Genomic DNA, 115,343 nt, shown 5'->3' on the forward strand with positions numbered 1-115,343 from the left:
TCTACCGAGCTACATCAAGCAAGGTTTTAACCCCAATACGTAACCCGAATGCAATCCGGGAGAATCAACCCGTTTACTCCAACACCGTAGCCCGAATGGAATGTAATGGAATCCGGGAAGCCAACTCGTTTGATCATTGAGCCTTGAGGCTTACTTGGCAACGTCAGGTCAGGGGTTTCAGCAATAAGAAAAAGAGTAACTAATTGCCCAGGCAACTAGTTGCCTTTTACACACAGTTTGTGTATATTTGTCAGCTAAATCATTGCCCAGGCAATTATTGCTATGACATATTTTACCCTCGATGACATTGTTAATGGTTCTAACGTCACGCTAGGCCATCTCATTCATCGACTCAATCAGTACAAAGACAAATTACTGACTCAGCACTTAGCACCACTAGATATTACAGCGCAACAATTTAAAGTAATGCTGCTGCTTTATCGAGACAAGATCAAAGTCTGCAAAGATCTTAGTCAAGAGTTATGTATTGATGCTGGCGCGACAACGCGGATGATTGACCGATTAGAGAAGAAAGGGTTGTTAATTCGATTACGTGATAAACAGGACCGTCGTCGTATCCAACTCCGGCTCACTGATCAAGGATTAGATCTCTGTCAGGAGTTTCCGCAACTAATTGTGGATGCTCTCAACGAACTCACTGAAGATCTCAGCAACGATGAAGTGCATCAGTTGGAAATACTGATACAACGGATTGTCGCTAAAAACGGGACACTGTAAGGCATACGAGCCTGCAAATGTCGTTTTTTACTTTTTTATGGTTAAAAGTTTTATGAACCAGACAACTAATACTGAAGAGCATCCAACAAAACATATCAGTAACCAATCGCGCAAACGTAGACGACTGTTAGCCATGTTAGCGGTGCTAGTAGTGATTATACTGATTGGTATATTTGGCTACTATCAACTCTATGGTCGCTTTTATGAGTCAACTGATGATGCCTATGTACAAGGGAACCTTAATAGCATTTCACCTCAAATAAGTGGCACCGTGACCCAAGTTTTTGTTGAAGATGGCGACTATGTGAAAAAAGGCCAAACACTGGTCACACTCGATCAAAGCGACACCCGTATTGCCCTGCAAAGTGCCGAAGCCAATCTGGCTAGTGTGGTGCGGCAAACCCGCGGATTGTACAGCGATATTGCCAACTACCAAGCCCAAGTTCAAACGAAAAAGATTGATTATAAGCAAGCGCTTGCTGACTACGAACGACGTCAGAAGCTTGCAAAAAAAGGAGCGGTCTCCGTTGAAGAAGTCAACCACTACCGCGATACAATGAATGCTGCCAAAAACGCCTTGATCTCAACCGAACAAACGCTCGAGTCAAAGATAGCACTCATTGACGGTGTCACTGTCGAGCATCATCCAGCTATTAGAAGTGCGATTGCCAAGCTACAGAGTGCTTACTTAAACCATCTGCACACCACGATTAAAGCACCAATCGATGGGTATGTGGCCAAACGTTCTGTGCAAGTTGGTGAGCAAGTTAGCCCAACAGATAACTTACTAGTCATCGTGCCGCTTCATCAAGTTTGGATTAATGCTAACTTCAAAGAGAGCCAACTCAAAGAGATGCGCATTGGCCAGCCGGTTGATATAACGACAGATCTTTATGGCGATAACGTTCATTACCAAGGCCATGTTGCGAGTCTTGGGATCGGCACAGGGAGCGCATTTGCACTGTTACCCGCGCAAAACGCAAGCGGAAACTGGATCAAAATTGTTCAGCGACTACCGGTGCGCATTGCCATAGATAGCAACCAAAGCTTAGCAAATTATCCTCTACGCATCGGCTTATCCTGTTATATCACGGTGCACTTAGTCGATAATCATGGGCCACGCTTATCGGTACAACATACGGATAAACCACGATTTAGTACCGATATCTATGACCATCCGTTAAACATGGCTCACAAATTAGTTGCTAAGATCCTTTCAGCCAATGGTCTCGATCCGAAGCAAACATTTAACAGCAACATGGACTTATCAAGCCATGAATAATAATGACCAATTTCGCCCTCAGAATCTAACTCTGGCGGCGATTGGCCTGTGCTTGGCCACATTTATGCAGGTGCTTGATACCACGATTGCCAATGTGGCGTTACCAACAATTGCGGGAAACATGGGGGTGTCATCTGATCAGGGCAACTGGGTGATCACCTCCTTTGCGGTGTGTAATGCCATCGCGCTTCCTTTAACTGGATGGGTATCTCGCACCATTGGTGAGACGAAGCTATTTTTAGGTGCAGTGATATTATTTGCAGTGAGCTCATTTTTATGTGGTACCGCTCAATCGATGAGCGAACTCATTTTTTACCGAGCTATTCAGGGTTTCTGCTCAGGGCCTCTGTTCCCTATGGCGCAAACACTCATGATGGCTATCTTTCCTCGTAACAAACGCACCGTCGCATTGGCAGTTATCTCTATGGTTACAGTGGTAGCCCCTATTGTTGGCCCTATTACAGGGGGGTGGATCACTGATAGCTACTCATGGCGTTGGATTTTTTACATTAATGTTCCAATCGCTATTTTTGCCTCCATTGTTGTCTTTACTCAATTAAAAGACCGCCCAGAACCAACCGTTAAAACACCGGTAGACTATATGGGGCTTGGCCTACTCGTCATTGGGGTAGGTGCACTGCAAATCATGTTAGACAAAGGGAATAATCTCGATTGGTTTTCATCCAACATGATTGTAATACTAGCCTCTATCGCTTCTGTAGCCTTAACCGCCTTTGTCATTTGGGAGACGACCTCCGAACATCCGATTGTTAATTTAGAGCTATTTAAAGATCGCAACTTTACCGTCGGAACAATTGCTTTGGTATTTGGTTATTCAGCTTTTTTTGCGATTAACCTTATTTTGCCACAGTGGTTAGAACAGAATCTCGGATATACTGCAATTTGGGCTGGACTTGCTGCAGCGCCAATGGGGATTATTCCGCTATTCACCTCAGCATTAGTTGGAAAATATGCGCCGAAATTTGACATGCGAGTACTTGTCACACTCTCCTTTATCATTATCAGCTCATCTTGCTTTATGCGGGCTAATTTTGATTTAAGCGTCAATTTTTGGGATATTGCATTAGTTCAAGGGTATATGGGGATTGGCATCGTATTATTCTTTATGCCATTAACCACTATTCTACTCTCTAACTTGCCTAATAATCAGTTAGCAGAAGGCGCTGGACTTGCAACATTTTTACGCGTGTTAGGCAGCGGGTTTGCTTCTTCTCTAAGTATGTGGATTTGGGATAGACGCGAGATATTTCATTATTCTCAATTGAATGAAAATATCAGCCAACACAGCGTAACAGCCACATCATTTTTTAGCAAAATGGGCGGTCTGTCTCAGACAGCGTTGGCCCAAGTTCAGGAAATAGTCGAAAAACAAGCGGTGATGATGTCAACTATCGACTACTTTACCCTACTCGGATGGCTATTTGTTGGGTTGCTCGCAATTACTTGGTTTGCCAAACCACCATTCTTTCGTTCTCATTAATCAATACCATTCCCGGCAGTTGCAGCGCTGCTGCCGGGCTACATCAAACAAGATTTTAACCCCAATACATAACTCGGATGCAATGTAATCTGGGAGAATTAACCCGTTTAACCCAATACCGTAGCCCGGATGGAATGGAATGTAATCCGGGAAACCAACCTATTTAATCCTCAAACCTTAAGGATGAAACAACCACCATTCCCGGCATTCGCTTCGCTGCTACCGGGCTACGTCAAACAATGAGTCTTAATTCAAACACCGTAGCCCGGATGGAATGCAATGGAATCCGGGAAACCAACCTATTTAATCCTCAAACCTTAAGGGTGAAACGACCACTATTCCCGGCATTCGCTTCGCTGCTACCGGGCTACATCAAACAAGATTTTAACCCCAATACGTAACCCGAATGCAATGTAATCTGGGAGAATTAACCCGTTTAACCCAATACCGTAGCCCGGATGGAATGTAATGGAATCCGGGATCCCAACCTATTTAATCCTCAAACCTTAAGGGTGAAACGACCACTATTCCCGGCATCCGCTTCGCTGCTACCGGGCTACATCAAACAATGAGTCTTAATTCAAACACCGTAGCCCGGATGGAATGTAATGGAATCCGGGATCCCAACCTATTTAATCCTCAAACCTTAAGGATGAAACAACCACTATTCCCGGCATCCGCTTCGCTGCTACCGGGCTACATCAAACAATGAGTCTTAATTCAAACACCGTAGCCCGGATGGAATGCAATGTAATCTGGGATCCCAACCTATTTAATCCTCAAACCTTAAGGGTGAAACGACCACTATTCCCGGCATCCGCTTCGCTGCTACCGGGCTACATCAAACAAGGTTTTAACCCTAATACGTAACCCGAATGTAATGGAATCCGGGAAACCGCCATCGATAAGGGTTTGGCTTCGACACCAAAAAATTCGACATAAAAAAGCCGGCCATATAGGCCGGCTTGTCAACGAGTACTTAGTTACAACTATTGATTGCGGGCATCAAAATAATTAGAGCCACGTTGCTCAGTCATATCATACAGATGATACTTACGAATCAATTTTTGGCCACCATCACGAGTGAGTGGCGTCCAACCCACGCTGCCACGTTGAACCGTTGATGTTGTGCTGATTTGATCGAATGGGAAGGAGATAAACACCCCTTTGGTAAAGCTCCCCTCTCCGTAGTCTGCACTGCTCACATTCGTCAGCGTCGCGTAAGCCCCCATTCTAAAGCCATTGGCAAACTCACGCGTTATGGTGAACGTTGCGCCTTTGTCTTTGGCTAAATAGCGGCCAACATCAACCTCAGCAGTGATTCCATCCCACGGCATCTGGTAGTATACATTTAGGTGCCCGGTTACTGTTTGGTAGTCCCTAAAGCCAAAACGCTGATCAAAGTTACGCTGTTTCACAGCATTCACATTGGCCCCAATCGCCCAGCGGCTACCCAATGGCCGATAAAGTACCTCACCCCCGACACCACCATACATATATTCAAGATAACCTGCATAGGCTTGGGTATACCAATTGGTTGACGGGTGAGTAAACCAAGTCGCTTGCAAGTCATTTACACCAAATTTTGAGGTGGTTAAATACTCACGAATATAGGTTCGCACTCGCGGCAACCGACTTGGCGCATCATATGTAAATTTATTATAGTTATTCAGCATGTTTGCCGAAACAGAGCCACTGATATCAAAATTATCGGTCAATTTGAGATCGGCCCCTCCTTTTAAAATAACCTGATATAAAAAGAACCCATCAGGCCCACCCAGACTTTGATTGAGCCCAGGCGTCAGAGAAAAGCTTAAAGGTTGATACGGTTTATGCCAAACCTCTTTGCCCTGTGGTGGACGAGGATTCACCACATAAGCTAATTGCGGCTTTTTATTAAAATCATAGTCATAATCATTAATTTTTTTCAACTGCTGCCGACTTATATTCGTCTGTGTGGTTGGTAAACCATTTTCCTCTTCAATCACACGGAACTGACGCGTTTTATCATCGGTGGCGTTATAGGCAATAGCTGCAGTGCGCGTATCCGCTTCGTGCCGATCGCGATATTTCGTTTGGCTACCCACAACGGTAACCGCATGCTTACTTTGATAAATTGCTTTGGGGTTTAAACCCGCATTTTTAGCAAGATCACTGGCCACTTTATCCCAATCAGCCGTATGCATTTGTGTCCCAGCAGCTTTTAATGGTTGCGGTGCTGGGTTATGTTTTAATTCAACCACATCTTTGGTGACATTGGTATGCAGAGTAACACCGAAAGACAATGTATTACCCCGTTCATAAGCCAACTGTAAATTCATATACGGTGTGGGTTTAAGATTTAGCCCGATATTAATTCGAGAAGATTGAGACTGATTATCGCTATATGGTTCATGTTGATAATTATTGCCATCCAATTCAACTTTCAGGCTGAGTGGCTGCCAAGGGGTTTGGTATTCAACGCCACCGAATAGCGCAGCTTTTTGGCCACTAAAAAAATCACCAAAGTTGACCTTCCCCGTATTCGTCGTTGAGGATCGATCACAAAATTTATTAGACACACGGCAAAATGGGTTCGTCACATCCCCCGCTGAGCCCATATAACCCCAAGCCATACCCAATGTGACATCAAATGGACCAATACGTTTAGTCGCATTAATAAATTCAGATGAAAAAAGCCCTGTACCACCAATGTCACGAAGCCCAACAGAAACATCAGGGGTATAATACCCTTCTTGCCAAAGACGGAACTTCACATCCACGCCTTTATCTTTATAACTTTGATCACCAGATAATGATCGAGGCCCATATAAGCGGTTAGTAATCGTCACATAGCGAATAGAAGCATTAAGCCAAGGCAGTGGCTGCAAATTCACTGCCCCAAAAATATACGGGCTAATACGTGAGTAATTAAAACTAATATCGCCATCAGGCGCCATACGGGCGCTTGGCATTTGTATTAAACCGATGTTACCAAAGTCGTTACGCGATGGTTCAACATGATCTGACCAATTAGCCCAAGCTGATGCACAAGGGAGCAGCAATCCTGCTGCGAGAGATAATTTAGATAACTGCATAATCCATCCAAGTGGTTACCAGATCAATAAGGAAGAATCTGCGCGGCATACAACTGCGCCATAGACTGATTAAAACGCTTATCACCATGCAGTGGCACATAAAGCACACTACCAGGCGCTAAATAAGCAGTTTGAGTATTCCAATAGCTAATACCTATTTTACGAATACGTGTATCAGGCGTAATCACCCACACATAACTTGGGTCAGAGCCAGGCAAACGAGTGATACTAGCCATATAATCAGCGATCGTTTTATGCCCAACAAACGCTAATTTCGCTTGCTTAGCCGCGCCGCCTACCTGTACATAATCTGGACGAAGCGGTGCAACAAAAATATCGCCTTCGCGTAAAAGACGATTTTCTTCAGGCTTAAGATCGATAATATCCCATGTAAACGGCTGCAACACCCGACCCGTTGCGGCAAATTTTAAAACTTGCTGATGCAAAGAAATACGTGTATCCGAATTGATATCCATCGCTTTTAGCTGATAAAGCAACGCCCAGCGTAAGCGACTTTGATCGCGCTTATTTTGCGCGCGAAGTAGGCCAATCCCCAGCCGATAAGCATCTGGTTTAAGCTGCCAACTATTCGCTAACACAGCAATTCTCGTTTTGGGTATAACATGGTACATTTTAGGGGCGACAAATTGTCCTTGAGTGGACACATCTAGAGAGAGATCCCCAGCCATTGCGGGAAAAGCTAGCGCAAATAGTGCGGCAATGATGAGCCGCTGAATATCCATTCTCATTGTAAATCCTGCTGATAAGGTTTTAAGAGAGTCATTTTAAATGGTGGAAGTGTCGGCGATAACTGCTGCTCTGATTGGCGGACCAATCCCCGCGAGCTTAGCCAGTATTTATTCACCGTATGAAAACCTAATTGTGGGAGTTCGTAATACTCATCCACTTCTGTCAATTGAATCACATGACCACCAATCATTTTTGATGCCATACCTTTCACAACATAACGAGCTGTAAACGGCAGACCATATTGGTAATCGGGCATCAGATCAATATACCCTTTAGCCTGATAATGCTGCAGCTTCAGACTCGTTAAACCATGGCGAAGTGGGTCCCCATCTACAAAATGAACGCCTTTAATATTGGCAGGTTTTAAGCCATCAGTCCGAATAATTCGACCAAACCGGGTAACCACAGCCTCCTTTTGATGCGATACCCACATTCGCTCATCACCCTTGGCTTTCGCTAAAATGACTAACGCACGCGACGCGTCCCTCATCTGTATATAGCTTGCTGCATAAGGCAGTTGAGCAAGCTGTTGCGCTGAAATTGACGCATTAGGCGGCGCGACAAACGCATCATGGATGGTTTGGTAGGCCATGTGGCTGTCACTGGTGCAACCAGAAATAAGTAGACTTATCCCTATCGAGGCAAATTGAAATCGTTTCATATTTTTTATTAGCGCATAAGAAAGGCCAGCATTGCTGGCCTTGAATATAAAAAACAACTTTAGTTGGTACCTGTTGTACCTGTTGTACCTGTTGTACCTGTTGTACCTGAGGTGGTGTTATTGTTGTTAGCGACCACGGCAACAGTTGCGACAGCTGCCGCAGCAAGCCCAGTCGCAAGACCGGCAGAGATACCGCCAATAGTGGCACCACTTGCGACGCCAGCGCCTGCAGCAGCTCCACCAGCACCCGCACCAGCACCAGCACCAACCGTTGTGGTTGTACCTGTAGTTGTACCTGTAGTAGTACCAGCAGCAGTAACTGCGCCAGCAGCAAACGCAGGGGCTGCTACCATGCAGGCCGATGCGATTAAAGCAGCAATTGCACTTTTCTTCATAGAGACTCCTTTTTACACGTGTATGCTAAGAGCATACTCAATAGTAGAGCAAAACAGTTTGCCCTACTAGTGAATATTCTTTGAACACTCAGATTGTTTTAAAGATGCATTAAAATAACAGAAGAAAGCCAAGTGGAATCAGTAGCTCAATCAGTTTCATCCCAACACCATCCCCCGAATGAAATGCAATCTGGGAAAATCAACTCGTTTGATCATCGAACCTTGGGGATGAATCACCCATCATTCCCGGCATTCGCTACTTTGGTGGGTTAAACCCACAATGCTCCCGGCATTCGCTGCGCTACTACCGGGCTACATCAAACGATGATGTCTTAATTCAAACATCGTAGCCCGGATGGGATGGAATGGAATCCGGGAAACCAACCCATTTTATCCTCAAACCTTGAGGGTGAAACAACCACCATTCCCGGCATCCGCTGCGCTACTACCGAGCTACATCAAACGATGATGTCTTAATTCAAACATCGTAGCCCGGATGCAATGCAATGGAATCCGGGAAACCAACCCGTTTTATCCTCAAACCTTGAGGGTGAAACAACCACCATTCCCGGCATTCGCTGCGCTACTACTGGGCTACATCAAACGATGAGTCTTAATTCAAACATCGTAGCCCGGATGGAATGCAATGGAATCCGGGAAACCAACCCATTTTATCCTCAAACCTTGAGGGTGAAACAACCACCATTCCCGGCATTCGCTGCGCTACTACCGGGCTACATCAAACGATGAGTCTTAATTCAAACATCGTAGCCCGGATGGAATGCAATGGAATCCGGGAAACCAACCCATTTTATCCTCAAACCTTGAGGGTGAAACAACCACCATTCCCGGCATTCGCTGCGCTACTACCGGGCTACATCAAACGATGAGTCTTAATTCAAACATCGTAGCCCGGATGGAATGCAATGGAATCCGGGAAACCAACCCATTTTATCCTCAAACCTTGAGGATTAATCACCCATCATTCCCGGCATTCGCTTCGCGGATGCCGGGCTACATAAAATGATGGGGTTAAAAATTTGAGGGTTCTACGCAAGATCTTGACGAAAAAACTTAAGCTTAATAGGCACCATCTTTGGCAATAACAACTTTGGCGGTTTTAAACAAAATAGCAATGTCATACCACAACGACCAATTTTTAACATACCAACTATCAAAATAAATCCGATTTGCATAACTGGTATCGTTGCGACCACTCACCTGCCATAAACCGGTCATGCCTGGTTTGACCATCAAATAATATTCTACATCATCGTGATAACGTTTAAGCTCTTCCTCAACAATTGGGCGGGGTCCCACCAGACTCATCTCGCCTTTGAACACATTCCAAAGTTGCGGTAACTCATCCAAACTTGTTTTACGAATAAACTGACCAATCGACGTAATACGAGGGTCATTTTTAAGTTTAAAATCTTTATCCCATTCAGCTTGTGCCTGCGGATCATTGGCAAGAAGCTCTGCTAATACCGCTTGCGAATTGATCACCATTGACCGGAACTTCAAGCATTTAAATGCTCGTCCCCGATAGCCTATCCGCTCATGGCCATAAGTAGCTGGGCCGCCATCACGGCGAATTTTGCATGTAAGATAAACAAACAGGGGCGAAAATAAAATCAACAAAATGGAAGACACTACAATATCGAACGCACGTTTTACCATTTTAGATGAAATACGGGCCAAATTATTACGCAAGCGTAAAATCATCACTTCATGGCTAAAAAAATGCGACATATCAGTGCCATAGAGTGGTACACCACGCAGTGAGGGAATCACTGAAATATTATTCACGCCACGCGTGGATAAACGACGAATCCAGTTATCACGGAGATCACGCTGCCCCTCTTCAAGCGCCACATAAACTTTTGCTTTATTGACGCAATATTGCCAATAATCTTGTACACGAATAAGTGGCACATTTTGTACAGGACTAGTTGATGCAAGGTCATCGGGTGCCACAAATGCCTGAATGTGCATGCCCATCAGTTTTTCACTCGCAATCGCTTGGTAGGCATCTAAGGCATTATCACCACAGCCAATAATCACACACGGCACTTGCCAGCAACCCATTTTATCTAACGCAAGTTTCGTCAATGCTCGACATAACGGAAGTAAAAACAGCACCAGACCCCATAAAAGTAACCACTCAAGACGGGAGAAATCTTGCTTGGCAAAAGCCAATGAGGCCACATCAAGCAAAGCCATGACGCTAAGGGTTTGCAGTACTTCGCGCAGCTCACTCCAAAAAGGCTTGCGATAAGTGTAATGGCGCAATTTTCCCCAAAACCACAATACCCCCACAAGAGCAAGCCCCATTAAGAAGAAAGATCGAGCAATTCCCACGGCAGAACCATAACCGCCCGCTAATGGAAAAACAGACGTTCCTCGCAACCCACCCACCGCATAGACCAACAGTGCGGCCAAAAACATCGCCAGCAGATCGCTGCCGATCAATGCAAGTTTATTGACAGTTGCGCGGTAGCTTTGAAACTGCTGCCAGTTAGGTTGATCAATCACTTGAAGTTGCCCCATCTATTCATTGCTCCGTTGGTTGGCAAGCGAGGTCTATACGTAAAACTAATATTAGTTTAGTTATGGCGTAGCAATGCCAGTATTTCAGCCGTTTTATCACGCATCAGTGCACTATTTTGACGTGATTCTACATTTAAGCGTACGACGGGCTCTGTATTAGAGCTGCGTAAATTAAAGCGCCAATCAGCAAACTCAAGGCTAATGCCATCGGTTTCATCCACCACCAAGGCATCATTTTCATAGGTCGCGCGAACGCGTGCAATGGCAGCATCTGGTTCGAGCAATTTCGAGTTAATTTCACCGGATGATGGATACGCGGCAATGCGTGCTTTCACCGTCTGCGATAAAGTGAGCCCTTTCACACAGAGTAGTTCAGCGACTAACAACCATGGGATCATGCCGCTATCACAATAACCAAACGTTTTAAAGTAATGATGGGCACTCATTTCACCCCCATAAATCGCATCTTCAGCGCGCATTCGTTCCTTAATAAACGCATGCCCAGTTTTAGACATCACTGGTACACCACCGGCTTTTTTAACCACATCAATCGTGTTCCAGCTTAACCGTGGATCATGAATAATCTTCGCGCCAGGCTGCTTTTGCAAAAACGCTTCAGCCAATAGACCCACGATATAATAGCCTTCAATAAATTCGCCATGCTCATCAAACAAGAAACAGCGGTCAAAATCACCATCCCAAGCGATGCCAAAATCAGCTTGATGCTCAAGCACGGCTTTCGATGTATCCGCACGATTCTCAGGCAATAATGGATTAGGGATCCCGTTGGGAAAGCGACCATCGGCTTGATGGTGTACCTTCACAAAGGTGATAGGCACGTTTAAAGTGGCAAAGCGCTGCTCGAGCGCATCAATCACATGACCCGCCGCACCATTACCTGCATTCACCACCAATTTAAGCGGCCTAAAATTATTCGGGTTGATATAACCAACGAGGTGGTCGATATAACGGGTTAAATTATCCGTTAATTGATAATTGCCACGCAGGGCCACTGGCGAAAAGTCATTGGCTTCGGCTAACGCTTGAATGGTTCTAAGGCCCGTATCACCACTAATAGGACGCGCCCCTTCGCGTACTAGCTTCATTCCATTGTAATCCATCGGATTATGACTGGCTGTCACTTCAATGCCGCCATCAACGGGTAGCGACTGCGCTGCATAGTAGATCTCTTCAGTCCCCGTCATACCGATATCGATCACATCGACGCCGCCATCCATCAGACCATTCGCCAAAGCTTGTTTTAAAGACTCAGAGCTCAACCGCACATCGCCCCCAACCACTATAGTTTTGGGGTGTAAGTGCTCGGCATAGGCACGGCCAATGCGATAAGCAATATCGTCGTTAAGCTCATGACCTAACTGGCCACGAATATCATAGGCTTTAAAACAATGTAACTGACTCATTAATACCCTACTCCATCAACATCAAGGCGGACGATATCATCTTCACCTAAATAATTACCACTGCGTACTTCAATAATCTCTAATGGCACTTTACCGGGGTTCTCAAACGAATGCGCCGCTCCAATCGGGATAAACGTGGATTCATTTTCACTCACCAAGTAGGTTTGTTCACCATTTCGGACCTTAGCCGTCCCCGATACCACCACCCAATGCTCGGCGCGATGAAAGTGCTGCTGCAAAGCGGTTTTTTGCCCGGGCTTCACCACCACCTTTTTAACGTGATAACGTGCGCCTTCTGCGATGGCATCATGACTGCCCCAAGGGCGAAAAACTTCACGATGGCGTAAGTGTTCGCAACGCCCATCTGCTTTTAAGCGATTCACAATCTGTTTTACCTGCTGCACATTGTCTTTATGAGCCACCAATACCGCATCTTTGGTTTCAACCACGACCAGATCATCCACGCCTACCGTGGCCACCAACCGATCTTGTGAATAAATATAGCTATTATGGGTCTGTTCAAGCATAACATCGCCACGAATTGCATTACCTTGAGCATCTTTATTAGTCACCTCCCAAAGTGAACTCCAACTGCCCACATCACTCCAACCCGCATCCAGCGGGATCACTACAGCATGTTGAGTCGGTTCCATCACCGCATAATCAATCGATTCATCGGGACAGGTCTCGAACGCTGCTTTATCTATGCGAGTAAAATCAAGATCATGGCTGCTGTTCTCAAACGCTGCTTGGCAAGCAACTAAAATATCAGGGCGATGCGCGTTAAGCTCTTGAAGATACACAGAAGCTTTAAATAAAAACATCCCGCTATTCCAAAGGTAATCACCACTTTGCAGATACCGCTGAGCAGTTACCAGATCAGGTTTTTCAACAAATTCAGCCACTTGATAGCCACTGCCCATGGCAGCACCCTGACGAATATAACCATAACCGGTGTGCGGCTCCGTTGGCACAATACCAAAGGTCACCAACTGCCCTTGTGCGGCCAAAGACTCTGCTTGTTGAACCGCATCGACAAAACGCTCAGGGGATTGAATGACATGATCCGCCGCTAAAACCAACAACAGCGGGTCGTCACCGTCAGCAATCGCTTTTAATGCCGCTAAGGCAATCGCAGGCGCAGTATTGCGACCCACCGGTTCAAGTAAAATGCCGCTCGCGGTTATATGTTGCTGGCGCAATTGCTCGGCGACAATAAAGCGGTGTTCTTCATTACAAATAAACAGCGGCACGGTTTTTTCAAGGCTGGATAAGCGAGAAATAGTGTCTTGTAACATCGTTTGCTGGGAAACTAACGATAAAAATTGCTTAGGAAAAGCAGTGCGAGACAATGGCCATAAGCGGCTGCCATTACCGCCACACATAATAATAGGAAAGATATTCTGCATAAAAGACAACTTAGTTAATTTTCTTATAAACATAAAAATTTATAGGTAAGTTAAAAATATTATCGCTAACAAAATTATTTTTTCCAATAACTTTATTAACTCCATATTTTACTATTGATTTAAGTGAGTAATCACCGAAATTAAAAATAGGACTCTTAGATTTAAACAAAAGCCTATAGTGTGCATCAAAACTTTTTGGATTAAATTCTTTTTGAGAGAAATTACCAACTACAACCAAATCCTCTTGGGTGATTTTTTGTGGTTTTAGCTGGTGAAAAACAGAATATGGTGAACTATTGTAAACCTTAGCTTTCCGCAAAATATTATTATCCACTTCATCAGTTTTTAAATCATATTTTTTAGTGCTTATATTTTCCGATTGCATAAATTCACCAAAACTATTATACACTTCAACACCTGTATTTCGATTAACTCCATAAAGAAAAATGCCGACACGCACAGGTTTTCCATCTAAATATTTTTTCAAAAAAGAAACTGTTTGTTGAAAATTATTTGGAACATTTTTCCATACTGAAAACTGATGGATTCCAAAAGGAATCGCTGAAAAAATAGCTAGAAATAAAAACCCTCCTAAGCAACTAAAAAACAACTTTGGATATATTTTTTTTATTATATTTAAATTATAAGAAACACTAAAAAAAGCATATAGGTACAAAGGCATCAAATAATAAGGAGAATAAATATTCAAAACAATAATAGCCAAAAAATAACCTGCAGCAGATAAAGCCATTGAATCGAACATAGCATTAACACGATCTCTTTTTCTTATTAAGAGATAAATTCTAATTATTAAAAATGGGATAAAAAGGCATAGTATAAATGGATTAGTTAAAAAAAACAAACTTGAGTTTTTTAGATGAACAATCCATTTATTTATAGTAAGTTGACCATAATAACTTCCATCATGATTCTGAAAAATAACAAAATAATATATCAACAAGAAAATTAAAGAGGATAACATCCATAATACATCCAACGGATTTATTTTCTTATAACCTTTTTTATAGTCAAATAATAAATGGAAAAATGAAAAACCACCAACTAGAATAAACATTGGCTCTTTATAATACAGTGATATGTTAGCACATATAAGTGACAAGATACCATAAAACCAATTTCTATCACTTTTATAATAAAACTGAATATAGAAAAACAAGGCAATTGTTAAAAAAAATAAGGCATCTCTTTCTGGAACGAATAGACGTAGAAATAAATTAGCCATCCCACCAATAAATGAAACGTAGATAATAAATAAATAAACTCTCCCTCTAAAACTCCCTCCAGTTAATTGTTCTTCTATTTTAAATAAAACAATAGCGAAGATGATATACTCAAGAGAATTCCATAGATAAAAAGCAACGGGCGAATGGGACACAAAAGAAATTAAATTATATTCTTGACCGTCAAGTGGGTAAAAACGTCCTATTTCAGGAGATAAAAAAAATGGAATAGAGTGACCAGAAAACACTGTACTTAAAAATATATGATCATCTATTAAACCAAAACTTGCTCGATAGACAATAAATAAAGAATAAATCGTTATAAAAATATATAAAAGATAATTCATTTTAACTTTAAACATCTACTGCCCCCTTAAAAACCCAATATTTGGATAGTAAAAAACCAGCCACTACGTATACAATACCTGACAATATTTGCGATAGATAAATATTGACTCCGCCAAGCCGAATTAATGAAATAAATATAGATAAATTCACGAGATAAGCAACAAGCATGCTACCGATAAATTTAGGTAATTCAACTCTATGAGCCTGAGAGCTTTTAAAGCTAAATTTTTTATTTAAAAAATATGAACAAAAAAAACCAATAACATACCCTAAAAGATTGCTAACCTCCGGATTAACTTTTAAATAAAATAAAGAAAATGTGATACCATACCCCAAAATAGTGTTAATCACCCCTATTAACCCATATTTAATAAAATGTATCATTCTATAGTTTTCTCACAAACAAAACGAGGTCTTCTTTTTGTTTCCTTATAAATTTTACCAATATATTCGCCTACTATTCCTAAAGATAATATTTGCACACCACCAATAAAATAAATAGGGAGTACAGTAGAAGCCCAACCAGGAATAAAAGAATTAGAAAAACAAGCTATAGATAATACATATACCCCCATAACAACACTAAATATAAATACAAAAAATCCGATAAAAGTAATAAATCTAAGTGGAACAATACTAAATGAAGTTATTCCGTCAATAGCAAGTCCTAGCATTTTACTTAATGTATATTTCGACTCACCAGCAAATCTATCATAATGAGCATAGTAAACATAGTCCGTTTGAAATCCTATAAGGGTTACTAAACCTCTTAAAAATAAATTTACCTCTTCAAATTTTAAGAGAGATTTATTAGCATTATTACTCAACAGACGAAAGTCAGCATGATTTTTAATTATTTTCACCCCCATGAAATTCATTATTTTATAAAAAAACAATGCTGTTAATTTTTTAAAAAATGAGTCTACACCTCTATCATTTCTAATACCTAGGACAACCTCGTTACCTTTTTTATAGCTAGCCAAGAATTCTTCAATTTTATTTTCATCTTGTTGCAAATCAGCATCAATTGAAACCATACAGTCACATTTATTTACAACAAATTCCATGCCAGCTAATAGCGCATATTGATGTCCTTGATTTTTAGATAGTTTAACACCTTTAATGTAATTGTTTTCTATAGATGAAGACTCAATTAAACTCCAAGTTTCATCTTGGCTTCCATCATCTACAAAAACTAAAAAACTATCATTATTTATAATTTCTGATTTTTTATATTTATCAATCAACTGACTTAATCGAGAAATAGTTTCCTCAATCCCATCTGACTCATTAAAACAAGGAATAACAATTGCCAACAAAGGAATAGTATTCTCATTCATGTTACTTCACTCCAAGTTAAAACCAGCTGCTAATTTAAAAGTCATTTTTATTTGACAACCAAACTAAATATATTGCGCTCTAAAATAGTAAAAACATCATCGACATTTATTGCAATTAAAAAACATTCTGTAAATAGTATAATTTTATTAAGTACTTATTCCTTCCCTATAAATATAATATAATTTATGTTCTCTATCATATTCAGCTGACTAACTTCATAGAAATAATAGTGGTATACAAAAAACAAAGTAAACTTATAGAAGCTTTAATTATTAGGGTAATTATTAAAAGTAATAAAAGTTGAAAATTTTTCTTTTCTCTTATTTATTATTAGCATTTCCATACTCTAATATTGACAATACTTGAGTTAGTGATTTTCGCCAATAAGGCATTTTAATGTTCCATTCATGAGCAATTAATCTACAATCGAGCACAGAGTACAGAGGTCGTTTAGCAATGGTGGGATATTCATCTGTATTAATCAATCGGATCTGGGGAATATTCTCAATACCACCTTGTTGATTTGCTTCATCAAAAATGACTTGGGCAAATCCATGCCAACTTGTAGCCTGATCACTACAATAATGATAAGTTCCCCATGATTTATGACCTGACTGAATCTGGATAATCATCTGTAGGATTGCGTCAGCTAAATCCCCCGCATAAGTTGGACAACCATACTGATCACCAACCACCTTTAGTACGGGGTGAACATTGGCTAACCTCAGCATTGTTTTGACAAAATTATTGCCATACTCACTGAAAACCCACGAAGTACGAATAATAATATGTTCAGCCAATGCAGTCTGAACAGCTTTCTCCCCAGCTAGTTTAGTTGTTCCGTATACGCTTTGTGGATTGGTTTCATCCCCGACTTTATAAGGAATTGTCATTTTTCCATCAAAAACATAATCAGTGGAAATATGAATCAGTGGGATAGCAGCCTTTTTACATTGTGACCCCAAATATCCTGCCGCCACTGTATTCACCAAATATGCGATATCTTTCTCAGATTCAGCCTTATCCACAGCAGTATACGCAGCTGCATTGACCACAACATCCGGCTGAAACTTATCAAAATAATAAGAAATAGCTGATTTATTTGTGATATCTAATGAACTTTGATCAGGAGCTTGCCACTCATGGCTAGTATTTTTTAAACGATCTTGCAGACAGCGACCTAACTGTCCATTACCTCCGGTTACTAGAACTCTCATAATTGACAAAACTCTTTAAATGAAGGGGCCTCTAAATCTTTATCAGAAAGGTTCAAGTTATCCAACAAAGGCCAGTTAATAGAAATATCTGGGTCATCCCAGGCTATTGAATCTTCATCAGATGGATCATAATAATCGGTGCATTTATACTCAAAGTCAGCCGTATCAGAAAGCACGACGAAACCATGAGCAAATCGAGGTGGAACCCAAAACTGTCGCTTATTTTCTTCAGAAAGAGTAACGCCAGTCCACTGACCAAATGTCGCAGACTCTGGGCGAATATCAACGGCAACATCAAATACTTCACCGCTAACAACTCTGACTAGCTTGCCTTGAGGTTTCGTTTTTTGAAAGTGCAAACCTCGCAATACACCTTTCGTTGAACGGGAATGATTATCTTGCACAAATGGTTGAATAATCCCTGCTTCATCGGCGTAGCGTTTCGCTTGAAAAGTTTCTAAAAAAAATCCTCGATGATCGCCAAAAACCTGCGGCTCGATAATAACACATCCATCTAACGTCGTTTGAATCACATTCATTACTTATAACCACCTAAAACTTTATATAAATACTGGCCATAACTAGTCTTTTTTAATGCTAGAGCTTGTTGTTCAAGTCCGGAATCGTCAATCCAACCTCGCCGATAAGCTATTTCTTCTAGACAGGCCACTTTAAGGCCTTGCCGTTGCTCGACTGTTTGGACGAATTGACCAGCTTCGAGCAATGAGTCATGAGTCCCCGTATCTAACCAGGCAAACCCGCGCCCTAAAACTTCAACATGGAGATCGCCCCGCTTAAGGTATGCGTTATTAATGTCGGTAATTTCTAATTCACCTCGGGGAGAAGGCTGAATATCCTGAGCAATTGCCACCACATTATTGTCGTAATAATAAAGCCCGGTGACTGCATAGTCTGATTTAGGTTTAATCGGCTTTTCTTCAATACTTAAGACTTGACCTTTAGCGTCAAATTCAACAACGCCAAAGCGTTCCGGATCATTCACATGATAGCCAAAGACAGTAGCTCCTTTTTGGCGTTCTGTGGCACTTAACAATTTATCGGAGAAATGTTGCCCATAAAAAATATTATCACCTAATACCAAACAGACATTGTCTTGACCGATAAAATCAGCTCCAATCGTAAATGCCTGAGCCAAACCATCCGGGCGAGGTTGCACCGCATACTGTAGGTGCAAACCAAATTGAGAGCCATCACCAAGTAGTCGTTGAAATGACGGTAGATCGTCTGGAGTTGAGATCACTAACACGTCTCGAATACCACTGAGCATCAACACCGAAAGCGGATAATAGATCATCGGCTTATCATAAATGGGTAACAGTTGCTTAGACGTTCCCATAGTAATAGGGTGTAAACGAGTTCCTGAACCGCCAGCCAAAATAATCCCTTTATAGTTAGCCATGCTGCTCTCCTAATCGGCCTAACTTATAATCTCCAGAAAGTACGCGTTGCCACCATGAACGGTTATCAAGATACCATTGCACCGTTTTACGCAACCCTGTTTCAAAATTTTCTTGAGGCACCCATCCCAGTTCATTTTTTATCTTAGTAGGATCGATCGCATAACGGACATCATGTCCCGGACGGTCAGTAACAAATGTAATCAAATCGCGATAATAACTCACACCGGCTGGTTTTTGCTGTACTAACTCTTCAAGTAACTTACAGATAGCTTCAACCACTTCAATATTTTGTTTTTCATTGTGGCCACCAATATTGTAAGTTTCTCCAACCGTACCTTGGGTTGCCACTGTATATAGAGCTCTGGCATGATCTTCAACAAAAAGCCAATCGCGAATTTGCTTGCCTTCACCATAAATGGGGAGTGGCTTGCCGGCCAGTGCATTCAAAATAACATGAGGGATTAACTTTTCGGGAAAATGGTAAGGGCCGTAATTATTTGAACAATTCGTCACAAGGATTGGAAGACCATATGTTCGCCCCCATGCACGCACTAAATGATCAGAGCTCGCTTTACTCGCCGAATAAGGTGAACTTGGTGCGTAGGGTGTTGTCTCGGTGAAGAAGTTTTCAGTGCCATCTAAATCACCATAAACTTCATCAGTAGATATATGATGAAAGCGGAACTTTTTTTGACGCTCTTGCGCCATACCTGTCCAGTATTCCCGAGCAGCTTCAAGCAACTGATAAGTGCCAATGATGTTCGTTTGAATAAACTCACCCGGTCCCTCAATAGAGCGATCGACATGACTTTCTGCCGCCAGATGCATCACTACATCAGGCTGGTGATCTGTAAAAACGCGTTTAATCTCTTTACTATTACAAATATCAACTTGCTCAAAAAAATAGCCTGTCGTATGTAAATTCTTAGGAATAGATTCCAAATTACCCGAATAAGTAAGTTTATCCAAATTTACAACATCATGCTTCATAGAAATAAGCAAACGAACTAGTGCACTACCAATAAAACCTGCACCACCTGTTACTAAAAATTTCACACCGCCCCCTTAGCGTACCTTCTGCGACCAATACGCTTTATGCATACTCAGCTTTGGTCGTAAATATTTAGGAATTTTTTTAAAATTCTTCCCTAACTTGTAACCAATTATCTTACATAAATTTGTAATACAAGCTCGAGGAATCCATAGCGGGGCATTCTTAATTAGATATTTAAATTCAGAGATAATGAAACGCTTCCCCTCTCCACCCGCACCGCCAAACTCTTGTTGAATCCAAGATTCTGTTGCATGAAAAACTCCAATGTCGAAGTATCGCTTAAATTCTTGCCAAGGTGTATAGTTATGAGAATGTTTAACGCATGCATTCCCAGCGTAGGCAACTTTATATCCAGCCAGAATAATTCTTGCAGCTAAATGCATATCTTCAGACAAAATAACATCTTCAGGAAAGCCGCCTAGTTCCTTAAATACAGAAGCGCGATATGCTGTGAAAGAATTAGAAACAAATGCCGTTTTAATACCATATTTTTCTATATCAGACTTACTCATAACCCGTGTTGATGATGGGTAATTAAATAATCGTGCATGTTTTGCCAATGGATTTGCATCATCATGGGGTAGTTGACGTCCACATACAGCTGCCACATCTAAATCTTTAAATAAATACAAAAGATTCTCAATGCTATTGGGTGTATAAAGTAAAGAATCTTGCGTAAGAAATATAACTACATCTCTATTATCATGCCATTTTTCAAATGCACAATTTCGGGTTCCCCCATGATTAAAATCAGCTGGAGAAATAACTTTAGTATGAAAATCGAATATCTGACTGACATCAATCGTACTATCTTTAGATGATGAATCAATGTTGCAAACTGAAATATCCACACCTTTCTGCTGCTTAATTGACTGACACCAAGATTTCCAAAAAAAACCAGCATTTCTTGTAGGAACAATTACTATTACTTTCATTAAAAAACCACGTAGAATTTAAACAATAAAGTCAATCAAACTTATCCAATCACCGAAAACAAATTTGTCATTTTCGTCTTGATTAATATCTTTTTTATAATTGTTAAATAACACTTTATTTTTCAATATAAAATTAATCATAATTCTGGCTAGAGCATGTGCATCGTTAGATTCAAATAGAATAACTTTATCATAACCAGCAATAGTTTCTTTAGTATACTTCTCATTGGCAAGAATCATCGGTTTATTATAAGCCTTAAATTCAGAAATAGGTAGTCCCCATGTTTCCAATTTAGATGGAAAAATCAACACATCACATTGATTATAATAATCAAAGACTTCTTCTCGAGACATCAAGCCGCTAAAAATAATATTTTTGACAGTTCCATATCTATTATATAATTTATTTGCGTAGCGATTTTCATAGCCATCTACTGTAATCAGAACACTAAAGTTAAAGTCACCTGAACTTTCAATTATCTTAACTGCCTCACATATAACTTCAAAATTTTTGAAAACTCTCGGATATGATGGGTAAAAAAATTTAAATGATTCATTAGATTCAAATTCTCTAGGATTTTTACAACCTTTAATATTGTCTAAAAAATCATTGGCAGGCTTAGAAACAATAACATTATTTATATTAAACCTTTGTTCAAATTCCTTCTTTATCCAAACTTGTTGAACTATAACATGATCATTTTTTTTTATATTAATCGAGTATAAACTCGAATAGAACAATGTAAACAATCCAAATTTCCAATCCAAAAAAAAATCAGTCCATTTGAATTTATAAAATGGTGAAGGATTATGACAATATGTTATAAGTTTTTTTGTCTTTACATTGGGTGTTATATCATGCATTGAAATCCACAGATCTGATTTTATTTTTTTTGATAAAAAATAAAACCAAATATATTCATAAAACAGACGTAAAAGCCATGACTTTTTAGACTTAGGTATTTCTATATATGTAATTTTTTCATCTTTATTTTTAAATAATTTTTTTGAATTCACAATAGCAAATATTTTTATATTATCTTTTTTTGATAATTCCAATAAAAAATCTTCATATATAGATAATATTCCTCCTGATGTACAATTTTGACCTGATATCACTACTACTTTTTTTTCCACAATCATAACCTCCTTTTAGGTTATTTTAAATTTCTAGGTTTTAAAAAGAAAAATGTTAAAAATATAAAAAAACCAGGAGAAAAATAGCCATATCCTCTAAACAAAAATTCATAAAAGAAAGAGAACATAAATACTGACTTTATAAAGCGATATTTTTCAAATGTACTTCTGATATTTATCATATGATATTTTCTACATCTTCTATTTGCCTTAAACATAAAATTAATTAAGAAAACAACATATGCCAAAAATATTACAATACCTACTACACCAAATTCAGCGATCATTTTAGCTGCAAAAAAACCACCATCAAATTGATTTACCAGTGAACCCTGCATTATTACAGATATGAGGTGAGAATATTTATTAAACACCGTCCCACTTAATCCTAAATTTTGAAAACCTAAACCAAAATAGTAATTTTTCATATAATTATCTAATGCAAAATAGATACCTTGAAAATATACCAATGTAGTGAGATTATTATTTTTAATAAGATCCAATCTATTTGAAAAATACTTCACATTATATATGACATAAATCAATAAAATAAAATAAGTAGACACCAAAAAAATTAAAGCTATTAAATACTTACTCTTCCTAAATCGACATAAAAAACACCAAAAACTAACACTTGTAACAATTAAGAATGATAAACTTGGGAAATAAATAGAAAAAAACCCAGATAAAGATAAAAAAAGCAGGACATTTTTAAATTTACCAATAAAACTATATGCAACCATAATAGGGGCAACAGCTAAAACGAAATGGCTCTGTTCTACAAATGGAAAAACTTGTTTCCTATATATTGCATATTTTCCAATATCTATTGGGAGAATAACTGAAATAAAAGCTAATATAAAGAATAAAGTTAATGACCATTTACATACATATTCAAAATCACTATGTTCAATTTCTTTTATAGCAGAAGAATAAACATAAGCCACAAAAAAATAAAACAATAATGCAAACACAGATAACTGTTTATTATTCGTAGTATTAAAAAAGAAGGAAGTAGAAAAATCAAATAAAATAAAAATAGAAATTAAAATAAAATAAAATAATTTATTTCTATCACAATAAATGTTTTTATTTAAAATAATAACTAAAAAAAATGCACCCAATGTTGCCAGCATAACACCGATTGCTAGATTGCCATATAAACCTAGCGTCAATTCTGAAACCATTGGATAAATTAAAAAAATATAAAATAATTTTATTAAATTAACAGAATTATTACTCTTCACTTAACAGTCCATTTTTTATTTTTTCTTAACAAAACCCTTAAAAAATCAATCACTTTATAAATATATTTTTTAGGAATAAAAATATATAGTAAAATTTTTAAATACACCTTCAACGATTCTATCAATGAATGGAAGAAGGGTGGTGAAATATCTAATATTTTATTTATTTTTTTTATTTCACAATGAACTCTATAAATATTTTTAAAATCAGAAGAGACTCCACCAAGAACCATTTTATCAATTAACAAATCAATATAAAGAGGCGACTGACTCATAATAGATTGCATTAATAAATAACTATCTGCCGCTATTTTAAAACAGGTATTAAATTGATTATATTTATAAAAAACCGATTTATGGTGAAAAACTTCAGGATGCATTGGAAGCATTAACCGACCTCCTTGCCATCGATTTTTCATATTACCCCAAGGAATTACTATTTCTTCAATCAAATCATGATTCACTTCACTAACTATCTGTATATTCCCATAAACCAATTCATATTTTGGGTAGGCGCCTACTAAATAGAAACTTGCATCACACATCATCTTAGAACTAGCTAGCTCATCACCAGCACCAATAAATTGAACCCATTCACCTTTAACATATTTAAGTGCTTTATTCCAAGCATCATATATCCCTTCATCAGACTCACTAAACCAGTAGTCGATCACATCTTCATTCTGCTTCAAAATTTCAACAGTATCGTCTGTCGAACCACCATCAGCTATAATCCATTGTATATTTGCATAGGTTTGAGATCGTATAGAGTTAATGGTCCAATGCAAATCTTTGGCAGCATTAAAAGTAGATGTAATAATAGCAATAAGGGGCTGAGATTCAGTCCCCTGTTTATAACCATAAAGTAATTCCCGGCCACCTTCTAAACGTACTTGAACCACTTAAATACCCCGTAGCGCTTTTTGATGTTTACAGAACCAAGAGTAAGCATCAGCTAAACCGATTTCTAAACCTATTTGAGCATGCCATCCCAATTTTTTCAGCCGACTTACATTCATTAATTTTCTAGGCGTACCATCCGGTTTACTGGGATCGGTATTAACCACACCTTGATAACCAATGACTTTAGCAATGGATTGGGCTAACTGTAAGATACTACAATCTTGCCCTGTACCCACGTTAATATGGCTAAGCATCGGTTGTGTATGTATCTGATAGGTCGTTTTATCCAAATTCATCACAAATACACTTGCCTTGGCCATGTCATCTACATGCAAAAATTCACGTTTAGGTGTACCTGTCCCCCAAATAACTATCTCTGGTTGTTGGGCTTGTTTTGCTTCATGAATTCTTCGGATCAAGGCTGGTACTACATGACTATTTTCAGGGTGATAGTTATCACCAGGGCCATACAAGTTTGTCGGCATCACGCTGCGATAATCGACACCATATTGCCGATTATACGATTCGCACAGCTTAATACCAGTGATCTTAGCAATAGCATATGGCTCGTTGGTCGGCTCTAGATAACCACTTAATAAAGCCGCTTCACTCATTGGTTGCTCCGCCAATTGGGGATAAATGCAAGATGAGCCCAAAAATAGTAACTTCTTCACACCATGAGCATAAGCTTGATGGATCACGTTGGTTTCGATCATTAAGTTGTCATAGATAAACTCAGCGGGGTATGTATTGTTAGCATAAATTCCCCCTACTTTCGCTGCAGCCAAATAGACTTCATCTATTTTATTTTCATCAAAAAAACGAGTGACAGCATTTTGATTACGAAGGTCGAGTTCTTTTGAACTTCGAGTAATAATTGAGCAATCACCTAGTTTTTGTAGCTGACGCACAATTGCACTGCCCACCATACCCTGATGTCCTGCAACAAAAATTATTTTATTATTTTCTGACATGACTAACTCTCTATAGCAATTGGAACATCAAAGCCATTAGCTTTCATAAACGCATGCTGTTTTGCTGCTTTAAGATCTTCTGAAACCATTTCAGCACACATTTCTTGAACAGTAGTGCTAGGAACCCAGCCTAGTTTATCTTTTGCATGACTTGGGTCTCCCAACAAAGTTTCTACTTCAGCAGGACGGAAATAACGAGGGTCCACTTTCACAATAACATCGCCAATATACAACCCAGGAACACTATCACCAGCAATATTCTTCACGATTGCTACTTCTTCCACACCTTTGCCTTTAAACTCAAGTTCTATACCAAGCTCTAAAGCACTCCAAGTGACAAACTGTCTAACCGAATACTGTTTGCCAGTCGCAATCACGAAATCTTCAGGTTGCTCTTGTTGCAACATTAACCACTGCATTTGCACATAATCTTTAGCATGCCCCCAATCTCGAAGCGAATCCATATTTCCCAAATAAAGACATTTTTCTAGACCTTGAGCAATATTCGTCAAGCCACGAGTGATCTTACGAGTAACAAAAGTTTCTCCTCGCCGAGGAGATTCATGGTTAAACAAAATACCATTACAAGCATACATACCATAACTCTCACGGTAATTGACCGTAATCCAATAAGCATAAAGTTTTGCTACCGCATAAGGAGAACGTGGATAAAATGGTGTTGTTTCTCGTTGTGGCATCTCTTGCACCAAGCCATAAAGCTCAGAAGTTGAAGCTTGATAAAAGCGAGTTTTTTTCTCTAACCCTAAAAAACGAATCGCTTCAAGTAGCCGCAAGGTCCCCATGCCATCCACATCAGCTGTGTACTCAGGCGAATCAAATGACACAGCCACATGCGATTGTGCACCTAAGTTATATACTTCATCAGGCTGAATCTCTTGTAAAATACGCGTCAAATTAGAACTGTCCGTTAAATCCCCATAGTGAAGCTTTAACTTCGGATTTTGCTCATGGGGATCTTGATACAAATGATCAATACGCTGTGTATTAAGAGAAGATGCACGGCGTTTAATACCATGTACTTCATAGCCTTTCTGTAATAAAAATTCAGCCAAGTAAGAGCCGTCTTGACCTGTAATACCTGTAATAAGTGCTTTTTTCATAAAACCCTACATAATTCACGATGTTTTGATTAACGAGAAAAATCATTACTATTTATATGCTACAAACATTAATTATTGTCTTTATCAAAAAACTCCAACAAAAATATTCATTTTTATACTTTATTTTTCCATCCAGAGAGAACCAATTAACATATCCAAAGTTTACATTTATATTAGCTAGCCTACTAACTTCAATGTTTTTCTTAATATACTATTTATAATTCAAATCAAATTCGTAAAAATTAGTTTTTTCAAAATTTTCTAATTGTATTCACATTATTCGTAGCAATGATAAAATTCTATACTTTAACTTGCAATGACATATGTATGCTACCCACTCTCAACATGCTCGGGATCCATATCCATTCCTTAAAATATCAAATCGATCTAATTCCAAATATTCATTGGCTAGTCGGAATACGTCTCGTAGGCAAAATAGCCTCTTGTGTAATAAAAACAGGAAGAGCAAAAGCGACTCATAGTTAACATAAACTTCTATAGACATAAAATCGTATACATCTGTCGTCTTCCACGGATCAAAAGGCAGAAATTTCGGCACTCTTTTCGACAACTATCCCACCAGTTAGCGGTTCCTAAAGCCATTTTCTAAATACAGAAAATAGAGTCTTAGTGATTAATTAAGAGTTGGAGGACCCTCCCAAAAAATTCCCCCTACCTGATGCAATTCCCACTCTAAGTGTACAAAACAAGCAAATTAAAAAGGTGGCCATCTTAAATATATCTAAAGCTGTACCTGGCTATATAAATTTTTGATAATGAGAGTTCTGATAAGAAAGTACTATCTTGTCAACTTAGTATAAAAAACAATGTTATTTCCTATAAGAACTCAAATCTCTTATAAAAATTAAATTTTGATTAGATAACTTCCTTACTAAAAAGTCCAAATAGTCTAAAAGCAACTGAAACTAGGTCATCTACAATTTAAGATATCAAAATAAATTAAAATTTTACAATACCCAGCCCAACGTCCTCCTAGCAAGTACAACAAAAATTTATCTATTGCTAGATGGAGTCAACAAATTCATGTAAGTGGTTAAATATTTTTTAGCTATGACATTAGTATCAAAACAGCTTAAGGATTTTTCTCTTCCGTCAACCCTTAAAGCCTCAAATTCACAAGTAGAAGCATTTAACACCCAATTAATACCACATGCTAAATCTTCAGAAGAGAAAGCTTTCGCTTTGTAACCATTCACTTTATGATCAACAATGTCTATTGGCCCTGTGGCATCGAAACAAACTACAGGAGTACCGGAACTCATAGATTCCACTAATGTTTTGCCAAATGCTTCTTGTATACTTGGAGCAACAAACACATCTGCTATTGAATACACAATATTCAATGCAATATTATCGTGTAAGTATCCGAATTCATGAAACTCAAATCCAGTTTTTTTAATTATATCTTGATCTATTTTACCAAAAAAACATAAAAAAACATCATCTGCATTTAAATATTTCAAAGATTCCAAAAAAAATGAAAATCCTTTATAAAAATCATTAATATTTGTAGCACCACATAAAACTATCTTTTTTGATGTATTTATTCCTAACAAGTGACGCGATTTTTCTTTATCTAAAAATTTAAAGTAAGAACAATTTACATTATTGGAAATAGTTTCATAAGTACATCCAGAAAAGATTTTACTTTTCTTTGCAACATCAGTCATCCATTTTGAAATACCAACAACATGCACAGTATTTGGAAAATATTTTAACTTTCTCCTATATAAAAAATAGCTTAAATCAAACGGAAAACTACTAGCTAGCTGAGGACAAGCACCACAACCTGTTGTGTATAATTCACAGTCCAGAGAATAATGACAACCTCCTGTTATCGGCCACATATCACGCAATGTCCAAACTATAGGCTTATTAATCTTTTGAAGAATTTTGGCATTCAAAAAACCATCATTAACCCAATGCAGCTGTATTATATCTGCATTTTTATACATATCAGTTTTGGTAATATCAAAGCCGACCACACCGCAACTAAATATGGTTCCACTTCTTTTTCTATAAAAACTCAATAATATTCGATCTAAAAAAGATCTTAGTATACTTTTAACTCTTTTCCATTTTGTATTTGAAATACTACAAACTGAATTATCATTTAAATCTTTACTGCTTGTGTTTAAAATGTGAGACTTCACACCAAGCTCTTTAAGAGCTTGGTGAAGCCAATATGCCCCTCTCGCAGCCCCCCCACTTAAATCTCCGGAAACAATATGTAGCACATTGATATCATGCTCCTGCGCTTCAATGTTTTCAGTATCTAAAATATTCATAACTGAAGCTCTAAGGGAAATTTTTCCAGCCAACATAAAAAAACAAAAACCAACCAGTCACTTCTTTTTAATTTTTTAGATATCACTCGTTTCCTTAAGTCTGTTAAATAATCAAGCAAAAAGATATCAGAGGCTAATTTATTATGGACAACTGCTTTAAAATGATCATTTAACACTCCATTCATCCAATTAGAAAATGGCATTTCAAAACCTGTTTTTTCTCTCTGCCATACCTCTGCAGGGATAATATCTTTCACACTATCTACAAAAACTGATTTGAGCATCCCATTACGCACCTTGAAACTATCGTCTAGGCTAAAAGCAAGCTCTACTAGCTTGTGATCAAGTAGTATAGGACGAACCTCTAAGGAATGAGCCATACTCAGCACATCATTATCTCTAAGTAAAGTATTTAACATATATTTATCTATCTCAGCTTTACTTATTTTTTGAAGTGAAGAAAGATGCGTGGAGAGTTGAAAATCATTAATAGGTAGTTTTTTTTGTAAAACCTTACTCAAGTCTTTGTGTATAGTTCGTTGCTTGTATAACGCTACCGCTTCATCTTCTCCTACAAAATCATATTTATTAGTAAACCTATTCGGCCGTAAGTGATTTAATTTTTTACCTAAAAAAGAGACAAATCCTCTTTTTTGCTGAGCATATTCACTAACAGCTTTAAAATGAGGATATCCTGCAAATATCTCATCTCCTCCTAAACCACTTAAAGCTACTTTAATATCTTTTGCTGTTTCAAGACTTACTATATATGTATTTATGCCGTCTACACTTGGTTGATCGATACTAGTAACAAAATCATCAAAAATATTTTTAATATACGCATCATCAATTTTAATATTATGATGTTTACATCCTAGTTTTTTTGCCGATCTTGAGGCTATATCAGTCTCATCTTCTATATTTATTTTACTTTTAAAGCCTACACTGAAAGTATTTATCTGTTTGCTGCTATAATGATTCATCATAGCCACAACTGCGGTAGAATCCACACCTCCACTAAGAAATGCACCCACGTCTACATCTGCCACCATGTGGTATTTTGTAGCTATCTCTAGCTCTTCTCGCACTTTAACTACGGCTTCTTCATAACTTTCTATTTTAGGCAGTTTCGCCGACTCTATTACATAATCATAATAACGCTTTATCTCATGAGTTTTATCAAGCTTAACTTTCATACTATGCCCAGGCATAAGCTGATGAACACCATCTAAAATCGTACTTGGTTGATTGACAGAACCATATTGAAAGTACTCACCGATAGCCTCTAGTGAAAGCTTTTTAGAGATAATATTCGAAGTTAAAAACGGCTTTAATTCAGAGCTAAAAATAAACTGCCCGTCCAAGAAACTATAAATAAGTGGCTTAATACCAAATCTATCTCTTGCTAAAAAAAGCTCATTTTTATGTTTATCATAAATACAAAATGCAAACATTCCTCTGAAATGTTTTACACATTCCTCACCCCATTGCATGTAACCTTTGAGAACGACTTCAGTATCTGAGCTAGTGCTAAAGCTGTACCCTAAAAGGATAAGCTCTTGCTTTATCTCTTTATAATTGTATATCTCTCCATTGAATACGAGCACACAACTATTACTTTCATCGCTCATTGGTTGATGTGCATGATTTGAAAGATCAATGATAGAAAGCCTTGTATGCCCCAAGACTAGACTTTCAGTATCATCATAATAGATGCCACTACCATCAGGACCTCTATGATGCAGCTCTTTTGAAAAAATAGTTTCTATATTTTTGTAATTTTTTCCTAAACTACCATATATGCTGCACATTTCAATTCCCTAAGATTTCTTTAAAATCGTCTACGTATTTTTCACAAACTTTTTTCCAAGTTAAATTATTCCTAACATACTCTTTCTGTTTTTTAGATATAATTTCATATGATTTGCTTCTGACCATATCTTCAATCATATTAGTTAACGCGACAGTATTACTGACTTCAAAAACTGTTTCAGAACTAATATTTTTTATAATTTCACTTATTCCGCACCCTGTTGAAACTAAAGCCGTTACACCACACCCCATAGCTTCAAGTGGAGCATGACCCCAAGTTTGATTCTCATTTGGAAAGACAAAAAGGTCAGAGGACAAATACATATCATACATTTCATCATCATTTTTTGGAAAGTCCAAGTTTACTTGTACATTTTTACTTTCAAAAACTTCTGAGTATTTTTCAATACACCATTCGTAATATGAATTATCAGTAATAGGTGAACTTATATAAATGAATAGTTTTTTCTGTACATCTACATCTAGTTTCGTATACATGTCAAAAATATCGTGTACTCTTCTATAGTTAACAAATCTCGTTAATGAGAAAATAACAACCATATCGTCTGATAAATTAAACCGCTCTCTAAATTTATTTTTTTTAGAATAGTCAAGAATCGTTTCAGGAATTCCTCCCCGTCTAATGAGTGGATTTTTTCCATATAATTTATGATATCTTTTTGACATATTATCATCTAGAACCGCTATTTTATCTACAAATTTATTAATAATATATTTGTCATATTTAAAGTAAATATTTTTAAGCAAAAACCTTCGTAAAATAGAGCTTTTATGATCCTCTTTCCATTCGAGAAACCACTTTTCTATAGTGTCATAGCAAAACCAATAAATTGGAGTATTTTTTATTTTTTTATACTTTATGGCGGCATATACAGACAAAGGTTCTTCATGAGTAAAAAGCAAATCATATTCGATTTTATTATCTATAATTAACTCTGTTACTTTTTTTGAACTTTTATTAACTAAATACAAAGAATACAAATAATCAATTCCAAAAGTATTAATTATTTTTTTAACAATTTTATATTTACTAAATGATTTTATATATTTTTTAAAAAAATTATTTTTTGGAGATATTTTGATTTCGTTATCTTTACGAGTATATATTTTCTGAATATTTAAATGCGAAGTTAATTCAGGATAACATAAATCATCATTATACTCGTAACAAAAAACATCCACCTCTACCCCTAAGGATTTTAAATTATTTGCTATTTCTAATACATACCTTTGCGAACCGCCTCGATCATTTAAATGAGAATGAATTAAAGCTATTTTCATTTAAAACTCACTCCACTAAAGAATACAATATAGTTCAACTTGAAATCTAGCATATTTAAATCTCTCTCGAAAGTAAAATCCATGTCATTGTTTTTTAATAATTTCATGAAAAATAAGTAAACTATTGAATATTTCAGGGGGAAACTATTAACAATAAAATCATATTGAAATCAGTCTATTTATTGATTTATTAATAATATTTTTTTACTTAAAAAACTCTAAACTTATGAAAAATTATTATATAAATTACGACTTAAACCTTTAGTGTTTTTTAATCTCATACTGGATTAGATCAATCAATTACTTTTCACAAAATTTGGGAATTATCTACATTTATAACGATTAGCTTTCTTTTGTGTGTATGTGCTGAATCAATCACTATCTTTTTTTCATTACCACTTGGCCTTGGATGTAAATCACATCTATAACCGCTGTCATTATATACGGAAGCGAACTTCCCTATAAACTCAAAGGTATCTTTTTTAGTATCAAAAATCATAAGATGTCTATAATTCTCACTGTCTTGATAAGTATCATTCAACAACCTTCTTTTATCATTGAGCCAGCTTTGATGACCATTCCCAAATAAAGTATTGTTTCCAATGACCTTAAAATCATTAGTTCTATCATTATATACAAGAAGCTTTGACTGATTGGATATCTTTGATTTTACTTTATCAGACAATAATAATTTAATAGATTTATATAATGGCTTGATAATTATTTTTAAAAGTTCAATACTTTTTATCATATTTGAAGATTTTCCAATAAAATCTTAATTGTTGTATGGCAAACATGTCCAAATTGACAGTCTTTTATTATCTAGCTAATAATGATGAGAATAAAATCTGACATCTGGATACATAAATAAATTCTCACCATTTTGACTATTTTCTGTATAAACTCTTGAATGATCTACACCACCTGTAGACCATCTATGAAAAAACATAAACCGATCACCACTGGTGTTATACATAATATGCTCAAGCTAGTTATTAGATGTATCAAATTCAATTAGCTTATTATTATTTACTATATCTGTGATTTTTATCATCAGGTGTCTATCCCCTGTTTCTAGATCAATCTTATATACCCCATCATCTTTATAATAAGGCACATCCCACTCTTTATTTTTATAATTATACCCAGGACGACACCAATAATTTTTTCATAACTTATTTGGATGTTTTATTGAATAATTATTTCTTATATTCATCAAAAATAAGATGAGACAAATAAACTTCATATGAAAAAATATAATTCGTGAAGTTTATTTTTTATCCTTCTTACAATACACTTTTTGACATTTAACTTTACTTTATTTTTCTTTAATATATTCATCAAATGATAAATTATTTATTTTTAATATTCCACTTTTTGTTAAATTATTCAGTTTAATTTCATTTTTACTACAATATTCAAATAAATGATGCCATTTTCTAAGAGAATTAGACATTGAATTAAGTGATCTTATTATTGTTTGAAAACTCATCGTTAGATCTTCTGGGTTATGTCCATATGAATGAGAATCTGTTCTGCCCAATAAGCTATAACACAAACCATTTCCATCGACACCCATAATATTTATTACATCACATCCCATGTAAATAGCCGCTGTAATACCATGTTCTACGACAGCATTACTATAAGTTCTTTTTGTTAAATCGATTCTTTTATTAAAAAACATGGGGGTTATAGTCAAACTTCCATCTATCCAATAAATATTATATTTTTCTTTGTATGGTTTTAAAATATCTAAGTTATACCAACCACTATTTAACAAAAAAGTCACATCTGGATTTTTCTTAGCTATCTCATCTAAAAATGAAATGGACCATTCCCCGGTGACTAATTTAGGATCTACAATCACATGATACTTAGGTTTTATGATTTCATATCGGGAATCTAAAAAGGCGCGATTGACCATAAAAACTATCTCATCCTTTAGGAGAGTTAAGTCTTGTTTATTTATTGATGGACCATTTCCTATGACAAAACATCTTTTGTTTTTATGATTATCTTTTAGATCTATATTTTTTTTTAGCTGCTTGTGCTTACCTTTAAATACCCTGTCGTAAATAAATTTTATGCACCGCAATTTATTTATTATTTCAAAATAAATATCATCTATTTTTTCCTTGGTATTTCTTTCATAAATACACACATTTATTACCTTATTTTTAATAAGTCATAACGTAAAAAACATATTCATTACGTTTAACACAAATGTTCAAAAAAATCTTTTATACTCCTATAGTTTAATGCTCTTATTTCTTTAGCCCAAGATCGATAGTTCTTCATCTCTGTCCATTGTGTTAAGAAAATGAAATCTAGATCTGCTGCTTGAGCTGATTGGTAGTCATATAGGCTATCACCTATATATAGGGCAGATTGGATGATATTGCCGCTTTCAATTTCTCGCGTTAGAATAGTTTCCTTGGTGTCAGGACTGCCGAAAATCCCACCGTCGAAGTAATGGTCTAGACTACGGACTTTAAAGAGTTCGCGCAATTCTTGCTGGTCACCACCTGAGACAATGAGCCAGTTGGAGTGTTGAGTTTTCTCTCGTAATTCTTCTAAGCCATCTGCCACTTCGCAGTTCATCAAAGCATTTTTTACTTCGCACGCAAAGTTATCCAACAATTGTATTAACTCATTTTGGTTAATAGGCTTTTTTAAGATATCTGTAAAGAGATATTTAAATTTGGCATAGCGTGAGATACCACCGTTTTGTACATGATAATCTTTTAGTGCTTTCGCTGGTTCATGGCCATACACTTTTGCAACATCGTAAAAAGATTGAGTCTTTACTTTATTAGAGTTAAAAACCACACCATCACAGTCAAATACGATGGTTTTATAATCTGCTATATTTTTTTTTATCATCATAAAGATACTAAACCTGATCGTATAATAGCTTGAGCAATATTAAAATCATCTTGCCAGTCGATATCAAAGCCTTGAATTTTATCTAATGGATACAAATAAGGAATTCTTCCAATTCGATCATTTAAAGATTGATAAATTTTTGCATTAGTAAGAAATACTGCGCTATTAATTTCATAAATTGGTTCAATCGTTTGTGTTCTTGGCCACTTTTCTATTGATCTATCATAGTTTATTGGATTTCTTTTATTCCAAAAAAAACCATGCATTAAATTGGTGGTCATAAGCGAATCATAACCATTTTTCTGTTCAGAAAAATATTTTTCAATAATTTGATCATAAACATCAGCTGTTAAAAAAGGCGATGTAACATGCGTCCATAAAATATCTCCTTCTTTTATTAGATCTAGGGCGTGTGCAACAAGATCATCAGTACTTGTTTGACTTGATGAAAGTTCTTCGAGGCGTTTGTGTAATATAATTTTTTGATTATTTAAACTCTTAGCATAATCAAGAATTTCATCATCGTTAGTAGTCAAATAGATAATATCTATATACTTTGAATTAATTAGTTGCTTTAATTTAATTTCAATAAGACCATTTTTGAACCCCCCGAATGACTTAATATTTTTCTGGGGAACCCGTTCACTACCTTTCCTGCAAGGTAAAAAAACATTAACTTTTTTCATAGCTTTATTTCTGCATACCAAATAAACTTTGTTTTTTCATGTGATAGCGTGTTGGTGTTAAACTAATTAATTCAAGCGGACAATTCGACGAAAGATATTCTTTAACTATACTTTCTGACTCGTTGTTTCGCGGATCACCATCAGGATAGCCATCAAACCCAACCAGAAAAATACGTTTTGCTTGTCCACATGTAGCAATAGCAAGACTATATGCCATTACCAAAGAAGTTGGCAATTGAGCATAATTATCGAAAAACTCAAAGCCAGTATTATTAATGGAAACACCAAAATCTAGTAATTTCTTAACACTAAGGGCTTGTTTAATTTCCTCAGGCAACATTGAAGCAGGTGTAATTAATGGCTGTTGTAAAGTAAGATGTTCCTGACAATCAGCAAGTAAACGCACAGGGTGACAGGCGGCTCGAGCATTAATAAGCTCTTCACGTAAAGCTTTTTGCGTATTGAGTGCGATCACGTAAGGATGATACTGTTCAATAAATGCCTCTATAGCTGAGCAATATTTCACAACACCAGGCCCAGTTCCAACGATTAATACATCGCGCCCTTTTATGATGGTTTTGGGCGACCAAGTACCACGCGGTTCGCCTGAATAGAAATGACGGGCTGCTTCAAGCGTGTTTAAGCTAAATTTTTTTCCACCCTCTACTTTGAGATACTCAATCACAGCAATAATATCTTCATCACTATAGCGTGAGTCTTGGAGCATTTCTTGGATGTAAGTTGGATGAATGCCAAATTGTCCTGCCATATAATAATAAGGATTAGTACCCCAACCATATTGAACTTGTAGCGATTTAAAGCGTTTGTGAATCAATTCAAATAGCTTAGTGGGATTACCATTGAAAGGTCGATAAGGAGCTAACGCCATCGCAAGATATTCTGTTTGCGCATTTCCAGGGCCTCGCCCCATACCAGTAACGGTCGAATCCACCCAGATAACACCATTACGAATGGCTTGTAGCGTATTGGCGACCGCTTGCCCCATATTGTCATGGGTATGAATACCCAATGCGCCTTTCCAGCCTGCTTGAAAGGCTTGAATGATACTAGACATATCTTTCGGTGATAGACTACCCATCGAGTCAGCAAAATACAAGACATCAATTGGATAATTATTAGCCTTCCGAGCTAACGACGTCATCTGCTCATACGAACGGTCTGCAACCTGCATTAGATTAAAGCCAACCAGATATCCCTGCTCCTTAAGCCAGTTTGCTGCCGATAAACAGGCTTCAAACTCATGCACATGACAAGCGATACGCACTAATGACACCGGAGATTGTAATTTAGGTCCAAAAAGCTTAGACAGTGTTTCTTTTTGGTTATTAATCAACTCTGCACCGTTAATCATGACAGCTATCTTATCACTAAGCTCTGTAGGTATCGGCAAACTGCTTAAAAACGAATCAGTACTGAAAGCAAAGCCACCTTTAAAACCTTCATTTTTAAGACTGCGCAAACCAATTTCGACAAAGTCTACCTGTAATGCAGCCATGGCCTGTAAATATTCTGAAACTAATGCGATCGAAAAATCCCAATCATTATAATAACCACCATCACGGAGTGTGCAGTCTAAATGGATTACTTTGTTTTTGACCATAGATCCTCTATTCCATACAAATTTATTTTAAATTTTTCTATAACTATCGAAAAACTGTAATTATTTATTAAAAAGTTAAGTTTAGAGATTTATTCTTATTATTTTCTTGCACAAACTAAATTTAATATTTAAATTAACAAGTAACATTAAATTATAAGATATAGTTTTTATAAAAATTCATTTAACATTATTATAAATTTCTAAAAGTTTCTTATTTCTATTTTCTATAGTATAGTCTTTATAGTATTTTTCTATCGCATTTTTCGTTTGTTTTTCTAACAACTCTCTATCTTCGCTATATATACTAAAAGTATTTACAAGCCCATCTATTGTACTATCAAAAGCACCATTTTTTATATACTTCTTAACTACCTCATCAAATTCTTTTTTTGTTTTCCAAACTATGCCGTATTTTTCCACATCATATACATTAATGGGAACATCTATCTCCACACCATTTTCGTTATCTATAAAATCTTTTGAATGTTGTGTTCTATAAATGATAATTGGCTTTCCATAAGAAGTGCCTTCAATAGCAGTTATTCCATCAGTTAACGTTAATGCCAAAACCACATCTGAATTTTTGTAGAGTTTGTTCTTTAATTCGCTTGATAATGGGGCCTGCTTAACTAATTTGATACTTTCATGTAGTTTATTTTCCACCTCTTTAGGTATGTCATGACTAACTAATGTTAATGTTGCATTAGTTCTATCTAAATATCTAAAATTTTCCCATGCTTTAAGTACTATAGCCACTCCTTTTGTATGGAAATTTGAAGCGATAAATAAAAACCCTATTGATTCAGTCTTTTCCTTTTTACCAATTTTTATATTATCTTTCCACGGAAGAGGCATCACTACAGACTTATCTAAAATTTCATTATGAGGAAAATAATATTTGAAAATTTCTCTTTGACCATTTGAAATAAAAATGATTTTCTTTATTTTAGCACTTAAATACAGCTCTTTGATTTTTTCGCGTCTATTGTAGTACTCAACCGGCTCCCTAATAAATACTTCATAAGAAGCAATAATAGAAAATGCATGATCAATTATTTCTAATATATAGTTTCTTTCTAGATCTTTTTTACTCCCCCCCATAACTAAATGTAATAGATGGGCATTTTTTCTATTAGAATACTTTATAGGTGGATTATTTTTTAATTTATCAAAAGCGGGATGAATTAAATTGGTTTTGTATGGAAAATATATTTTATAAGGATTTGATATTTGCATCATCCTTATAATATATTCTTTGATCTTTTTAATTTTAGTGATGAATTTATTGGATTTTATATTTTGTGAAATACTCACCGTAATTTCCTCTTTTCCTATAAAAATTCACCAAGTAAAAGTGCACGAAAAAAAGCATAACTGATATAAGAACAGTTGAGAGTGCAGATCCTAAAATTCCGTAGCGCTCTATAAAATAATAGTTCATAAAGATATTAATAATTCCTGCCAATATATTAATTGGCACAACAATATGGTTCTTTTCAAAGATCTGATAAAATCCAGCTATTGTCATCCCTGCTATCTGAAAAAATGATGCAAAGACTAAGAGCCATAAAAAACCTAAAGACTTTATATATGAATGATCGATGAAATAGTTTGCCAAAATATATACTAGTCCATAAAAACTTATACCCATTATAACAGACACCCCAAAAAAAATTAAAATAATTTTATAGGCTCTCTGAAATGATAGATCTAGATTTTTTTCCTTAAAAAAATATGGTAACCATACATTTTGAAAAGACTGAAATACTAGCATTAAAATGCCAATAATTACCATAGCGAAACTGAAAACTCCTAGTAGAGAATTATCTAATTTTTTTTCTATTACAAATCGATCACCAAAGTTTATAAAAAAAACCGAAAGACTCCCTACAGCCATCGGAAAGCCATTACTAATTCCTCTTTTATAAAATGCGATAGTACTATTTTTAAATTTAAAATTATGTTTTTTTAAAAAAAAACGATAATAGAAAGCTAGAATCATTACATAACTAACTGACACTGCTAAAATTCTTAGCTCACTTTTCGGTAAAGAAACGAAATATAAAAGACACAGTGAAGATACATTAATAATAAAAAACTCAACTATACTTTTCCTCTGTATCAATTTTATATTTTCTGATTGATATAAAAATGACATCAATATTTGATTTAAGGCAGTTAACATTGCGAGAATCAACATGCTATAAAAAACAACATCACTAATAACATGTTTTAAAAAAAGTTCTATGAAATAGCTTTTGAAGAGGATTATAAAAAATCCAAAAAAAAGAAAAGAAGTAAATAATATCAAATGAACATTCTCTACCAATGCATCTCTTGTATATTCACTACTATGATAAAAACGATTTAATGTTGCATGTTGCCCAATACCGAAAACAAATGCCATCATTCCTACAATGGAGATAATGTAACTGTAATTGCCAAATTCTTCTTGAGACATGAGATTTAAGTAAACAGGAAGAAGTAAAAAACTAGCTCCTTTTACTATAAGATTAACACTAAAAAGTTTGATAAATCTTTGCTTTACTTCGGCAGTCTTCAACTTTCAGAAACCCATTCAATCATATTTTTAATGCCTATCACTTTATCTACTTTTGATGACCAACCAATCATCGATTTAGCCTTTGCACTATCAGCTACGAAGACGAGTTGATCACTTTCCCTTGGAGGAAGCTGTTTGTAGACCATTTTGATATCTAATTCTTGTTCCAAGAAATGAAATAACTCTAACAAAGATGAGGAATTTTCGATACCACCACCAATATTAAACGATTGGCCTTTCGTTTGTTCAATGTTCTTGCTAGCCATTAAATATAAATTGACACAGTCACTAGCAAATAATAGATCTCTTACTTGTTTTCCGTTTCCTGAAATAGTAAATGGCTCATTTCCCTCACCTTTTTTAATTTCGATAGCTTTTTGAATAAACCAGCCAACCCAGCCCTGATCATAGGTAGCAAACTGACGCCCACCGAACATAGACGAGTGACGAAATACAACTGTTTTCAGCCCATAGATTCGATGAAAATCTAGCATATATTGATCTGCACACCCTTTTGAAGTGCCATATGGCGAATGAAAATCTAAATTTACTGATTCATCAAAACCATTCGGTTTTTCAATACATTGATATCGAGTTTCTGTCTCTTCATAAGTGAACTGTTCTAAGTCACCATAAACTTTGTTAGTCGATGAATAAACGATCGTGCTGTCTGGAGAAAACTGACGAACAGCATTCAGTAAGTTGAAACTTCCCATTGCATTCACTTCAAAATCCATTCGTGGATCGGCTATTGATGTTGTCATGGCAACTTGGCCGGCTAAATGAAAAATTACATCCGGTTTAATAACTTTTATTGTACGTTCAACGTCGTTGGCATTACGAATGTCGGCATGAATAAATTGAAAATCACCAATAGTTTTAAGCCATTCTAAATTTTGATAACTGCCAAGACGATATAAACTATCAAATATTACAACATCTTCACCATTAGTTAATAATCTAGATGCTATATTTGAACCTAAAAAACCACACCCACCTGTAATTAAATATTTCATTTTAATTCCTCTAATAACTTTTTAATGCCTTCTTTATAATTGGTCTTAGCTCTCCACCCCAGTTCTTTTATATAACTAGCATCTACATTTGGTACCATCATCTCATTGTCACGATAGGCGACAGCTCCAAAATTCAAGACTGTATTAGAAGGTGGATACATTAAATTATAAGCTGATATGATTTGATTAATAAAGTCCTTGACTGTAATAAGTTCACCACTCGCTATATCTATTTCGATATAGTTTGGAAGCTCATTCTTATGTTTTAATACAATATCAAATGCTGAAACCACATCCTCAATATAGATAAAATCTCGCTGCTGAATACCACTTGTTAATGGCACTGAGCGAACATCATTTGCAATTTGAGTTATCAACCATTTTACAAATTTATAATCATCATCACCTACGCCATACATATGTTCAATTCGCAAATTTATAAATTGGATCTTATCTTGAAGACGTTCTCCCCACTGCTTAAACTGCAGTTTACTTAAAGCATAAGAGCTAACTGAAGGATTTAATGCTGAATCAGCATTGACAAAACAACTCGCTTGAGATTCTATCGCGACTTCAAGTAATTGAGTTGCAAACACAATATTTGTTTGCAGCAACGAACTTAACGATTCACCATGTCGCCCATAACTGCAAGCAGTATGAATCATTATTTCTGGTACAGCCCGTCGTACTTGTTCCTGCCAGTTGTCGATATCTGCATCAATAAATCGAATGGCAGATGAAATGCCTTTAAGTTTATCCAGGGAAGAATGGCGTCGTTTGATGCCATAGACGGTATGACCTTGGGCGATAAAAAAACGGGCTAAATGGCTACCGAGAAACCCAGTTACTCCGCTGATGACAATTGTTGGCATACTAAAAATTTAATCCAAAAAATTCTTCAAATTTCTCAATCACATAATCTAAATGGTTCTGATTAAGCCCTGGATAAATACCAATCCAAAAGGTTTGATTCATGATCCGGTCGGTATTGGTTAACTCTCCGACTACACGATAGTTAACATTTGAAAAATAAGGTTGGCGCGTTAAATTACCAGCAAATAGTAACCGCGTCCCAATTTTAGCTTCATCTAAAAATTGAATAAGTTGTACACGTGTTACACCAGCCGTTTCTTTTAGCGTAATGGGAAAACCGAACCAAGATGGTTCTGAGTGATCAGTGGCTTCTGGTAGCTCAATAAACTCAGCGCAACTTTGTAGACCATTTTTGAGATAGTCAAAATTAGCTTTACGCGTTTCAATAAAACTTGGTAGCTTGTCGAGCTGCGCGACACCGCAAGCAGCCTGCATATCTGTGATTTTTAAATTATAGCCCAGATGTGAATAGGTATATTTATGATCATAGCCAAACGGCAGCGAACCTAACTGTTGGCAAAAGCGTTTGCCACAAGTATTGTCACACCCAGGTTCACAATAGCAATCTCGCCCCCAATCACGGAACGACTCAAGTAAGGTTTTTAGTTTGGCTGATTGAGTAAACACAGCACCACCCTCCCCCATGGTAATATGATGGGCCGGGTAAAAGCTTACAGTTGCAATATCACCAAATGTCCCCACTAATTTGCCATCATAACGCGTACCTAGTGCATCGCAGCAATCTTCTACTAGCCATAACTTATATTTGTCAGCAATTCGTTTCACTTCTGCTAAGTTAAATGAATTACCTAAGGTGTGAGCAATCATAATCGCTTTCGTTTTGTCAGACACCGCAGCCTCAATTAAGCTTGCATCGACATTATAAGTTGGAATGTCCACATCAACAAAAACAGGCACCAGTCCATTTTGAATGATCGGGTTAACCGTCGTGGGGAACCCCGCAGCGACCGTGATCACTTCATCTCCGGGCTTGAGTGCGCGCTCTTTTAACTTAGGAGAGGTCAGTGCTGTTAACGCCAACAAGTTGGCCGATGAGCCTGATGTGGTTGTTAATACATGCCGCACACCTAAAAATTCACCCAATTTTTGTTCAAATTGATGATTAAACCGCCCCGTGGTTAACCAGCCATCTAAAGAAGCGTCAACCATATGTTGTAATTCACTCTGATCGAGTACTTTACCCGATGGCGGCACCACATCTGTTCCTGGTTGAAATGCTTTCGGCTGATATTTCTGCTGGGCATATTGGCTGACTAACTCAGCAATTTGGGTCCGTAATTCTTGCTCTGTCATCGGTAATCCTTGGTCTCGGTATATCGTTTTATTTCATCCAGGCTATAGTGCTGCATATCTTGATTTGCTAACCAGGCTTTATGCCAAGCCACTATTTGGGTAAGCGTTGTGGGCAGAGTCCAGCGAGGGTGCCAATTCAACAATTGGTTTGCTTTGGAGCAATCCAATTTCAGATAATGTGCTTCATGGGGGTGCTGGCCGGCTTCAATATTCCATTTGGCCTCATCACCCCATAAATGGGCTAACTCTTTGACAATGTAATCGACAGGCTGCGCATCACTGCTGTGTGGCCCAAAATTCCAGCCACCATTAAATTCAGCGCCTTGGCTAAACAGCTGCTCAGCGACCATCAGATATCCGGCCAATGGCTCTAGTACGTGCTGCCAAGGGCGAATGGCATATGGATTACGAATTTGTACGGTTTGTTTTTGCTCAAACCCTTTGAGAATATCTGGAATTAATCGATCAACCGCCCAATCCCCCCCACCAATCACATTGCCCGCGCGCACAGATGCCACTGCAACCCCATGGCGATGATGATCAACGCCATTAAAATAAGAGTTGCGATAAGCACTAGTGACCAATTCTGAACACCCTTTACTATTGGAATAGGGGTCGTAGCCGCCCATGGGGTCAACTTCGCGATACCCCCAAACCCACTCGTTATTTTCATAGCACTTATCGCTGGTCACACACACCACTGCCCGCACGCTGCCGGCATGGCGGATAGCATCAAGCAGATGAACGGTTCCCATCACATTGGTTTGATAGGTTTCGATGGGATGATCATAGGAATAACGCACTAAGGGCTGAGCAGCCATATGAATCACAATATCTGGCTGATAGCTTTGCAGCGCCTCTCGCAGCAGAGCTGCGTCACGAATATCACCAATTTGGTGGCTATCACATAGCTGCTCGATGTTTGCTTGTTTAAACAAACTTGGCGTGGTTGGAGGCTCGAGTGCAAACCCTTTCACTTTAGCGCCCATAGAAGCTAACCAAAGTGTTAACCAGCTTCCTTTAAACCCGGTATGACCCGTTAAAAAGACTTTTTTATTGTTCCAAAATGATGGTGTTGGCATGATTATTCCCACACTTTCCAAGGGGCTTGCTGATTTTCCCATAACTCTTCAAGCTTAACCTTATCACGCAGTGTATCCATTGGTTGCCAAAATCCTTCATGTTGAAACGCCATCAACTCACCATCAGCAGCCAGTTGGTTGAGTGGTTGTTGTTCCCATATGGTTTGATCACTATCAATGAGATTAATCACTTTAGGGGAGAGTACAAAAAAGCCACCGTTGATCATCCCCCCATCGCCGCGTGGTTTTTCTTGAAACGACTGCACCGAATTTTGCTCAATTTTCAATGCCCCAAACCGCCCAGGGGGATACGTTGCCGTTAAGGTCGCTAATTTGCCATGATTACGATGAAACTCTAAGCTTTTAGCAATATCAACATCCGCTACCCCATCGCCATAGGTAAAGAAAAATTCCGATTCATCTTCTAGATACTCCCGCACTCGGCGCAGGCGCCCGCCTGTCATTGAATGCTCCCCGGTATCAACTAGGGTAACTTTCCAAGGCTCTGCCCGTTTATGGTGGACACACATCTCATTTTTAGACATATCAAAGGTAATATCAGACATATGCATAAAGTAGTTCGCAAAATACTCTTTGATAAAATAGCCTTTATAGCCACAACAGATAATAAAGTCATTGACACCATAGTAAGAATACATCTTCATGATATGCCATAACATGGGTTTACCACCAATTTCGACCATTGGTTTTGGTTTTGTTACCGTCTCTTCACTGAGCCGAGTTCCTAAACCACCGGCTAAAATCACTGCTTTCATCGTTACTCCAGTGTACTAATTAGTTGATGCGACAAATGCATCAGAATAAAAGTGCGTTACGGCTAGCCCATGTTGCACCAGTAACTTGGCGGCGCTAGCTATCATATTCGCTGAGCCACAGGCATAAACATGTGCACTCGAAAAATCATGTAACTGCTGCACCGCAACTTGCTGTACATACCCTTGCACGGCTGGTTGCAAAGCGCTTTCTTGTGAAACGACAGGTACATAATGAAAATTCGGATTGAACGCTTGCCACTGCTGCGGTGATTCATCGTAAACATCACTCAGATGACGATTTCCCCAAAATAGATAAATGTCACCCGTATAGTGCTCTAAAAAGAGCTGCTTTAACATCGCCTTTACTGGTGCAAATCCGGTTCCTGTTGCCAAAAACACTATTGGTCCAGAGTGGTTTAAGTCACGAATAAAAAAGGTCCCTTTTGGGCCATGTAGTCGCATTAACAGATTTTGCCGGATCTGAGTCAATAATTGATGGCTCATGACCCCGTGTTCAACCCGCTTAATGTGCAGTTCAAGCTGTCCATCACAAGGGAGCGATGCTAGCGAGTAACTGCGGCTCACACCATCCAATGATAAATCGATATATTGCCCAGCTAAATAGTTTAAAGGCTGATTAGGCGGCGTTCGTAGATAAAGCACGAGTACATGATCATTAATTAGCTGATAGTCAGTCACCTTGCAGGGAATCAGTTTTTCTTCAATGCCAACTAACTGCGGAAAGTAATCCGCAATTAGATCTACATCACTCACGGGTTGATATTGACAAGTCAGTACTACTTTCTCTTGACCATTTTCCACTGCAATGGCCTGGCAACTGTTACACCGCCCCGTTTTACAGCTATGGCTTAATGGGATCTGTTGGCGTAACGCAGCGCTTAACAGTGTTTCACCCTTTTTAACGCTGAATTTAACATCTGAAGGGATTAATTTAATGGTTTTTGTCATTACGAATAAACTGTTTAATGAAGATAAAAAAAACACCCAATATGCCGCCCAAAATAACCGCAATAACGACTATCAGTTTGCGTTTGGGTTTACTTGGATTTTCTGCGACGACAGCCGGATCAATTGTTTTAAATGCATATTCTTTACGCACTTTGGTGAGCATGAGTGTTTTGGTTTGCTGCTCAATTAACTGATAAAGCATGGTGCGGTTATCTGCTAAACTCGTCTGAGCGAGCTGACTATTTAAATACTGGATGCTATTTTGTGCATCAATCATGTCCTGTTGGCGCATCTCTTCATTCAAATCGCTAATGAGCCAAGTAGCCCATTGCTGGGCTATATTAGGCGAGTAATAGTTAATACTAACTGTCGTCATATTCGTTTTGGTATCAGTATCTACAGATAATATTTTTTTAAGAAAATATTGTGTAGCATCTAAGCGGGTTGGCTTTAAACTCTTCTCATCATCGCTCAGCCATTGCTTGGTTTTGGGATTATATAGGCTTGTATTATATTTAAGTTGTTCGGTCTTTTTATCCCAACCTTTGGTTGCCATCAGCTCGGGCAATAGATGGTGGCGAGTGATAAAATCACCGATAAATTTGCGTGACTGCAGTACTTGCAAGGCCAAGATGGTTTTATTGCTCCCCCCGCTACCCAAATTGACCCCAGCTAGTGAGGCTAAACCACCAAATTGGCTGGCTAGACCAGCAAGTTGGCTCGCTTGACTATTGTCAGCTGGTGCAATAAGTACTTGCGATTGATAAATATTCGGTTGTAATTTGGCATAAATAACCCCACCGATGCCAAACACTAAAGCAAAAGCAATGATCCACCATTTACCGTGCCAAATAACAGCAAATAATTCACGCAAGTCAATTTCATCATCTGCCACTTGCGGCATCGGGTAATAATAGCTAGGCGGTGGGTATTGGGGTGTTTGTTGTTGATTAGGTGTTTCGGTCATTGATATACCACTATTAAAGCGAGTACCCGAATTCCACTTAATGTGATTCGGGCGACATGAATAAGAGAGAGATCCTGGGTTTCGCTTCGCGTTACCCAGGCTACAAAAATCGCCATTTTTATTTGACTGCTTTCCAAGCTACACCCAGTTGATACATGATCTGAGTTGCGGTGCTTAAGGTACTTAACCCGTCTAAGTAGTCGGTATTGATCGGCACAATAATGGTATCACCCGGCTGTAATGGTTTACTGCTACGCGCAAACCAATACGATTGGTTCGGTAACATTACCGCCCCATTAGCACGGATCACATAGATTCGCTCATCATCGGCTTGTTTTTTCTCACCACCGGCCATATCAATATACTGCTGCACCGATTTCGATGGATCAAAGGTAAAGTTACTGGCCAGTTGCACTTGCCCCATCACCGAGATGGTATTCCGTTTAGGTGGAATATACAGTTTGTCACCATTTTCCAGCGATACATCGTCATTCTCATTACCCCGTAAAATTTTAGGTAGGTTGATCACCAAGCGCCCCATCGCTGGAACACTATTGAGATCATCTACTACTTTTAAGGCATCGGTTGGGCTCGTCGTATACTGGGCAGAGGTCGTTTGCCGGCGCAGTGCTAATGATGCAATCTCTTGGCGCAAATTATCAGCGAGCATTTTCATACGCTGCTGCTCTTGGGCGCGTAATATTGCGCGACTAAAAATAGCCCCTTGCGGATAAGCATATTGGGTTAAACCGCCTGCTCGAGCGACTAAGTCCGCAATACTTTCACCTTTACCAATGGTATAAATGCCGGGATGGTTCACTTCACCTTGAATTTCAACCGTATTATCAACCGTCCAATTCGTCTTGCGCTGAATTTCAATGCGATCTTTAGATTGCAGCGCAAAATCGGGCGCTTGACCTGTCAGTGTTTTGACCAAGTCAAAACGTTGGTGATACAACGAAATTTTACCTGGCATCACCACTGAACGGGTTAATTCAGCCTCATCTTTTGCAGCAGACTCTAATAGGCCACCGGCTGCGGCAACGGCATCTTTTAAGGTCGCCCCTTCCACTAACGGATAAGTTCCAGGGTATGGAACAGAGCCGCTAATCACATACTCTTGCAATGGCTCGCCATTTACGGCTTGCTGTTGTAAGCGTTGCAAAATAGGTTGCAACAGATTTTGTCTTGAATCAGGCCCAGCAGCCTCTTGCTGATTACCCGAGTGATCAAGAAAATGCGGTTGCGGCTTTTTATCGTTCACAACTTGAACGCCGCTGTCAGGGTTGATGGTTACAGCGTTCGTTGCATCATTTGAGTTCGCTGCAGCATGCTGATTAACCAAAGGTTTCGCTGACGGTTCTTCCCACGCCTTAACATTTAACGCATCAGCAAAGACAAAAAGTTGATCATTATCTTGCAGCGTTAAGTTTTGTTTACCTAGAGGTGAGCGAATGGCATCGCCTAAATTAAATTGCAGTACTTTAATGTGGTGTTCTGGGTCTATTTCTCTCACCAATAAAGCATAATTTTGATCCGTGTTTGGCAATAGATCATCGCTAGCATTGGTAAAGAGATCGGATATTTTCATCCCTTGATGAAAGGCATATGCGCCTTGGCGTGTCACCGCACCGCGTATCATGACCACATTTTGCAATTGGTCACTCACCCGATGAATACGAATGCTATCGCCATCTTTTAAAACAAGGTCACGACCTTTCGCACGACTTAAGTCAGCGGTGATCACATGCACGCCATCTGCTTGAAAACGCTTAATCTCAACCTGCTGTAAATAAGCAGCCGCGCTACTTCCCCCCGCATCTTTGAGGAGACGACCCAGTGTTTCACCCGGTTTTATTTCATACACGGCTGGACGTCTAACTTGGCCACTAATCGATGCACTCGCCCCTTTGGCCCCCACAAATACCGTATCCCCAGATTCTAAACGGATATCATGATTGGTTTTTCCCTCTAACAGTAAATCATACAGATCTAAACGATCAATTACTTTGTGGTTACGGCGAATGACAATTGTGCGCAAAGAACCCGTTTTACGAAATCCCCCCGCAGCAATCAACGCTTGAGTCACCGTCGCTAAGCTGGGAATGTTGTATGCGCCCGGTTGATAAACATCCCCAGTAACATACACCTGCATGGTGCGTAGCGACCCCAGTGATATTGACAAATCCACACCCAATATTTGTTTTTTAATCCGATGGGTCAGATTGGCCTTTAACTCTTTAAAGGTTTGTCCCGCCACATGAATGGGGCCCAGTTGTGGAAACTGTACTGCGCCGTCTCGCCCTACATCCAACTGATAGCTCTGGTTTTGGCTGCCAAACAGTTGGATATCAATCTCATCGCCTGGGGCGATCAGGTAATTGTTTGGAACGGGTAGATCATCCACTGGCGTATAACTTGAGGGTTGGCTTGCAAATAAGTCATAGCCAAAATCAATCAACCCATTAGAGTTAGTCTGAGGCTCACTAGCCTTGGCTGGCGCAGTATCTAATTTACGGGGTTCAATGGTTGACTGAGCGGGCGTTTTTTGCGATGCGTCACTCCCACCAGTTAAACTTGATAGATCAACCCCATATTGTTTCGCAAGTGCTTGTTGTTCAGCTTGGGGAAGTTGTTTAAATTGGGCAATTTGCGCCGCTGAGAAGTTAGCCGCGCTGGCGGTGTAACTTATCAATGCTGAGAAAAGTAAGGTCCACGTTATTGTCGCTATTTTCATTAATTATATCCAATCCACTAAAATTAAAAACGAAAGTCCCAACTACCCCAGTAGTTCCACTGATCAACACCTGCGGATGCAGACGCGTTATAATCGGAGCCTATGGTCAAGCGGCTATTGGCAAGCGGCAGTTCAACCGATGCACTCATACGGTTCTTGTTTTGTTCATTCACAGTTTGATAGCGTTGACCTTGCAGCGTCCATTCCCAATCAGTTGGGCTTACCCATAATAATTTGATTGTTTTAGACTCACCCACATCGCCATTATTCACTGCCAATTGATTATGCAGCCCCGCTTCTTCGCTTCGATTGGCGAGCCCTTGCTGCCACTGCTGCTTAGCATCTGCGGTTAAATTTTTCACTTCAACGATCCAGCGCAGATACTGCTCCCCTATGTTAAATTGGCTTTGCCACCCTAATACGGTTGAACCTAACGATTGATCATTAATGAGTGTTGCGCCTTGGGCGTACACACTTTGGGTCACTGTTGTTTGCCCAACATTGATACTAGGAAGACTTAAACGAATGTCACCGCTATATTGGTCTTGCTGATTCGCATCGGATTGGATAGGCCCAGTCACATAACCAGTCAGACCACTTTTACTAAACCATTTTTGATAACTCATCCCAAGGTTTAGCCAGCTTACTGGTGCAAACTCAAGACGACTTGACCATTGTTTTTGATTGTTATTTGGAGTTCTCTGACTACCGATAAAGGTTTCAACATGCCAACTACCGATTACAGGCCAATTGTATGCATCATACGCTAAATCAACGCCCGGAATCGTCCCGCGGGTATGTCCCCATGCTAAGTTGTAAATCCAAGTTGGCCCCCACCAACGCTGAACAGACCCCAACGAGATACTGGCATTACCCGCATTAAAAGCGATATAGCTATTATCAAGTGAGAATTCGTTCTTTTCATGACCAAATTTGTTAGGGCCACGATGATAGTTTGCCGCTAAGCGAAAGGCATAATGATGCGATGTGAGTTCATAACTAGAGAGAGCTTGCCATTTTTGCGTGAGTGGAGCGGCAAAGCTTGAATCATCTCGCGGGGTTTTCGCATAGCTTGCTTTAAACTGTCGATTGCCGCGATCAATGAGCGCACCTTGAATCGCATAGGTAATGTGTGCATAGGATTGACGAAGTGCGGGTGACAATTGACGAGTATCAATATCTTGTAAATCGCTATCAATACCAGACCACCGCAGTGGGTATGTATTAATGGGGGTATGAATCAACCCGGCATCAGCCAGAGCCTGCAAATCTGAGCGAAGATATGCATTATCAGGTTCCAGCCATGGGGATGCTGTGGCCAAAAAGCTGACAAAAACGCTCAAACAAGCAGATAAAGCGAGCCCTGCGGGAGCAAGTCGATTTTTGTTCAATCGCTTAAAATGGATATTGTTCATAGAGAATGAGTCCACAATCGCAAAACATAGAGTGTTGATATTGAAACCAACCAGATTTGTAAGGCGGCGTTAACCGACACGATAAAAGTTAACGATGGGGGTGACCGTTTAACCATTTATATTGATCAGCACATACCATTTTATTTTCTAAGACACGCTACCGCCCCTAGGTTTAGCTCCCAGAAAGCAATAAAAACAATGTTGCCTTATTCTCATTTAGTTAAGAAACAAGGCAATTTTTTAAATGAGGATGGAAGATTATCATTAAAAGCCTATATTTCAGGCACCTAGGCCTTAATTCCATCCTGGAAAATATAGCTTTGTTATACTACACAGATAATTTATTAAAATAAAGCTCAACCGAGGTGTCATCACGTGCTTTTATACACATAATATGCGATGTAGGAAGTGACAAAAAAGTATCATCGGTCTGTCATAGAAAAAACATAATTTTTATAAAAAACAAATAAAATCAAAATATTATGATTTTTATGATTATAACCAATAGTATAGTTCATTGTTATTTTGACGATTCTTTACCCAATTAAACTCATCAATAAGTAATAAATACAACAATGTAACATTTCACCTGCGTGTATTCCCTACAACTGAACAGGTCATCATCTTACATCCATCATAGGTAAAACCTTGTGTCTAACATCTTAAAATAACCCAATAGATATTGGGGGCGATTCATTCTATTTTTTAAATGTGCATAATACACAAATACCGCCACCACAATAGTAAATATCAATAATTGCTATCGCCTAACTCTAGTCATGGCATTCATTATTATCAATAATATACTGAAATATTATATAAGCGTTCACTTATATGCGATCTGATTCTGTCTAATGAGCCGATGTTCCTAGCGACAGAGCAAGCTACCGGCATATCGGTGAGCATACGATAATCGACGATCGTTGAGCATGGATGCAAATTCATGCACTCCGGCATCTTAGAGGGATTGAATGGTTCGATAAGATAATGGCAAGGGCTATAAGGAGTAATCGAGCAACACGGTGGTGCTGCTCGCAAATAAAAATAAGGTAGGATGGTTGATTAGTCAGCACCAAATAAGTCGCGCGTATAAACCTTGTGCGCCACATCACTAAGCTCTTTGCTCATCCGGTTCGTGATAATCACGTCACTCATGGTCTTAAATTCGGCTAGATCACGGATCACTCTCGAGTTGAAAAACTCGTCATCATCGAGCACAGGTTCATACACAACGACTTTTATGCCTTTCGCTTTGATGCGTTTCATCACACCTTGCATCGCCGATGCGCGAAAATTATCCGACCCTGATTTCATAATTAATCGATACACGCCCACAATTTTAGGCTGTTTGGCCAATATCGAATCAGCAATAAAGTCTTTGCGAGTGGTATTGGCATCAACAATCGCTCGAATCAAAGTATTCGGGACTTCATCATAGTTAGCGAGCAGCTGCTTCGTATCTTTCGGTAAACAGTAGCCGCCATACCCAAACGATGGATTGTTGTAGTGGCTCCCAATGCGAGGATCCAGCCCAACCCCTTCAATAATTTGTTGAGTACTTAGCCCATACGTCAATGCGTAGGTGTCTAGTTCATTAAAATAGGCCACTCGCATCGCCAAGTAGGTGTTGGCAAATAATTTGATCGCTTCAGCTTCAGTGGGGTCAGTGAACAGAACAGGGACATCCTTTTTATAAGCCCCTTCAAGTAATAGATTGGCAAAAGTACGTGCGCGCTCACTTCGTTCCCCTACAATAATCCGAGATGGATACAAGTTGTCATACAATGCACTGCCTTCACGTAAAAACTCAGGCGAAAAAATAATATTGTCACAACCAAACTGTTCTTTCAGTTGCGCCGTATATCCCACTGGAATAGTTGATTTTATCACCATCACCGCACGCGGATTAATCACTAATACCTGTTTGATCACCGCTTCAATGGAACTCGTATTAAAATAATTAGTGGTAGGATCGTAATCGGTCGGGGTCGCAATAATCACAAAATCAGCATCTTGATAGGCTGAATCGCCATCAAGCGTCGCTGAGAAACTGATGGTTTTATTGCTTAAAAAATCTGATATTTCGCGGTCGACAATCGGAGATTTTTTTTGATTCAGCAGTTCAACCTTCTCAGGAATAATGTCGACAGCTGTCACATCATGGTGCTGAGAGAGCAACATCGCGTTGGATAAACCAACATACCCGGTACCCGCAATTGCTATTTTCATATTTAAACTCTTTAGATAAATTAATAATAAGCGGCTTAATGCTTAGAGGGAACTCAATACGACAAGGTATGATAGCAGCATAGGCATCAATATAATTTGAGTAAAACATACTGGATCTATTGGAAACTTCAATAGTTACCTGCTATTTATATTTGATGAATAACATTTTTAGTGTTAATGCGTTCATTATGTCGCAATAAATTGTATGGCAATAGTATGGTCAACTCGATATAAGCAATAAAAACAAACGTTTAAAAAACAATATTGTCAATACAATTTTTTTGATAAAAGTTTGAACTAGATCACGTTAATGGTTAAGATGAGCACAACTACACCGGCACAGTACACTGGCGTCAACCTGACTCCCGTGAATTGGGCCTGCGGCTTGCATAATGACAAGCCCGACCTAATCCTGCGCTTTTAGCCAGGACTTAACGACGAAAATAGTATCGATACTATGCTCAGCGTTCTGCGACAAGGGATCTCTTCCCACTGGTGTGAAATGGTTTTTAACTATACATCGATAAGAGGCTCGCAATGAAACAAAGTATTGCCGATTACATCGCCGAAGTATTGACTCAAGCAGGCATTAAACGCATTTGGGGGGTTACTGGAGATTCATTAAATGGGCTGAGTGACAGCCTGCAGCGGCGACAAGAAGTTGAGTGGATGCCGACCCGTCATGAAGAAGTTGCCGCCTTTGCTACTGGCGCTGAAGGCCAGCTCAGTGATGAACTGGTGGTCTGCGCTGGCTCATGTGGGCCAGGTAATATGCATTTAATCAATGGCTTGTTTGATTGCCATCGCAGTCATGTGCCTACATTAGCGATTGCTAGTCACATTCCATCTCATGAAATTGGTTCAGGTTACTTTCAAGAAACGCATCCCCAAGAACTGTTCAAAGAATGCAGTGTCTATTGTGAGCTCATCAGTAACCCTGAACAGATGCCTTATGTCTTAGAGATTGCCATGCGTAAAGCAATTTTGGAGCAAGATGTTGCTGTTATTGTGTTACCGGGTGATATTTCGCTGCAGCCTATTCCTGAAACGGCTAAGGTCAAATGGCGTACTCCAAAACTACCTGTTATAACCCCAGTTGATGATGAACTAGCAGCTGTTGCTAAGGTGCTCAATCAAGCTCAAAATATTACATTGCTATGTGGTGCAGGTTGCAAAGGGGCCCATGACGAAGTGGTGCAATTAGCCGAAACGTTAAAAGCACCTATCGTACACGCGATGCGTGGCAAAGAGTTCATTGAATACGACAACCCGTATGATGTGGGCATGACCGGGCTCATCGGTTTTTCATCGGGTTATCATGCCATGGAAAATGCTTCCACATTGGTCATCCTAGGCAGTGCCTTCCCTTATCGTGAATTTTATCCTGAAAATGCCACCATCATCCAGTTAGATATTAAATCTGGGGCACTTGGCGCTCATACCCAAATCGATTATGGATTGATCGGGGATACCAAAGCAACGCTGAATAAACTGCTACCTATGTTGCAAGTACGGACCGATCGACGTTTCTTAGACAAAGCCCTCGAACATTATCAGGAAGCACGCAAAGGCTTAGATAAATTAGCCAATGAAACCAATAAAAAAGGGGTGGTTCACCCACAATATTTAACACGCCTTCTCAGTGAAAAAGCAGATGATGACACCGTGTTTACCTGTGATGTTGGCACACCGACAGTTTGGGCAGCTCGTTATCTGAAAATGAATGGTAAACGACGGATTTTAGGCTCATTCAACCACGGCTCTATGGCCAATGCACTGGCTCAATCTATTGGCGCCCAAGGGATGAATCGTGATCGTCAAGTTATTGCGATGTGTGGCGATGGCGGGTTAAGCATGCTGATGGGCGATCTACTCACTGTCAAACAACTGAATCTTCCGATTAAAATCGTCGTGTATGACAACCATTCATTAGGCTTTGTTGCGATGGAAATGAAAGCCAGCGGCTTTTATTCTCGCGATACTGACTTAGACAATCCTGATTTTGCCGATATTGCCAAAGCAATGAATATTGAAAGTGCTGCGGTCAATGACCCCGACCAGCTTCCTAGCGCCATTGACCAAATGATGCAAAGCAAAGGCCCATTCTTATTAGCTGTACGCACGGCTAAACAAGAACTTGCTCTTCCACCCAAAGTGAAATTTGCCCATGCGAAGGGCTTTAGCATCTATATGATGAAAGCCGTACTCAATGGTGATGGCAGTGAATTGGTTGAATTAGGTAAAACCAACTGGCTACGCTAAATCATCAATCATGTCGTTATCAAAGCCGCTCATTGAGCGGCTTTTTAGTTTGTAATCGTAGCCAAATGGCAGCATCAGCGGATATTTAGATACGGTTACATTGATTTTTAAGCAACCCTCTCTTCGTAGCCCGGTAGCAGCGCAGCGGATGCCGGGAGCATTGTGAGTTTAACTTTCCAGAGTAGCGGATGCCGCGAATCGTGAGTGAATCCCCTAGGTTCGACGATCAAACGAGTTAGGATCCCGGATTCCATTTCATTGCATCCAGGCTACGACTAACCATTGATTTTTAAACAACCCTCTCTTCGTAGCCCGGTAGCAGCGCAGCGGATGCCGGGAGCATTGTGAGTTTAACCTTCCAGAGTAGCGGATGCCGCGAATCGTGGGGGAATCCCCAAGGTTCGACGATCAAACGAGTTAGGATCCCGGATTCCATTTCATTGCATCCGGGCTACGACTAACCATTGATTTTTAAACAACCCTCTCTTCGTAGCCCGGTAGTAGCGCAGCGAATGCCGGGAGCATTGTGAGTTTTAACCCACCAGAGTAGCGGATGCCGGAAATGGTGGGTGAAGCCCCAAGGTTCGAGGATAAAACGGATTGGTTTTCCCGGATTCCATTTCATTGCATCCGAGCTACGACTAACCATTGATTTTTAAACAACCCTCTCTTCGTAGCCCGGTAGCAGCGCAGCGGATGCCGGGGGTATTGTGGATTTAACCCACCAGAGTAGCGGATGCCGCGAATCGTGAGTGAATTCCCAAGGTTCGATGATCAAACGAGTTGGGATCCCGGATTCCATTTCATTGCATCCAGGCTACGACTAACCATTGATTTTTAAACAACCCTCTCTTCGTAGCCCGGTAGCAGCGCAGCGGATGCCGAGAGTATTATAAGTTTAACCTGCCAGAGTAGCGGATGCCGCGAATCGTGAGTGAATCCCCAAGGTTCGATGATCAAACGAGTTGGGATCCCGGATTCCATTTCATTGCATCTAGGCTACGACTAACCATTGATTTTTAAACAACCCTCTCTTCGTAGCCCGGTAGCAGCGCAGCGGATGCCGGGAGCATTGTGAGTTTAACCTTCCAGAGTAGCGGATGCCGCGAATAGTGAGTGAATTCCCAAGGTTCGATGATCAAACGAGTTAGGATCCCGGATTCCATTTCATTGCATCCAGGCTACGACTAACCATTGATTTTTAAACAACCCTCTCTTCGTAGCCCGGTAGCAGCGCAGCGGATGCCGGGAGCATTGTGAGTTTAACCTTCCAGAGTAGCGGATGCCGCGAATCGTGAGTGAATCCCCTAGGTTCGACGATCAAACGAGTTAGGATCCCGGATTCCATTTCATTGCATCCAGGCTACGATGTTTGAATTAAGACTCAGCGTTTGATGTAGCCCGGTAGCAGCGCAGCGAATGCCGGGAGCATTGTGAGTTTTAACCACCAAAGTAGCGGATGCCGGAAATGGTGGGTGAATCCCCTAGGTTCGACGATCAAACGAGTTAGGATCCCGGATTCCATTGCATTGCATCCGGGCGAGACTCATTTATAAGCTTTAATTTATATGGCAATCGATCTAAGACAATTCACCAAAATCACCATTTACATCTTCTTCCCCTAACCAATCATCAGGTAATATCCCCTTTTTAACATATGCATGAAAACTCGAATAGGGCCAATCAGAGACCTGCTTAACTAAACCATGTTTGTATGGATTTCGATGAATATAATCCAAATGATTTAACCAATCACATTCATCTCGAATACAATGTTCCCAATATCGAGATTGCCAAATAGGTTGACATTGTGTCGGGGATTTTTTAGTCAGCCCCCTGCTAAATCGACTTTTCATTGATTGAACAAATTTGGGGTAGTAGCACTGCTGCTCAGGCAGTTGAATAAGCATGTGTAAATGTTCAGGCATTATTGAAATAGCGTGTATATGGCATAGGTAACGAGAAAGTGCGTACTTGAAAGATTCTTTTAGTAGCCCGATCTGATCAGTCAATAAAGTCGAATGGCGATTGGCAAGAGTTAACGTTAAAAAGTAACACCCACCAGGCACAAAAACTCGACGATAGGAAACCATTCACACCCCTTATTGATTTTTTTATTAAATTTATCAAATAAAATGATCGATTTGTAGCCAGCTCTCCACATTTCCTTTTAAGTTAAATTAAAAACCTCTCTTCGTAGCCCGGTAGCAGCGCAGCGAATGCCGGGAGCACTGTGAGTTTTAACCACCAAAGTAGCGGATGCCGGAAATGGTGGGGGAAGCCCCAAGGTTCGAGGATAAAACGGATTGGTTTTCCCGGATTCCATTTCATTGCATCCGGGCTACGACTAACCATTGATTTTTAAACAACCCTCTCTTCGTAGCCCGGTAGCAGCGCAGCGGATGTCGGGAGCATTGTGAGTTTAACCACCAAAGTAGCGGATGCCGGAAATGGTGGGTGAATCCCCAAGGTTCGAGGATAAAACGGATTGGTTTTCCCGGATTCCATTTCATTGCATCCGGGCTACGACTAACCATTGATTTTTAAACAACCCTCTCTTCGTAGCCCGGTAGTAGCGCAGCGAATTCCGGGAGCATTGTGGATTTAACCCACCAGAGTAGCGGGTGCCGCGAATAGTGAGTTAATCCCCAAGGTTCGACGATCAAACGAGTTGGGATCCCGGATTCCATTTCATTGCATCCAGGGGACGATGTTTGAATTAAAACTCATCGTTTAAAGTAGCTTGTCAGGAGGATTCGACACCCCCCTACACCTGCGCGCCTATTTACATGTATACTTGAGCACAATTAGTTGTTATCAGCGATGACAATACCGTCTCATTTTCAATTGAAAGGATTGGCTCATATGGCTCAATTTATCTACACCATGAATCGTGTTGGTAAAATCGTTCCGCCTAAGCGACACATCTTAAAAGATATTTCACTGAGCTTTTTCCCTGGCGCAAAAATTGGTGTCTTAGGGTTAAACGGTGCGGGCAAATCAACCTTGCTGCGTATTATGGCGGGGGTTGATACTGAACATGAAGGGGAAGCTCGGGCAAACCCGGGCACTCGTATTGGCTATCTTCCCCAAGAGCCTAAGCTTGATCTTGAAAAAACTGTGCGTGAAACTGTTGAAGAAGCACTCTCACATGTCATTAACGCACAACAAGAGCTCGATGAGGTCTATGCGGCTTATGCTGACCCCGATGCTGACTTCGACAAACTGGCGCAGCGCCAGCAAGAACTCGAAGCAATTGTCGCCACATCCGATGGCCATAATTTGAATAACCAGTTAGAACGCGCTGCTGATGCACTCCGATTACCCGCCTGGGATGCTGTGATTAAGAATCTCTCAGGGGGTGAGCGCCGCCGCGTCGCTATCTGTCGGTTACTCCTTGAAAAACCCGATATGTTACTGCTTGACGAACCAACCAACCATTTAGACGCCGAATCGGTCGCTTGGCTGGAGCGTTTCTTAAAAGACTATGAAGGCACCGTGGTTGCCATTACCCATGACCGCTACTTCCTCGATAACGTTGCAGGCTGGATTTTAGAACTCGACCGCGGCCATGGGATCCCATGGGAAGGAAATTACTCCTCTTGGCTTGAGCAAAAAGAAGCGCGCTTAGAACACGAGGCCTCTTCTGAAAAAGCTCGTATGAAATCGATTCAAAAAGAATTAGATTGGGTTCGTTCTAACCCCAAAGGTCGCCAAGCGAAGAGTAAAGCTCGTATGTCCCGTTTTGAAGAGCTTAACAATCAGGACTATACCAAGCGTAACGAAACCAACGAGTTATTTATTCCAACCGCGCAACGTTTGGGCGATAAGGTCGTTGATGTCGAACATTTAGCCAAATCGTTTGACGGGCGCGTGTTGATTAATGATCTATCCTTTAGCATTCCTAAAGGGGCGATTGTTGGGATTATTGGCCCTAATGGAGCTGGTAAGTCAACTTTATTTAAAATGATCTCTGGCCATGAACAGCCTGATAGTGGTTCCATCACAATTGGTGATACGGTACAGATCGCCGCGGTGGAACAGTTCCGCGATTCGATGGATAACAGTAAAACCGTATGGGAAGAAGTCTCCGGTGGCAGTGATATGCTGCGCATTGGCTCGATGGACATTCCTAGCCGTGCTTATGTAGGTCGCTTTAACTTTAAAGGGAGTGATCAGCAAAAACGCGTTGGCGAGCTCTCTGGTGGTGAACGTGGTCGGTTGCATCTAGCCAAATTGCTGCAAACTGGCGGTAACTTATTATTGCTCGATGAACCAACCAATGACTTAGATGTAGAAACTTTGCGGGCATTAGAAGATGCCTTGTTAGAGTTTGCTGGCTGCGCCATGGTGATTTCTCATGACCGCTGGTTCCTTGACCGTATTTCAACCCATATTTTGGATTATCGCGATGAAGGACAAGTCAATTTCTATGAAGGAAACTTCACTGATTATGAAGCATGGCTGAAGAAAACCCTCGGCGCAGAAGCGGCCGAGCCACATCGGATCAAATACAAAAAAATCCTCTAGCAAAGTTGTCAGTAGGTACGGGGAATATTGAGGGTTTAATCCAGCAAAGTAGCGGGTTAAATTTATTAAGTTTCCCGGATTCCATTTCATTGCATCCGGGCTACGATGTTTGAATTAAGACTCATCGATTGATGTAGCCCGGTAGCAGCGCAGCGAATGCCGAGATCGTATGAATGTACGATTGCCATCATCACGCCAGCCAATAAGCAACCAGCGCAAAAACACCCACGCCGCTAAAAGTCGGCAGGGCAATACCGCCCCAACGGCGTTTCACACGAATAATCGCCACAATCGCTACACTGATCTCAATCACATTATGCCACTGCCCTGAATCGCGCAACATCGGCCACAGTGATGCCACTAATAAGACTGTAATCGCCGAAGGGCCTAAGGCGATTAAAAATCGCGTTAGGCCATTCATTTCAGCTTGTGATTGATGTCGCCGGAAAGCATGACGCATGGGTAAATAGCGTAATAAATAGGTTCCGATACAACCACCTAAGATGATCCACCAAAATTCATGATTCATCATGAGCACCTTGTTTTTTCATCGAGGGAACGCCCAAAAATGCACCACCGGCCATACCCAGTAACATGGCCCAATGCACGGCGGTAAATGGTAATAACACTAACGTGATGAGTGCAGCGCTAACAATGACGGCCAGTGACACAGAACGCATCAGTTCCAGTAACAAACTGACAAACAAAGCGGGCAGCACAAAACTCACCGTTTGGTTTAACCACATAGGGCCTGCAGTAAGGCTTTGTCCTAACAAAATACCTAACCCAGTGCCAGTCAACCAAGCACTATAAGCACCTAAGGCAACACCAAAGAACCAACGTCGGCGTACCGAAGAAGGAATTTCTGCCATTCGGCCACTAGCACTGGCAAATACCTCATCCGTTAGGCCATAGGCTAGAACAGCTAGCGGTAAGCGCTCTTTAGTGGCCGTAAAAAAACGAGCAATTGCAGGCCCGTAAAAGAGATGGCGCACATTGATCAGCAAAATGGCCAATAAGGTATTGAATATTCCTGCGCCTGCACTCACTAACCCCACAAGCACAAACTGGCTAGCCCCTGCGTAGATAAACATTGATACAGCCATCGTCATCCACGGCGACAACCCCGCATGTTGAGCGGTTAAGCCAAATGAAAATCCAACCGGTAAATACCCAGCAACAATGGCAAGGCTATCCCGTAGCCCCGCAGCAACATAACGCAATGCAATATTCCTTTATTGGCGAGAAGCCTCAATGGCACAATTTGCTTTAGTGTTTAATCTGAAATTAACGCTCTGCATTAGAATATATCTAATTGATTAACATATAGATGATAAACATTAACAATGTCATATCCATCCAATTTTGTCTGAAACACTGTGTCTGAACCTGCGCTATCAAACTATGCGCCATCAGTCTCACTTAGACTGATCGCCTCACGGCTGCTTGCGTGATTATCATTACGATTGCCAGCTACTCGTCAAGCTCATAGCTTTGAAAACGTGACCCGAATACTTGATGGCAGTTCTTTGTGCACAAAAAATGGCGCAGCTCATTTTTTGTCAACCCACGGCTGAGATACCCCACGCCAGCGGCGGTAATCATCCACTGCTGAATATCCCCATCAACCATCAATGAACCTTGATAATAACATGATGACCCCTTTGCATATTGACGAAAGATACTCGGGTTAACGGCTTGTGCATGTTCAAAGTAATTCACCACATCGGCAGGGGAAAGTTGAAATCGTTGACAACGCACATCATCTGGCAACTGCTTGTTAACACCATATTTCATCGTCATTACCCGATAGCGTAAGGGCGGCTGAGTTGGAAGGCTTTGACAGCCAGCAACAAGCCAACATAAGGCGATGATTAGCCAACTTTTACGATAGGTCATCTTAAGGTCTGTCCTAGATTAATGTGTCTTTTAAGCCCCTGTCCGCTCCCCCATTCACTACGCCTCATTACGCCGCGGAGACCGTCAAATCAGTCACCCATTCTGGGCATGGTAAAGGGCAAAGCATCTTCCAGCCATCTTCGCCATCAGCATAATAATCATACAACAGATGCGTCCAGCTAAAGCCCAACTGATGATAGAGCAACTGGGCACTGCGAGCACTGCAGCGCACTTCCAAGGCAAGCGCCTTATAACCCATTTTCTCAGCGAGCTGCTGAACTTTTTGCAGTAATGCCCGAGCAATGCCTTGGCGCTGATACTCTGGCGCGACAGCAAGTGCATAGATACGGGCACGGCGCGGCGCCTTGGGAGTTAAATAGATCGTATAGCCCACCACGTTACCAAACTGCAGCGCCACCCATATTTGCGCTTTGGCATGGCATAACAGATAACGCATTTGGCGACGACCAATTCGACCGATTGAAAAGCAGCGCTGTTCAATCAATAAAATCTGAGCTAAATCGTCAAGGGTCGCAGGGCGTAATGAATCAAACATGATGTTGCGCCGCAGTTGATAGCAGCTTGTGGTCACATATATTGGTCATGAATAGTTATGTTTTTCGCATCTTTAGTTACAAAAGGCAATATAAATTTACGTAAATTTTCTGGCGACAATTGCCAGTTTTTGCAAGAGTTTATAACTTATCACTCACTGTGTTTTATCTGATGCAGAGGGTTTTGTATCAATCAATTGAGGAGATATTGATGCTTCATTTAGGCTAATCCATGTTCAACATAACTGTCTGATAAACACCTCGGAATCACCCAAACGCAACAGGAGGATTCAACATGCTTGAAGTAAGCAAGTTGATGCGCAAATATGGACGATTCACCGCGGTCAAGGATGCCAGCTTTACCATAGAACAGGGCGAAATTGTCGGCCTGCTCGGCCATAATGGCGCCGGGAAAACAACCATTTTAAAAATGCTCAGTGGCTACTTGGAGCCACATCATGGCCAAGTCCAGCTCAATGGAATTTCGGTCAACCAACAGCCTAAAATAGCGCAGCAAATGATAGGCTATCTACCTGAAAATTTACCTATTTATCCAGAAATGCAGGTCATCGACTATCTCGATTATGCCGCCACTCTCAAAGCTATTCCATCCAGCCAACAGCTTGATGAGCTGCGCCGAGTCATCAAAGCAACCGATCTCAGTGATAAGTTATTAGCGCCCATTGGAACTCTCTCTCGAGGCTACAAACAACGGGTTGGCGTCGCCCAAGCATTATTGGGGCAACCTCGATTTTTGATTCTTGATGAACCAACTAACGGACTTGATCCGACCCAAACCGCGCAGATGCGCCAACTCATTTTGGAGGTCGCCAAACAAGCCACTGTGATCCTATCAACCCACATCATGCAAGAAGTGGAAGCGATCTGTGACCGCGTGTTAATTATCCGTGCCGGCGAGGTCGCAATGGATGCCAAATTAGCCGATCTCAAACAAAGCCATCGCTTGGAGTTGGAAACCTCACTGCCACTTGAGGCGCTGCGCGCAGCCGTTAACTCGATTGCCGGCATTGCCCATATCAGCCAAGTCGAGGTGCCGATTCATCATCGTTACCATATAGAGCTCAACAACGATGTTTCTTGGCAAGAGATTAGCTCTCAACTCGCCCACCACGTAACACAAATTGGCGATTTATACGCACTGCAACCCACGATCACCGATCTGGAAACATTATTTCGTCAAGTCAACCAGCAACCCCTGCAACACCAACAATCACTAGAGGGCGATGAGCATGCAGAATAAGTTACCTGCCACCTTGTCAATCAGGCAAATTGCTGGCAAAGAGATCAAACTATTCTTTGCCTCTCCCATTGCTTACCTGTTTTTAGCTGCATTTGCCGCCATCACGTTGTTCATCTTCTTTTGGGGCGATGCTTTTTTTGCGCGTAATATTGCAGATGTTCAGCCATTATTTCAGTGGATGCCGGTGCTGTTGATCTTCTTATGCAGCACCTTAAGTATGCGGATGTGGAGCGAAGAGCGTCGCTCCGGAACCTTGGAGTACCTGCTAACCCGCCCAGTACCGTTAAGGTATTTTGTCATCGGGAAATTCATCGGCTGCTTAAGTTTGTTGATCATTGCCTTGGTGATCACGCTGCCGCTGCCGTGCACGGTATCGCTTTTGGGACAATTAGATTGGGGGCCTGTCTGGTCGGCTTATCTGGCAACAATTTTGTTAGGTGGCTGCTACTTAGCCATTGGTCTATTTGTTTCATCACGCTGTGACAATCAGATCGTTAGTTTGATCTGCTCATGTGCGCTATGTGGCTTCTTCTTTTTACTCGGTAGCCCAATTATTACCGATCTGCTCAGCACGCAGCAAGCCACATTCATGCGGCTATTGGGCACTTCATCACGATTCTCATCAATCACCCGCGGGGTATTAGACCTTCGCGATCTCTACTATTATCTGAGCCTTATTATTGTTTTTTTATGCCTTAACGGCTATATGCTAGAGCGAGAACGCTGGGCTAAAAACGTCAACAGTACTCGCCATCGCTGGATCCATTGGGCTATGTTGTTAGTCATTGGCAACGCTTTGCTCGCCAATGTGTGGCTCAGTCAATTAACCAATTTGCGCATCGATACCACCAAGGGCAAGATCTACACACTCTCCCAGCCGACTCGGCAGATCTTAGCGCATTTACAAGAACCCTTACTCATTCAAGGCTACTTTAGCCACAAAACGCACCCGTTGTTAGCGCCATTAGTGCCTCAGTTAAAAAACTTGATCCGCGAATATGGCGTGCATGGTCATGGCAAAGTAAGGGTGCAATTTGCCGATCCAACCACCAATAGCGCTGCGCAAAAGCAGGCGATCAGCCAATATGGGATCCGCCCTGTTCCATTCCAGGTGGATAACCGCTATCAGTCATCAGTGGTAAGCTCTTATTTTGATGTGGTGATCTCATACGGTGGTCAATACAAAGTTCTTAACTTTAGAAACCTTATCAGCGCCAAACGAGATCAAAACAATCAGCTAGATGTCCAATTACGCAATCCAGAATATGACATTACCGCCGCTATAGCTCATGTGATCAAAGAATATCAATCCTCCGGTAATCTGTTTAACACCATCACTGAGCCACTGACCTTCACCGGTTATCTCTCGGCAAAATCAGAGCTCCCCAAACCATTACAGCACTACCAACAAGTGATCCATCGCGTTTTACACACGATGCAAAAACAAGCTCATGGTCGCCTATCTGTGCAATTTAACGACCCCTCCGCGCAACCTAAATTAGCTCACCAGATCGCACAAAAATTTGGCTTTAAGCCGATGACCACCAATTTGTTAAGCCAGCAACGATTCTATTTTTATATGACGCTTGGCAATGCCCAGCAACAGATACAGATCCCGCTGGGCAATCTACAAGGGAGCGATTTTAAACGCCATCTTAAGGCCGCTATTAAGCATTTTGCCAAAGGCTTTACCAAAACCATCGCTTTGGTCACGCCCAACGCCCCGTCCCCTTATGCACAAGGGCCCCACTATCGACAGCTCATCCACTATTTGAGCCGGAACTTTGATGTTCGCACCGAAACGCTTAACGATGGCCACGTCAGTGCAGACGCTGATCTGCTGGTATTAATGGCACCCCATCAGCTCAATCGTAAGCAGCTGTTTGCCGTGGATCAATATTTGATGCAGGGAGGCACAGTTATTGCTGCTGCTTCACCTTATCAACTGCACTTCACTCAAGATGGCATCACACTCCAGCAGCATCGCGGACTATTTCTTAAATGGTTGCAGCATTTGGGGCTGAATGTGCAGTCAAAACTGGTAATGGACCCACAAAATACCGCACTGCCCATCCCGATTACTCGCACCATTGCTGGTATGTCTATTCGCCAATATGAGATGATCGACTACCCTTACTTTGCAGATATTCGCTCTCGCGGGTTAAATGCCCATACGCCAATAACGGATAACTTAGGGCAAGCAACCGTGCCTTGGGCCTCTCCGATTGTGGTCGATAAACACAGCGGCGTTCATATCACCCCACTACTGCATAGCTCAACGAATAGTTGGCTCTCAGCAAATACCGATGTGATGCCTACGTTTCACGGCAACCAGATGGCGCCATTTACGCCGCAAGGCAAAACCGGACGACAACTCGTAGGCGTGATGGCGCAAGGTCGTTTCAGCTCATATTTTGCTAATCAGACTTCACCATTGGTCACGCAGTCGAACGCGACGAAGACCCACTCGAAATCGGCGAAAACGGCCGCGGCCAAACAAACAGCACAGATTAACTCAGTGTTAACTCACTCACCCACTTCGGCGCGAGTTATTTTATTTAGCTCGCCTTCGATGCTGCGTGACAGCGTATTGCAGTTAAGTGCCAGTGTTCAGCAAAGCCAATATCTTAATACACTCAAGTTAGTGGATAACGCAGCCCATTATGCCCTTGCAGACACGGCCTTATTGGGCATTCATGCACGCAGTCATTTCAACAGAACATTAATGCCAATGAGTCATCAGGTGCAACTGTTCTGGGAATACCTCAACTACGCAGCGGTCATTGTCATATTAGTTGTCATTGCACTCATTCGACGTTTCATGCGGCGTGCTAAAAACCGTCGTTACAACCAATTAATCAATGAATAAGGGTGAGCTATGTTTAAAAAACTCACGTTAGGATTAAGCGGTTTATTTGCCGCTCAAATCGCCCTGAGTGCGGGAGTGTTTTACCATGAACACGTTCAGGCGAGCCAGCAAGTGGCCAAAACATTATTTAGTTTTGAGCCTAGTCAGATCGATCATATCGCCATTAGTAGCCATGACAACAAGGTGTTATTGCGAAAGGTCCATCAGCACTGGGTACTACCGGGCCTTGATCAACTCCCTGCCGACAGCGCACGGGTCGAACAATTACTGAGCCAATTAACAACCGCTAGAGTCAATTGGCCAATTGCCGATAGCAAGAGTGCGCAGCAACGCTTTAAAGTGGCCCCAAAAGACTTTAAGACACATGTATCGATGCATTCGGCAAAACACACTCTGGCTAATTTTTATATCGGTGACTCACCGACATTTCATCAAGTCAGTGTGCGAAAAAAAGGCCAACGAGCGATCTATCAACTCAATCTACTCACCGGCCCATTAATGGCTAACTCTGCTAGCTGGTTGGATAAAATGCTACTGGCGACACCCAATCAGCAAATTAGCGGAAACAACTTTGACATTAAAAAGAACCAACAAATTTGGCAATGGCAAGGCAAAGCACACAGTAAACAACGGGTACTGAGCCAGAATAAGGCGACCTTGCTGAGCGAATCGTTGGCCAACTTAAACATTGAACACGTGGCTGTCACGCCGCTATTGGGCAAACCACAGTTTAGCTTGCACGTGCAAAGTGGCCAACATCACTATCGTTATCAGTTCTGGCACAAAGACAACCGCTATCAAGTTGAACGCAGTGACTATAACGTGCGATTTGCTATCAATCAGGGGCAATATCAGCAACTTGCTAAAGTTAATGAGCTCTATCTACTCGATAAAGTGAAACAAACCGCATCAAAATCGGTCAATCATTCAACGCAAACAGTTAAGCCCACGCCAACGCGCTCAAGTGAATCTGAGCTACCCGCGCATCACGCCAAGTAGTCAACCTACGTGTTAGCGCTCATAAAAAAGCACTGCCATTTCGGCGGTGCTTTTATCGACCATTTCAATAGAGTGCACGCAACGATAAACCACCTCTTTTCAACTCACAGATCAATTCAATGCATTCTCGAGCATCGGTTAAAGCGTGCGAGATGACATGCCGTGATCTAAGCTGTCGATGCGCACACACACGGCGTCGTGACGCCAATATTCCCATTCACAGTCAATCAATTGATCGGCCTGATTATAATTGACACGGATAATTTTGAGCACCATCTGTCCGCTGGCCAGATGCAATGCTCGCGCAACATGTTCTGGTGCAGCGCATGGCTGCACATCAAAGCGAGAACGCCTGTTTTGATAGCCATAGCGTGTGGCATAAAGTTCGGTTAATGACTGGCTTAGATCGTCATCTAATATCCCGGGAAAATAATGGCTATTTAGATAATTTTCGACCAACAAAACTGGACGCGAATCAAGATATCGACACCGCTGCACGCGATAGATTTGAGTGAGTTCTCTAAGCGCCATCACCGCCATTAATTCCGGTGAAGCCAATTCACTGGCAACCTTCAAGACTTGCGTACTGGCTTTTCGTTTTTGCTCGCTCACTAAACGATGAAAATGCATGCGGCTTAAGGGATTATAAATGAGCCGAGGATAGGCCACAAACCAGCCGCGGCGGTCTTCACAAAAGATCAGACCTTCTGCCTCTAATGCGGCTAGCGCATCCTTAACCGTCATTCGCGACACATTAAAAAGCTCACTTAATTGGCGCTCTGCGGGGAGTTTTTCACCCGGTTGTAATCCTCCTTGAAAAAGCTGTTCTCTCAGTTGGTCTCGAATCATTCGCATGCGCGAGGCGTTATCTTGCATATCACTCCATCTGGTCTAGACCAAAATAATCTGTCATTAAAATAGTGTACATACTTACATACTACTAAATTTATATGACAGTTTTGTATGAAACATACCAAGTTGAACACTATACAACCAAGACCATCATAAATATGTCACATTACTGCATCAATAATGTCATAACACCCGATTACATTAAGAGCAATTCAATCTGATATAGTCCAGGAGAGCATGTTGATGAAAAAGTGGATTCTTGCAGCAAGCACGGTGATAGTTGCAGTCAGCCAGATGGCGGTTGCACAAGCCCCGGCAGCATTAGTTAAAAAGGCACAACAAGAGGGTCAAGTCGTCAGTGTTGGGATGCCAGATAGTTGGGCCAACTGGAAAGAAACTTGGCATGATCTTAAAACTAAATATGGCATTAATCATCGCGATACCGATATGAGCTCCGCACAAGAGATCGCTACATTTGCTTCAGAAAAAAACCATGCCTCTGCGGATATTGGTGATATTGGGTTTGGGTTTGCCCGCATAGCAAAAGCCAAAGGCATCTTACAACCTTACAAACCAACCACTTGGAACGACATTCCTAACTGGGCTAAAGACCCCGATGGTTACTGGGCCATGGGATATACCGGGACGATTGCATTTATCATCAATAATCACTTAGTGAAAAACCCACCGCATAGCTGGCAAGATCTACTCAAAGGCAAATACCGCGTCACAGTGGGTGATGTCGGCTCAGCGGCGCAAGCAAACAATGCCGTATTAGCCGCTGCGATTGCCAATGGCGGTAGCGAAAAAAATATTCAACCTGCATTAAAATTCTTTGCAAAACTTGCCAAACAAGGTCGTTTGTCACTGACCGATCCAAGCATTGCCAATATCGAAAAAGGCGAAGTTGAAGTAGGCATTATGTGGGACTTTAACGCATTGAACTATCGCGATCAGATCGACCACAACAAATTCACCGTAGTCATTCCATCCGATGGCTCAATCACCTCTGGGTATGTCTCGGTTATCAACAAATACGCGCCGCATCCATGGGCCGCAAAATTGGCACGTGAGTATATATTCAGTAATGCTGGTCAGATTAATTTAGCCCGCGGCTACGCACGCCCTATCCGCACCGATATTAAACTGCCAGCCGATGTGCAAGCAAAACTGTTGCCAAACTCTGAATATAAACATGCGCAGCCCATTAAAGATTTCAAAATCTGGCAAAAAACAGCGCGCCTACTACCACAAGAATGGCAAAGCCAAGTAATGATTTATCAGCAATGAGGTCCAACATGTCCAGACGCGTTATCTATATAGTGCTGGACGGTTTAAGTCATTCGGTAGCCCATCAACATATGGGCTACCTACTTGCTTTAACCGAAGCCCAACAAGCCAGCTATTATTGCCTTGAGTGTGAACTTCCAGCGATTTCTCGCCCACTGTACGAATGCTTACTCACTGGGGCGACCCCGATTGAAAGCGGTATTGTCAACAATGCAATCACCAGGCTCAGCAATCAAGTCAGTCTGTTTGATTTAGCCAAAGAGGCCGGTAAAACCACCGCCGCTGCGGCCTATCATTGGATCAGCGAACTCTATAATCGCTCACCCTACCAAGCCTGTCGAGATCGTTTTACCGTCGCGCCTGACTTACCGATTCAATACGGACTATTTTATCATCAAGATCACTATCCCGATGATCATCTGTTTTTAGACGCGGAATACCTGCGCCGCCAATACGATCCAGATCTGTTGCTGATCCACCCCATGAATATTGATGATGCTGGGCATAAATATAGTTTGGACTCGCCCCAGTATCGTAATCAAGCGCGCCAAACCGACCGGATCCTCTCTGACTGGCTGCCCGCTTGGATAGCCGCTGGCTATCAGATTATTGTCACCGCCGATCATGGGATGAACAATGATTTTAACCATTGCGGTATTTTACCTGAAGAGCGCCAAGTGCCGTTATTTGTCATCGGCGATGCCTTTAGCCACGACAGCAGTGCTAAACCACTACAACGACAGCTCTGTGGCATTGTGGCTGACCTATTGCAGTTAGAGCATGCCAAAGCACGCTGCCAAGCACTGCTCAAGGAGAGCTCATGAGCCGATTCAACTGGCGCCCGATGCTCGTCTTAATCCCTTTCCTGATTTTAATTGGTGGATTTGAGCTCGCCCCATTAGTGTGGGTACTCATTAATAGTGCGCTCAGTGGCGATGGGCAGTTCTCGCTTGCAAATTACCAACAAATCGTCGCGTCCCCCTTTTATCGTCAAGCTTTCGAGCACAGTTTAATTATCTCTATTTGCTCAAGTTTGATTGGGCTGCTCATGGCTACATTAGGATGCGCATCGCTGCGTCATATTCCCGGCAGGTTACGCAATGCAATGCTCGCATTTACCAATGTCACGAGCAATTTTGTCGGGGTACCATTAGCATTTGCCTTTATCATCATTTTAGGTTTTAACGGCACCATTACGCTGATGCTTCGCCATCTAGGATGGTTAGATAGCTTCAATTTATATAACACCACGGGGCTGACACTCATCTATAGTTATTTTCAGATCCCGCTGGCGATGTTGCTGCTCTATCCGGCATTTGACGGGCTTAAAACAGATTGGGAAGAGTCAGCAAGTTTACTCGGGGCCGGACGTTGTCATTATTGGCGCCGCATTGGCCTACCCGTACTTACCCCCGCACTGCTTGGTACATTGATTATTTTAATCGCCAACGCCCTGGGCACCTATGCAACGGTCTATGCACTCACCTCCGGCAACTACAATTTAGTCACCATTCGTATCGCGAGTTTAGTTTCCGGCGATATTTTCTTAGAACCCCATTTAGCTGCCGCTATTTCAGTCATTCTAATGGCGATTCTGGTAGGCATTACGCTGATTAATCAGAAGCTGATCCAAAGGAGTTATCATGTCAGCTAAGCGTCATATGAGCTACCACTACAGTGTGACAGGTTTTTTGTACCTTCTACTGTTTATCCCATTGCTCGCCACATTAGCCTATTCATTATGTAATAACTGGGGAGCGACGATTCTGCCCTCAGATTTCACCTTTAAGTGGTATGAACAACTATGGAGTGATCCGCGCTTTTTAACTGCGTTGTACCACTCATTAGTTATCTCCATCGGCACACTGGTATTGAGCGCATTACTGATCGTACCATGTGTCTTTGTGGTGTTTTACTACTACCCGAAACTTGATACTTCACTCAATATTCTTGCATTGATGCCCTTTGCTATTCCACCAGTGGTTTCATCGGTCGGATTATTGCAGCTTTATGCAGATGGGCCTTTCCCACTCACGGGCACACCCTGGATTCTGGTCGGTTGTTATTTTGCGATTACGCTGCCCTTTATCTATCGTGCTGTGAACAATAGCCTGCAAGCACTGAATTTACCGGACTTAATGGATGCCGCCCACTTGTTGGGTGCCAATAGTATCCAAGCATTCATCCAAGTTGTATTGCCCAACATTCGCAAGGGGCTGTTAGCATCATTATTTTTGTCTTTTTCATTCCTATTTGGCGAGTTTGTCTTCGCCAATATGTTAGTGGGGACCGGTTATGAGACCTTGCAAGTCTATCTATACAATATGCGCCAAACCAGTGGTCACTTCACCTCAGCACTGGTGATCTCATATTTCTCTATCATTTTGTTGCTCACATTAACCGCAACTCGTTTTAATCGTTAGGATATTGTCATGCATTCAGTCGCTATCACTCATCTGGAAAAACGCTTTGCGGATAAAACGGTCTTCACCGACATCAATTTAACGGTCGCTGCAGGCGAGTTTCTGACACTTTTGGGCCCATCAGGTTGTGGTAAATCGACCTTATTGCGCTGCTTAGCCGGACTAACCACCGTGGATGGGGGGCAGATCCATCTTGCAGGGGAAGATATCACTCAGCGCGCCGTGCAAAAACGCGGTATCGGTATGGTTTTTCAAAGCTATGCGTTATTTCCAAACCTAACGGTCACCGAAAACGTTGCCTTTGGTTTGAAGTTACAAAAATTAGCTCACTTTCAAATTCATCAACGCGTGCAACAAATATTAGAGTTGGTGGAACTTGAAGACTATGGCCATCGTTATCCAGCTGAGTTATCTGGCGGCCAATGTCAGCGCGTGGCATTAGCGCGAAGCTTAGTGGTGCAGCCCAAAGTCTTACTATTAGATGAGCCGCTGTCAGCATTAGATGCACGGATCCGCAAACACTTGCGCGAGCAGATCCGCGCTATTCAGCGCGAATTGTCACTGACCACCATTTTTGTGACGCACGATCAAGAAGAAGCGCTGACCATGTCAGATCGCATCGCCTTAATGAATGAGGGACAAATCATTCAGTGTGACGTCCCCGAACAGCTCTATACCAACCCCGCGAACCACTTTGCGGCAAGCTTTATGGGGCAATATAATTTGTTAACGCCACTACAATTAGAGCAACTATTAAGTATCCAATCGCGCGAGTCGGCCGCGATTCGTCCTGAGTCTATTTATGTATTTGAAGCGGGTCGCAATTATCCTGAACATTTTTCAGCACAACAGCAGGCTATAGTGGTTAGTCATCAGCTACTTGGAACAATCATCCGTTATCAAGTCGCTATCGCGGGTATTGAATTAACGGTCGACCGACTTAATCGCAGTGCCGATCGCTTAGTGCCAGCGGGGCAACCATTGACCTTGCTTATTGATAAATCAGCTATTCGTTATCTAAAAGGGTGATCTTCTTGACGAATAATGATACAAACTCTCTGTCTATAATGTAGAAATGATTAATTATGCCTAATACTCTGACAATTTTTGATTTAGATGACACCCTACTCAATGGCGATACCATGGCATTATGGCATCGGTTTTTGGTGCAACAAAAAATCGTGACTAATCCTGATGAGTTTTTAACCAAAGACCGTGAATTTGATGCGCTATATCGCTCTGGAAAGATGAATATTGCTGAATTTTTACAATTTAGCTTATCGCCGATCGCTGATTACTCAGCCGAGCAAGTCGATGCACTCGTCCAGAAATTTATCGATGAACAAGTGATCGAACGTCTTTATCCACAAGCCAAACAACTCGTGGAAGATTTGGTTGAAAACCATCACCATCTACTGATGATTTCTGCCACCGTTGATTTCATTGTACGCCCTGTCGCCAAACTATTTGGGATTACGGATGTACTTGCGATCAATGTCGCCCGTCAACAAGGGGTCTATACCCCACAGATTATTGGTACACCATCATTTCGTGAAGGTAAAGTCATTCGTTTGCAGCAATGGCTGACCACGCAATCATGGCAACCCGATGAACTGCGATTTTATACTGATTCAATTAATGATCTACCCCTGCTGGAACAAGTCGATGAACCCTACGTGGTCAATCCCTGTGAGGCATTGCGAGAGATTGCCAATCGACGCAATTGGCCAATTTTAGAATGGCAAACAGTCACGGATAGCAAGCAATAACGCCATCATCAGCGCTTTGGTACGATCAATAAAAAGCATCCGCCTTATCGGATGCTTTTTTGTCCTTACGGATGAATCAACTGCGGGCGATAGCCTTCACCATTTTCTGCCGGAATAAAGTCAATAAAATGAGTAATGCCATCAATCGCTTCATCGTCATGATGAGAAACATACACCATCTGGGTAATGCTAAGACTTGCCACCAGTGACAATGCTTGTAGGACAATCTTGCGGTTCAGATAGTCCAACCCCTGACAAGGTTCGTCAAGCAGCAGTATTAAGGGTTGCTTGATCAGCGCTCGCGCAATTAATAATAATCGCTGCTGACCATAACTTAATGAGCGAAAACCGCTATCGGCCACGGCTTCCATATGCAACAATTTGAGCCACTGGCGCGCTTGTTCTTGTTCAGATACCGTTGGCTGCTGATAGAGACCAATCGAGTCGTAAAATCCCGAAATGATCACATCCACGGCTTTCACATTGACGCGATATTGCAGATGCAATGCCGATGAAACCATCCCAATTCGTTGTTTGATCTGCCAAATACTTTCGCCGCTTCCGCGGCGATGACCAAAGATGTCAATCTGATTGCTGTAACACTGCGGATGGTCGCCAAAAATCAAATTAAGTAGGGTACTTTTTCCACATCCATTCGGGCCACGCACCTGCCAATGCTCGCCAGCACTAATCTGCCAATTTAAATGTTCAAAGACCACACCATCATGATAAGCCACACGGCCGTTGTAAATGGCAAACAATGGATCATAGTTATCCTGCTCGCAGCGAGCTTGTTGTAACACATTAGCCACTTGCTGAGAAACTTCGCCCGCTAACGCTTGCCATTGTTGGCGCAATGGGTGATTAATCCACTGCTCACGAGCAAAGCTACTGTGTAGGTGCTGCTCATCAAACAAAGCAATATGCGTAAAGCAAGTTGGGATCTCTTGCTCACGGCTGGTGATCATTACCAGTTGATAGTCTTGGCTAAGACGGACTAATAATTCACTGAGCTGACGCTGATAGACTTTGTCTAATCCAGCATAAGGCTCATCAAGAACCAATAGCTGCGGGCACGATAAAATGGCCCGAGCCAACATTAGACGACGAGTCTCCCCTGTTGATAGCAGAAAAAACCCACGATCGCGCAGTTTACTTAAACCGCAGTCATCGATCGCTTGCTCAATTTGAGCTGCATCATTATTTATCTCGCGCAATAGCTCATAAACGGTACTGCCTGGGTCGACTTCATTGGTCAGATCGGTCTCATCGGCCGCTTTTTGTGCCGCATATAACTGCTGTTGAATTCCCAGTGACACCACGCCAATAGTTGCCGGTAAACCGGATATTTCGCCCTGAATAAGCGCGGCTTCATCGCATAGCCAATCGGCTATCAATGACGGGGAATTATCACCAGCAATCACACAAACATGCTGGTGGGTCGCTAATACCCAATCTTGAATATGACAGTGCTGCTGCCCTTTTTTTATTTCAACTTGTTTAAACTCAATCATCTATCAACCTTCCTGTACATCTTCAAACCATCATAACGGAAAGTTCAAGCTAAATTCTACTGGCAGATTACGCCGTAGCAGCTCACCTCGGTTTTCTCTCATTGACGTTATTAACTTACATTTACCAATAAACTCACTTTAACCTGAAACGACTAACGACTCACCGCGCAGTATTGCCATAAGGGACAGTGCGTTGCTCGCAGTATTGATAATCGCTAGAGCTCAACTTCTTTGGCCTGCAAATTCAGCTAGATGATACAATCACTTTAAGGACGTAGCGAAAAGAGGAAAAATAGAACATGGTATCGTTTGATCATAAAAGAAAATTGGGACAACTACTTACCGCGAGCACATTACTTGGCGTTGTGGCACTCAGTAGTCGCGCATTTGCAGCCAATGACACTGTCGAACACATTATTCAATCGGGACAACTGCGACTTTGCTTTGAATCAGGCTATATCCCCTTTGAGATGACCAGTAAAAGCGGCCGTTACATTGGATTTGATATCGATATCGCCAAACATTTAGCACACTCTCTTGGGGTTAAATTTGTTCCGGTAAACACCGCCTGGGACGGCATTGTGCCAGCCCTTAAAACCGGAAGATGTGATTTTATTGCTGGCATGACCATCACGGCTAAGCGAAACTTGAGCGTCATGTTTGCTGATAAATATATGCAAGTTGGGCAAACCGTACTGATATCACCCAAGCTCAAAAACAAAATTCACAGTTATCGGGATCTGAATAAAGCCAGATACACCATCGCGACCCAGATGGGAACAACGGGTGCCCAAGCGGCGAAAAAGTATTTATACAATGCTCATATTGATCTATTTGATACCTCTGCAGATGCCGTACTGCAGGTAGCCAATGGTAAAGCGGACGCTTTTGTTTACGATATGCCATACAATGCCATCTATATCGCTGAGCACAAAGGTCAGCTCGTGCATTTAGACAAAACCTTCACCTTTGAACCACTTGGATGGGCGATTCGTCCAGATGATTTTAACTTTCTAAATTTACTGAACAACTATATAAAACAGATCCAAGGCGATGGCACATATCAAAAAATCTACAACAAATGGTTTAAATCTTATACATGGATGAGTCAGGTTCACTAATCTCCAAAATATGGTCAAGTCAACAAACTCAACAACGTCAGTAACAACTTGAACTACACTGACTTGCTCAATTTACCTGTCGATAAATCTTCGCTAGTTGGATCCAAGCTTTAGCGGCAGGTGAAAGCTCAACCTTTTTTTTCCATGCAAGCCCTATATCCCATTGGAGGTCATTCTCATCTAATCTATTGATAAAAATATCTTTATGGGCATATTGCTGAGCGAGAACATCAGGAAGAAATGCAATGCCTAATTTTGCAGCAACAAGATCGACAATGAAATCTATCTGCGCGCTCCTAGCAGAGATTTTAGGATAAAAACCTCGTTTTTCACAAGCATTGATGATGATGCGGTTAAGAGAAAAACCTTTTTCAAAAAGAATAAATGGCAGCCCTTTAAGTTGGCTTAAATTGATATTCTCATTGTTGATAAGCGGATTGGCTTTATCCAAAATGAGCCATAAAGGCTCACATCTCATGCCCAAAAAATCTAATTCATCGTTTTCACATCGTAAGGTAGCCGCAATTTCTATTTCTCCTTTTTTTAGTAAGTTCAAAAGTTCGCTGCCACCGCGTTCAATTAATTCTATTTCGATGTTGGGATACATGCTGCAAAAGCTGGTGAACATTGAGGCAAAAAGCGCACCACTGGCCACCGGAGGAAGACCAATTCTCAAGACGCCCCGAATCATACCTTTAAATTCATTAATTTCTGCCGATAAATTTTCCACCTCCAGCAGCAAGGTTATTGCTCTTTGGTAAACTATCTCGCCGATAAAGGTCAGCGTTATCCCCGATGTTTTTCTGTTTATAAGCACTACCTTTAATTCATCTTCCAGTGACTTAACCGCTTTACTCACTGCCGATTGAGAAAGATAGAGCAATGCGGCGGCTTGCGTAAATCCTTTATGCTGCACTACCGCCACAAATGCTTTTAAATTTTTGATATTCATCGCTATTCCAATTTGGAATTATAGTTATAAATATTATTCTCTTTTCTGACTCAATAAAAGTTTCTACTATTGATGCATCGGCAGAACATCTTAGGTTTCTGTTCCATTCGCATAAGCAATATAAGGGAAAATAAATGATAATTTCATCGGCAAATGATTATCGTGAGGCGGCGCGCCGTCGATTACCGCGATTTTTATTCGATTATATCGATGGTGGTGCTTATGCGGAGCATACCTTACAGAAAAACATGTCTGATTTGGCGAATATCAGCCTGCGACAGAGAGTTCTTAAAAATATGGATTCATTGAGTCTAGAAACTGAGCTTTTTGGTCAAAAACAAGCGATGCCAATTATTCTAAGCCCAGTAGGCTTAACCGGAATGTACGCTCGTAGGGGCGAAGTGCAAGCAGCCAAAGCTGCAGCCAATAAGCATATTCCTTTATGTCTTTCTACAGTTTCAGTTTGTTCTATTGAAGAGGTTGCTTCACAAAGTTCGCAGCCTATTTGGTTCCAACTCTATGTTTTGAAAGACCGGGCGTTTATGAAAAATGTGCTAGAGAGGGCTCAGGCAGCGGGCGTTAAAAACTTAGTGTTTACGGTTGATATGCCAACGCCAGGAGCACGCTATCGAGATGCGCATTCTGGCATGTCAGGCCCATTCGCCGCTTCACGTCGTTATTTACAGGCTATAACGAAACCTCGCTGGGCATTTAATGTCGGTCTCTTCGGCCGCCCACACGATCTCGGTAATGTTTCTAAATACCTTGGTAAAGCAACCTCTCTAGAGGACTATGTCGGATGGTTAGGCGACAATTTCGATCCCTCGATTAGTTGGAAAGATTTGGAGTGGATCCGCGAATTTTGGCAAGGAAATATGATCATCAAAGGGATACTTGACCCTGAAGATGCCAAAGACGCTGTTACTTTTGGTGCCGACGGCATCATCGTTTCTAACCACGGTGGACGTCAACTCGACGGTGTGCCATCAACTGCGCTGGCTTTACCCTCGATTGTCGATGCCGTTGGGGATGACCTTACCGTACTAGTTGATTCAGGTATCCGCTCCGGCCTTGATGTCGTGCGAATGCTCGCTCTGGGTGCCAAAAGCGTGTTGTTAGGACGGTCAGCCGTTTATGCGTTGGCTGCACAAGGACAGAGTGGTGTAGAAAATATGCTCGATATATTCTCAAAAGAAATGCGCGTTGCCATGACATTGACGGGTATGAAATCAATTCAACAAATAGATCGATCTATTTTAGTTAACAATGGATTAGCTAACTAACTCAACGTGAAAAAACACCCAATGGTCAGTCACTGCCAGCGACAGTGCGACCTTTGGCTGTGGCCTCATCCATGCTTCGCACACTAACAAAGCAGTGTCTTGTATAGGCGATCACTGGCTATTTCCCCGATAGAACTTAAAACGGCTGCTAGGCTAACATTCCACTCAGTTCCAATATTTGATGGCATCATAAAATGCGGGGATAGCGATGCGTCTTTACTATTGGAAAAAGAGAAATCAGACACGCAAAGGGATAAACATCGGCTTTAAGGAGAATCCAAAATCACCATAGCGCCAAATGTTGTCAGCATCAACCCGATCCCTGACGATACAAGTAATGAGGTAATTGAGAAAAGCGTGAACTTTCCACCTTGCCTAGGGCAATGCGAAATGTAATTTAATATTTAGCGAGCAGGTGCAAAACAGGTTGATACGTTTCGGTTTTAAATGAATAACAAAGAAAAGAAGTGGCGCTTGATGGGAGATTCATTAGGCCGTGTTTAGCTGAGATTTTCACTCTGAAGCATCAATGTTCCCTAGTTACAAAAAGCAAATCAAGCATACCTTGGGAAGGTACTTCACGCTAACATATTGAATTGGTATTACTCAATAGGTTACAAAGAAACAAAAGCCCGCTATAAAAGCGGGCTTTTTGAATTTGGCTCCTCCTGCTGGGCTCGAACCAGCGACCTGCGGATTAACAGTCCGTCGCTCTACCAACTGAGCTAAGGAGGAATTATTTTGGTGCCCAGAGGCGGAATCGAACCACCGACACGAGGATTTTCAATCCTCTGCTCTACCGACTGAGCTATCTGGGCAACGGCGGCTATTAAACGTTTTCAGGACAATGAAATCAAGTAATTTTTTTCAAAAAATGTTTAACAGCACATTTTGCCAGCAAAACGGTGTTTTTATCATCTAAAATAGTCAAATTTTCCTGATGGCAATACATCTAGTTTACAGTGGATATTGCGGTTTAAACCATACCTACGGCCGTTTATTTATTTTTACGTTTAACCCATAGTCTCACGTAACCCGGCAGCAGCGCAGCGGATGCCGGGAATAGTCCATATTAAACCTGTTGATTTAAACCATTAACGCTTAGAAAAGGCGCTCACTCATCCAAATTTCTTCCACATTAACTATATTAGAGAGGTCGAAACCTGCCATATCATTTTTAAAATCAGTACATTGCATATATTCTTTATCTAATGTTTTAGGATCGCTGCCTGATGGATAACTCACGATTGCCATCACCTTATTTGCATTCTCATCAGCCCCTAGATACACGTCGTTTACTGCAATGCCAAACTTTGGCAGGCTGGCCAAGTGCTTCATCCAATAATGCTGAAAATACTCTAAGGCAGCGCTTTTATTTTTAAGTGTATATATTCTTAATTGCTTCATAACATTCCTTAATGCTATTGGGATGGTTTACTGAGCATTAACAAGTTGACCATTTAAGCCAACAAAGTTGACACTAAGTCGTGATGATCAATGCAATAACCTTTCGGTCAGTTCTGCCAAAAATAAAGGCGCCAACTGCCTGTCATTACTGACCCATTTCGGAACAATGGTGGAAAGAGAAATGGCGAAGATAAGCAGCGCAAACATAATATGCGGATATTCCCCTTACCACATTATGCACTATAGCCTAGTTGATCATAGGCATACAACTGTCTCGAAATAGCTTTACGAGAAGTTCCAGCAGATGACTCAGGCTCTCTTATCCTCTGATAGCCTGATTGAGCAACAACTTAGGAAATTCAGACGGGGGTTCAGTGCCGCTCACAATCAGATGATGAATAAAACCACTCAACTTGAGAAAGATGCGCTTATGTAGACCTGAGGTTAAAACAGCTGCTTTCCCAGATCGATTGCATGACATCCGGGCTACAGTGAATATTGAAGTTTAAATGAAGGAACCAATCCTTATGCATCTCATCGACGCTAGCTTTTGAGTCGAAACGATCATACATATATAGACTTATGGTGGGAAATAATGACAAATAGCTTAAAAAAACAAAAGCCCGCCATAAAAGCGGGCTTTTTGAATTTGGCTCCTCCTGCTGGGCTCGAACCAGCGACCTGCGGATTAACAGTCCGTCGCTCTACCAACTGAGCTAAGGAGGAATTATTTTGGTGCCCAGAGGCGGAATCGAACCACCGACACGAGGATTTTCAATCCTCTGCTCTACCGACTGAGCTATCTGGGCAACGGGGCGTAATTAGACGTGTTTTGAGCTTTGAAGTCAACCCTATTTTAGGTAATTTTTTTTAATTGGATATATTTCAAACAATCTGTTGATTTATTAAGCCATTCCCTGTATTTAGTTGCTCTATTGAACTCAAGCTATGATTAATCACGCACCTTTGAGTATCAACCCACTCGCCTGCTAGAGTATCAAACCGTTTAAATAGCATCAAAAAATCTGTGTTTATTAGGTTGATACTACTCATTTATCAGCGGGTGTTATAACATAACGGTTTATTTAACGAACAATGGTAGATTTATGCAACGACCATTTGCTCATTTAGTCCAAAGTGCAGAATACTATTGTAGCCAAAATCAACAACGAATGACGCCTAATCGACGTCATGTTCTGGCTATTTTAGCCGCTCATCAAGCACCTATGAGCGCATATGAAATTCTCGAAGCCATGCGACCTAAACAAGCATCGATCAAACCACCTACTGTCTATCGTGCATTAAAGTTTTTACTAGATGCTGGGATCATTCATAATATTGAGTCTACTAATCAATATCTCATTTGTAATCATCTGGAGCATCCACACCAGCCTCAACTTCTTGTCTGTCAAATTTGTGGGCATGTTGAAGAGCTGCCATTAACAGAACATATGCAGCAACAGCTCAATGAAAGTGCTCAAGTGAATGGTTTTCATCTTATTCACCACGCTATTGAACTACATGGTATTTGTCATAACTGTCAAAAGAGAGCCCCATGAGCACGATAGTGCACCTTATCACCGGTGTATTAGGGAGTGGCAAAACCACGCTGTTGAAACACTTACTTAATCAAAAACCAACCGATGAACGATGGGCATTTTTGATTAATGAATTGGGTCAGTTAGGTATCGATCAATGGCTACTAGACAATCACACCAGTGAGACACTCTTCAAGCAAGTGTCCGGAGGCTGTTTATGTTGTACTCAAGGGGGTGAGTTTGAGCTGGCCTTAGCGCAGTTGATGAGTTTTAAGCCACAACGATTATTTATTGAGACCACTGGCGCAGGTCATCCTGGTGAGATATTAGCAAAGCTAAAACGTCGGCAGTCACTTACACTCGGTGGCGTAATCACGCTTATTGATGCCAGTCAATGCCTTGATCCAAGCTACCAAGCTCATGAAATTTGGCAACAAATGCTGGCTGTCGCCGACCTCATCGTTTTGAATAAACAGGATTTAGCAGATGAAACAACATGCAAACAGGCACACCAGTGGCTTGTGCGACATTATCCACATTGTAAGATATTTTTAGTTGAATATGGACAAATCCCCCTCCACTATCTGACAATATGTCATTCAGTAAAAGCTGAACCGAAAATAAACGCCATTCTCGGTGAAAAACGCGTTGAAACTCACCATTCCCATTTTGTCAGTTGCAGTTGGGCCTATGATGCGTCAATTCTGTTTGACGTCGGAACATTAATGCAATTGTTAGCTAAATACCCACTGCGGCGCATAAAAGCGTATGTGCAGACACCCCATGGATGGCAAATGATCCATGGTATTAATGGGCAGTTACAATGCCAGAGTGTGCAACAGATGAGTGAATCACGTATCGAGTTGATCCACAGCCACGCATTAGACTGGTCACATATAGAGTGTGCACTAGATAAAATAAAAATCGGATAAGATGTTATATGTCCCTAAAGAAGTTTAACGTAATCGCCATCTGGCAAAAATGTCCTAAATTACATCGCCGCATACTGTTAATCTTGTTAGCTATACTTGCTATCATGGTATGTTGGTCACCGTCATCGAGTCTCTCTGGCAATGTGACGATACCTACACAGCAACAGCGCCCCACTGAAAGTGATGACTTTTCCTCAGATAGTGCTGAAGTACCGAGCAATAATGAGATTCAGCCCCCCAGTAGCGAATATACAATCGTCACAGGCGATACTTTAAGTGAGATTTTCACTCGGTTGGGGCTTTCACTGCAACAGATGCAAAACATCATTGAGAATGACCAAACACAAGCATTAGATACGCTTAATCCTGGCGATAAATTACGTTTTTGGCTCAATGTTAAAAATCAATTAACGCGTTTCCAAGTCTATTTTAATCCAGGTTACTTTGTTGATTTTAATCTCCTTGAAGATGGTAGTTATGAGTCAAAGGTGGTTCGTTTAGAAGGGATATGGAAACAACGCGTTGTGCGCGGCACGATCCAAGGAAGCCTGTATCTATCGGCACGTAAATTAGGATTAACACCTGCCCAGATCGAACAAATCGGTCAGATGTTTAAAGATAAAATTAACTTTCGTCGAGAATTGCGCGCAGGTGACCCTTTCACCGTAGTGATTGAATATCAATACGTCAAAGAGCAACCGACCGGAGAAAACAACTTATTAGCAGTACAGATCATCAACCGTCATCGCAGTTACAATGCTTTCTTATTTGATAACGGGAAATACTATGATGAAGATGGTCAAAGTTTAACACGGGCATTTTTGCGCTATCCAACCAAACACCATTTTCGGATTAGTTCGCCCTTTAATTTGCACCGCCTCCATCCTGTAACTGGGCGACTTGCACCTCACTACGGCACCGATTTTGCCTGCCCGACTGGGACTCCAGTGATGGCCACAGGCGATGGTGTGGTGACTCGAGTGATCCATCACCCTTATGCCGGGCTGTACATTGATATTCGCCATGGCAGCACTTATATCACCCGCTATTTACATCTGAGTAAATCTTATGTGAAACGTGGTCAACCGGTCAAACGCGGGCAAGTTATTGCACTTTCAGGAGCAACAGGACGCGTTACCGGGCCACATTTACACTATGAGTTTCGAATTAATAATCGACCGGTTAACCCGATGAGTGCAAAAATTCCAATGGCAGCGGCTGTATCCAAAAAAGATATGCCTCAGTTTAAACACAATGTGCAAAAACTATTGGCGCTGATGAAAGCGCCGAATAAATAGTAGCGGTGGGCCTGAGCGCTATGCGCGTGGCCCATCCATTTATCCACGATTGAGCGTTCCAATTAATGCACCGGCGGCTCACTTAACATCTTTGATAGTGTCGCCATTAATGGTTTATAACGAAGTTGCCCCAGGTATTCATTTTGCTGATTAATCACCGCTAAATCGCGCTGGCGGGCAGCGCCTTGAGCAATTACGTCACTTAAAGGTTGATCCGCTTGAATGGTCGGTAAGTGGTCTATAAATTGTTTTAATGGCTTATCCATTTGCTGAATAGCTCGGTTGACTTGATACAACGATAATCCACCAACAAGCTGTTTACCATCCAGCAAATAGGCGTAGCTACTTTGAACTTTTTGCATCGCATCTAACGCCACATCGGCCTTCAGCCGATAATCCAATTGCAACACTGGTCGCTGCGCTAATTGTCCCGCACAAACCATTTGCAGCGAGTTTTCTGCACTCTCCGCAGATAACAAGCGCTCGCTTGACCATAAGCCAGCGCTTGACAGATCATCATAAAAGCCATTGGCGACACACTCACCTTGCACAAAAGCTAACACATAATCAGCATATTGACTCATCATGGCTATCTCTGTGGCATGCACAATCACAATCGAATGACGGCTCTGACATAGCGCCTTGAAGCGCAACGACCAGCGTTCTCGAAGTGAAGCGGGTAACTCACTAAATAGTGACTCAACCAGCAATAGCTCGGGCTTACACAAGAGTGCTCGCCACAACAACAATTGCACATGTTGCATGTGGTTAAGTTGTTCAGGGCAACAGTTGAGTAACTCCGTCAAATCATCTTCCGCTAATGCGGCATGGATCTGTTTGTAGGCTCTGAGCGGCGCCACGCCATGGATCTGTAATGCCAACACTAAATTATCAACAACGCTGAGACACTCAATTAGAGGTAATCGCCAAGCCACCAGCATCACGCCTTTACGACGCCATTGGGTTAATGCCTTCGCGGCATGTGGAATAGGCTCGCCGTTATAGCGCACTTTACCTTGGTTAGGTGAGTGCTCCCCGAACAACATAGCGATAAAGTCTTCACAACCTTCACCAATATCACCACATAAAGCGACAAACTGCCCTGTGCAAAGATTTAAATTGAGAGGTTTACTCACATCATTTAACGCCACTGCACTTAATTGTATTTGGCTCATGATGGCATCCTCGGCGCACTATCTAACGACCATAAAAAACCATGAAGTAGCAGTAAGGTCACTACAGCGCCAATCAATTGTTGCTGCTGATGCCCCAAGAGCGCTTGCAGTATATGCTGACCGAGTCCAGGTAGCCCAATAGTAGCCATTAAGACACTATAAAATAAGGTCACCTGAACGCTATTACAGCGCCATCGAACGAGTCGCGCAGACAGCCATCGTGCAGCGACCCACTTCATTTGTTGATGAACATTAGCGCCTAACATGGCCGCTTGAGCCAATGGTTTATCTGGAATTTGGGCAAAAAGCGATAATCGTGACAGTAAAAAGTGCGGGATCAATGCGCACCAAAGTACCACCACAGCTATTTCCCAACTGGGTTTAACCGCTACCAATGCCAATAACCATACATAGATAGGCCACCAACGCACATCCACCCGACTTAGTTTGAGACATTTAGGAAATAAAATAAGATAACGCGCCATCAACCAAGATATCCCCCAACTACTCAGCCACAACAGCAACCACCAGCCAAACTGCTCTATAAACAACGGCCAAACACCGAGTACATAAGCAACGCCCGGAAAACCAATGGCACCACTGAGAGACCACCACCGATGTCGCAGCAGATTCATGGCAACGGCAATAGCAATAATGCTCCAAAAAGGGATACTCCCTAGCCATTGCGACAGTTTATCAACCCCTGTTATGGGTGTATTAATAACCAGCCAAGGCGCTGAACTAAACCAAGTCCATAGTGACCATTGCGCCATGTTTGTCCCTCTTTTATCTCAAATGGTTGTTTATTTCGGTCACATTCACTAATGTCAGACGATGACCACTCCAACTAAAAAATCGTGCTAACTGCACTGTTTCAATCACCCACGTTTGACGATTATCACCTGGATGACATTGCAGCGCCTTCGCACTTTGCCACAAGGCTTGATCAATCCATAGCTCAACCTGTCGATCACGGTCAAAAGCCAATGCCAACGGAGAGACACACCCTGGCGTTAAATTCAAATACAGAGCCAAACGCCGCGATGAAGCAAGCCCCAACCGAGTTGTTTGTTGGGCCGTTGCTAAGGCTTTCAGATCAACTTGGCAAGACGCTGGGACAACCAACAAAAAATGTCGTTTACCCGCATTATCTTGTAAAAATAAATTTTTTACGCGAGTTCCTTGTCGAACTAATCCCAATTCATCGGCACGCCGACAATCACCTAGGGGCGGATGATCATAGCTCACATAGCCAATATCCAAACGAGCTAACACATGCGCAATTGTTTGCCTTACTTGATAAAGTCTATCACCTTGATTCATAAGTTAAGAATAACACGCGCCGGCAATTTTGCAGTGCCTTTCACGACATCTTTTCGTATCGGTTAAGTCGCTGGTTTGAGGGACAAAGAAATCAATTCAGTCGTTTTAATTTTAAGCAAATAACTCAATTCACTCCTCGCTTGACTCGCGATGACATAGCTTTTGCGTTAGTCACTTGGAGATGTCAAACCGAGACCGATTAGGATATCGACCACTATTATCTGGTTGTCTTCCCCTATATGCCCGCAACTTTTATATTGGCGATTTATTATCTAGCCCAGAGGTTATATAATCCGCGCTCTTTTCCCACCACTGAGCACGCTTGCTATGAAACCCGCTCTCTATCTGCACCCTAAACGAGAAAAATCACTCTTTCGTCGTCATCCATGGATCTTCTCTCAAGCGATTGAGCGCATCGATGGCACACCATCTCGCGGTGAAACCGTTTCAATCTATTCTGCAGCAGGGCAATGGCTCGCCTACGCGGGATACTCGCCCGATTCACAAATTCGCGCCCGAGTCTGGAGTTTTGATAAACGCACACCCATTGATGCTGACTTTTTCGCCCAACAGCTCAAACAAGCCGCACTTAGCCGCGCGTTACTGGGACAATTTGCTCAGACGAATGCGTATCGACTCGTCGCGGGGGAAAATGATGGCCTGCCAGGGATCACCATTGATCGCTATGCCGATGTTTTAGTGGTACAGCTTCTCAGTGCAGCCAGTGAGTATTGTCGCCAACTCCTTATTGATGCATTGATTGCTCAGTTTCCCGAATGTTGTATTTATGAGCGTTCTGATGTGGATGTGCGTAAAAAAGAAGGATTAGAGCCGACCAGCGGTTTACTGCACGGTGAATTGCCCACGCAACCGATGATCATCGAAGAAAATGGTCTGAAATTATGGGTCAATATCGAAACCGGTCATAAAACAGGCTATTACTTAGACCAACGTAACAATCGCCGACTCATAGGTCAACTCGCAGCCGGTAAGCGTGTTTTGAATTGCTTTAGCTATACAGGCGGTTTTGGTACTTATGCCTTGGCAGCTGGCGCCGACTCGGTCACTAATTTAGATGTTTCTCGCGATGCCCTCCATATTGCTGGCGCCAATGTAGAACTGAATGCCTTAGATGCGAGTCGGATTACCCATGAGCGTCAAGATGTTTTTCAAGCGCTCCGTGACTATCAAGGGCAAAAGGAGTTTGATCTGATCGTGCTTGATCCGCCCAAGTTTGTTGACAGTAAAGCGCATTTAAAACGAGCTAGTCGGGGTTATCAGGACATCAATCGATTAGCGATGGGATTATTACCCGAGGGGGGGTTATTGGCCACATTTTCCTGTTCGGGACTGATGCCAAAAGAGCTCTTTCAGAAAATTGTTGCTGATGCAGCGCTTGATGCAGGTCGTAAGGTGGTCTTTTTACAGTCATTGCAGCAAGCTGAGGATCATCCTGTTGCAGGGCCTTATCCTGAAGGGTTCTACCTTAAAGGTTTTTTATGCCAAATCTTTTAAACCAATAGAGTGGTGAAAAAATGGCGATTGGCTCAAGGTTAATCGTCATTGGTTACATGAGACACAGTCGGTTTGGCCACGAAGTCCATCATCAATAACCCAGACATAAGCGCTTTCACAATCGCTTGCTGCCGATTGGACGATTGCGTCTTGCTGAGCGTATTGTTGAGATGATAGTTGACGGTGCTTTCAGCCAGTTTAAGGATCTGGGCGATCTCCCAGGTAGTTTTGCCTTGACTGGCCCAGCTCAAGCATTCTCGTTCACGGGGGCTGAGGCCATAATCCATTTGGGATTGACGCCAAAAGCGGTTTACCGCTTCATGCAGATAGGGCACAAATAACTGTGATTGCAACTGCAGATTAAGTTTTTCTGCCGGCTCAATAAGGCGTTTCATAGAGAGGCTTAGAATGCCAAATTCGCCTAATATGCCACGAACAGCTACAGAAATTCCATCGATGATCCCAAATTTAGCGATCTCTTGAAAAAACTGCTCGCTTAAGCTATTGGTTGGCTGCTGCTGTTTGAGTTCATGCCAAAAAATCGGACGACAATAATCCCGGCAAAGCCTAAAAATAGGATCATAAGAACAGTTGTATAGATAATTTTCTAGCCACTGTTTCGGATAATTACTATCCAAAAAAAGCTGCAATTGAGTCGTTTCGGCTGGTCTAAACAATCGAAAGAGATAAAAATCACATCCTAAATTCTGAGTAATTTGCTGACAAACAAGTGAAAACGCTTTAACTGTTGATACGTTGCGGACACGTTCTAACAATTCAACTTGAACTTGTAAATCGAGCATCAGCGTTTCCATACATGTTAGATTATACCCATGAAACTGGTTATCCGAACCACACCATACCTTTCAATTTTAGCCGTCTTGCCAATCTTGAATATGCGTTAACGGCAGCTCAGTATGTTCAATCACCGTCCGTAAAATAAAACTAGAGCGAACACCCGTCACGCCAGTGATACGTGTCAACTTACCTAACAGAAAATGTTGGAAATGTTCCATATCAGGCACTGTGACTTTCAACTGATAATCAGAGTCATTGCCAGTCACCAACATACACTCCATCACCTCTTCATATTTGCCCACTTCCTCTTCGAAATGTTGAAATCGCTCTGGTGTATGAAGATCCATCGAAATATGAATATACGCCGTCAAACTAAGATTTAATTTATTAGCATTGAGCAATGTGACATGACGACGAATAAATCCGGAGTCTTCTAACTGTTTCACGCGACGAGAACAAGGCGATGGGGATAAGCCAACCCGTTCTGCTAATTCCAAATTACTAATACGGCCATTTTGTTGCATCACCTCTAAAATTAACCGATCAGTCTTATCCAGCTTTATCATGACCATTTTATCCTTACCATCAAGAAGCTCTTGCCTCATTTTTGCTCGCCACATACTAATGAGCAATCACTGTAAACACAAACGCAATTTAGGTAAAACCAGTTGAGTTATTGGGAATGTTATCTGTAATTAACACATCAACTGTACAAACCCTATAGATAAAATATAATTTCAACATTTCATCTATAATTAGCAATAAAACTTATTATAAAGCTAAAAATTAGCAAAAACCAGCGCTCCAACCCGTCATTTTGTTCACAGCCAGTTGGTTAACATAACCCCAACACCTAATGTTTGAGTACTTTGATTATAATCGATGAGTGATTCGCCATAGCCATTAAAATATTGGACATAACCACGCAATTTACCCCATAACGGGAAACTAAACCCCAGCTGCAGAGCGCCTTTATTTTGTTGACGAAAATTATTGCGTAGCAGCATATCAACACTGTAGTCGTGCCAAACATGGACCCAGTTGAATTCGCCATAACCATAATATTTTTCAATATGCTGATTATCATCATTTTGCCGACTTTCAGGGAATCGATACCAAGGTTTGATGCTAAACACATCATGGGTTGATTCAAACACCAGTTCACCATACAACCGGTTCCAAGAACGAGAAGCCGGTCGAGAGCGGCCATTAGACTGATGATCCAACCCAATTCGCCAAAGAGATAGACGCCAAGCTGGTGAGGCAGACTCTGGCAGTTCAAACTGCATAAAGACCTCCGGCTCATAATTACTCTCACGAAACGGAGAAGATATTTCAGAGTTATAGGCCTGCCAAAAGGATTGTTGCGTATAGGCTGCCCACAAGCTGCTTCCTTTTCCAGCAAAATCAAAAGCGATTGGAAATTTAAAGCTTATTTGAAACTTCACTTCAGTTTCATTCAGCCGATTATTAGGATCCTCTGAATCAATATAATTGGCTTGATCAGGGTGCGGCGTATATTTGACAGGCAAGATATAATTGGGCCGATACGGCGTGATCACAAACGGCTCATTTTGCTGTTTTTTCTCACGCTCAAGGCGTTGCTGGACTAAGCCGCCCCCCTTTTGGGCCCGTTGTGTAATCGATGTTGGGCCTGAAGGTTCAATTGAAGGCTTCGCCGAGCTTATTGGTTTCGATGTTGTGCTATCTCCCGATTGGCTTTGTGGCTCGGTGGCTTCCACATGGATGGAAAACACCAATAAACCACAAATCAAATAGTGCCAATAACTCGACATTGATGTCCCTCTTCATGCTGATGTTATACCATGATAATTCGTTTATTATGGTTAGTATTATCCGTATGTCGAATCAATTACTATATATTTCTGATGGTTGTCCCATTGTAGGGCCGTTATCAATCGGCTTACCACAGGCAGATAATGTGTTGTATCTTGCCACTGAGATGCCAACATTACCCGCTGCGAATAGTCACTACGAGTGGATCACAGCATTTATCGACGAAAATGGTAATCATTGGCGCAAAATCTTGGTGATCTTAGCCAAACTCACCGCGCCAGATGACAACTGGAGAGACTACTTATACCAGCAGCTCCTTTACCAACAGCGGATCGTATTGAGCACACAACTTGTCCCTTCAGCAAAACGTCACCTGATCGCAGGCAAGTCAAATTGGGCACGTTTTAACTGGCATGATAACATCGGACTCCCCAATCGGGTATGGCATCAGAATCAACTACTATTACCCTACCCTGATTATCGTCAATTCCCTAACTGGCTCATCGCTCAAGTACGTACTGAACTTTATGGATGAACTCGAATATTGTTTTTTCATCCCTTCCTGCCACATTTTTTGGCATAATCTTCCCACATGCATAGCTAAATGAGGAGCCACTCGATGTATAGTGGAATTATCGACGGTCATTACCCAGTCTGTGAGATCAACAACCAACCGGGGTTATTGTCATTTGATGTATTGTTTCCTGAATCCTTGCTCGGTGGACTTCAACTGGGAGCGAGCGTTGCAATCGATGGTGTCTGTCAAACGGTAAGCCGAATACAAGGCCAACAGATAGGCTTTGATGCAATGCAAGAAACATTAGATAAAACAACGCTTGGTCAACTCAGCCTCGGAGAAACTGTTAATGTCGAGCGATCGTTACGTCATGGCGATGAAAACGGAGGACATGAGTTATCTGGACATATCGATGGGCAGTTAACCATTATAAATGTTGAACATCGGCCAAATAACCACATTATCACCTTAGAAGTACCGAGTACCTTTCGTCGTTACGTTTTTAACAAAGGCTTTTTAGCTGTGCATGGTGCCAGTTTAACCGTCAGTGATTGGGATATCGCAACGGGCCAGTTTAATATTTATCTTATTCCTGAAACGTTGCGATTGACAAATTTAGGCCAATTTAAGCAAGGAGACTCACTGAATTTTGAGGTCGAACGGCGAACCCAAGTGATTGTGGATACCGTTGAGCGATATTTAAGAGAACATCTCTATGCTTAATTTGCTGATGCGGGGAAGTCGATTCGCTTAGTCGTTCTGCGGAGATGGTAATTCCAATTCAATATTGGCTATCATCTGTTCTGGTACTGTGGTTGGCGCAAAACGGTGCACGCGTTGGCGATCGCGAGAAACTAAGAATTTAGTAAAATTCCATTTAATTCGCTGGGTTCCCATAACACCCGGTGCGGCTTCTTTTAACCATTCAAACAACGGATGAGCGTGAGCGCCATTCACTTCAGTTTTGCTAAACAAATCAAAACTAACCTGATAGGTCGTTGTACAAAACTGTTGAATTTGCGCATTACCAGCTGGCTCTTGACCCGCAAATTGGTTGCAGGGAAAGCCTAAAATGTGAAAGCCTTGCGTTTGATAGCGTTGATACAACGCCTCAAGTTGCTGATATTGACTGGTAAAACCACATTCACTGGCGGTGTTAACTATCACTAACACATCATCATCATAAGACGCTAACGAAAATGGTTGATGAGAGATCGTTTCCAAGATTAGCTCGGATGGAAATGTTTGCATGCTCGCTCCGCCTTTGTTGTATGTAGCAATCACTCATGGGCCATGGTAGAATTGTCACAGTTGTTACTCAATTTTGCCTATCTCAGCATCTATTTTTTAATCTCAAACTATACCACAAGAAAAGATCCATCTCTTCTGCGCTTTTTTAGTGATCTTACTTTTGTTTTAGCACACAATATAGTGATTACGATAATCTAATATCGTGAAAATTAAAAAATTTAGTATGTTAACAAATAATCGGTTAAGAATTATTCATTTCTGCCGATAGTATTGTTGAGAGACAAGGAGTAGTGGTTTTAGTCGACGTTTAGATAAGTTAAGACATTATATAATCAGCACGTTGGTATCATCATCAACGGTTAAAATGCATAATGTTTTGAACATCAAAAATTTATCAAGTCACTGTCAAAACCAAGCACAATAGGCTAGCATGAATCTTGCATCCTATTGGTAAGCATCATGGAAGGGTTAACATAGCTGTGACATCGATTCATGTGTGGGTGAGTCCATAGGCGTTCCCCCATTCCCATCCATGACAGGTCGATGAGATGTTTCACCAAAGCCCGACCAATAGAGGCATTGACATGAAAGTTGTTGATTTTTTAAAGAAAAAGAAAGAAACTTTAGCTCAGCATCAGTTTGATTTTATTGATCTAAAAGATCGCATTCCACCTGTATTATTGGATCATTGGGCCGAATTTATCAACCGAGCCAATAGTATTCAGATCATCAATTGGGCTAGAGAGCATCAACTTCTATCAGCGGATGAAAACGGCCAAAATAACCGTCAGGTCAAAACGGTTGAAACCACGCCTATTGTTTTGCCGCCACAAGCCCAAACATTACTGGCAAAGCTATCTGCTCAGCTTGGCGAAGAGATCCATGTAGGCGAGTGGTTTACAGTTGATCAAGAGCGAATCAATCAGTTTGCCAATGTGACTGAAGATCAACAATGGATCCATACTGATCCAGTACGGGCCCAGCAAGAATCGCCTTTTAAAAGTACCATTGCTCATGGTTTTTTAACCTTGTCTTTGCTACCCATGCTCACCGATAGTATCGATGCATCACAATCGCCCTATCCAGGAGTGCGAATGACCGTTAATTACGGTTTAAACGAAGTTCGTTTTTTATATCCAGTCAAAGCTGGAAGTCGCGTACGAGCGAGCACCAAACTTAGATCGGTAATCCCCATCAAACGCGGATTAGAAGTGGTCAAAGAGATCCGAGTGCAAATTGAAGGCACTCGTCGCCCAGCTTGCATTGCACAAACAGTGATTCGTCTATATTTTTAAGTAACTTTGAGTTCTATTTATCAGCTAGGAAACAAAGCGCTCTTTTGAGCGCTCACAGTATCTAGACGATTACCAGCCTCGAATAAAAAATCACATAACACTCATTTTGGTCGTTCCCGTGGCGGTTATCCATGGTCAATACCCAGCCATGGTGGCAACTGCGATAATTGCTGAATTTGATAGGTCATCGGCTCAGAGCTTGCCTGTGATTTCGGGTTAAACCAGACTTGATCGATGCCGACCCCCCGAGCCCCAGCTATATCGGCTTCTAAGCTGTCCCCTACCATTAAACATTCAGAGGCGGTTGCGCCGACAACCACCATCGCATGCTCAAAAATATCAGGATTTGGTTTATGCATTCCCAACTCATCTGAGATAAAAACCCGATCGAAATAGCTATTAAGATTTGCTGAACGCAGCTTATTATACTGAGTTTCACTAAAACCGTTGGTGATCAAATGTAACTGAAAGTGCCCATGGAGCTGAGCCAAACATTGATGGCACCCAGGAAAGACACCTGACATCTGAGAGCAATGTTCGAGAAACCACTCGTCAAATTGTTGACTACTGAGCGAAAATTGAGCCGGATCAACCCCTAGAGCGGTAAAAGTTTGATCAAATCGCTTTGCTCGCAGCTGATGTTTGTCAATCTCACCTTGATTAAAGCGTATCCAAAGCTGCTGATTCACTGCTTCATACACATCAATAAACCGTTGTTCAGAAAATTGACTCATCGACAAAAATTGTTGATAGAGCTGCCGTAGTACATGCCGAGCATTATTTTCAAAGTCCCAAAGAGTATGGTCTAAATCAAAAAAGATGTGTCGATAACTTATCATTGAGGTTCTCGTATTAGTTGGATCTGTAGATCAACGCAGGCATATAACGACTTTTCATCAGCCATAAAACTCGGTAGGCTACGCAAACCAAATATATTGACTAACAGCACCCAGGCAGCCTCTGCGGGCATCACACCTTGGCGTAAAAGTCCTTGCGTTTGTGCTAATTGCAATTGCTGTTCAATGCGCACTAGCAGCTGCTGCCATGGCTCGGATAGGGTCTCTCGAATATCTTCATCGACTGCACTAAAATCAGCCACTGTACGACTTAACAAACAATGCGACTGACTCAAACACAACTTTGCCACTAATTGGCGCAAATATTGGTGGATCCCTTCTAATGGATCACCGCTTTCAAAGCATACTTGGCTCTGTTGCCAGCGGCTTTCAATAAATTGAGTCAAAGCAGCCAATAGAACGCCACGTTTATTTTTAAAAGCACAATATAAACTTCCAGGATGCAATCCCGTTGCCAACTTAAGGTCTTGCATCGTAGTATTGGCATATCCTTTTTGACAAAACACATCCATCGCGGCTTCTAGTACTTGCTGACGATCAAATTCTGCAGTTCTCATAATCCATATTCAGTTAGGTTAGCCGTCAAAGTGTAACGAATCGTAAGACAAATAACTATCCTCTCCAACCGACTTGCTCAGATGTCCAATATAACTTAATCTTGAACGATTATTCAAAATAATCGTTAGTACGCTCATTTTGGTATCGGTCTGGTTCAGCTGATAATACTTGGATAGTGAATCATGCTCGCTCGTTTTTCAGCTGTACCGATGAAAACAGATACAAATTGGTTTTTGCCATGGAGACACTATGTCACTCGATAAACTACTTAGTCATTATTCACTTAACGGCTCACTTACGCTTGCTAATCACGTTGTAATGGCACCACTAACACGCTGTTTTGCTGATGAACAACTCGTTCCAACTGCCGAAATGGTCGCCTACTACGCTCGCCGAGCTAACGTTGGACTGATCATTACCGAGGCCACTATCATCAGAAAAGATGGTCAAGGCTATCCGAATACCCCTGGAATCTTCAGCGATGCGCAAATCCAAGGCTGGCAGCATGTGACCCATGCCGTGCATCAACATCATGGCTTGATTTTCTCTCAGCTTTGGCATACAGGTCGAGTCGCTCATCCGGCTTTTTTTGACCCGCAAGGCCAAGTTGTTGCCCCATCAGCTATCGCTGCACATGGCAGCGTTCCAAGACGCCGCGAGTTGACTTATCAAACACCTCATGCGCTGAACGAAGATGAAATAGCCATATTAGTGAATGATTATGCTCAAGCGGCTAAAAATGCACGCCAAGCAGGGTTTGATGGTGTTGAAATTCACGCGGCTAATGGTTATTTGATTGATCAATTCCTGCACTATGATAGCAATCGCCGTGATGACAATTATGGGGGCGATGCGAAACGAATGGTTCGTTTTGCCTTAGAAGTCGTCGATGCAATTAGTACTGCGATAGGCGCTGACCGCGTTGGCATTCGACTATCTCCCCTAGGATATGTCAATAGTATTACCCCAGACAGCCGTGATCGGGACGTCTTTGACACCCTGCTGGAAGCACTCAATCACAGAGAACTTGCTTATGTTCATGCAGGCTTGTTTGATCATGCCACCAGCTCGGCTATCTTCGATGGGAATATTAGTCACTATCTACGTTCACATAGCCAGCATACTTATATTGCCGTAGGTGGTTTTACGCCAAGCTCTGCCGAACAAGGTCTAGTCGATGAGCACTTTGATTTGGTTGCGATAGGGCGACCATTAATTGCTAATCCCGATTATATTGATCGTTTACGTGCCGATGAAGCGCTCATCGATTATCATGAACAGATGCTCACTTCATTAGATTAACGCACTCACGCGCAATACTTTCAGGCATTGAGCTCTGGTTAAATTGTATGAAATTGAGTTTTATTTATTGAGCTTAACTTGAGAGCAGAAAAAACAGGGCCTAGCATGCTAGGCCCGCGGCGGCTGATGCCCACAGCAACACTATAGATTATGGTTCAGATCTCAAACACGCTAGAGGAAGAACGCTATGCCATCACACCCGTGGCAACACCGTTATACTCGAAACGGCCCTGACTATCGTTTTGATAGTAATGTAAGCTTTATCGATATCAAACAGCAGTTTGGTTTTTCAACTATTCGCTTGGGTCGCTGGGTCAGTATCTTCGAGCAGCAACTGGCGGCTAATCTGATTTTTGATGCACTAGCCGATTTAAGCTTTATCTTAAATGTACCGCCATCTACTTTAGGGCTTCGTCAAAGTTTACATTTAGCCTTTGGCTGTGATGGTTCTGTTGATGCCAAAGCTCACTACCAACCCAATAAACGCACCTTAGCGCTTGCCAAAAATGCTGGAGGCGGCGCTTTAGCTCATGAATTTTGGCATGCATTTGACCACTATATTACCCAACATCTCTACCCTCATGCCCGAGAAGCGCTAGCAAGCCATGCTTGGCTTCATCACCATCAATACGCAAGCCACCCGTTGAATGAACGATTAGTTACATTGTTTAATCACGCCATGCTCGGCGAAGATGCAACCCAACCCTCGCGTTACCTACAACAGGCGATAGCCCTCGATAAACACCATCAAAGTCATTACTACAGTCAGCCCACTGAACTGATGGCGCGAGCCTTTGAAGCCTTTGTACAAGACAGCGAGATCACCAATGATTTTTTAGTTTCTGGCTCGCACCAATCACTGCTTGCGAAAGCTGGGGGCTATCCACAAGGTGACTGTCGTAAGCAGCTTAACCAGAATTTTTATCAGTACTTTACAGCGCTCGGCCAAGCGCTACAGGCGCAAAAATCAATTAAGTAACCACTTAACAAACGGGTGAAAGTAACGCCGGTTGCGTTAATAACGATTTACATAACCGGTCATAAAGCACCACATTCACTGTCGCCGCTAAATTCATGCATCCTTGAGTGGGGATATATACCACATCCTCACACCAGTCGAGCAAGGTACGATCGATTGATCCGTCCTCTGGACCAAAGATATAAAAAGCCTTATCAGGATGCTGATAATTTATCAGCGGTTTAGCTTGACGAGACAGCTCAACGGCCACCGGGCGAGCCCCTTTGGGCAACACCTGCCGCAGATCGTCAACACCTAATGTGGGGATCCGTTGATGCATCTTTTTTGTATCGGTCACATACCGACTAGCCCGATAGTAACGAGTACCCGTATAAAAAATTGACGAAGCCCCATAACACCCAGCGGCCCTTAAAATTGAACCAACATTTTCGGGTGACTTGGGGTTGACAAGGCCGATGCTCGTAAACGATGCGGCAACCACACCTTTATTATCCATTATTTAGTAACTCAATTAGATCAATCACAGCTGCATTACAGCGTGAAATATAATTTGCCATGACTAAGGAATGGTTAGCTAAAATGCCAAATCCACTGCCATTCAGTATCATAGGGCTCCATACAGGCTGTTGGGTCGCTTCGAGTTCGCGGATGATTTGACGGACACTGACCACCGCATTCTTTTTCACTAACACATCGTGAAAGTCAATTTCAACCGCTCTCATCAGCTCTAACAAGGCCCATGACGAGCCGCGTGCCCGATAAAAGACATTATCCAATTGCATCCAACTGGTTTTATCTTGAATATTCGAATCAACCGATGGCGCATCAGGGTTGGTGTCTTTAAGCGAGGTGTTCAGTTGCGCTCTCCCGACACTGGCACTGAGTTGCTGTGACATAGAGCCCAGACGATTTTGTACCTCTTTGAGCCAATCAACCAGATTATCAGCCCGAGCATAAAAATGCGCTTGATTGGCATTGTTTAACGATAATCGATGACGGTAGTCGCCCAATAGCTCAATCCCTTTACTATATTCACTTTCAGCACTTGGAAACATCCAGCTTTGATGATCGATATAGAACTTAGGTTGGGCGATTTTTAAATCAATATCTTCTTCTGACTGACTTTGACTGCGGCTCAGATCTTTACGCATGATCAATGTCATATCACGAATTTGAGTCAAGACGCCAAGTTCCCAAGATGGCATATTGTCCATGAATACTGAGGGAGGCATGATATCATTACTTAAATAGCCACCAGGCTTATCTAATAGTGTTTGCGCCAAACGCATCAGTGTCGTGGTGGTCACAAATCCAGGAACAATGGGTTGATTAATCTGTTTGGATACTTGCTGAGAGTATTTCTCGACATCAAACGTATCTGGCTCTTGGCTCCAATAGACGCTAATACCATAAAACACCAAGAAAATAACGGCCAGCGCAGCCGCAATCATTTTACTACGCCTTGACCAAGATCCTATCATACGATTCCTCTCTATCTATTCTCTGATGTTTTGTCTGCTGTATTCTCGACGCCCTGCTCACCCCTATGGTAATTTAAGGATGAACAACCAAGTCTACCATTGAAAGCAGTCAATGATGAAAAAGTTCCCTTATCAGCCCCGATTATTCCATCACACCTACAATAGAATATCTGGACAACGGGGCAACCATTGAGCAATGCAGATCATTCCCACTACTTTTCTAGAAAATAAGTCGTTTGTTACGACTTTTTAAACGCATGAATCGCGAAATAATGCCCATAGATCCCAACCACTCATCGGTGTATCAACCCCTATAAAAGTAATCTAGGTTGGGATTCACAATTCATTAACATTAAAATATGATCATAAATAACTCAAAAGATAAGCAACCATAGCTTCGTGTAATAAGCATAGCGCTTATCTTTTCTTAATATTGCAAAACATCAATCTAAAACTAAGACAAGACATCTTGAGCATTTCAACTTAGAACAGATGCAAAAGACGACCCTTCACGCTCTAATCATTTGATAAATCAAATATACGCTGATTTGCTAAGCGCGTATATTACACTCGGCAAGTCATGCCTTAAGCCGCGGAGGTAACAATCATATCGCCAAGCAGATATAAATGAACACCTCTCCGTGGGCATCTCTCAAAATGGCGTGCCTTTCGTTTTAAGCCCTCCTTTGACGTCCATTTGCCCTTATTAAGCTCACTAATGCTCATTGACTAGCTGAATGTAAGGTAATGTTCAATATATAAGATGCATTCGACTGTTCATCACAGCAAAGCTCAGGTATGTTGAGGCAACGGTTAAGTTTAAAAGCGATATATGATGAAAAAATTTACACATGAGCCTCAATTATTGAAAAAAGCGCTGATCATTGGTCAAGCCTATGCAACAGCCCGAGGTTATGGGCAATTTCCAGCCAATATATCTGAAAAAGATAAAGTAGAAGCGTTGTATCGGTTGTTAATCACCGATAAGCGGATCACCCCTTTGGCAGACGATAAACTCACTGGCCCAGAAATGCGTCACAAACTCGTCTTATGGTTAGCCAAGCAACTTCCAGATGATCACCCTCTATTACAAAACTAATGTCGATATAGCAAATTATAAAAATATCGGATCCCCCATACAAACTCAAAAAACAGCATATTGTACTAAAATAAACAATTTTTTTAGCTATAATGCGCTGGTTTTTTATATAATTAATTCAAATGTATGATCTGAATTTAATCAGATCACTCAAATGGATTATTTCTATTTGTCTTCCTATCTGTTTTAATGACTGCATTATTATTGTTCGATCTGTTCTTCGCTAGCTATCTGTAACAATAATGATTAGTTTTATCGCAAGATACATATGTGTCGACTCGCGAATGAGTCAATACTAGCGACAGGGTATTGCGCTAACAACCCAGTAAACATGGAAATGACTCACCCTAACCGTATAGCGTAGACTTATTATTATGGCAGTTTAGATATAACAATCGAGAAAAGAGAGTGAAAACAAAAGATAGAAAACATTAAGCCATTGCCAGCGATCAACCCTACATAAAATTGACAAGTGCCCACTATTTAACTTTTTTATATCACGGCTTATTTGAGATGAATGAGTATCGGCTCGTTATTTGCGGTTATAACAGCTCTTTCGGATACTTTCATCACTCCGATATAAATAGTAAATGGTTAGGCAAATGGGACAAAAAATAGGATTATTAAAACAAGATGAAATGGATCAGTTCAACCACCGTGTCTCAAACCGATGAAAAACTCGGTATTGTCCATCCAACCTCAGAAAACAGTCGATTTTTAGCCGTATTGGAGGGATGTCGAAGTACGTACTGGGAGTACCATTTACACACCCAAAAATTGCATTACCTATACTCTATTTGGGAGCAAACTACATCACAGTTTATTAGCTATCAAACGAGTGAAGATTTTCAGGCGTTACAAGCAAATATTCATCCCTCAGATCGCGCTTCTTTTTATGCTCAATTAAACCTCCATATAGAAAAAGTTAACCCAGTATTTGAATGTACTTTCCGCTATCTAACTGCAAAAAATCGCCGTTGGCGGTGGTTCCGATGCCGCGGTCACATTACACACTACCAAGATAATGAACCGGCCGTAATAGCGGGTATCTTTCGTGATGTCACGCGTGAAAAATACCGCCAGCAGAAGCTTCGGCAAATGGCTAAACGCGACCCGCTCACAGGTTTACCCAATCGCGCAGCGCTGAAAGAGGACTTTGACCAGCATCGGCCAGATGAGCATCAATCGGTTTCAATGGCGATTTTTTATCTCGACTTAGATGGCTTTAAAGAGGTCAATGATAAAATCAACCATCGAGCCGGCGACGTACTATTATGCGACCTTGCCAATCAATTAAATTGCTTCACGCGGCTACATGAGAAAGTCTATCGCATTGGTGGCGATGAATTTGTACTATTTGTCCCTCGCTTCAGCAATATACAAGAGATCACCCATTTGGCTGAGCGAATTACTCATACTTTTGCCAACAATAAACTCACTATATCAGGCTATTCTATCCAAGTTGGGATCAGTATTGGAATAGCCACATATCGCACCTCAGACACCTTAGATAGCATACTCGAACGAGCCGATGCACGAATGTACGAGGTAAAAAACAATGGTAAAAATGGCTATAAATTAGGTCACTCACTCAATGAATGATGGGTATGTTGATATAGATGAACATCTCGCTGTGGGAAGGGAATCGATAATCCGACTTCATCAAAGCGTAATTTCACGCTACGCGTTACATCCCAATAGAGCTCCCAATAAGCTTCGGTTCGAACCCAAGGACGAACAATAAAATCTACAGATGATTCCCCTAGACGCATCAGCCGAATCACAGGCTCTGGTTCGCGCAATACATCCGGATGCTCATCAATAATCGAGCGCAGTACTTTTTCTGCGAGCAAAATATCATCGTCATAGCTGATTGAGAATTCCATATCAACACGCCGAACTCGCTCAGCGGTAATATTATTGATAGTACTTCCCCAAATTTTATTATTGGGCACCATAATTTTTTGATTATCAAAAGTTCGAATTGTCGTGTTAACCAAACTCATATAGCTGACTTTCCCCGAAACTCCCCCCGCATCAACATAATCGCCCACATCAAAGGGCCGATAGATCAAAATCATCATGCCTGACGCGAAATTAGAAAGCGTATCTTGCAATGCGAAACCGATGACAATACCAGCCACACCAAGACCTGCGAGAATTGGGGCTAAATCAACACCAATTTGAGAAAACGCAGCAAGAATACCGAGCAAAATAACGGACTTACCAGTAGTTGCAATAAAAAAGTCTTGCACTAATGTCGACATCCGTGAGTGTTTAGATCGCACCATCTTGCTGACCAATTGTTTCATTACCCGTGAAATACCATAGAACAGCACAATCATCAAAATAAAGATCAAGGCCTTGGGTAAAAATGATTTAATACTGACAACAAAAAACTGATCGCCGCTAAAAAAGAAGGTTCTTATAAATGAAAGAAATCCATCGCTGTTGATAACGAGATCGCTGAGTTCGCCCGATGCTGAAAATATCAGCTGATTATAGACCGTGACATCAATATCATTGACTTTTAATACGGGCACCAACTGACTGATATTGTCACTGAGTGTTTTGCTCACACGCTGCTGAAGCGTCAATTCATCACTCATCTGTTGGTGCATCACTTTGGTTAAGCTACCAATTTCATCCTTGATTTGATCTTGTTTTTTAATACTTGCATTTAAATAATTTGCTAAATCATTCACATAGCGTAGTAGATCATTATGAAAACGTACGCGATACTCTTTTCTGGATCTAACATCACGCAGTCTCTCTATCAACTCACTTTGTTTGCTGTAAAGGCTGCTTTGATAATGCATCGCCGAAGAAACTGTCAACCAACTGAGCGGTTTATTAGCCAGTGAAGCTTGTTCATAACTGTGGAATAGATCGCGCAATCGCTGCGGAGCCTGCGTTTTTTGCAGCTCAATCACGGTTAACATTTTTTTGACAAGCGCATCATTAGCTGCAATTGAAAGCTGTGATTGAGAACGAGTATTTTTAAGCACCAGTGCATTTAACTCATCGACCCGGGAGCTTATTTGCTGCAGCAGCATACTACGACTCATATCTGATTCACTTTTGCGCCAAATTTGTCCCAGTGAATTGAGATCATCTTGCCCTTTTTGCAAGCTCTCTTTGAGTATCAACTGCTCGGATTGCACCTGCGCATAAACAGGGATGGTAAACATAGCCCATATCAATAGGCTTATCCAACCCTGTCGAATAACTCTGCGCATATTCACTCCTACTCCTCTATTATATTGATCAATCACTGTTATCATTGCGAAGACTTAGCAAGGAGAAAAACATGGCAGGTCAGCCCGCACAATCACCTTGGCGGCAGCGTCTTCATGAAATCATCTACGAAGCCGATACACCAGCAGGCAAAGGTTTTGATGTCACACTGATCATCTGTATTGTGACCAGTGTCATCGTCGTTATGCTCGATAGTGTTATCTCAATTCATGCCGAGTATGGCAGTTTACTAAAAGGGGTGGAATGGCTATTTACCCTAATATTTACGATTGAATATATCCTGCGATTATTATGTGTGCTTCGCCCTTGGTTGTATATGCGCAGTTTCTTTGGCTTGGTCGATCTATTCGCTATTTTACCAACCTTTATTAGCTTTCTTTTCCCCGGAACTCACTATCTTTTAAATATTCGAATTCTAAGGTTACTGCGCATTTTCCGTGTTTTAAAACTGGCCCACTATTTAGACGAAGCACAAACACTTCGCCAAGCACTCAAAGCGAGTAGTCGAAAAATCAGCGTGTTTTTACTCGCAGTCTTTGCGCTCGTCGTTATTTTAGGCAGTGTGATGTATCTTATCGAAGGACCAGAGAATGGTTTTACGAATATTCCTATTTCAGTCTACTGGGCCATTGTCACGTTAACCACGGTCGGTTATGGCGACATTGCGCCAGTCACCGCCTTAGGAAAAATTGTCGCTTCAATGATCATGGTGATAGGTTACGGCATCATTGCCGTCCCGACTGGAATTGTCACCGTTGAACTCTCACAAGCGCAGCGACGACAATCCAACGTTTCCACCCAAGCGTGTCCCAACTGTAGTGCGCAAGACCACGACTTAGATGCCATCTATTGCAAATATTGTGGTCACACGCTTTAATGCAGTTCTACGCAGTGACGATCACCGTGGGTCTTATTTTTCCCAGCAATAGCCTCGCGTTAATTATTCTTGCTCGTCATTATCGTTATCAATATCGGTATTTTTAACCCGCGATTGGCGCATCAAGGGTTGATCACCGACATCAATACCATCATGGTAAACGCGGCTACGTTTTTGCGTATTCACTCGTTTTGGCCGTGCAACAGGACTCGCCTTAGCTGGCGACTGAGGGCGATTCGTCTGGCGATTTAAACGGTTCATTTTAGGTACAACCCCTTTAAATTTACCTTCCAAACCATCTAACGTCGCAAACTCTACCTGTATATGTAAAAAACTGCGCAGCAGCAAATACTGCGACCAATCTTTAGGTCCCACTAACGAACAGGCTAACCCCGTACGCCCTGCTCGCCCGGTACGCCCGATACGATGTACATATTCCTCAGCATGCCTTGGCAAATCGAAGTTAACCACTAACCCAACATTGGCAATATCTAACCCTCGAGAGGCTAAATCAGTGGTCACTAACACCTGTTGATGGCCTCGCTCAAAGCCATCCATAATCTGATTACGTTTACTTTGTACCAGCTCGCCACTGAGTGCCTGCGCGCTATATCCCCACTGACTGATTAGCTCAGCTAAGCGGGTAGTATCCTGGCGGGTCGCTGTAAAAACAATCACTTGCCCTTGCTGATGTTTATCAAGCAATGCCTTGAGTAGTGCTTGTTTATGATCGAGGTGATCGGCTAAATAAAACTGCTGGGCAATGTCACTGTTAGGAACAAATCCTTCCCCAATAGCAATACGCTCTGGTTCATGCAATAACTCTTGTGCAATCGTATTGATGGGGAGGTCATCTAATGTTGCCGAAAACATCAAAGTCTGACGTTTGCGATGATTAGCGGCGTTATCAATCATTCGCAGCTGCGCGGAAAAACCTAAATCAAGCATGCGGTCCGCTTCATCAAAGACTAATAATTCCAACCCTTCTAAATACAGATTACGCTGTAATAAGTGATCGGCTAAACGCCCAGGCGTTGCCACAATCACTTGCGGCTGACGACGCAGCTGTTTAATCTGATCATTAAAATTTTCTCCCCCACAGAGTAACAACCCACGCCCTTGACTGACACTGAGTAGCAATCGCAACTGAGCATAAACTTGCTTGGCCAATTCTCGAGTTGGGGTTAACACCACGGCGCGCGGATCACGTCGACTCAGCGCTTTTACTCGCAGTAAGCGTTGCATTAGCGGGATCAGGTAAGCTAACGTTTTGCCTGAGCCAGTTTTTGACGACGCTATCAGATCCCGCCCGGTCATTGCCGTTGGGATCGCTTCTTGTTGGATCTCTGTTGTTTCAGTAAATCCAAGATGTTCGATGGCTCGAAGGATCCGATTATCCAGACCAAATTCGCTAAATTGCAAAATCGTGTACCTTAACCTGTGACTGAGGCTGAATTATAGCGGTTTAGTATCGAGAATACAGCCATTCCCTTAGCTTAAGCATCATCATCTCTGGCGAATAAAGGTTCACTACCCTATTATAGTTAAATTAGACTATACTCAAATTTAGACAAAATGTCTTAAATCTGAGCCAGACACTGCTGCGGAGGTTGTATGGACGCAAATTTGCGCTTAGTTATTGGGAATAAAAATTATTCATCGTGGTCGCTGCGTCCTTGGTTACTACTCAAACACTTTGCGATTCCCTTCAGTGAACAATCCATTAATCTCGCCAATCATGATGCAATGCTACAGATGCAGCAACTCTCGCCAAGTGGTCAAATTCCCGTCCTTTGGGCAAACGATATCGCTGTTTGGGACTCTTTGGCGATTTGTGAATGGATCAACACCTATTATCTTGATGGCCAAGCATGGCCAATCCGAGCTCATCTAAATGCATTAGGCCGTTCAATGAGCGCCGAAATGCACGCCGGATTTACTCTGATCCGCCGCTCTCTTCCTATGAATTGTCGGGCGCGCGTCGCCATTCCTGATATGCCAGCAGCGCTTGCCGAAGAAATAGTCCGAGTCGAACAATTATGGCAGCAAGCATTAGATGCCAGTGGCGGCCCTTGGTTGCTGGGTTCTTTTTCAATTGCCGATTGCATGTTTGCGCCGATGGTATTGCGCCTTCAAACTTATGAACTGGCCGTTGATGAGCATCTCATCACTTATTGCCAACAAATTCAGCGCCATGAAGCAATTCAAGCTTGGTTAGCTGACGCCTATCAAGAAGTTGATGTCATTGAATCCGTCGAACAGTTGTATAACGAGCAGTAGCATTGCCATCGATTTGACCATTACATGCTCACTACAAACAAATGATAATAATTATCATTTGTGTTATTGTTTATTCTTGATATACTCAATTTCAGCTTAGGGTCGTAGAGCAACAAGGTTCAAGCGGCACACTTGGATCGCTGCTAAGCGCTCAGCTCATTGAGCTCGACATTACGACAACTCCCTCGTACTGAGGTAGTTCACGATCTACCGCAGTACACAGCACTTGCTCCATGATTGTCTGTTATTTGTAGACAGCCGCTCTCAATTGAGATGCGGCTTTTCTTTCGCAATAAGCCATGACGTCGACACTTCAATTCAGCTAGCGGTGCATCACAACATCTTGCAACTGACCGAGGGCCCGATCATAGGCAAGCCTTAAGGTAATTAATAAACAGATGATAATGCCACTGGCTAATGCGCCAACCACACCCGGCCATGCAGCATATTGATAAAACGGCTCAAGATAGAATGCACCTAAACTTGCACCCAAATAATAAAACAACGTGTAAAGCGCCTGCGCGCTCGCTTTAGCTTGGGTCACCTGTTTGCCGACCAAACTGCTAGCTTGAGAATGACAAAAGAAAAAACCAGCCGACAACACGCATAGACCCGCGAATAATACCGCCAAATGATGGCTCAATAGCAACCCACAACCGGCGAGCATCATCAACAAACCCACTTGTATTCCGCGCACCAAACCATATTTTAGGCTAAAACGACCAGAACGGGCGGCAGCCACTGTCCCGGCAAGATAGCAACAAAAGATCAAACCACTGAATGCAGTTGGCATCGAATAGGGCGGGTTCGCTAACATAAACAACAGAAAACTGAATTGGTTCACAAAAACGCCAAAAGCTATTCCCGCAATGAGATAAATGGCAAACAGTTGTCGATTCGCCAAGTGTGCAGCAAAATCACGCCCCATTTGGGGCAGTGAAAAAGGCTTAGCCTTAAACCCTGAAGCCTGCGGCAAATATGCAATAGCCAACACCATCACCAACACGCCTAATGCGCCGAGTACCCAACAAGCGACCTGCCACTGACCACTTAGCTGGGTGAGTAACGCTGAAATAATTCGCCCACTCAACCCCCCTATTGAATTGGCCGCAACAAATAAGCCTATCGCAGCAGGGGCTCGTTTTACCGGCAGTTCATCGGTTAAAAAAGCAATCGCAACGGCCGGACAACCAGCCAAGAAGACGCCTTGTACAAACCGGGCCAACACAATCAGGCTAAAGTGCGCCATAAATGGGATCAGCAATGTGACCAGCGAACCACCTAAAATCGACCATAAAAATATTTGCCGTCGCCCAAGCGCGTCAGCAACGCCGGCAAATATAATTAGGCCAACCCCCATCCCCGCCATTGCGACAGCCATCAGTAAGTTACTGGTTAATTCACTGACGTGATAGTCAGCGGCGATCACCGGCAGCAACGGGTGAAACAGATAGAGATTAGCAAACGCCACAATAGATGCGGCGCAAACCAACCCAATTAAACGGTGTTGATGTTTTAACATATGAAGCTTAATGCTCCTCACATCGAGACATAACTCATGATCCCTAGAATACGCCTCGTTGGCGACATAAATAAAAGATCTTATTTTTATTGCCCCCATACCGACTCAGCATAGCTATAATGGCAACTAGCAACCCCTCTAACCTAGCTATATCATATGGAACTGCGCCAACTCCGTTATTTTGTGGCGATTGCCCAAGCAGGAACGATGACCCTTGCCGCATCCCAGCTAAATATTGCCCAACCCGCTTTAAGTCGGAGCATCAAAAAACTAGAAGATGAATTAGGTTCACTATTATTGATTCGCCATGAACGAGGCATTCGCTTAACCGAAAGTGGTCAACAACTTTTGGGCAATGCCCGTCAGATCCTCGCCCAAGCAGATGATGCTAAAAACGCAGTAGCAGGCATTGAACAGTTACAACGCGGCCAAGTTCGCATTGGCCTTCCCGCAATGTTGGGCTCTTACTTTTTCCCGCCGTTATTGATGGCATTTCGCGCGCGCTATCCAGGGCTAAGCATTGAAGTTGTTGATGCGGGAACCGTCTCAATTCGGCAGATGTTGCAACAAGGTACACTTGATTTAGGTGTGGTGGTCAAAGAGGATGGGTTGGCCGGACTTGCCAGTGAACCATTACTGAAAGAGGAGATGGTCTGCTGCATGGCGCAGGGTCACCCACTGACACACAATGCTGCAATTAGCGCCGAGCAGTTTTTAAATTACCAACAAATTGGCTTTCACAGTGGCTACTTCCATCAGCGCTTTATTGAACATATGGGGCAACACACACTGCGCGCGCCGAACAAAGTAATCACCACCAATTTAATTCCATTGATTAAAGCGGTGGTGAGTCAAGGCGAAGCGATTGCCATGCTCCTAAAACTGGTGATACAGACCAATGATGGCATTATTATTCGCTCATTTGCCCCAGCTGAGTATATTCATCTGCACATTGCATGGCACCCAGAGCGGTATCTATCACACGCCAATCAAGCCTTTCGCCAATTTTTAATCGAGCAGCTCAGTACACCATACACCAGCACTGAGCGCGACTTACTTACTCAGTAAGCGTTTTGCCGCCGCTAGCACCGCACTAACCGCACGTTGCTCACTTTGGGCCATCAACTTCGCATCTGGCGTTTCTTGTTGGGTACGATTGACGATCACTCCAGCCACCATCCCAGCTTGTAATCCATTCGCCGCACACATAGTCAGTAATGTCGCCGATTCCATCTCATAGTTAAGCACTCCGAGTGATTGCCACTCATGCAGTGAACCGCGCAGATGCGCAATCACGCGACCACTGTAGGTATCATAACGTTCTTGGCCGGGATAGAAGGTATCGGATGAAGCAGTGATACCTACGTGCGTAGTCCCCTCTTGCTGCTGGGCACTTTGCACCAAGGCTTGAGTCGCAAAAAAGTCAGCCACTGCCGGATATTCCATCGGGGCAAAATGCGAACTCGCCCCATCTAAGCGCACTGACGCGGTTGTCACAATCAAATCGCCGACATTGATATGGGGCTGAATGGCGCCTGTGGTGCCAACGCGTAAGAATTGGCGGATCCCAAGTTGTGCCAACTCTTCAACAGCAATCGAGGTCGATGGTCCACCGATCCCGGTGGAGCAGATGATAATCGGCGTGTCACCCAAATAGCCTCGCAGCGAGGTGAATTCGCGAGTTTGCGCAAGTAGTGTTGGTTTATCAAGCAGTGCACCAATGCGCTCAACCCGCGCAGGATCGCCCGGAATAATCGCCAGTTCAGCCCCGCTCAAATCAGCTTTGGATAGCCCTAAATGAAACACCGTTGTTTGACTCATTGCGTGAGACTCCTTTGTAAAGGTTAATTCATGGGAAAACACATCTTGCTTAACAGCCTATCGCGCCAATCCAACTTGGAATAAGCGTTCTATCACAATTTGATAGCACTCGAGGCCAAATCGACTGAATATTTTCGTCATCAGTTGATAACCGCCATGCATGTTAGCTAAGTGAATGAAAAAACCACGCATAAATGATAAATCCAACCCAAGAGGCGATCAGTAGTCCCCAAAGAAGATGCTGATGACCGGATGCCACCGATGAAGCCGATGGGGCATGGTCTTCGATCGTTTCATCAGCCGTAGGATAAGGCGTTTTGCTAGCAGCTTTACGAGCTTTATCACGCTCACGTGAGAGCGCTTTTTGTTGCTTTTTATATTGGGCAATCCCTTTACGGATCCCCTCTTCGATCAGTTTAGTTTGAGCTTTGGTTTGCCCCGGTCGCTGATTCGCTTTAGCCAGCGCATCAGCTTGCTGCTGGACTTCCGGGCTCACTTTCATTTTGGTCATAACAATTCCTTGGGCAAATACTTGCACAGTTTAACGCAAACCACTCATTAGGTATGTAGCCTGACCACCCCCAATACCCAACATAGAAGTGTTGTTAACGCAGCTAAATGTCATCAAGAAGCGAATCGATAGCAGCGGCATAAAGGTTATCACCTATAGACAAACTATAAAAAAATAGAAGTTTGTCTCATTTTTCACTATTATGTGCCAAATTCATCGCACTGAAATTTTATGAAGACTGTACTACTGGGAGCCCAAATGCTGCTTGTTGCATTCGGGGCAACCACATTGGTCCCACTACTTACGGGGATCGACCCGCGGTTAGCGTTACTAGGCGCGGGGATCGGAACACTTATCTTTCAAGTCTGTACAAAACGTCAAATTCCTATTTTCCTCGGTAGCTCTTTCGCCTTTATTGCCCCTATTATTCTTGGCACGAAACAGTTCGGTTTACCCGCCACATTATCGGGATTAATCGCCGCAGGGGTGGTATTTATATTGATAAGCGCCTTAGTGAAAATCCGCGGAATAAACGTAATTGAACACTTTCTGCCACCGGTTGTCGTTGGACCAGTGATTATGGTGATCGGGCTAGCGTTAGCGCCCAATGCAGTGAATATGGCATTAGGCAAGGCCGGAGATGGTTCGCAATTAATCCCCACAGGCACTGCACTACTCGTCTCAAGTGCGGCCCTTGTCACAACGATTGTGATTTCAATTTTTGGTAAAGGGCTACTCCGATTAATGCCCATCGTCAGTGGTGTCATTGTCGGCTATTTACTGAGTTTGTTCTTAGGTTTGGTGGATTTTAGCGCCGTTATCAATGCGCCATGGCTGGCTATCCCGACCTTTACCCATCCAGAGTTTAACTGGCAAGCAATTGTCTTTATTGCGCCGATTGGCCTGATTGTCACCATTGAGCATTTTGGTGATATTTTGGCAATCAGTAACGTCGTCGGCAAAGATTTTGTGAAAAATCCAGGTATCCACCGCTCGCTGCTTGGTGATGGCTTAGGTACCATTGTTGCTGCATGTTTTGGTGGGCCACCCGTGGTTAGTTATGGAGAAGTCACTGGCGCTGTCAGTCTGCTTAAAACCTATAATCCGGTCATTATGACTTGGTCAGCCATCTTTGCTATTGCCCTTGCTTTTGTTGGCAAAACTGGCGCATTTTTACTTTCAGTGCCGATTCCAGTTATGGGCGGAATTATGTGTTTGTTATTTGGGGCTATCGCAACCATTGGTTTGAACACACTGATCCATAAACAGGTTGATCTGTCGATTCCGCGCAACATGGTCATTGTCTCTATCACGTTAGTCTTTGGCATTGGTGGCATGGCAATCGGCTTTGGCAACTTTACCCTCAAGGGAGTAGGTTTATGTGGCTTAGTGGCCATTATTTTAAACCTTGTTTTACCGCAGCCTAAAGCAGAATAAGCGCCCATTAAGCGATCTTATGGGGCTTACACGCTAAGCCTCATAAGCACGCCCTCATTTGTCTATGCGACAATTATATAAAACTCACGTATTCTTATTGTCGATAGTGGCTGGCTGGGCCAGCCGTTCATGTTCGGAGAAATACTATGTTACAAATTGGCCGCATTCAGCCACTGCGATTAGTTCGTGTTGATGCCAACCAAGCAATCCTTCAATCGCAGGATGAACGTCAAATCCCGATGCCTAGCGAGCAACTACCTGAAGGACTAAACCCAGGCGATTCATTAGAGGCCTTTATCTACCCTGATAGTCAAGAGCAGTTGGTCGCGACGACCCACATTCCTCACGCTCAGATTGGGCAAGTCGCTTGGTTACAAGTGGTCGCGGTGCATCCGATTGGGGCTTTTTTAGACCTAGGCATCGATAAAGATGTGTTTGTCGCAACCCACGAACAATATGAACCGATGCATGTCGGCCAATCTTATGCGGTCTTTTTATACCTTGATGACCGAGGCCGTTTAGCAGCAACGCCCCGTTTGAGTGAGCACTTATGCGCGCATTCAGACTATCAACGCGGCCAAATAGTAACAGGGTTAATCAGTGCCCGTTCGGAACTGGGCTATCAGGTGGCTATCGATCATCAGTTTTTAGGAATGCTCTATCATAACGAACTGTTTCAGCGAGTTCGTGTTGGCCAGACCATCAACGCTTATGTTCTAAAAAACCGTGATGATGGACGATTGGACCTTCGCCAACAACCGATTGGCGATCATCAGTTGGATGAACTGCAGCAACGCATTTTACGCAAACTCGATGACGACGGTGGCTACCTAGGCTTAAGCGACAAAAGCGATCCCAAGTTGATTGCAGCGGTTTTTGGCGTGAGCAAAGGTCAGTATAAAAAAGCAATCGGCCATCTTTATCGACAAAAGCTCATTAAAATCAGCGCAACTGGCATTTTGCGCTACACCGATTAATCACGAAAGGACTACTGAATGCTAAGCTATCGCCATTCATTCCATGCCGGCAACTATGCGGATGTATTAAAGCATGTCACCTTGCAGCAGATTTTAATTTATCTGACGCAGAAAAATAAACCGGTCCACTATATCGACAGCCATGCGGGTGCAGGAGGCTATCAACTGACCAGTAAGCAAGCCGAAAAAACCGGTGAATATCAATTGGGAATCGGCAAATTATTTGAGCAAACGGATAAACCCGCGCTACTCCAAGACTACTGTCAATTAGTGCGTTCGTTTAATTCTGAGCATTCCCAACGCCTAAAACACTACCCAGGCTCACCGTGGATTGCTGCGCAATGTTTACGCGAACAAGACAAGCTATTTTTGTACGAGCTACATCCGCAAGATCACCTAATGCTCAGCGAACTATTTGCGAGCGATCGCCGTGTTAAAATCGGCAACAGTGATGGTTTTAAAGGTACGTTGGTCCATGTTCCACCGGTTAGTCGGCGGGGTTTAGTGCTTATTGACCCCCCATATGAGGTAAAAACCGATTACGACAAAGTTGTCACCTTAATCGAGCAAGTACATAAACGCTTTGCCACCGGTTGTATTGCCTTGTGGTATCCGGTGGTTGAGCGCTGGCGCATCAATGCGTTAGAGCAGGCGATCAAAGCAACAGGTATTGCCAATGTTCAATTATTTGAGCTAGCTCAGCAGCGCGATACAGCCCAATTTGGCATGACCGCAAGCGGGATGATCGTGGTCAACCCGCCATGGACGCTCAAATCGCAGTTAGAGGGCGTATTACCTTATTTGAGCGAACTTTTAGGGCAAAACAATCAAGGCTCTTATCGCATTAAGCAACTAAGTCCCGAAGCCTAAACTGTCGGTACTAAGCGATTCGCTTAACGGCTTCACTCACTCAGTGAAGCCATCGCCATCAACAACACCCCCATCAGTCATCCATTCTAATACCATCGATAAAATCGCCTAAGTCACCCGCTCCCACATAGACCTCATATATTCAATATATGGACTTGTTTTCGTCACAGAAGATCGCTATAACAATTCAATAAACCAGCAAATTTTAAGTTTTGGCATACACTTACATTTTAATCGCTCGCAAGCAGCTCAACCACTTGCTGATGATTGTCCTGATAAGGGCTAATGATGAATGAAACGATGCTAATAGAACAATTGCAAACCCACTATCAACGATTATCTCAAGATAACCTTGGTGAACTGATGACGCTCTATGACAAGCAGGTTGAGTTTTGCGACCCATTGCATCAAATCCACGGCAAAAGCGCTTTAGAGGCTTATTTTAGGCAATTATTAAAACATACTCGCCAATGCCTATTTACATTTCATGACAGTTGTATCAATACTCATCAGGCGCAGCTCAGTTGGACGATGACCTTTAACCATCCACGCTTAGCGGGTGGACAACCGATTGAACTCGCTGGCTGCTCGTGGTTACATTTCAACCAAACAATCACTTGGCATCGCGATTATTTTGATGTGAGTGCCATGCTACACGACCACCTACCTCTTGTGGGGGGCGTCTCTCGATGGCTCAAAAAGAGGGCTGGACAATGAATATTCTCATTACTGGGGCAACATCAGGTATTGGCTACCAATTAGCCCTTGATTACCATCAACAAGGGCATCGCGTTTATGCCTGTGGCCGCAATCAAGAGGCCTTAAAGACGCTGCATGAACTGGGACTCAAAACGCTGCAAGTGGATGTCACCGATCAGGCGCAGGTCAGTGAGTTATTTGCTGATTTACCCCCTATTCAACTGGCTATATTGGCCGCCGGCACCTGCCAGTATCATCAATACCATCAATTCAATGGCAAAGACTTTGCCAACACAATCAATACCAATCTTGCCGCCATTGGTTATCAACTCGAAGCGCTTTGGCTTAAATTAGACAGCCCCAGCCAGCTAGCAATGGTTGGCAGTCTGGCGCGCTATTTACCCTTTACCCGAGCAGGTGCCTATAGCGCCAGTAAAGCGGGGATCTGGCAGTTGGCGAATGTCTTGCGAACCGATCTTGCGCCCCGCCAAATTAGTGTCCACTGCATTGAACCCGGCTTTGTCGATACCCCTATGACGCGAGCGAATGACTTTAAGATGCCAGGGATGATCTCGGTGCAACGCGCCGCGAAGTTAATTCAAAAAGGGCTGAAGAAAAACCAGCAGCAAATCGCATTTCCAAAACTTTTATATTGGTTATTGAAAGTTCTATCAATTTTACCCATGCATTGGCAAAATAGTATTTGTCGAATGTTGGCCAAACGGGGAGACTAGTGAAAATAGCCATTGTTGGCTCGGGGATATCAGGGATGACCTGTGCCCACCTACTGAGCAAACATCATGATATTGTGTTGTTGGAAAAAAACAGTGCATTAGGTGGACATACTGCAACCAAAGATATTGAGATCGAAACGCAGCGCTATCAAATTGATACTGGTTTTATCGTTTTTAATGACCGCACTTACCCGCTATTTAGTAAATTGTTAGCGCGTCTACAGGTGAACCGCCAACCCACAGAGATGAGCTTTAGCGTGATCAATCCTGAAATGGATTTGCAATATAACGGCCACACGCTCAATACCTTATTTGGCCAACGCCGCAATTTGCTGCGTCCTTGGTTTTATCATTTTGTCGCAGAGATCCTG

At 41.8% G+C, this 115,343-nt stretch carries 102 protein-coding genes and 4 tRNA genes (1 of these 106 cut by a window edge); 36 read left to right on the forward strand and 70 right to left on the reverse strand.

Features of this window, described 5'->3' with window-relative positions:
* Window positions 1-282: 282 nt before the first annotated feature.
* The 3 genes from ABUE30_RS05335 to ABUE30_RS05345 are packed head-to-tail and all read left to right on the forward strand — an operon-like array spanning window position 283 to window position 3,521.
* Complete coding sequence (locus ABUE30_RS05335; protein WP_408622672.1) at window positions 283-738, forward strand: MarR family winged helix-turn-helix transcriptional regulator; 456 nt, start codon at window positions 283-285, stop codon at window positions 736-738.
* A 52-nt stretch (window positions 739-790) separates the two neighbouring features.
* Entirely contained in the window at window positions 791-2,020 is a 1,230-nt protein-coding gene (locus ABUE30_RS05340; RefSeq protein WP_408622673.1) for an efflux RND transporter periplasmic adaptor subunit, read from the forward strand.
* Complete coding sequence (locus ABUE30_RS05345) at window positions 2,013-3,521, forward strand: DHA2 family efflux MFS transporter permease subunit (RefSeq protein ID WP_408622674.1); 1,509 nt, start codon at window positions 2,013-2,015, stop codon at window positions 3,519-3,521. The genes ABUE30_RS05340 and ABUE30_RS05345 overlap by 8 nt, the downstream gene beginning before the upstream one ends.
* Window positions 3,522-4,510: 989 nt before the next feature.
* Here the strand turns inward: ABUE30_RS05345 and ABUE30_RS05350 are convergent.
* The 40 genes from ABUE30_RS05350 to ABUE30_RS05545 all read right to left on the reverse strand — a co-directional run bounded on the left by ABUE30_RS05350 (window position 4,511) and on the right by ABUE30_RS05545 (window position 53,286).
* The gene (locus ABUE30_RS05350) at window positions 4,511-6,598 is read right to left on the reverse strand and encodes a YjbH domain-containing protein (RefSeq protein ID WP_408622675.1); all 2,088 of its coding nucleotides are present in this window, start codon (window positions 6,596-6,598) and stop codon (window positions 4,511-4,513) included.
* Window positions 6,599-6,621: 23 nt separating this feature from the next.
* A complete protein-coding gene (locus ABUE30_RS05355; RefSeq protein WP_408622676.1) occupies window positions 6,622-7,347 on the reverse strand; it encodes a capsule biosynthesis GfcC family protein in 726 nt (241 codons plus the stop codon).
* Window positions 7,344-8,009, reverse strand: a complete 666-nt coding sequence (locus ABUE30_RS05360; RefSeq protein ID WP_408622677.1) for a YjbF family lipoprotein — start codon at window positions 8,007-8,009, stop codon at window positions 7,344-7,346. The genes ABUE30_RS05355 and ABUE30_RS05360 overlap by 4 nt, the downstream gene beginning before the upstream one ends.
* A gap of 59 nt (window positions 8,010-8,068) precedes the next feature.
* Window positions 8,069-8,404, reverse strand: a complete 336-nt coding sequence (locus tag ABUE30_RS05365; RefSeq protein WP_408622678.1) for a hypothetical protein — start codon at window positions 8,402-8,404, stop codon at window positions 8,069-8,071.
* 1,080 nt (window positions 8,405-9,484) lie between these two features.
* Entirely contained in the window at window positions 9,485-10,954 is a 1,470-nt protein-coding gene (wbaP, locus tag ABUE30_RS05370) for an undecaprenyl-phosphate galactose phosphotransferase WbaP (RefSeq protein ID WP_408622680.1), read from the reverse strand.
* Window positions 10,955-11,010: 56 nt separating this feature from the next.
* Entirely contained in the window at window positions 11,011-12,378 is a 1,368-nt protein-coding gene (gene cpsG / locus ABUE30_RS05375; protein WP_408622681.1) for a phosphomannomutase CpsG, read from the reverse strand.
* On the reverse strand, window positions 12,378-13,787 hold the full coding sequence (locus ABUE30_RS05380; RefSeq protein WP_408622682.1) for a mannose-1-phosphate guanylyltransferase/mannose-6-phosphate isomerase: 1,410 nt from the start codon (window positions 13,785-13,787) through the stop codon (window positions 12,378-12,380). The genes cpsG and ABUE30_RS05380 overlap by 1 nt, the downstream gene beginning before the upstream one ends.
* A 10-nt stretch (window positions 13,788-13,797) precedes the next feature.
* The gene (locus ABUE30_RS05385) at window positions 13,798-15,390 is read right to left on the reverse strand and encodes a hypothetical protein (RefSeq protein ID WP_408622683.1); all 1,593 of its coding nucleotides are present in this window, start codon (window positions 15,388-15,390) and stop codon (window positions 13,798-13,800) included.
* Window positions 15,383-15,760 carry a GtrA family protein gene (locus ABUE30_RS05390; RefSeq protein WP_408622684.1) on the reverse strand — a complete coding sequence of 126 codons (378 nt, stop codon included), beginning with the start codon at window positions 15,758-15,760 and terminating at the stop codon, window positions 15,383-15,385. Before ABUE30_RS05390 ends, ABUE30_RS05385 begins: the two co-directional genes overlap by 8 nt.
* Complete coding sequence (locus tag ABUE30_RS05395; protein WP_408622685.1) at window positions 15,757-16,716, reverse strand: glycosyltransferase family 2 protein; 960 nt, start codon at window positions 16,714-16,716, stop codon at window positions 15,757-15,759. The genes ABUE30_RS05390 and ABUE30_RS05395 overlap by 4 nt, the downstream gene beginning before the upstream one ends.
* 321 nt (window positions 16,717-17,037) lie before the next feature.
* Window positions 17,038-17,934, reverse strand: a complete 897-nt coding sequence (rfbD, locus tag ABUE30_RS05400) for a dTDP-4-dehydrorhamnose reductase (protein ID WP_408622686.1) — start codon at window positions 17,932-17,934, stop codon at window positions 17,038-17,040.
* The gene (gene rfbC, locus ABUE30_RS05405; RefSeq protein WP_408622687.1) at window positions 17,931-18,473 is read right to left on the reverse strand and encodes a dTDP-4-dehydrorhamnose 3,5-epimerase; all 543 of its coding nucleotides are present in this window, start codon (window positions 18,471-18,473) and stop codon (window positions 17,931-17,933) included. Before rfbC ends, rfbD begins: the two co-directional genes overlap by 4 nt.
* On the reverse strand, window positions 18,473-19,354 hold the full coding sequence (gene rfbA / locus ABUE30_RS05410) for a glucose-1-phosphate thymidylyltransferase RfbA (protein WP_408622688.1): 882 nt from the start codon (window positions 19,352-19,354) through the stop codon (window positions 18,473-18,475). The genes rfbC and rfbA overlap by 1 nt, the downstream gene beginning before the upstream one ends.
* Window positions 19,347-20,411: a dTDP-glucose 4,6-dehydratase gene (gene rfbB / locus ABUE30_RS05415; protein WP_408622689.1), complete on the reverse strand. Its 1,065-nt coding sequence runs from the start codon at window positions 20,409-20,411 to the stop codon at window positions 19,347-19,349. Before rfbB ends, rfbA begins: the two co-directional genes overlap by 8 nt.
* A gap of 9 nt (window positions 20,412-20,420) precedes the next feature.
* Entirely contained in the window at window positions 20,421-21,344 is a 924-nt protein-coding gene (locus ABUE30_RS05420) for a glycosyltransferase family 2 protein (protein ID WP_408622690.1), read from the reverse strand.
* 18 nt (window positions 21,345-21,362) lie between these two features.
* Window positions 21,363-22,481 (reverse strand): glycosyltransferase, encoded by a 1,119-nt coding sequence (locus ABUE30_RS05425; RefSeq protein ID WP_408622691.1) that lies wholly within the window; start codon window positions 22,479-22,481, stop codon window positions 21,363-21,365.
* A gap of 20 nt (window positions 22,482-22,501) precedes the next feature.
* Complete coding sequence (locus ABUE30_RS05430) at window positions 22,502-23,728, reverse strand: hypothetical protein (RefSeq protein WP_408622692.1); 1,227 nt, start codon at window positions 23,726-23,728, stop codon at window positions 22,502-22,504.
* The gene (locus ABUE30_RS05435) at window positions 23,725-24,630 is read right to left on the reverse strand and encodes a glycosyltransferase family 2 protein (RefSeq protein WP_408622693.1); all 906 of its coding nucleotides are present in this window, start codon (window positions 24,628-24,630) and stop codon (window positions 23,725-23,727) included. Before ABUE30_RS05435 ends, ABUE30_RS05430 begins: the two co-directional genes overlap by 4 nt.
* Window positions 24,631-25,605: a GDP-L-fucose synthase gene (gene fcl / locus ABUE30_RS05440; protein WP_408622694.1), complete on the reverse strand. Its 975-nt coding sequence runs from the start codon at window positions 25,603-25,605 to the stop codon at window positions 24,631-24,633.
* 2 nt (window positions 25,606-25,607) lie between these two features.
* Window positions 25,608-26,726 (reverse strand): GDP-mannose 4,6-dehydratase, encoded by a 1,119-nt coding sequence (gene gmd, locus ABUE30_RS05445; protein ID WP_408622695.1) that lies wholly within the window; start codon window positions 26,724-26,726, stop codon window positions 25,608-25,610.
* A gap of 1,013 nt (window positions 26,727-27,739) precedes the next feature.
* Complete coding sequence (locus tag ABUE30_RS05450; RefSeq protein ID WP_408622697.1) at window positions 27,740-29,035, reverse strand: glycosyltransferase family 4 protein; 1,296 nt, start codon at window positions 29,033-29,035, stop codon at window positions 27,740-27,742.
* Window positions 29,032-30,846 (reverse strand): asparagine synthase (glutamine-hydrolyzing), encoded by a 1,815-nt coding sequence (asnB, locus tag ABUE30_RS05455; RefSeq protein ID WP_408622698.1) that lies wholly within the window; start codon window positions 30,844-30,846, stop codon window positions 29,032-29,034. Before asnB ends, ABUE30_RS05450 begins: the two co-directional genes overlap by 4 nt.
* A 1-nt stretch (window position 30,847) precedes the next feature.
* A complete protein-coding gene (locus ABUE30_RS05460) occupies window positions 30,848-32,149 on the reverse strand; it encodes a glycosyltransferase family 4 protein (RefSeq protein WP_408622699.1) in 1,302 nt (433 codons plus the stop codon).
* A gap of 307 nt (window positions 32,150-32,456) precedes the next feature.
* Entirely contained in the window at window positions 32,457-32,900 is a 444-nt protein-coding gene (locus ABUE30_RS05465; RefSeq protein ID WP_408622701.1) for a hypothetical protein, read from the reverse strand.
* Window positions 32,901-33,467: 567 nt separating this feature from the next.
* Window positions 33,468-34,313, reverse strand: a complete 846-nt coding sequence (locus ABUE30_RS05470; protein ID WP_408622702.1) for a 6-hydroxymethylpterin diphosphokinase MptE-like protein — start codon at window positions 34,311-34,313, stop codon at window positions 33,468-33,470.
* A 53-nt stretch (window positions 34,314-34,366) separates the two neighbouring features.
* Window positions 34,367-35,038 carry an HAD family hydrolase gene (locus tag ABUE30_RS05475; RefSeq protein ID WP_408622704.1) on the reverse strand — a complete coding sequence of 224 codons (672 nt, stop codon included), beginning with the start codon at window positions 35,036-35,038 and terminating at the stop codon, window positions 34,367-34,369.
* On the reverse strand, window positions 35,035-35,724 hold the full coding sequence (locus tag ABUE30_RS05480; RefSeq protein ID WP_408622705.1) for an acylneuraminate cytidylyltransferase family protein: 690 nt from the start codon (window positions 35,722-35,724) through the stop codon (window positions 35,035-35,037). The genes ABUE30_RS05475 and ABUE30_RS05480 overlap by 4 nt, the downstream gene beginning before the upstream one ends.
* A gap of 4 nt (window positions 35,725-35,728) precedes the next feature.
* Window positions 35,729-37,345 carry an aldolase catalytic domain-containing protein gene (locus ABUE30_RS05485; RefSeq protein WP_408622707.1) on the reverse strand — a complete coding sequence of 539 codons (1,617 nt, stop codon included), beginning with the start codon at window positions 37,343-37,345 and terminating at the stop codon, window positions 35,729-35,731.
* Between the two features lie 177 nt (window positions 37,346-37,522).
* Window positions 37,523-38,659: a glycosyltransferase gene (locus ABUE30_RS05490; protein ID WP_408622708.1), complete on the reverse strand. Its 1,137-nt coding sequence runs from the start codon at window positions 38,657-38,659 to the stop codon at window positions 37,523-37,525.
* Window positions 38,628-39,908, reverse strand: coding sequence for a lipopolysaccharide biosynthesis protein (locus ABUE30_RS05495; RefSeq protein WP_408622709.1), 1,281 nt, complete (start codon window positions 39,906-39,908; stop codon window positions 38,628-38,630). Before ABUE30_RS05495 ends, ABUE30_RS05490 begins: the two co-directional genes overlap by 32 nt.
* Window positions 39,905-40,924: a GDP-mannose 4,6-dehydratase gene (locus ABUE30_RS05500; RefSeq protein WP_408622710.1), complete on the reverse strand. Its 1,020-nt coding sequence runs from the start codon at window positions 40,922-40,924 to the stop codon at window positions 39,905-39,907. Before ABUE30_RS05500 ends, ABUE30_RS05495 begins: the two co-directional genes overlap by 4 nt.
* The gene (locus tag ABUE30_RS05505; RefSeq protein ID WP_408622711.1) at window positions 40,921-41,796 is read right to left on the reverse strand and encodes an NAD-dependent epimerase/dehydratase family protein; all 876 of its coding nucleotides are present in this window, start codon (window positions 41,794-41,796) and stop codon (window positions 40,921-40,923) included. Before ABUE30_RS05505 ends, ABUE30_RS05500 begins: the two co-directional genes overlap by 4 nt.
* A gap of 1 nt (window position 41,797) precedes the next feature.
* On the reverse strand, window positions 41,798-43,111 hold the full coding sequence (rfbH, locus tag ABUE30_RS05510) for a lipopolysaccharide biosynthesis protein RfbH (protein WP_408622713.1): 1,314 nt from the start codon (window positions 43,109-43,111) through the stop codon (window positions 41,798-41,800).
* A complete protein-coding gene (rfbG, locus tag ABUE30_RS05515; RefSeq protein ID WP_408622714.1) occupies window positions 43,108-44,193 on the reverse strand; it encodes a CDP-glucose 4,6-dehydratase in 1,086 nt (361 codons plus the stop codon). The genes rfbH and rfbG overlap by 4 nt, the downstream gene beginning before the upstream one ends.
* 2 nt (window positions 44,194-44,195) lie before the next feature.
* The gene (gene rfbF, locus ABUE30_RS05520) at window positions 44,196-44,969 is read right to left on the reverse strand and encodes a glucose-1-phosphate cytidylyltransferase (protein WP_408622715.1); all 774 of its coding nucleotides are present in this window, start codon (window positions 44,967-44,969) and stop codon (window positions 44,196-44,198) included.
* A 15-nt stretch (window positions 44,970-44,984) separates the two neighbouring features.
* Window positions 44,985-45,938 (reverse strand): FAD-binding oxidoreductase, encoded by a 954-nt coding sequence (locus ABUE30_RS05525; protein ID WP_408622716.1) that lies wholly within the window; start codon window positions 45,936-45,938, stop codon window positions 44,985-44,987.
* Complete coding sequence (locus tag ABUE30_RS05530; RefSeq protein ID WP_408622717.1) at window positions 45,922-46,905, reverse strand: Wzz/FepE/Etk N-terminal domain-containing protein; 984 nt, start codon at window positions 46,903-46,905, stop codon at window positions 45,922-45,924. The genes ABUE30_RS05525 and ABUE30_RS05530 overlap by 17 nt, the downstream gene beginning before the upstream one ends.
* 118 nt (window positions 46,906-47,023) lie before the next feature.
* Window positions 47,024-49,642 carry an SLBB domain-containing protein gene (locus tag ABUE30_RS05535; protein ID WP_408622718.1) on the reverse strand — a complete coding sequence of 873 codons (2,619 nt, stop codon included), beginning with the start codon at window positions 49,640-49,642 and terminating at the stop codon, window positions 47,024-47,026.
* Window positions 49,643-49,665: 23 nt separating this feature from the next.
* On the reverse strand, window positions 49,666-51,057 hold the full coding sequence (locus ABUE30_RS05540) for a capsule assembly Wzi family protein (protein ID WP_408622719.1): 1,392 nt from the start codon (window positions 51,055-51,057) through the stop codon (window positions 49,666-49,668).
* Window positions 51,058-52,119: 1,062 nt separating this feature from the next.
* Window positions 52,120-53,286, reverse strand: a complete 1,167-nt coding sequence (locus tag ABUE30_RS05545) for a nucleotide sugar dehydrogenase (protein WP_408622720.1) — start codon at window positions 53,284-53,286, stop codon at window positions 52,120-52,122.
* A 537-nt stretch (window positions 53,287-53,823) separates the two neighbouring features.
* Between ABUE30_RS05545 and poxB the strand changes: the two genes are divergently transcribed.
* Window positions 53,824-55,548, forward strand: a complete 1,725-nt coding sequence (gene poxB, locus ABUE30_RS05550; protein WP_408622721.1) for a ubiquinone-dependent pyruvate dehydrogenase — start codon at window positions 53,824-53,826, stop codon at window positions 55,546-55,548.
* A 1,580-nt stretch (window positions 55,549-57,128) separates the two neighbouring features.
* Here the strand turns inward: poxB and ABUE30_RS05555 are convergent.
* Both ABUE30_RS05555 and ABUE30_RS05560 read right to left on the reverse strand, forming a co-directional pair.
* The gene (locus ABUE30_RS05555; protein WP_408622722.1) at window positions 57,129-57,641 is read right to left on the reverse strand and encodes an REP-associated tyrosine transposase; all 513 of its coding nucleotides are present in this window, start codon (window positions 57,639-57,641) and stop codon (window positions 57,129-57,131) included.
* 268 nt (window positions 57,642-57,909) lie between these two features.
* Window positions 57,910-58,056 (reverse strand): hypothetical protein, encoded by a 147-nt coding sequence (locus tag ABUE30_RS05560; RefSeq protein ID WP_408622723.1) that lies wholly within the window; start codon window positions 58,054-58,056, stop codon window positions 57,910-57,912.
* A gap of 357 nt (window positions 58,057-58,413) precedes the next feature.
* Here ABUE30_RS05560 and ettA point away from each other — a divergent pair, with 357 nt between their 5' ends.
* Complete coding sequence (gene ettA, locus ABUE30_RS05565; protein WP_408622724.1) at window positions 58,414-60,078, forward strand: energy-dependent translational throttle protein EttA; 1,665 nt, start codon at window positions 58,414-58,416, stop codon at window positions 60,076-60,078.
* 190 nt (window positions 60,079-60,268) lie between these two features.
* Here the strand turns inward: ettA and ABUE30_RS05570 are convergent, their stop codons facing one another.
* From ABUE30_RS05570 to ABUE30_RS05585, 4 genes are all read right to left on the reverse strand, one after another.
* Window positions 60,269-60,607, reverse strand: coding sequence for an AzlD domain-containing protein (locus tag ABUE30_RS05570; protein WP_408622725.1), 339 nt, complete (start codon window positions 60,605-60,607; stop codon window positions 60,269-60,271).
* Window positions 60,597-61,301, reverse strand: coding sequence for an AzlC family ABC transporter permease (locus ABUE30_RS05575; RefSeq protein WP_408622726.1), 705 nt, complete (start codon window positions 61,299-61,301; stop codon window positions 60,597-60,599). Before ABUE30_RS05575 ends, ABUE30_RS05570 begins: the two co-directional genes overlap by 11 nt.
* Before the next feature lie 250 nt (window positions 61,302-61,551).
* Entirely contained in the window at window positions 61,552-61,977 is a 426-nt protein-coding gene (locus ABUE30_RS05580; RefSeq protein WP_408622727.1) for a hypothetical protein, read from the reverse strand.
* Window positions 61,978-62,044: 67 nt separating this feature from the next.
* Window positions 62,045-62,533, reverse strand: a complete 489-nt coding sequence (locus ABUE30_RS05585; protein WP_408622728.1) for a GNAT family N-acetyltransferase — start codon at window positions 62,531-62,533, stop codon at window positions 62,045-62,047.
* Between the two features lie 293 nt (window positions 62,534-62,826).
* Between ABUE30_RS05585 and ABUE30_RS05590 the strand changes: the two genes are divergently transcribed.
* Genes ABUE30_RS05590 through ABUE30_RS05600 form a run of 3 tightly spaced genes read left to right on the forward strand, consistent with a single transcriptional unit; the run spans window position 62,827 to window position 67,660 of the window.
* On the forward strand, window positions 62,827-63,792 hold the full coding sequence (locus ABUE30_RS05590) for an ABC transporter ATP-binding protein (RefSeq protein WP_408622729.1): 966 nt from the start codon (window positions 62,827-62,829) through the stop codon (window positions 63,790-63,792).
* Window positions 63,782-66,661 carry a Gldg family protein gene (locus ABUE30_RS05595; protein WP_408622730.1) on the forward strand — a complete coding sequence of 960 codons (2,880 nt, stop codon included), beginning with the start codon at window positions 63,782-63,784 and terminating at the stop codon, window positions 66,659-66,661. Before ABUE30_RS05590 ends, ABUE30_RS05595 begins: the two co-directional genes overlap by 11 nt.
* 9 nt (window positions 66,662-66,670) lie before the next feature.
* Window positions 66,671-67,660 (forward strand): DUF4340 domain-containing protein, encoded by a 990-nt coding sequence (locus ABUE30_RS05600; RefSeq protein WP_408622731.1) that lies wholly within the window; start codon window positions 66,671-66,673, stop codon window positions 67,658-67,660.
* 138 nt (window positions 67,661-67,798) lie between these two features.
* Here ABUE30_RS05600 and ABUE30_RS05605 read toward each other — a convergent pair whose 3' ends face one another.
* On the reverse strand, window positions 67,799-68,536 hold the full coding sequence (locus tag ABUE30_RS05605; protein WP_408622732.1) for a UTRA domain-containing protein: 738 nt from the start codon (window positions 68,534-68,536) through the stop codon (window positions 67,799-67,801).
* A gap of 270 nt (window positions 68,537-68,806) precedes the next feature.
* Between ABUE30_RS05605 and ABUE30_RS05610 the strand changes: the two genes are divergently transcribed.
* Genes ABUE30_RS05610 through ABUE30_RS05635 form a run of 6 tightly spaced genes read left to right on the forward strand, consistent with a single transcriptional unit; the run spans window position 68,807 to window position 73,994 of the window.
* Window positions 68,807-69,802: an ABC transporter substrate-binding protein gene (locus ABUE30_RS05610; RefSeq protein ID WP_408623187.1), complete on the forward strand. Its 996-nt coding sequence runs from the start codon at window positions 68,807-68,809 to the stop codon at window positions 69,800-69,802.
* Window positions 69,803-69,810: 8 nt separating this feature from the next.
* Entirely contained in the window at window positions 69,811-70,626 is an 816-nt protein-coding gene (locus tag ABUE30_RS05615) for an alkaline phosphatase family protein (protein ID WP_408622733.1), read from the forward strand.
* Window positions 70,623-71,456, forward strand: coding sequence for an ABC transporter permease (locus ABUE30_RS05620; RefSeq protein WP_408622734.1), 834 nt, complete (start codon window positions 70,623-70,625; stop codon window positions 71,454-71,456). Before ABUE30_RS05615 ends, ABUE30_RS05620 begins: the two co-directional genes overlap by 4 nt.
* Window positions 71,446-72,225, forward strand: a complete 780-nt coding sequence (locus ABUE30_RS05625) for an ABC transporter permease (protein ID WP_408622735.1) — start codon at window positions 71,446-71,448, stop codon at window positions 72,223-72,225. Before ABUE30_RS05620 ends, ABUE30_RS05625 begins: the two co-directional genes overlap by 11 nt.
* Window positions 72,226-72,234: 9 nt before the next feature.
* The gene (locus ABUE30_RS05630) at window positions 72,235-73,254 is read left to right on the forward strand and encodes an ABC transporter ATP-binding protein (protein WP_408622736.1); all 1,020 of its coding nucleotides are present in this window, start codon (window positions 72,235-72,237) and stop codon (window positions 73,252-73,254) included.
* 56 nt (window positions 73,255-73,310) lie between these two features.
* Window positions 73,311-73,994, forward strand: a complete 684-nt coding sequence (locus ABUE30_RS05635) for an HAD family hydrolase (RefSeq protein ID WP_408622737.1) — start codon at window positions 73,311-73,313, stop codon at window positions 73,992-73,994.
* A 65-nt stretch (window positions 73,995-74,059) separates the two neighbouring features.
* On the opposite strand, the gene ABUE30_RS05640 is transcribed toward ABUE30_RS05635, so the two are convergent.
* Complete coding sequence (locus tag ABUE30_RS05640; protein WP_408622738.1) at window positions 74,060-75,508, reverse strand: ATP-binding cassette domain-containing protein; 1,449 nt, start codon at window positions 75,506-75,508, stop codon at window positions 74,060-74,062.
* 299 nt (window positions 75,509-75,807) lie between these two features.
* Between ABUE30_RS05640 and ABUE30_RS05645 the strand changes: the two genes are divergently transcribed.
* Window positions 75,808-76,629: a transporter substrate-binding domain-containing protein gene (locus ABUE30_RS05645; RefSeq protein ID WP_408622739.1), complete on the forward strand. Its 822-nt coding sequence runs from the start codon at window positions 75,808-75,810 to the stop codon at window positions 76,627-76,629.
* Window positions 76,630-76,696: 67 nt separating this feature from the next.
* On the opposite strand, the gene ABUE30_RS05650 is transcribed toward ABUE30_RS05645, so the two are convergent.
* A complete protein-coding gene (locus ABUE30_RS05650; RefSeq protein WP_408622740.1) occupies window positions 76,697-77,581 on the reverse strand; it encodes a LysR family transcriptional regulator in 885 nt (294 codons plus the stop codon).
* Window positions 77,582-77,715: 134 nt separating this feature from the next.
* Between ABUE30_RS05650 and lldD the strand changes: the two genes are divergently transcribed.
* Window positions 77,716-78,864, forward strand: a complete 1,149-nt coding sequence (gene lldD, locus ABUE30_RS05655; protein WP_408622741.1) for an FMN-dependent L-lactate dehydrogenase LldD — start codon at window positions 77,716-77,718, stop codon at window positions 78,862-78,864.
* Window positions 78,865-79,523: 659 nt separating this feature from the next.
* Here lldD and ABUE30_RS05660 read toward each other — a convergent pair.
* From ABUE30_RS05660 to ABUE30_RS05680, 5 genes are all read right to left on the reverse strand, one after another.
* Window positions 79,524-79,599: transfer RNA gene (locus ABUE30_RS05660), tRNA-Asn, on the reverse strand.
* 7 nt (window positions 79,600-79,606) lie between these two features.
* A tRNA-Phe gene (locus ABUE30_RS05665) sits at window positions 79,607-79,682 on the reverse strand.
* A gap of 283 nt (window positions 79,683-79,965) precedes the next feature.
* Window positions 79,966-80,271: a hypothetical protein gene (locus ABUE30_RS05670; RefSeq protein ID WP_408622742.1), complete on the reverse strand. Its 306-nt coding sequence runs from the start codon at window positions 80,269-80,271 to the stop codon at window positions 79,966-79,968.
* A 650-nt stretch (window positions 80,272-80,921) separates the two neighbouring features.
* Window positions 80,922-80,997 (reverse strand) — tRNA-Asn (locus ABUE30_RS05675).
* A gap of 7 nt (window positions 80,998-81,004) precedes the next feature.
* A tRNA-Phe gene (locus tag ABUE30_RS05680) sits at window positions 81,005-81,080 on the reverse strand.
* A gap of 297 nt (window positions 81,081-81,377) precedes the next feature.
* Between ABUE30_RS05680 and ABUE30_RS05685 the strand changes: the two genes are divergently transcribed.
* From ABUE30_RS05685 to ABUE30_RS05695, 3 genes are read left to right on the forward strand one after another with little or no spacing between them, the layout of a single operon-like run.
* A complete protein-coding gene (locus tag ABUE30_RS05685; RefSeq protein WP_408622744.1) occupies window positions 81,378-81,830 on the forward strand; it encodes a Fur family transcriptional regulator in 453 nt (150 codons plus the stop codon).
* Complete coding sequence (locus ABUE30_RS05690; RefSeq protein WP_408622745.1) at window positions 81,827-82,741, forward strand: CobW family GTP-binding protein; 915 nt, start codon at window positions 81,827-81,829, stop codon at window positions 82,739-82,741. The genes ABUE30_RS05685 and ABUE30_RS05690 overlap by 4 nt, the downstream gene beginning before the upstream one ends.
* Window positions 82,742-82,749: 8 nt before the next feature.
* Complete coding sequence (locus tag ABUE30_RS05695; RefSeq protein ID WP_408622746.1) at window positions 82,750-84,039, forward strand: peptidoglycan DD-metalloendopeptidase family protein; 1,290 nt, start codon at window positions 82,750-82,752, stop codon at window positions 84,037-84,039.
* Between the two features lie 62 nt (window positions 84,040-84,101).
* On the opposite strand, the gene ABUE30_RS05700 is transcribed toward ABUE30_RS05695, so the two are convergent.
* From ABUE30_RS05700 to ABUE30_RS05710, 3 genes are read right to left on the reverse strand one after another with little or no spacing between them, the layout of a single operon-like run.
* Window positions 84,102-85,214 (reverse strand): ATP-binding cassette domain-containing protein, encoded by a 1,113-nt coding sequence (locus ABUE30_RS05700; protein ID WP_408622747.1) that lies wholly within the window; start codon window positions 85,212-85,214, stop codon window positions 84,102-84,104.
* Complete coding sequence (locus tag ABUE30_RS05705; protein WP_408622748.1) at window positions 85,211-85,987, reverse strand: hypothetical protein; 777 nt, start codon at window positions 85,985-85,987, stop codon at window positions 85,211-85,213. Before ABUE30_RS05705 ends, ABUE30_RS05700 begins: the two co-directional genes overlap by 4 nt.
* Window positions 85,988-86,000: 13 nt before the next feature.
* Entirely contained in the window at window positions 86,001-86,537 is a 537-nt protein-coding gene (locus ABUE30_RS05710; RefSeq protein WP_408622749.1) for a YbaK/EbsC family protein, read from the reverse strand.
* A gap of 327 nt (window positions 86,538-86,864) precedes the next feature.
* On the opposite strand from ABUE30_RS05710, the gene ABUE30_RS05715 reads away from it, so the two are divergent.
* Window positions 86,865-88,052 carry a class I SAM-dependent rRNA methyltransferase gene (locus tag ABUE30_RS05715; RefSeq protein WP_408622750.1) on the forward strand — a complete coding sequence of 396 codons (1,188 nt, stop codon included), beginning with the start codon at window positions 86,865-86,867 and terminating at the stop codon, window positions 88,050-88,052.
* Between the two features lie 38 nt (window positions 88,053-88,090).
* Here ABUE30_RS05715 and ABUE30_RS05720 read toward each other — a convergent pair whose 3' ends face one another.
* The 3 genes from ABUE30_RS05720 to ABUE30_RS05730 all read right to left on the reverse strand — a co-directional run bounded on the left by ABUE30_RS05720 (window position 88,091) and on the right by ABUE30_RS05730 (window position 90,646).
* A complete protein-coding gene (locus tag ABUE30_RS05720; RefSeq protein WP_408622751.1) occupies window positions 88,091-88,855 on the reverse strand; it encodes a helix-turn-helix transcriptional regulator in 765 nt (254 codons plus the stop codon).
* A gap of 69 nt (window positions 88,856-88,924) precedes the next feature.
* Entirely contained in the window at window positions 88,925-89,416 is a 492-nt protein-coding gene (locus ABUE30_RS05725) for an Lrp/AsnC family transcriptional regulator (protein ID WP_408622752.1), read from the reverse strand.
* Between the two features lie 255 nt (window positions 89,417-89,671).
* Window positions 89,672-90,646, reverse strand: a complete 975-nt coding sequence (locus ABUE30_RS05730; protein ID WP_408622753.1) for a phospholipase A — start codon at window positions 90,644-90,646, stop codon at window positions 89,672-89,674.
* Between the two features lie 65 nt (window positions 90,647-90,711).
* Here ABUE30_RS05730 and ABUE30_RS05735 point away from each other — a divergent pair, with 65 nt between their 5' ends.
* Complete coding sequence (locus tag ABUE30_RS05735; RefSeq protein ID WP_408622754.1) at window positions 90,712-91,182, forward strand: DUF6942 family protein; 471 nt, start codon at window positions 90,712-90,714, stop codon at window positions 91,180-91,182.
* An 84-nt stretch (window positions 91,183-91,266) separates the two neighbouring features.
* Complete coding sequence (locus ABUE30_RS05740) at window positions 91,267-91,887, forward strand: riboflavin synthase subunit alpha (RefSeq protein WP_408622755.1); 621 nt, start codon at window positions 91,267-91,269, stop codon at window positions 91,885-91,887.
* A 27-nt stretch (window positions 91,888-91,914) separates the two neighbouring features.
* Here ABUE30_RS05740 and ABUE30_RS05745 read toward each other — a convergent pair whose 3' ends face one another.
* On the reverse strand, window positions 91,915-92,415 hold the full coding sequence (locus ABUE30_RS05745; protein WP_408622756.1) for a glutathione peroxidase: 501 nt from the start codon (window positions 92,413-92,415) through the stop codon (window positions 91,915-91,917).
* A 584-nt stretch (window positions 92,416-92,999) separates the two neighbouring features.
* Between ABUE30_RS05745 and ABUE30_RS05750 the strand changes: the two genes are divergently transcribed.
* Complete coding sequence (locus ABUE30_RS05750) at window positions 93,000-93,710, forward strand: MaoC family dehydratase (RefSeq protein WP_408622757.1); 711 nt, start codon at window positions 93,000-93,002, stop codon at window positions 93,708-93,710.
* 125 nt (window positions 93,711-93,835) lie between these two features.
* Here ABUE30_RS05750 and ABUE30_RS05755 read toward each other — a convergent pair whose 3' ends face one another.
* Both ABUE30_RS05755 and ABUE30_RS05760 read right to left on the reverse strand, forming a co-directional pair.
* The gene (locus ABUE30_RS05755; protein WP_408622758.1) at window positions 93,836-94,549 is read right to left on the reverse strand and encodes a YjjG family noncanonical pyrimidine nucleotidase; all 714 of its coding nucleotides are present in this window, start codon (window positions 94,547-94,549) and stop codon (window positions 93,836-93,838) included.
* Window positions 94,546-95,124, reverse strand: a complete 579-nt coding sequence (locus tag ABUE30_RS05760; protein ID WP_408622759.1) for a TetR/AcrR family transcriptional regulator — start codon at window positions 95,122-95,124, stop codon at window positions 94,546-94,548. Before ABUE30_RS05760 ends, ABUE30_RS05755 begins: the two co-directional genes overlap by 4 nt.
* 250 nt (window positions 95,125-95,374) lie before the next feature.
* Between ABUE30_RS05760 and ABUE30_RS05765 the strand changes: the two genes are divergently transcribed.
* Together ABUE30_RS05765 and ABUE30_RS05770 are read left to right on the forward strand one after the other, a co-directional pair.
* Window positions 95,375-96,427, forward strand: coding sequence for an alkene reductase (locus ABUE30_RS05765; protein WP_408622760.1), 1,053 nt, complete (start codon window positions 95,375-95,377; stop codon window positions 96,425-96,427).
* Window positions 96,428-96,614: 187 nt separating this feature from the next.
* On the forward strand, window positions 96,615-97,406 hold the full coding sequence (locus tag ABUE30_RS05770) for a CLCA_X family protein (RefSeq protein WP_408622761.1): 792 nt from the start codon (window positions 96,615-96,617) through the stop codon (window positions 97,404-97,406).
* Between the two features lie 4 nt (window positions 97,407-97,410).
* Here ABUE30_RS05770 and ABUE30_RS05775 read toward each other — a convergent pair whose 3' ends face one another.
* On the reverse strand, window positions 97,411-97,902 hold the full coding sequence (locus ABUE30_RS05775) for an RNA methyltransferase (protein ID WP_408622762.1): 492 nt from the start codon (window positions 97,900-97,902) through the stop codon (window positions 97,411-97,413).
* Window positions 97,895-98,887 (reverse strand): DUF2333 family protein, encoded by a 993-nt coding sequence (locus tag ABUE30_RS05780; protein ID WP_408622763.1) that lies wholly within the window; start codon window positions 98,885-98,887, stop codon window positions 97,895-97,897. The genes ABUE30_RS05775 and ABUE30_RS05780 overlap by 8 nt, the downstream gene beginning before the upstream one ends.
* An 835-nt stretch (window positions 98,888-99,722) precedes the next feature.
* Between ABUE30_RS05780 and ABUE30_RS05785 the strand changes: the two genes are divergently transcribed.
* A complete protein-coding gene (locus ABUE30_RS05785) occupies window positions 99,723-99,986 on the forward strand; it encodes a DUF5062 family protein (protein ID WP_408622764.1) in 264 nt (87 codons plus the stop codon).
* Window positions 99,987-100,619: 633 nt separating this feature from the next.
* Window positions 100,620-101,588 carry a GGDEF domain-containing protein gene (locus ABUE30_RS05790; protein ID WP_408622765.1) on the forward strand — a complete coding sequence of 323 codons (969 nt, stop codon included), beginning with the start codon at window positions 100,620-100,622 and terminating at the stop codon, window positions 101,586-101,588.
* Here the strand turns inward: ABUE30_RS05790 and ABUE30_RS05795 are convergent.
* Entirely contained in the window at window positions 101,570-103,225 is a 1,656-nt protein-coding gene (locus ABUE30_RS05795) for a mechanosensitive ion channel family protein (RefSeq protein WP_408622766.1), read from the reverse strand. The two genes, ABUE30_RS05790 and ABUE30_RS05795, sit on opposite strands and share 19 nt — an antisense overlap.
* A gap of 71 nt (window positions 103,226-103,296) precedes the next feature.
* Here ABUE30_RS05795 and ABUE30_RS05800 point away from each other — a divergent pair, with 71 nt between their 5' ends.
* Window positions 103,297-104,121: an ion transporter gene (locus ABUE30_RS05800; protein WP_408622767.1), complete on the forward strand. Its 825-nt coding sequence runs from the start codon at window positions 103,297-103,299 to the stop codon at window positions 104,119-104,121.
* A gap of 63 nt (window positions 104,122-104,184) precedes the next feature.
* On the opposite strand, the gene ABUE30_RS05805 is transcribed toward ABUE30_RS05800, so the two are convergent.
* On the reverse strand, window positions 104,185-105,543 hold the full coding sequence (locus ABUE30_RS05805) for a DEAD/DEAH box helicase (protein ID WP_408622768.1): 1,359 nt from the start codon (window positions 105,541-105,543) through the stop codon (window positions 104,185-104,187).
* A gap of 192 nt (window positions 105,544-105,735) precedes the next feature.
* On the opposite strand from ABUE30_RS05805, the gene ABUE30_RS05810 reads away from it, so the two are divergent.
* Window positions 105,736-106,401, forward strand: coding sequence for a glutathione S-transferase family protein (locus ABUE30_RS05810; protein WP_408622769.1), 666 nt, complete (start codon window positions 105,736-105,738; stop codon window positions 106,399-106,401).
* Window positions 106,402-106,723: 322 nt separating this feature from the next.
* On the opposite strand, the gene ABUE30_RS05815 is transcribed toward ABUE30_RS05810, so the two are convergent.
* Window positions 106,724-107,923 (reverse strand): MFS transporter, encoded by a 1,200-nt coding sequence (locus ABUE30_RS05815; RefSeq protein ID WP_408622770.1) that lies wholly within the window; start codon window positions 107,921-107,923, stop codon window positions 106,724-106,726.
* 156 nt (window positions 107,924-108,079) lie between these two features.
* Between ABUE30_RS05815 and ABUE30_RS05820 the strand changes: the two genes are divergently transcribed.
* Window positions 108,080-108,991, forward strand: a complete 912-nt coding sequence (locus tag ABUE30_RS05820; RefSeq protein WP_408622771.1) for a LysR family transcriptional regulator — start codon at window positions 108,080-108,082, stop codon at window positions 108,989-108,991.
* Here the strand turns inward: ABUE30_RS05820 and udp are convergent.
* The gene (gene udp / locus ABUE30_RS05825) at window positions 108,977-109,744 is read right to left on the reverse strand and encodes a uridine phosphorylase (RefSeq protein ID WP_408622772.1); all 768 of its coding nucleotides are present in this window, start codon (window positions 109,742-109,744) and stop codon (window positions 108,977-108,979) included. The two genes, ABUE30_RS05820 and udp, sit on opposite strands and share 15 nt — an antisense overlap.
* A gap of 163 nt (window positions 109,745-109,907) precedes the next feature.
* Window positions 109,908-110,255: a DUF2956 domain-containing protein gene (locus ABUE30_RS05830; RefSeq protein ID WP_408622773.1), complete on the reverse strand. Its 348-nt coding sequence runs from the start codon at window positions 110,253-110,255 to the stop codon at window positions 109,908-109,910.
* A gap of 231 nt (window positions 110,256-110,486) precedes the next feature.
* Between ABUE30_RS05830 and ABUE30_RS05835 the strand changes: the two genes are divergently transcribed.
* The 6 genes from ABUE30_RS05835 to ABUE30_RS05860 form a co-directional block, all read left to right on the forward strand.
* Window positions 110,487-111,692, forward strand: a complete 1,206-nt coding sequence (locus ABUE30_RS05835) for a uracil-xanthine permease family protein (protein ID WP_408622774.1) — start codon at window positions 110,487-110,489, stop codon at window positions 111,690-111,692.
* Window positions 111,693-111,838: 146 nt separating this feature from the next.
* Window positions 111,839-112,669 carry a CvfB family protein gene (locus ABUE30_RS05840; protein WP_408622775.1) on the forward strand — a complete coding sequence of 277 codons (831 nt, stop codon included), beginning with the start codon at window positions 111,839-111,841 and terminating at the stop codon, window positions 112,667-112,669.
* A gap of 18 nt (window positions 112,670-112,687) precedes the next feature.
* A complete protein-coding gene (locus ABUE30_RS05845) occupies window positions 112,688-113,539 on the forward strand; it encodes a 23S rRNA (adenine(2030)-N(6))-methyltransferase RlmJ (protein WP_408622776.1) in 852 nt (283 codons plus the stop codon).
* A 288-nt stretch (window positions 113,540-113,827) separates the two neighbouring features.
* A complete protein-coding gene (locus tag ABUE30_RS05850) occupies window positions 113,828-114,256 on the forward strand; it encodes a nuclear transport factor 2 family protein (RefSeq protein ID WP_408622777.1) in 429 nt (142 codons plus the stop codon).
* A complete protein-coding gene (locus ABUE30_RS05855) occupies window positions 114,253-114,972 on the forward strand; it encodes an SDR family NAD(P)-dependent oxidoreductase (RefSeq protein WP_408622778.1) in 720 nt (239 codons plus the stop codon). The genes ABUE30_RS05850 and ABUE30_RS05855 overlap by 4 nt, the downstream gene beginning before the upstream one ends.
* Window positions 114,972-115,343, forward strand: the 5' portion of a protein-coding gene (locus ABUE30_RS05860; RefSeq protein ID WP_408622779.1) for an NAD(P)/FAD-dependent oxidoreductase. 885 nt of this gene lie beyond the right edge of the window; 372 of the gene's 1,257 nt are visible here — the first part of the coding sequence; its start codon is at window positions 114,972-114,974; its stop codon lies off the right edge, out of view. The genes ABUE30_RS05855 and ABUE30_RS05860 overlap by 1 nt, the downstream gene beginning before the upstream one ends.

It is taken from the genome of Celerinatantimonas yamalensis (genome assembly GCF_046054155.1).
GTDB classification, from domain to species: Bacteria; Pseudomonadota; Gammaproteobacteria; order Enterobacterales; family Celerinatantimonadaceae; genus Celerinatantimonas; species Celerinatantimonas yamalensis.

Bases quoted from the DNA above. Each gene is read 5' to 3' on its own strand.
- gmd (WP_408622695.1), bottom strand. From the start codon at position 26,726: ATGAAAAAAGCACTTATTACAGGTATTACAGGTCAAGACGGCTCTTAC.
- ABUE30_RS05540 (WP_408622719.1), bottom strand. From the start codon at position 51,057: ATGAACAATATCCATTTTAAGCGATTGAACAAAAATCGACTTGCTCCC.
- rfbA (WP_408622688.1), bottom strand. From the start codon at position 19,354: ATGGCTAACTATAAAGGGATTATTTTGGCTGGCGGTTCAGGAACTCGT.
- ABUE30_RS05635 (WP_408622737.1), top strand. From the start codon at position 73,311: ATGCCTAATACTCTGACAATTTTTGATTTAGATGACACCCTACTCAAT.
- ABUE30_RS05465 (WP_408622701.1), bottom strand. From the start codon at position 32,900: ATGATAAAAAGTATTGAACTTTTAAAAATAATTATCAAGCCATTATAT.
- ABUE30_RS05730 (WP_408622753.1), bottom strand. From the start codon at position 90,646: ATGTCGAGTTATTGGCACTATTTGATTTGTGGTTTATTGGTGTTTTCC.
- ABUE30_RS05600 (WP_408622731.1), top strand. From the start codon at position 66,671: ATGTTTAAAAAACTCACGTTAGGATTAAGCGGTTTATTTGCCGCTCAA.
- ABUE30_RS05810 (WP_408622769.1), top strand. From the start codon at position 105,736: ATGGACGCAAATTTGCGCTTAGTTATTGGGAATAAAAATTATTCATCG.
- wbaP (WP_408622680.1), bottom strand. From the start codon at position 10,954: ATGGGGCAACTTCAAGTGATTGATCAACCTAACTGGCAGCAGTTTCAA.
- ABUE30_RS05390 (WP_408622684.1), bottom strand. From the start codon at position 15,760: ATGATACATTTTATTAAATATGGGTTAATAGGGGTGATTAACACTATT.
- cpsG (WP_408622681.1), bottom strand. From the start codon at position 12,378: ATGAGTCAGTTACATTGTTTTAAAGCCTATGATATTCGTGGCCAGTTA.
- ABUE30_RS05760 (WP_408622759.1), bottom strand. From the start codon at position 95,124: ATGAGAACTGCAGAATTTGATCGTCAGCAAGTACTAGAAGCCGCGATG.
- ABUE30_RS05725 (WP_408622752.1), bottom strand. From the start codon at position 89,416: ATGATAAAGCTGGATAAGACTGATCGGTTAATTTTAGAGGTGATGCAA.
- ABUE30_RS05595 (WP_408622730.1), top strand. From the start codon at position 63,782: ATGCAGAATAAGTTACCTGCCACCTTGTCAATCAGGCAAATTGCTGGC.
- ABUE30_RS05555 (WP_408622722.1), bottom strand. From the start codon at position 57,641: ATGGTTTCCTATCGTCGAGTTTTTGTGCCTGGTGGGTGTTACTTTTTA.
- ABUE30_RS05710 (WP_408622749.1), bottom strand. From the start codon at position 86,537: ATGAATCAAGGTGATAGACTTTATCAAGTAAGGCAAACAATTGCGCAT.
- ABUE30_RS05690 (WP_408622745.1), top strand. From the start codon at position 81,827: ATGAGCACGATAGTGCACCTTATCACCGGTGTATTAGGGAGTGGCAAA.
- ABUE30_RS05765 (WP_408622760.1), top strand. From the start codon at position 95,375: ATGTCACTCGATAAACTACTTAGTCATTATTCACTTAACGGCTCACTT.
- ABUE30_RS05475 (WP_408622704.1), bottom strand. From the start codon at position 35,038: ATGATGATAAAAAAAAATATAGCAGATTATAAAACCATCGTATTTGAC.
- ABUE30_RS05695 (WP_408622746.1), top strand. From the start codon at position 82,750: ATGTCCCTAAAGAAGTTTAACGTAATCGCCATCTGGCAAAAATGTCCT.
- ABUE30_RS05740 (WP_408622755.1), top strand. From the start codon at position 91,267: ATGTATAGTGGAATTATCGACGGTCATTACCCAGTCTGTGAGATCAAC.
- ABUE30_RS05585 (WP_408622728.1), bottom strand. From the start codon at position 62,533: ATGTTTGATTCATTACGCCCTGCGACCCTTGACGATTTAGCTCAGATT.
- ABUE30_RS05385 (WP_408622683.1), bottom strand. From the start codon at position 15,390: ATGTTTAAAGTTAAAATGAATTATCTTTTATATATTTTTATAACGATT.
- ABUE30_RS05525 (WP_408622716.1), bottom strand. From the start codon at position 45,938: ATGACAAAAACCATTAAATTAATCCCTTCAGATGTTAAATTCAGCGTT.
- ABUE30_RS05700 (WP_408622747.1), bottom strand. From the start codon at position 85,214: ATGAGCCAAATACAATTAAGTGCAGTGGCGTTAAATGATGTGAGTAAA.
- ABUE30_RS05750 (WP_408622757.1), top strand. From the start codon at position 93,000: ATGAAAGTTGTTGATTTTTTAAAGAAAAAGAAAGAAACTTTAGCTCAG.
- ABUE30_RS05790 (WP_408622765.1), top strand. From the start codon at position 100,620: ATGAAATGGATCAGTTCAACCACCGTGTCTCAAACCGATGAAAAACTC.
- ABUE30_RS05630 (WP_408622736.1), top strand. From the start codon at position 72,235: ATGCATTCAGTCGCTATCACTCATCTGGAAAAACGCTTTGCGGATAAA.
- ABUE30_RS05365 (WP_408622678.1), bottom strand. From the start codon at position 8,404: ATGAAGAAAAGTGCAATTGCTGCTTTAATCGCATCGGCCTGCATGGTA.
- ABUE30_RS05830 (WP_408622773.1), bottom strand. From the start codon at position 110,255: ATGACCAAAATGAAAGTGAGCCCGGAAGTCCAGCAGCAAGCTGATGCG.
- ABUE30_RS05645 (WP_408622739.1), top strand. From the start codon at position 75,808: ATGGTATCGTTTGATCATAAAAGAAAATTGGGACAACTACTTACCGCG.
- ABUE30_RS05380 (WP_408622682.1), bottom strand. From the start codon at position 13,787: ATGCAGAATATCTTTCCTATTATTATGTGTGGCGGTAATGGCAGCCGC.
- ABUE30_RS05685 (WP_408622744.1), top strand. From the start codon at position 81,378: ATGCAACGACCATTTGCTCATTTAGTCCAAAGTGCAGAATACTATTGT.
- lldD (WP_408622741.1), top strand. From the start codon at position 77,716: ATGATAATTTCATCGGCAAATGATTATCGTGAGGCGGCGCGCCGTCGA.
- ABUE30_RS05620 (WP_408622734.1), top strand. From the start codon at position 70,623: ATGAGCCGATTCAACTGGCGCCCGATGCTCGTCTTAATCCCTTTCCTG.
- ABUE30_RS05610 (WP_408623187.1), top strand. From the start codon at position 68,807: ATGGCGGTTGCACAAGCCCCGGCAGCATTAGTTAAAAAGGCACAACAA.
- ABUE30_RS05820 (WP_408622771.1), top strand. From the start codon at position 108,080: ATGGAACTGCGCCAACTCCGTTATTTTGTGGCGATTGCCCAAGCAGGA.
- ABUE30_RS05335 (WP_408622672.1), top strand. From the start codon at position 283: ATGACATATTTTACCCTCGATGACATTGTTAATGGTTCTAACGTCACG.
- ABUE30_RS05840 (WP_408622775.1), top strand. From the start codon at position 111,839: ATGTTACAAATTGGCCGCATTCAGCCACTGCGATTAGTTCGTGTTGAT.
- ABUE30_RS05535 (WP_408622718.1), bottom strand. From the start codon at position 49,642: ATGAAAATAGCGACAATAACGTGGACCTTACTTTTCTCAGCATTGATA.
- ABUE30_RS05355 (WP_408622676.1), bottom strand. From the start codon at position 7,347: ATGAGAATGGATATTCAGCGGCTCATCATTGCCGCACTATTTGCGCTA.
- rfbC (WP_408622687.1), bottom strand. From the start codon at position 18,473: ATGAATGTGATTCAAACGACGTTAGATGGATGTGTTATTATCGAGCCG.
- ABUE30_RS05785 (WP_408622764.1), top strand. From the start codon at position 99,723: ATGAAAAAATTTACACATGAGCCTCAATTATTGAAAAAAGCGCTGATC.
- ABUE30_RS05850 (WP_408622777.1), top strand. From the start codon at position 113,828: ATGAATGAAACGATGCTAATAGAACAATTGCAAACCCACTATCAACGA.
- ABUE30_RS05480 (WP_408622705.1), bottom strand. From the start codon at position 35,724: ATGAAAAAAGTTAATGTTTTTTTACCTTGCAGGAAAGGTAGTGAACGG.
- rfbF (WP_408622715.1), bottom strand. From the start codon at position 44,969: ATGAAAGCAGTGATTTTAGCCGGTGGTTTAGGAACTCGGCTCAGTGAA.
- ABUE30_RS05770 (WP_408622761.1), top strand. From the start codon at position 96,615: ATGCCATCACACCCGTGGCAACACCGTTATACTCGAAACGGCCCTGAC.
- ABUE30_RS05345 (WP_408622674.1), top strand. From the start codon at position 2,013: ATGAATAATAATGACCAATTTCGCCCTCAGAATCTAACTCTGGCGGCG.
- ABUE30_RS05735 (WP_408622754.1), top strand. From the start codon at position 90,712: ATGTCGAATCAATTACTATATATTTCTGATGGTTGTCCCATTGTAGGG.
- ABUE30_RS05500 (WP_408622710.1), bottom strand. From the start codon at position 40,924: ATGAAATATTTAATTACAGGTGGGTGTGGTTTTTTAGGTTCAAATATA.
- ABUE30_RS05530 (WP_408622717.1), bottom strand. From the start codon at position 46,905: ATGACCGAAACACCTAATCAACAACAAACACCCCAATACCCACCGCCT.
- ABUE30_RS05545 (WP_408622720.1), bottom strand. From the start codon at position 53,286: ATGAAAATAGCAATTGCGGGTACCGGGTATGTTGGTTTATCCAACGCG.
- rfbD (WP_408622686.1), bottom strand. From the start codon at position 17,934: ATGAGAGTTCTAGTAACCGGAGGTAATGGACAGTTAGGTCGCTGTCTG.
- ABUE30_RS05835 (WP_408622774.1), top strand. From the start codon at position 110,487: ATGAAGACTGTACTACTGGGAGCCCAAATGCTGCTTGTTGCATTCGGG.
- ABUE30_RS05795 (WP_408622766.1), bottom strand. From the start codon at position 103,225: ATGCGCAGAGTTATTCGACAGGGTTGGATAAGCCTATTGATATGGGCT.
- udp (WP_408622772.1), bottom strand. From the start codon at position 109,744: ATGAGTCAAACAACGGTGTTTCATTTAGGGCTATCCAAAGCTGATTTG.
- ABUE30_RS05715 (WP_408622750.1), top strand. From the start codon at position 86,865: ATGAAACCCGCTCTCTATCTGCACCCTAAACGAGAAAAATCACTCTTT.
- ABUE30_RS05705 (WP_408622748.1), bottom strand. From the start codon at position 85,987: ATGGCGCAATGGTCACTATGGACTTGGTTTAGTTCAGCGCCTTGGCTG.
- ABUE30_RS05625 (WP_408622735.1), top strand. From the start codon at position 71,446: ATGTCAGCTAAGCGTCATATGAGCTACCACTACAGTGTGACAGGTTTT.
- ABUE30_RS05615 (WP_408622733.1), top strand. From the start codon at position 69,811: ATGTCCAGACGCGTTATCTATATAGTGCTGGACGGTTTAAGTCATTCG.
- ABUE30_RS05640 (WP_408622738.1), bottom strand. From the start codon at position 75,508: ATGATTGAGTTTAAACAAGTTGAAATAAAAAAAGGGCAGCAGCACTGT.
- ABUE30_RS05360 (WP_408622677.1), bottom strand. From the start codon at position 8,009: ATGAAACGATTTCAATTTGCCTCGATAGGGATAAGTCTACTTATTTCT.
- ABUE30_RS05650 (WP_408622740.1), bottom strand. From the start codon at position 77,581: ATGAATATCAAAAATTTAAAAGCATTTGTGGCGGTAGTGCAGCATAAA.
- ABUE30_RS05340 (WP_408622673.1), top strand. From the start codon at position 791: ATGAACCAGACAACTAATACTGAAGAGCATCCAACAAAACATATCAGT.
- ABUE30_RS05580 (WP_408622727.1), bottom strand. From the start codon at position 61,977: ATGACCTATCGTAAAAGTTGGCTAATCATCGCCTTATGTTGGCTTGTT.
- ABUE30_RS05800 (WP_408622767.1), top strand. From the start codon at position 103,297: ATGGCAGGTCAGCCCGCACAATCACCTTGGCGGCAGCGTCTTCATGAA.
- ABUE30_RS05395 (WP_408622685.1), bottom strand. From the start codon at position 16,716: ATGAATGAGAATACTATTCCTTTGTTGGCAATTGTTATTCCTTGTTTT.
- poxB (WP_408622721.1), top strand. From the start codon at position 53,824: ATGAAACAAAGTATTGCCGATTACATCGCCGAAGTATTGACTCAAGCA.
- ABUE30_RS05450 (WP_408622697.1), bottom strand. From the start codon at position 29,035: ATGAATATTTTAGATACTGAAAACATTGAAGCGCAGGAGCATGATATC.
- ABUE30_RS05670 (WP_408622742.1), bottom strand. From the start codon at position 80,271: ATGAAGCAATTAAGAATATATACACTTAAAAATAAAAGCGCTGCCTTA.
- ABUE30_RS05460 (WP_408622699.1), bottom strand. From the start codon at position 32,149: ATGAAAATAGCTTTAATTCATTCTCATTTAAATGATCGAGGCGGTTCG.
- ABUE30_RS05780 (WP_408622763.1), bottom strand. From the start codon at position 98,887: ATGATAGGATCTTGGTCAAGGCGTAGTAAAATGATTGCGGCTGCGCTG.
- ABUE30_RS05505 (WP_408622711.1), bottom strand. From the start codon at position 41,796: ATGCCAACAATTGTCATCAGCGGAGTAACTGGGTTTCTCGGTAGCCAT.
- ABUE30_RS05720 (WP_408622751.1), bottom strand. From the start codon at position 88,855: ATGCTCGATTTACAAGTTCAAGTTGAATTGTTAGAACGTGTCCGCAAC.
- ABUE30_RS05590 (WP_408622729.1), top strand. From the start codon at position 62,827: ATGCTTGAAGTAAGCAAGTTGATGCGCAAATATGGACGATTCACCGCG.
- ABUE30_RS05560 (WP_408622723.1), bottom strand. From the start codon at position 58,056: ATGGAATCCGGGAAAACCAATCCGTTTTATCCTCGAACCTTGGGGATT.
- ettA (WP_408622724.1), top strand. From the start codon at position 58,414: ATGGCTCAATTTATCTACACCATGAATCGTGTTGGTAAAATCGTTCCG.
- ABUE30_RS05605 (WP_408622732.1), bottom strand. From the start codon at position 68,536: ATGCAAGATAACGCCTCGCGCATGCGAATGATTCGAGACCAACTGAGA.
- rfbG (WP_408622714.1), bottom strand. From the start codon at position 44,193: ATGCCAACACCATCATTTTGGAACAATAAAAAAGTCTTTTTAACGGGT.
- ABUE30_RS05815 (WP_408622770.1), bottom strand. From the start codon at position 107,923: ATGTTAAAACATCAACACCGTTTAATTGGGTTGGTTTGCGCCGCATCT.
- ABUE30_RS05420 (WP_408622690.1), bottom strand. From the start codon at position 21,344: ATGAAAGTAATAGTAATTGTTCCTACAAGAAATGCTGGTTTTTTTTGG.
- fcl (WP_408622694.1), bottom strand. From the start codon at position 25,605: ATGTCAGAAAATAATAAAATAATTTTTGTTGCAGGACATCAGGGTATG.
- asnB (WP_408622698.1), bottom strand. From the start codon at position 30,846: ATGTGCAGCATATATGGTAGTTTAGGAAAAAATTACAAAAATATAGAA.
- rfbH (WP_408622713.1), bottom strand. From the start codon at position 43,111: ATGACAGAGCAAGAATTACGGACCCAAATTGCTGAGTTAGTCAGCCAA.
- ABUE30_RS05755 (WP_408622758.1), bottom strand. From the start codon at position 94,549: ATGATAAGTTATCGACACATCTTTTTTGATTTAGACCATACTCTTTGG.
- ABUE30_RS05350 (WP_408622675.1), bottom strand. From the start codon at position 6,598: ATGCAGTTATCTAAATTATCTCTCGCAGCAGGATTGCTGCTCCCTTGT.
- ABUE30_RS05845 (WP_408622776.1), top strand. From the start codon at position 112,688: ATGCTAAGCTATCGCCATTCATTCCATGCCGGCAACTATGCGGATGTA.
- ABUE30_RS05855 (WP_408622778.1), top strand. From the start codon at position 114,253: ATGAATATTCTCATTACTGGGGCAACATCAGGTATTGGCTACCAATTA.
- ABUE30_RS05745 (WP_408622756.1), bottom strand. From the start codon at position 92,415: ATGCAAACATTTCCATCCGAGCTAATCTTGGAAACGATCTCTCATCAA.
- ABUE30_RS05570 (WP_408622725.1), bottom strand. From the start codon at position 60,607: ATGAATCATGAATTTTGGTGGATCATCTTAGGTGGTTGTATCGGAACC.
- ABUE30_RS05775 (WP_408622762.1), bottom strand. From the start codon at position 97,902: ATGGATAATAAAGGTGTGGTTGCCGCATCGTTTACGAGCATCGGCCTT.
- ABUE30_RS05485 (WP_408622707.1), bottom strand. From the start codon at position 37,345: ATGGTCAAAAACAAAGTAATCCATTTAGACTGCACACTCCGTGATGGT.